This is a genomic window from Lactobacillus kimbladii, assembly GCF_000970755.1.
Classification (GTDB): Bacteria; Bacillota; Bacilli; order Lactobacillales; family Lactobacillaceae; genus Lactobacillus; species Lactobacillus kimbladii.
Genome location: NZ_KQ034007.1, coordinates 1,712,214 through 1,827,556, shown reverse-complemented (window position 1 = coordinate 1,827,556; position 115,343 = coordinate 1,712,214). Strand labels below are relative to the sequence as shown.

The 115,343-nt window shown below is 34.5% G+C and carries 104 protein-coding genes and 6 pseudogenes (1 of these 110 only partly in view); 64 read left to right on the top strand and 46 right to left on the bottom strand.

Annotated elements, in window-relative coordinates:
* Positions 1 to 367, bottom strand: the 5' end (the start) of a protein-coding gene (locus JF75_RS08995) for a helix-turn-helix domain-containing protein (RefSeq protein WP_046332723.1). It extends 497 nt beyond the left edge of the window; only the first 367 of its 864 coding nucleotides appear in the window; its start codon is at positions 365 to 367; its stop codon lies off the left edge, out of view.
* A 106-nt stretch (positions 368 to 473) separates the two neighbouring features.
* Here JF75_RS08995 and JF75_RS08990 point away from each other — a divergent pair, with 106 nt between their 5' ends.
* Positions 474 to 1,718, top strand: coding sequence for an MFS transporter (locus JF75_RS08990; protein ID WP_046332722.1), 1,245 nt, complete (start codon positions 474 to 476; stop codon positions 1,716 to 1,718).
* A 302-nt stretch (positions 1,719 to 2,020) separates the two neighbouring features.
* On the opposite strand, the gene JF75_RS08985 is transcribed toward JF75_RS08990, so the two are convergent.
* The 4 genes from JF75_RS08985 to JF75_RS08970 all read right to left on the bottom strand — a co-directional run bounded on the left by JF75_RS08985 (position 2,021) and on the right by JF75_RS08970 (position 4,272).
* Positions 2,021 to 2,272 (bottom strand): hypothetical protein, encoded by a 252-nt coding sequence (locus JF75_RS08985; RefSeq protein WP_052726909.1) that lies wholly within the window; start codon positions 2,270 to 2,272, stop codon positions 2,021 to 2,023.
* Between the two features lie 27 nt (positions 2,273 to 2,299).
* Entirely contained in the window at positions 2,300 to 2,632 is a 333-nt protein-coding gene (locus JF75_RS08980; protein ID WP_046332721.1) for a type II toxin-antitoxin system PemK/MazF family toxin, read from the bottom strand.
* Positions 2,626 to 2,877: an AbrB/MazE/SpoVT family DNA-binding domain-containing protein gene (locus JF75_RS08975; protein ID WP_052059690.1), complete on the bottom strand. Its 252-nt coding sequence runs from the start codon at positions 2,875 to 2,877 to the stop codon at positions 2,626 to 2,628. Before JF75_RS08975 ends, JF75_RS08980 begins: the two co-directional genes overlap by 7 nt.
* A 156-nt stretch (positions 2,878 to 3,033) precedes the next feature.
* Positions 3,034 to 4,272 carry an MFS transporter gene (locus JF75_RS08970; protein ID WP_046332720.1) on the bottom strand — a complete coding sequence of 413 codons (1,239 nt, stop codon included), beginning with the start codon at positions 4,270 to 4,272 and terminating at the stop codon, positions 3,034 to 3,036.
* A gap of 150 nt (positions 4,273 to 4,422) precedes the next feature.
* Between JF75_RS08970 and JF75_RS08965 the strand changes: the two genes are divergently transcribed.
* The 7 genes from JF75_RS08965 (at position 4,423) to JF75_RS08935 (ending at position 10,970) form a co-directional block, all read left to right on the top strand.
* Complete coding sequence (locus JF75_RS08965) at positions 4,423 to 5,352, top strand: hypothetical protein (RefSeq protein ID WP_046332719.1); 930 nt, start codon at positions 4,423 to 4,425, stop codon at positions 5,350 to 5,352.
* A gap of 232 nt (positions 5,353 to 5,584) precedes the next feature.
* Positions 5,585 to 6,928 carry a family 4 glycosyl hydrolase gene (locus tag JF75_RS08960; protein WP_046332718.1) on the top strand — a complete coding sequence of 448 codons (1,344 nt, stop codon included), beginning with the start codon at positions 5,585 to 5,587 and terminating at the stop codon, positions 6,926 to 6,928.
* 19 nt (positions 6,929 to 6,947) lie between these two features.
* On the top strand, positions 6,948 to 8,588 hold the full coding sequence (locus JF75_RS08955) for an alpha-glucoside-specific PTS transporter subunit IIBC (RefSeq protein WP_046332717.1): 1,641 nt from the start codon (positions 6,948 to 6,950) through the stop codon (positions 8,586 to 8,588).
* A 73-nt stretch (positions 8,589 to 8,661) separates the two neighbouring features.
* A complete protein-coding gene (locus JF75_RS08950) occupies positions 8,662 to 9,453 on the top strand; it encodes a MurR/RpiR family transcriptional regulator (RefSeq protein WP_046332716.1) in 792 nt (263 codons plus the stop codon).
* Entirely contained in the window at positions 9,443 to 9,934 is a 492-nt protein-coding gene (locus JF75_RS08945; RefSeq protein ID WP_052726908.1) for a hypothetical protein, read from the top strand. Before JF75_RS08950 ends, JF75_RS08945 begins: the two co-directional genes overlap by 11 nt.
* A gap of 9 nt (positions 9,935 to 9,943) precedes the next feature.
* Positions 9,944 to 10,426: a PTS sugar transporter subunit IIA gene (locus JF75_RS08940; protein WP_046325615.1), complete on the top strand. Its 483-nt coding sequence runs from the start codon at positions 9,944 to 9,946 to the stop codon at positions 10,424 to 10,426.
* A 220-nt stretch (positions 10,427 to 10,646) separates the two neighbouring features.
* Positions 10,647 to 10,970 (top strand): hypothetical protein, encoded by a 324-nt coding sequence (locus JF75_RS08935; RefSeq protein ID WP_046332715.1) that lies wholly within the window; start codon positions 10,647 to 10,649, stop codon positions 10,968 to 10,970.
* A 109-nt stretch (positions 10,971 to 11,079) separates the two neighbouring features.
* On the opposite strand, the gene JF75_RS10435 is transcribed toward JF75_RS08935, so the two are convergent.
* The 3 genes from JF75_RS10435 to JF75_RS08920 form a co-directional block, all read right to left on the bottom strand.
* A complete protein-coding gene (locus JF75_RS10435; RefSeq protein WP_052726907.1) occupies positions 11,080 to 11,289 on the bottom strand; it encodes a hypothetical protein in 210 nt (69 codons plus the stop codon).
* Between the two features lie 121 nt (positions 11,290 to 11,410).
* A complete protein-coding gene (locus JF75_RS08925) occupies positions 11,411 to 11,590 on the bottom strand; it encodes a hypothetical protein (protein WP_046332714.1) in 180 nt (59 codons plus the stop codon).
* 378 nt (positions 11,591 to 11,968) lie between these two features.
* Entirely contained in the window at positions 11,969 to 14,956 is a 2,988-nt protein-coding gene (locus tag JF75_RS08920; RefSeq protein ID WP_046332713.1) for a TIM-barrel domain-containing protein, read from the bottom strand.
* Between the two features lie 155 nt (positions 14,957 to 15,111).
* Between JF75_RS08920 and nagA the strand changes: the two genes are divergently transcribed.
* From nagA to JF75_RS10705, 6 genes and pseudogenes are all read left to right on the top strand, one after another.
* Positions 15,112 to 16,266, top strand: coding sequence for an N-acetylglucosamine-6-phosphate deacetylase (gene nagA / locus JF75_RS08915; protein WP_046332712.1), 1,155 nt, complete (start codon positions 15,112 to 15,114; stop codon positions 16,264 to 16,266).
* A 215-nt stretch (positions 16,267 to 16,481) separates the two neighbouring features.
* The gene (locus tag JF75_RS08910; RefSeq protein ID WP_046332711.1) at positions 16,482 to 18,125 is read left to right on the top strand and encodes a malolactic enzyme; all 1,644 of its coding nucleotides are present in this window, start codon (positions 16,482 to 16,484) and stop codon (positions 18,123 to 18,125) included.
* Positions 18,126 to 18,131: 6 nt separating this feature from the next.
* Positions 18,132 to 19,097, top strand: coding sequence for an AEC family transporter (locus JF75_RS08905; RefSeq protein WP_046332710.1), 966 nt, complete (start codon positions 18,132 to 18,134; stop codon positions 19,095 to 19,097).
* 328 nt (positions 19,098 to 19,425) lie between these two features.
* Positions 19,426 to 21,699: a P-loop NTPase fold protein gene (locus JF75_RS08900; RefSeq protein ID WP_167334218.1), complete on the top strand. Its 2,274-nt coding sequence runs from the start codon at positions 19,426 to 19,428 to the stop codon at positions 21,697 to 21,699.
* 24 nt (positions 21,700 to 21,723) lie between these two features.
* Entirely contained in the window at positions 21,724 to 22,143 is a 420-nt protein-coding gene (locus JF75_RS08895; protein WP_046332708.1) for a hypothetical protein, read from the top strand.
* Positions 22,144 to 22,183: 40 nt separating this feature from the next.
* Positions 22,184 to 22,294 (top strand): annotated as a pseudogene (locus tag JF75_RS10705) (IS30 family transposase); the annotation flags it as partial.
* A 201-nt stretch (positions 22,295 to 22,495) separates the two neighbouring features.
* On the opposite strand, the gene JF75_RS08890 reads toward JF75_RS10705, so the two are convergent.
* Positions 22,496 to 22,789, bottom strand: coding sequence for a D-alanine--D-alanine ligase (locus tag JF75_RS08890; protein WP_052726906.1), 294 nt, complete (start codon positions 22,787 to 22,789; stop codon positions 22,496 to 22,498).
* A 66-nt stretch (positions 22,790 to 22,855) separates the two neighbouring features.
* Positions 22,856 to 23,293, bottom strand: a complete 438-nt coding sequence (locus JF75_RS08885) for a GNAT family N-acetyltransferase (RefSeq protein WP_046332707.1) — start codon at positions 23,291 to 23,293, stop codon at positions 22,856 to 22,858.
* 363 nt (positions 23,294 to 23,656) lie between these two features.
* Between JF75_RS08885 and JF75_RS08880 the strand changes: the two genes are divergently transcribed.
* The 5 genes from JF75_RS08880 to JF75_RS08860 all read left to right on the top strand — a co-directional run bounded on the left by JF75_RS08880 (position 23,657) and on the right by JF75_RS08860 (position 27,081).
* Positions 23,657 to 24,259 (top strand): rhodopsin, encoded by a 603-nt coding sequence (locus JF75_RS08880; RefSeq protein ID WP_141639330.1) that lies wholly within the window; start codon positions 23,657 to 23,659, stop codon positions 24,257 to 24,259.
* 161 nt (positions 24,260 to 24,420) lie between these two features.
* Positions 24,421 to 25,125, top strand: coding sequence for a hypothetical protein (locus JF75_RS08875; RefSeq protein WP_052726905.1), 705 nt, complete (start codon positions 24,421 to 24,423; stop codon positions 25,123 to 25,125).
* Between the two features lie 10 nt (positions 25,126 to 25,135).
* Positions 25,136 to 25,771, top strand: a complete 636-nt coding sequence (locus JF75_RS08870) for an ATP-binding cassette domain-containing protein (protein WP_046332705.1) — start codon at positions 25,136 to 25,138, stop codon at positions 25,769 to 25,771.
* Complete coding sequence (locus JF75_RS08865) at positions 25,761 to 26,285, top strand: hypothetical protein (protein WP_046332704.1); 525 nt, start codon at positions 25,761 to 25,763, stop codon at positions 26,283 to 26,285. The genes JF75_RS08870 and JF75_RS08865 overlap by 11 nt, the downstream gene beginning before the upstream one ends.
* A gap of 10 nt (positions 26,286 to 26,295) precedes the next feature.
* Positions 26,296 to 27,081, top strand: coding sequence for a hypothetical protein (locus JF75_RS08860; RefSeq protein ID WP_046332703.1), 786 nt, complete (start codon positions 26,296 to 26,298; stop codon positions 27,079 to 27,081).
* A gap of 70 nt (positions 27,082 to 27,151) precedes the next feature.
* On the opposite strand, the pseudogene JF75_RS10430 reads toward JF75_RS08860, so the two are convergent.
* The 4 genes and pseudogenes from JF75_RS10430 to JF75_RS08840 all read right to left on the bottom strand — a co-directional run.
* Positions 27,152 to 27,316: pseudogene (locus tag JF75_RS10430) on the bottom strand (IS3 family transposase); the annotation flags it as partial.
* Positions 27,317 to 27,976: 660 nt separating this feature from the next.
* Positions 27,977 to 29,599: an ATP-binding cassette domain-containing protein gene (locus JF75_RS08855; RefSeq protein WP_046332702.1), complete on the bottom strand. Its 1,623-nt coding sequence runs from the start codon at positions 29,597 to 29,599 to the stop codon at positions 27,977 to 27,979.
* Positions 29,600 to 29,615: 16 nt separating this feature from the next.
* Positions 29,616 to 31,190: an ATP-binding cassette domain-containing protein gene (locus JF75_RS08850; protein ID WP_046332701.1), complete on the bottom strand. Its 1,575-nt coding sequence runs from the start codon at positions 31,188 to 31,190 to the stop codon at positions 29,616 to 29,618.
* A 673-nt stretch (positions 31,191 to 31,863) separates the two neighbouring features.
* Positions 31,864 to 32,275, bottom strand: a pseudogene (locus JF75_RS08840) (transposase); the annotation flags it as partial.
* Between JF75_RS08840 and JF75_RS10700 the strand changes: the two are divergent.
* Together JF75_RS10700 and JF75_RS08835 are read left to right on the top strand one after the other, a co-directional pair.
* Positions 32,265 to 32,381, top strand: a pseudogene (locus tag JF75_RS10700) (DNA/RNA non-specific endonuclease); the annotation flags it as partial. The pseudogenes JF75_RS08840 and JF75_RS10700 sit on opposite strands and share 11 nt — an antisense overlap.
* 414 nt (positions 32,382 to 32,795) lie before the next feature.
* On the top strand, positions 32,796 to 33,098 hold the full coding sequence (locus JF75_RS08835; protein WP_046332698.1) for a hypothetical protein: 303 nt from the start codon (positions 32,796 to 32,798) through the stop codon (positions 33,096 to 33,098).
* A 166-nt stretch (positions 33,099 to 33,264) separates the two neighbouring features.
* Here JF75_RS08835 and JF75_RS10420 read toward each other — a convergent pair whose 3' ends face one another.
* From JF75_RS10420 to JF75_RS08810, 7 genes and pseudogenes are all read right to left on the bottom strand, one after another.
* Positions 33,265 to 33,543, bottom strand: a complete 279-nt coding sequence (locus JF75_RS10420) for an IS3 family transposase (RefSeq protein ID WP_084605776.1) — start codon at positions 33,541 to 33,543, stop codon at positions 33,265 to 33,267.
* The gene (locus tag JF75_RS10185) at positions 33,510 to 33,767 is read right to left on the bottom strand and encodes a hypothetical protein (protein ID WP_052726904.1); all 258 of its coding nucleotides are present in this window, start codon (positions 33,765 to 33,767) and stop codon (positions 33,510 to 33,512) included. The genes JF75_RS10420 and JF75_RS10185 overlap by 34 nt, the downstream gene beginning before the upstream one ends.
* Positions 33,768 to 33,943: 176 nt before the next feature.
* On the bottom strand, positions 33,944 to 34,600 hold the full coding sequence (lepB, locus tag JF75_RS08825; protein WP_046332697.1) for a signal peptidase I: 657 nt from the start codon (positions 34,598 to 34,600) through the stop codon (positions 33,944 to 33,946).
* A gap of 346 nt (positions 34,601 to 34,946) precedes the next feature.
* A pseudogene (locus tag JF75_RS10815) lies at positions 34,947 to 35,153 on the bottom strand (IS3 family transposase); the annotation flags it as partial.
* 703 nt (positions 35,154 to 35,856) lie between these two features.
* The gene (locus JF75_RS08820; RefSeq protein ID WP_046332696.1) at positions 35,857 to 36,789 is read right to left on the bottom strand and encodes an SLAP domain-containing protein; all 933 of its coding nucleotides are present in this window, start codon (positions 36,787 to 36,789) and stop codon (positions 35,857 to 35,859) included.
* A 417-nt stretch (positions 36,790 to 37,206) separates the two neighbouring features.
* On the bottom strand, positions 37,207 to 37,890 hold the full coding sequence (locus tag JF75_RS08815; RefSeq protein ID WP_046332695.1) for a hypothetical protein: 684 nt from the start codon (positions 37,888 to 37,890) through the stop codon (positions 37,207 to 37,209).
* A 756-nt stretch (positions 37,891 to 38,646) separates the two neighbouring features.
* Entirely contained in the window at positions 38,647 to 40,092 is a 1,446-nt protein-coding gene (locus tag JF75_RS08810; RefSeq protein WP_046332694.1) for an SLAP domain-containing protein, read from the bottom strand.
* Between the two features lie 291 nt (positions 40,093 to 40,383).
* Between JF75_RS08810 and JF75_RS10810 the strand changes: the two genes are divergently transcribed.
* The 4 genes and pseudogenes from JF75_RS10810 to JF75_RS10400 form a co-directional block, all read left to right on the top strand.
* On the top strand, positions 40,384 to 40,473 hold the full coding sequence (locus JF75_RS10810) for a putative holin-like toxin (RefSeq protein WP_081945396.1): 90 nt from the start codon (positions 40,384 to 40,386) through the stop codon (positions 40,471 to 40,473).
* 210 nt (positions 40,474 to 40,683) lie between these two features.
* On the top strand, positions 40,684 to 40,773 hold the full coding sequence (locus tag JF75_RS10805; RefSeq protein WP_081945396.1) for a putative holin-like toxin: 90 nt from the start codon (positions 40,684 to 40,686) through the stop codon (positions 40,771 to 40,773).
* 512 nt (positions 40,774 to 41,285) lie between these two features.
* On the top strand, positions 41,286 to 42,869 hold the full coding sequence (locus tag JF75_RS08805; protein WP_046332693.1) for an ATP-binding cassette domain-containing protein: 1,584 nt from the start codon (positions 41,286 to 41,288) through the stop codon (positions 42,867 to 42,869).
* A 156-nt stretch (positions 42,870 to 43,025) separates the two neighbouring features.
* A pseudogene (locus JF75_RS10400) lies at positions 43,026 to 43,167 on the top strand (IS3 family transposase); the annotation flags it as partial.
* Between the two features lie 57 nt (positions 43,168 to 43,224).
* Here JF75_RS10400 and JF75_RS08800 read toward each other — a convergent pair.
* The 3 genes from JF75_RS08800 to JF75_RS08790 all read right to left on the bottom strand — a co-directional run bounded on the left by JF75_RS08800 (position 43,225) and on the right by JF75_RS08790 (position 47,839).
* Positions 43,225 to 44,685 carry an SLAP domain-containing protein gene (locus JF75_RS08800; protein WP_046332692.1) on the bottom strand — a complete coding sequence of 487 codons (1,461 nt, stop codon included), beginning with the start codon at positions 44,683 to 44,685 and terminating at the stop codon, positions 43,225 to 43,227.
* Positions 44,686 to 44,999: 314 nt separating this feature from the next.
* Positions 45,000 to 46,586, bottom strand: coding sequence for an ATP-binding cassette domain-containing protein (locus JF75_RS08795; RefSeq protein WP_046332691.1), 1,587 nt, complete (start codon positions 46,584 to 46,586; stop codon positions 45,000 to 45,002).
* Between the two features lie 266 nt (positions 46,587 to 46,852).
* Positions 46,853 to 47,839, bottom strand: a complete 987-nt coding sequence (locus JF75_RS08790; protein ID WP_046332690.1) for an SLAP domain-containing protein — start codon at positions 47,837 to 47,839, stop codon at positions 46,853 to 46,855.
* Between the two features lie 424 nt (positions 47,840 to 48,263).
* Here JF75_RS08790 and JF75_RS08785 point away from each other — a divergent pair, with 424 nt between their 5' ends.
* The 3 genes from JF75_RS08785 (at position 48,264) to JF75_RS08770 (ending at position 52,854) form a co-directional block, all read left to right on the top strand.
* Complete coding sequence (locus JF75_RS08785; RefSeq protein ID WP_046332689.1) at positions 48,264 to 48,503, top strand: hypothetical protein; 240 nt, start codon at positions 48,264 to 48,266, stop codon at positions 48,501 to 48,503.
* 483 nt (positions 48,504 to 48,986) lie between these two features.
* Entirely contained in the window at positions 48,987 to 50,087 is a 1,101-nt protein-coding gene (locus JF75_RS08780) for an SLAP domain-containing protein (protein WP_046332688.1), read from the top strand.
* Between the two features lie 1,180 nt (positions 50,088 to 51,267).
* Positions 51,268 to 52,854, top strand: coding sequence for an ATP-binding cassette domain-containing protein (locus JF75_RS08770; protein ID WP_046332686.1), 1,587 nt, complete (start codon positions 51,268 to 51,270; stop codon positions 52,852 to 52,854).
* A gap of 559 nt (positions 52,855 to 53,413) precedes the next feature.
* Here JF75_RS08770 and JF75_RS08765 read toward each other — a convergent pair.
* On the bottom strand, positions 53,414 to 54,085 hold the full coding sequence (locus tag JF75_RS08765) for a hypothetical protein (RefSeq protein ID WP_052726903.1): 672 nt from the start codon (positions 54,083 to 54,085) through the stop codon (positions 53,414 to 53,416).
* 1,077 nt (positions 54,086 to 55,162) lie between these two features.
* Positions 55,163 to 56,515 carry an FAD-dependent oxidoreductase gene (locus JF75_RS08755; RefSeq protein WP_046332684.1) on the bottom strand — a complete coding sequence of 451 codons (1,353 nt, stop codon included), beginning with the start codon at positions 56,513 to 56,515 and terminating at the stop codon, positions 55,163 to 55,165.
* Between the two features lie 303 nt (positions 56,516 to 56,818).
* Here JF75_RS08755 and JF75_RS10180 point away from each other — a divergent pair, with 303 nt between their 5' ends.
* The gene (locus JF75_RS10180) at positions 56,819 to 59,122 is read left to right on the top strand and encodes an SLAP domain-containing protein (RefSeq protein WP_052726902.1); all 2,304 of its coding nucleotides are present in this window, start codon (positions 56,819 to 56,821) and stop codon (positions 59,120 to 59,122) included.
* A 214-nt stretch (positions 59,123 to 59,336) separates the two neighbouring features.
* On the opposite strand, the gene JF75_RS08745 is transcribed toward JF75_RS10180, so the two are convergent.
* Positions 59,337 to 59,717, bottom strand: a complete 381-nt coding sequence (locus JF75_RS08745) for a type II toxin-antitoxin system HicB family antitoxin (RefSeq protein ID WP_052726901.1) — start codon at positions 59,715 to 59,717, stop codon at positions 59,337 to 59,339.
* A 38-nt stretch (positions 59,718 to 59,755) separates the two neighbouring features.
* Positions 59,756 to 59,860, bottom strand: coding sequence for a type II toxin-antitoxin system HicA family toxin (locus JF75_RS10765; RefSeq protein WP_342446795.1), 105 nt, complete (start codon positions 59,858 to 59,860; stop codon positions 59,756 to 59,758).
* A gap of 343 nt (positions 59,861 to 60,203) precedes the next feature.
* Between JF75_RS10765 and JF75_RS08740 the strand changes: the two genes are divergently transcribed.
* From JF75_RS08740 to JF75_RS08720, 5 genes are all read left to right on the top strand, one after another.
* Positions 60,204 to 61,313 carry an SLAP domain-containing protein gene (locus JF75_RS08740; RefSeq protein ID WP_046332683.1) on the top strand — a complete coding sequence of 370 codons (1,110 nt, stop codon included), beginning with the start codon at positions 60,204 to 60,206 and terminating at the stop codon, positions 61,311 to 61,313.
* A gap of 32 nt (positions 61,314 to 61,345) precedes the next feature.
* Positions 61,346 to 62,431 (top strand): SLAP domain-containing protein, encoded by a 1,086-nt coding sequence (locus tag JF75_RS08735; protein ID WP_046332682.1) that lies wholly within the window; start codon positions 61,346 to 61,348, stop codon positions 62,429 to 62,431.
* Between the two features lie 159 nt (positions 62,432 to 62,590).
* Complete coding sequence (locus tag JF75_RS08730) at positions 62,591 to 63,700, top strand: SLAP domain-containing protein (protein ID WP_046332681.1); 1,110 nt, start codon at positions 62,591 to 62,593, stop codon at positions 63,698 to 63,700.
* 305 nt (positions 63,701 to 64,005) lie between these two features.
* The gene (locus JF75_RS08725; protein WP_046332680.1) at positions 64,006 to 64,743 is read left to right on the top strand and encodes an ABC transporter ATP-binding protein; all 738 of its coding nucleotides are present in this window, start codon (positions 64,006 to 64,008) and stop codon (positions 64,741 to 64,743) included.
* Positions 64,744 to 64,758: 15 nt separating this feature from the next.
* Positions 64,759 to 66,675: an FtsX-like permease family protein gene (locus JF75_RS08720; RefSeq protein WP_046332679.1), complete on the top strand. Its 1,917-nt coding sequence runs from the start codon at positions 64,759 to 64,761 to the stop codon at positions 66,673 to 66,675.
* A gap of 736 nt (positions 66,676 to 67,411) precedes the next feature.
* Here JF75_RS08720 and JF75_RS08710 read toward each other — a convergent pair.
* From JF75_RS08710 to JF75_RS08690, 5 genes are all read right to left on the bottom strand, one after another.
* Complete coding sequence (locus JF75_RS08710; RefSeq protein ID WP_046332677.1) at positions 67,412 to 67,711, bottom strand: MazG nucleotide pyrophosphohydrolase domain-containing protein; 300 nt, start codon at positions 67,709 to 67,711, stop codon at positions 67,412 to 67,414.
* 119 nt (positions 67,712 to 67,830) lie between these two features.
* On the bottom strand, positions 67,831 to 68,778 hold the full coding sequence (locus tag JF75_RS08705; RefSeq protein ID WP_046332676.1) for a GIN domain-containing protein: 948 nt from the start codon (positions 68,776 to 68,778) through the stop codon (positions 67,831 to 67,833).
* 23 nt (positions 68,779 to 68,801) lie between these two features.
* On the bottom strand, positions 68,802 to 69,689 hold the full coding sequence (locus tag JF75_RS08700) for a DUF4097 family beta strand repeat-containing protein (protein WP_046332675.1): 888 nt from the start codon (positions 69,687 to 69,689) through the stop codon (positions 68,802 to 68,804).
* Between the two features lie 37 nt (positions 69,690 to 69,726).
* Entirely contained in the window at positions 69,727 to 70,578 is an 852-nt protein-coding gene (locus JF75_RS08695; protein WP_046332674.1) for a DUF4097 family beta strand repeat-containing protein, read from the bottom strand.
* A gap of 339 nt (positions 70,579 to 70,917) precedes the next feature.
* Positions 70,918 to 71,742: a helix-turn-helix domain-containing protein gene (locus JF75_RS08690; protein WP_046332673.1), complete on the bottom strand. Its 825-nt coding sequence runs from the start codon at positions 71,740 to 71,742 to the stop codon at positions 70,918 to 70,920.
* 204 nt (positions 71,743 to 71,946) lie between these two features.
* On the opposite strand from JF75_RS08690, the gene JF75_RS08685 reads away from it, so the two are divergent.
* Together JF75_RS08685 and JF75_RS08680 are read left to right on the top strand one after the other, a co-directional pair.
* Complete coding sequence (locus tag JF75_RS08685; protein ID WP_046332672.1) at positions 71,947 to 72,210, top strand: hypothetical protein; 264 nt, start codon at positions 71,947 to 71,949, stop codon at positions 72,208 to 72,210.
* Positions 72,211 to 72,237: 27 nt separating this feature from the next.
* Complete coding sequence (locus tag JF75_RS08680) at positions 72,238 to 72,492, top strand: hypothetical protein (protein WP_046332671.1); 255 nt, start codon at positions 72,238 to 72,240, stop codon at positions 72,490 to 72,492.
* Between the two features lie 254 nt (positions 72,493 to 72,746).
* Here JF75_RS08680 and JF75_RS08675 read toward each other — a convergent pair whose 3' ends face one another.
* The 3 genes from JF75_RS08675 to JF75_RS08665 all read right to left on the bottom strand — a co-directional run bounded on the left by JF75_RS08675 (position 72,747) and on the right by JF75_RS08665 (position 76,002).
* Entirely contained in the window at positions 72,747 to 73,400 is a 654-nt protein-coding gene (locus tag JF75_RS08675; protein WP_046332670.1) for a putative bacteriocin export ABC transporter, read from the bottom strand.
* A 10-nt stretch (positions 73,401 to 73,410) separates the two neighbouring features.
* On the bottom strand, positions 73,411 to 75,444 hold the full coding sequence (locus JF75_RS08670; RefSeq protein WP_046332669.1) for a hypothetical protein: 2,034 nt from the start codon (positions 75,442 to 75,444) through the stop codon (positions 73,411 to 73,413).
* 291 nt (positions 75,445 to 75,735) lie between these two features.
* Entirely contained in the window at positions 75,736 to 76,002 is a 267-nt protein-coding gene (locus tag JF75_RS08665; protein WP_046332668.1) for a hypothetical protein, read from the bottom strand.
* Positions 76,003 to 76,826: 824 nt separating this feature from the next.
* Here JF75_RS08665 and JF75_RS10650 point away from each other — a divergent pair.
* Positions 76,827 to 77,003, top strand: a complete 177-nt coding sequence (locus tag JF75_RS10650) for a hypothetical protein (protein ID WP_209423248.1) — start codon at positions 76,827 to 76,829, stop codon at positions 77,001 to 77,003.
* 93 nt (positions 77,004 to 77,096) lie between these two features.
* Here the strand turns inward: JF75_RS10650 and JF75_RS10800 are convergent, their stop codons facing one another.
* Positions 77,097 to 77,240, bottom strand: a complete 144-nt coding sequence (locus tag JF75_RS10800) for an IS3 family transposase (protein WP_209423246.1) — start codon at positions 77,238 to 77,240, stop codon at positions 77,097 to 77,099.
* Between the two features lie 141 nt (positions 77,241 to 77,381).
* Between JF75_RS10800 and JF75_RS10610 the strand changes: the two genes are divergently transcribed.
* From JF75_RS10610 to JF75_RS08655, 3 genes are all read left to right on the top strand, one after another.
* Positions 77,382 to 77,543, top strand: a complete 162-nt coding sequence (locus JF75_RS10610) for a hypothetical protein (protein ID WP_156962776.1) — start codon at positions 77,382 to 77,384, stop codon at positions 77,541 to 77,543.
* Complete coding sequence (locus JF75_RS08660) at positions 77,540 to 78,433, top strand: EamA family transporter (RefSeq protein WP_046332667.1); 894 nt, start codon at positions 77,540 to 77,542, stop codon at positions 78,431 to 78,433. Before JF75_RS10610 ends, JF75_RS08660 begins: the two co-directional genes overlap by 4 nt.
* Before the next feature lie 262 nt (positions 78,434 to 78,695).
* Positions 78,696 to 79,058, top strand: coding sequence for a hypothetical protein (locus tag JF75_RS08655; RefSeq protein WP_046332666.1), 363 nt, complete (start codon positions 78,696 to 78,698; stop codon positions 79,056 to 79,058).
* A 59-nt stretch (positions 79,059 to 79,117) separates the two neighbouring features.
* Here the strand turns inward: JF75_RS08655 and JF75_RS08650 are convergent, their stop codons facing one another.
* Positions 79,118 to 79,396: a hypothetical protein gene (locus JF75_RS08650; RefSeq protein ID WP_046332665.1), complete on the bottom strand. Its 279-nt coding sequence runs from the start codon at positions 79,394 to 79,396 to the stop codon at positions 79,118 to 79,120.
* A 215-nt stretch (positions 79,397 to 79,611) separates the two neighbouring features.
* Between JF75_RS08650 and JF75_RS08645 the strand changes: the two genes are divergently transcribed.
* A complete protein-coding gene (locus JF75_RS08645; protein WP_046332664.1) occupies positions 79,612 to 80,994 on the top strand; it encodes an MFS transporter in 1,383 nt (460 codons plus the stop codon).
* A 132-nt stretch (positions 80,995 to 81,126) separates the two neighbouring features.
* Here the strand turns inward: JF75_RS08645 and JF75_RS08640 are convergent, their stop codons facing one another.
* The gene (locus tag JF75_RS08640) at positions 81,127 to 81,465 is read right to left on the bottom strand and encodes a hypothetical protein (RefSeq protein ID WP_046332663.1); all 339 of its coding nucleotides are present in this window, start codon (positions 81,463 to 81,465) and stop codon (positions 81,127 to 81,129) included.
* A gap of 174 nt (positions 81,466 to 81,639) precedes the next feature.
* Between JF75_RS08640 and JF75_RS08635 the strand changes: the two genes are divergently transcribed.
* Positions 81,640 to 82,305, top strand: coding sequence for a type 1 glutamine amidotransferase (locus JF75_RS08635; RefSeq protein WP_046332662.1), 666 nt, complete (start codon positions 81,640 to 81,642; stop codon positions 82,303 to 82,305).
* A 409-nt stretch (positions 82,306 to 82,714) separates the two neighbouring features.
* Positions 82,715 to 82,807 (top strand): putative holin-like toxin, encoded by a 93-nt coding sequence (locus JF75_RS10385; protein ID WP_081945322.1) that lies wholly within the window; start codon positions 82,715 to 82,717, stop codon positions 82,805 to 82,807.
* A gap of 738 nt (positions 82,808 to 83,545) precedes the next feature.
* On the opposite strand, the gene JF75_RS08630 is transcribed toward JF75_RS10385, so the two are convergent.
* Together JF75_RS08630 and JF75_RS08625 are read right to left on the bottom strand one after the other, a co-directional pair.
* Entirely contained in the window at positions 83,546 to 84,022 is a 477-nt protein-coding gene (locus tag JF75_RS08630; protein WP_046332661.1) for a nucleoside 2-deoxyribosyltransferase, read from the bottom strand.
* Positions 84,023 to 84,045: 23 nt separating this feature from the next.
* Positions 84,046 to 84,846, bottom strand: a complete 801-nt coding sequence (locus JF75_RS08625) for a tyrosine-protein phosphatase (RefSeq protein WP_045928675.1) — start codon at positions 84,844 to 84,846, stop codon at positions 84,046 to 84,048.
* A 141-nt stretch (positions 84,847 to 84,987) separates the two neighbouring features.
* On the opposite strand from JF75_RS08625, the gene JF75_RS08620 reads away from it, so the two are divergent.
* The 6 genes from JF75_RS08620 (at position 84,988) to phnE (JF75_RS08595) (ending at position 90,588) form a co-directional block, all read left to right on the top strand.
* Positions 84,988 to 85,479, top strand: a complete 492-nt coding sequence (locus JF75_RS08620; RefSeq protein WP_046332660.1) for a universal stress protein — start codon at positions 84,988 to 84,990, stop codon at positions 85,477 to 85,479.
* 519 nt (positions 85,480 to 85,998) lie between these two features.
* Positions 85,999 to 86,931, top strand: a complete 933-nt coding sequence (locus JF75_RS08615; protein ID WP_046332659.1) for a phosphate/phosphite/phosphonate ABC transporter substrate-binding protein — start codon at positions 85,999 to 86,001, stop codon at positions 86,929 to 86,931.
* Between the two features lie 327 nt (positions 86,932 to 87,258).
* On the top strand, positions 87,259 to 88,185 hold the full coding sequence (locus JF75_RS08610) for a phosphate/phosphite/phosphonate ABC transporter substrate-binding protein (RefSeq protein WP_045928673.1): 927 nt from the start codon (positions 87,259 to 87,261) through the stop codon (positions 88,183 to 88,185).
* A gap of 21 nt (positions 88,186 to 88,206) precedes the next feature.
* Positions 88,207 to 88,980 carry a phosphonate ABC transporter ATP-binding protein gene (phnC, locus tag JF75_RS08605; RefSeq protein WP_045928672.1) on the top strand — a complete coding sequence of 258 codons (774 nt, stop codon included), beginning with the start codon at positions 88,207 to 88,209 and terminating at the stop codon, positions 88,978 to 88,980.
* Complete coding sequence (gene phnE, locus JF75_RS08600; RefSeq protein WP_046332658.1) at positions 88,973 to 89,776, top strand: phosphonate ABC transporter, permease protein PhnE; 804 nt, start codon at positions 88,973 to 88,975, stop codon at positions 89,774 to 89,776. The genes phnC and phnE (JF75_RS08600) overlap by 8 nt, the downstream gene beginning before the upstream one ends.
* Positions 89,776 to 90,588, top strand: coding sequence for a phosphonate ABC transporter, permease protein PhnE (gene phnE, locus JF75_RS08595; protein ID WP_046332657.1), 813 nt, complete (start codon positions 89,776 to 89,778; stop codon positions 90,586 to 90,588). Before phnE (JF75_RS08600) ends, phnE (JF75_RS08595) begins: the two co-directional genes overlap by 1 nt.
* Positions 90,589 to 90,647: 59 nt before the next feature.
* On the opposite strand, the gene JF75_RS08590 is transcribed toward phnE (JF75_RS08595), so the two are convergent.
* Positions 90,648 to 91,214: a DNA-3-methyladenine glycosylase I gene (locus JF75_RS08590; RefSeq protein ID WP_046332656.1), complete on the bottom strand. Its 567-nt coding sequence runs from the start codon at positions 91,212 to 91,214 to the stop codon at positions 90,648 to 90,650.
* 201 nt (positions 91,215 to 91,415) lie between these two features.
* Between JF75_RS08590 and JF75_RS08585 the strand changes: the two genes are divergently transcribed.
* The 6 genes from JF75_RS08585 to JF75_RS08560 all read left to right on the top strand — a co-directional run bounded on the left by JF75_RS08585 (position 91,416) and on the right by JF75_RS08560 (position 100,140).
* A complete protein-coding gene (locus JF75_RS08585) occupies positions 91,416 to 91,901 on the top strand; it encodes a hypothetical protein (protein ID WP_046332655.1) in 486 nt (161 codons plus the stop codon).
* A 52-nt stretch (positions 91,902 to 91,953) separates the two neighbouring features.
* Entirely contained in the window at positions 91,954 to 93,351 is a 1,398-nt protein-coding gene (locus JF75_RS08580; RefSeq protein ID WP_046332654.1) for a metallophosphoesterase, read from the top strand.
* A 109-nt stretch (positions 93,352 to 93,460) separates the two neighbouring features.
* A complete protein-coding gene (gene asnB, locus JF75_RS08575) occupies positions 93,461 to 95,410 on the top strand; it encodes an asparagine synthase (glutamine-hydrolyzing) (RefSeq protein ID WP_046332653.1) in 1,950 nt (649 codons plus the stop codon).
* A gap of 19 nt (positions 95,411 to 95,429) precedes the next feature.
* On the top strand, positions 95,430 to 96,686 hold the full coding sequence (locus tag JF75_RS08570) for a carboxylate--amine ligase (RefSeq protein ID WP_046332652.1): 1,257 nt from the start codon (positions 95,430 to 95,432) through the stop codon (positions 96,684 to 96,686).
* A 189-nt stretch (positions 96,687 to 96,875) separates the two neighbouring features.
* Positions 96,876 to 98,096 (top strand): MDR family MFS transporter, encoded by a 1,221-nt coding sequence (locus JF75_RS08565; protein ID WP_046332651.1) that lies wholly within the window; start codon positions 96,876 to 96,878, stop codon positions 98,094 to 98,096.
* Between the two features lie 94 nt (positions 98,097 to 98,190).
* Positions 98,191 to 100,140, top strand: a complete 1,950-nt coding sequence (locus JF75_RS08560; protein ID WP_046332650.1) for a M13 family metallopeptidase — start codon at positions 98,191 to 98,193, stop codon at positions 100,138 to 100,140.
* Positions 100,141 to 100,434: 294 nt separating this feature from the next.
* Here the strand turns inward: JF75_RS08560 and JF75_RS08555 are convergent, their stop codons facing one another.
* The 4 genes from JF75_RS08555 to JF75_RS08540 all read right to left on the bottom strand — a co-directional run bounded on the left by JF75_RS08555 (position 100,435) and on the right by JF75_RS08540 (position 104,514).
* Complete coding sequence (locus tag JF75_RS08555) at positions 100,435 to 100,635, bottom strand: hypothetical protein (RefSeq protein ID WP_046332649.1); 201 nt, start codon at positions 100,633 to 100,635, stop codon at positions 100,435 to 100,437.
* Positions 100,636 to 100,820: 185 nt separating this feature from the next.
* Positions 100,821 to 102,851, bottom strand: a complete 2,031-nt coding sequence (locus JF75_RS08550) for a KUP/HAK/KT family potassium transporter (protein WP_046332648.1) — start codon at positions 102,849 to 102,851, stop codon at positions 100,821 to 100,823.
* A 121-nt stretch (positions 102,852 to 102,972) separates the two neighbouring features.
* A complete protein-coding gene (locus tag JF75_RS08545; protein WP_046332647.1) occupies positions 102,973 to 103,419 on the bottom strand; it encodes a hypothetical protein in 447 nt (148 codons plus the stop codon).
* A gap of 231 nt (positions 103,420 to 103,650) precedes the next feature.
* Positions 103,651 to 104,514, bottom strand: coding sequence for a hypothetical protein (locus JF75_RS08540; RefSeq protein WP_046332646.1), 864 nt, complete (start codon positions 104,512 to 104,514; stop codon positions 103,651 to 103,653).
* Between the two features lie 204 nt (positions 104,515 to 104,718).
* Between JF75_RS08540 and JF75_RS08535 the strand changes: the two genes are divergently transcribed.
* The 9 genes from JF75_RS08535 to JF75_RS08495 all read left to right on the top strand — a co-directional run.
* On the top strand, positions 104,719 to 104,937 hold the full coding sequence (locus JF75_RS08535; protein WP_034978218.1) for a DUF1659 domain-containing protein: 219 nt from the start codon (positions 104,719 to 104,721) through the stop codon (positions 104,935 to 104,937).
* A 43-nt stretch (positions 104,938 to 104,980) separates the two neighbouring features.
* The gene (locus JF75_RS08530; RefSeq protein WP_046332993.1) at positions 104,981 to 105,229 is read left to right on the top strand and encodes a DUF2922 domain-containing protein; all 249 of its coding nucleotides are present in this window, start codon (positions 104,981 to 104,983) and stop codon (positions 105,227 to 105,229) included.
* A gap of 518 nt (positions 105,230 to 105,747) precedes the next feature.
* Complete coding sequence (locus JF75_RS08525) at positions 105,748 to 107,559, top strand: SLAP domain-containing protein (protein WP_046332645.1); 1,812 nt, start codon at positions 105,748 to 105,750, stop codon at positions 107,557 to 107,559.
* Between the two features lie 151 nt (positions 107,560 to 107,710).
* A complete protein-coding gene (locus JF75_RS08520; RefSeq protein ID WP_046332644.1) occupies positions 107,711 to 108,553 on the top strand; it encodes a hypothetical protein in 843 nt (280 codons plus the stop codon).
* A 232-nt stretch (positions 108,554 to 108,785) separates the two neighbouring features.
* Complete coding sequence (locus tag JF75_RS08515; RefSeq protein WP_046332643.1) at positions 108,786 to 109,277, top strand: sigma-70 RNA polymerase sigma factor region 4 domain-containing protein; 492 nt, start codon at positions 108,786 to 108,788, stop codon at positions 109,275 to 109,277.
* Positions 109,278 to 109,399: 122 nt separating this feature from the next.
* Positions 109,400 to 110,617: an SLAP domain-containing protein gene (locus JF75_RS08510; protein WP_046332642.1), complete on the top strand. Its 1,218-nt coding sequence runs from the start codon at positions 109,400 to 109,402 to the stop codon at positions 110,615 to 110,617.
* 45 nt (positions 110,618 to 110,662) lie between these two features.
* On the top strand, positions 110,663 to 111,856 hold the full coding sequence (locus tag JF75_RS08505; RefSeq protein ID WP_046332641.1) for an SLAP domain-containing protein: 1,194 nt from the start codon (positions 110,663 to 110,665) through the stop codon (positions 111,854 to 111,856).
* Between the two features lie 146 nt (positions 111,857 to 112,002).
* Positions 112,003 to 113,832, top strand: coding sequence for a cation:proton antiporter family protein (locus JF75_RS08500; protein WP_046332640.1), 1,830 nt, complete (start codon positions 112,003 to 112,005; stop codon positions 113,830 to 113,832).
* 723 nt (positions 113,833 to 114,555) lie between these two features.
* The coding region (locus JF75_RS08495) for an SLAP domain-containing protein (RefSeq protein WP_046332639.1) at positions 114,556 to 115,343 on the top strand (788 nt) is incomplete at its 3' end.

Genomic DNA, 115,343 nt, shown 5'->3' with positions numbered 1-115,343 from the left:
TAATAGCCAGGATCGAGTTCACACGTAGCATTAATTCATTTTTACTAGCAAGCTGGCTACCTGCGATAGTCTGTTTGATTTCTTTTAGACGCTTAATATCAAAATTATAATAAGCGTCTGTCATTTGGGCAACAATCTTCTTTTTGAGATTATCTTCACTTTCAGTCTGGTAATCAAGTTGCTTAAAAAAAGTAGCAATTTTCACGTGATTTTGCCGTAATAGTTCAATTAGGTCTGCCGCTGAAATACGGGTCAGATCTTTTTCTACTTTAGAATAAAAAGAGGGGCTGATAACGTCGCCAATCCATGCGCGTTGAGTTTTGCCAGCTTGTAAACGGTATTGTCTAAGTAATGCACCGATAGTCATAATTTAACCTCATTAAAATTTTTTGTTTCATATATGACACTTTTTTATTTTCAATTTTAGCTCAAGTACAATTGAAAAAGAAGAAAGTTAAACGGGAGAAAAAATTATGACCATCTTTTTTAAAAATAAAGAATATCGCAAGTTTTCAATTGCCAGCATTTTATCTAGTGCTGGAGACATTTTATTCTATTTAGCGCTGATGACTTATGCCAGTCGGCTTAAAAATTATTCGCTGGCCTTATCATTAATCGCCATTTCAGAGTCAGTTCCCCGGCTGTTTTCCAGTGTTGGTGGCTATCTAGCTGACCGGACACAGAATAAATTTCAAAAAATAGTCTGGATGGCCATGATTAGAGGAGCGCTCTATTTGCTAGTCGGCTTTCTTTTTAGCCAAAATATTGCCGGTTGGAATTTAGTAATAATGGTGATTATCATCAACTTTATTTCTGATACAGCCGGAACTTATTCTGGTGGTTTAACAACGCCTTTAGTTATCAGTCTGGTTAAAAAAGATGAGATTGCTGAAGCCGAAGGCTTTACCAGCGGTGTCTCACAGGTAATTACTTTGGTTAGTCAGTTTGTTGGGTCAGGACTTTTGCTATTTATGTCATATTCTGCACTGGCTGTAATTAACGGTCTGACTTTCATTGTGGCTGGGTTAATTTATTACAAAATTGCTGGAAGTCAGCGTAAAAAAGGTATTGCAACTGTTACACAAGAAGTCGATGATCGCGGTTTTTGGGCTACCTTGGTTTTAGCATTAAAGCAAGTGAAAAAGGCTAGTGGCCTAATTACTACAGTACTGGTAATCGCCGTTTTAAACGGAGTTCTCAGCACGATCGAGCCCCTGATTTCTATTGTAATTGCGGGCAATCGTCAGGTGATGGTCATCGGAACCTATAGTTTTACAATCGCGTTAATTGGCGCTATGGCAGGAATAGGCGCTGCCTTAGGCAGTATTTTTGGTACTAATTTATTTAAAAAAGTTAGCCTTTATTTCATTATTATATTTGCCAATATTGCTGGTGCCAGTGTCATAATTGCTATTTTAAGCAAACAAATCTGGTTCTGTTTAATAACCTACTGTATCTTAGGCTTTTTTGCAGGAACTGCTACTCCAAAATTAACCCAATGGATGGTAGGTGCAGTTGATCATAAAATTTTGGCGTCTTCCATTGGTCTGATCAATACGATTTTATTAATTGCCAGTCCCTTAATGACAACTGCTTTTACTACCTTATCAGCGGTGACAAACGTGCAATATTCTCTTCTAGGATTATTAATCGTCAGTATTTTGCTCTTTGCAATTACCGTATTAGTGATGAGAAAATCCGCACAAAAAGCGCAATAAATAGCCATTTAGCCGGTAAACTTGCAGTTGCTTTTTACCAGCATTTTTCTAAGCCAGATATAAAAAGCCACCAAGATAATGGTGTGAATCCCAAAATTAGCACACTTTATGGTTGTTAACTGAGAACTAATTGCCCTTATTTGATCGGAGTTAGTTCTTTTAGTTTGGTCTTAATTTTATAATTATGCCAAAGCTGATAGATTATAATTTTATCTTGTTTAGCTAATTTAGACATAAAAAAGACCCAAAAGTTGGATAATTTTTGGGGTTCAGTACAGTTTTTGCTTTTTTAAAAAATTGAACTAAAATTGTGCTAATTTTTTCATATTAGCTTCGTCTAATCTTACTTTGATATTACCTTTCATTTTGACAGTTGGATCTATTGCCTTAACATGCTGCAGTAATGCTGCAGCATAGATTTCCTCTTGATCTATCTCCATAAATAAAGGTGATTTAACAAACTTTTCTGCTACTCTATATTTCTTTGGTGAAGATATAGGAACTATTAAAACCGTGTTAAAAAAAGGACCAATCTTAGCTTCACAACATATCATGGAATTATCTACAGAAAGACTGCTTGGCTAATCTTTCTGAAAAACTACTTTTACAATTTTGAGTATCTTTTCCATATAGTCATCAGGTAGTTGCTCTAAATATTGAAATGATTGATTATGATAATCGATTGTAATTAGCTGATCTAGCATGACTACACCTTTTGTTTGAGATGCAGCAGGTAATTCTTGATATAATGGGTAGCGTCTTTTAGTAGTAGATATAGGAGCAAACACAGCAATATGAGCGTATTTTTCAACCCCTTTATAGCTTAAATATAAATAAGGTCGTTTGCCAGATTGTTCATGCCCCTGTTTAGGACTTAAATCCATTAATAGAATAGATCCTTGCTTAATTACCATTTTTCATTTCCTTTTCTCTCATCTGGTAACTTAATTTCGGTATCAAATTCTTCACCTGAATAATCTTTAAAAAGTTCTTCAAAAGTTAAATCAGGTGTATCATCTTGCTTTGACATTATTACTTTGTTGTCCTCAATTTTAAAGTTTAACTGATCTCCTATAGTAGCGTTTAATGCTTGCAAGACTGCTTGGTTTAATCGGATGCCTTTAGAATTACCCCATTTAGATATAGTAGCCCGAATCATAATTTTCCCCCTATAAAAATAAACAATGTATATCCTGAAATGTAATAAAATTATACAATGTTTATCTACGGAGATCAAGCAAAACAAAAAAGCATCCTGAACGAAATATGATGTGACCACCAAAATTAGGATACTTTATTAGTTGTAAGTTAGTTTTTATTTATTAGGACTTTTTCTCAAACTGAAAAAGATAATCAGAATAAAGTTAATCAGTAGAGTGAAGCCTGTAGTCCAGAAAACTGTAGCATAGTTGAACAGACCGGAAATGGTGGAACCCATAAGTGAACCAAACACAGAGCCAACTGCTTGGAAAGACTGATTGTAGCTAAAGATACGACCAAAACTTTCGGCCGGAGTGTTCAGTGTCAAAACAGTCTGTGCTGCCGGTAACATTGCAGCACTGGCAATTCCCAGCAGAAAACGCAATCCTGCCAGTACCCAAGGCGAATGAGTTAAGGCCATAGGTACGAAGAGAATCGCACCTACTATTAAACCTAGGCGTAATATTTTTAGTGGTCCAATTTCATCCATTTTGTGTCCGATTTTGGAAGCAGCCAGCAGCGTTCCGAGACCTGGAGTTGCGGCTACGATCCCCGCCACAAATGCGATGTTTTTGCTATTAGGCATCATTGATTTAACGTATAAAGAAACAATTGGATCAATTGACATATTGGCAGCCTGAACTAAGAGTGTGGTAAAGAACATGACCACAATTAATTTAACATTGGGTAGAGAGTGCATGATCTCTTTCATAGGCTTCATTTCTTCGCGGGAAATTGGGGTAAAGTTTTCATGAACTAAGAATGTCGACCCTAAGAAGACGAGCACCATCAAAAAGCCGGTGATGAAGAATGGAATCCGGTAGCCCCAGACGCCACCAAGCCAATTGCCGAAGAAATTTGACAAAACACCACCTAAAAGTGGTCCAACTAAGTTTCCTGCCGTACCGGCAGTCATCATTTGGCTCATTACCCAGCCACTTTTTCTGTGGGGAGTTTCTCCGGCGATGAGGGCGGTAGCATTGTTAATGTAGCCGGAAAAAGCACCCTGAATAAAACGCATGACAATTATGTAAATAGCATTAGGGGCAAAACCTGTAGCAGTAATAGTTAAAGCCATGACCCCAGATGCCCGCATGCACATTAATTTACGACCCTTGCGATCAGCCAAGTTGCCCCAATAAGGTGAAACAATTGCCTGAGCAATAAATGTCATGGCAAATGCAAGACCGGAATACATACTAATCTGCAACTTGCTGTAGTGCCCCAGATCAGCGATAAATAGTGAGATAAAGGGCATTGTCATGGAATAGCCCATACCTGTGATAAAGCAGCCTAGCCATAAAGTGACAAAAGCTTTATGCCAGCCAGCCGGAAATTTTTCGGAAACTGTCAAAACGTCCTCGCTTTCTTTTTTAATGTTTTTCTAAAAAATATGATATCTTTTTTATTTTAGCACAATAAATTTGCTAAGAATTTGCTAAATAGATGATATTTTCATATTAAACATGTTAGGATATTATTTCTGAAAGGAAGGGGTGCTGGTATGGAAAGAAATTCACACTTGACCAGGCAGGAATATCGTGAAAAATACAGCCAAAAATCCCAGCTTCAAAATAAAGAAATGACTAAAACAGCACTCAGGGGGCATGACATCTCTCAAACTCGTGCCGACTACCGCCATTTAAAGTTAAATTTCTGGGATATTTTTGCAGATCGGCCATACATCGCGGTGGCAATAGTTGTTTTGGCAATTTTCTTAGTTATGGCCAAACTCTGGTGGCTTCTTGCTGCACTGGCAATTGTGGTCGCAATTGGCATCTTTGTGATTGGTCGCAGTCATCATCCTAACCGTGTACTTAGCCTTGAATTTAAAATGAAGTCATCCCGGAAATTAAGCATGTTACGAGCTTTGCAATTTGGTGGCTCGATTATCATGTTTCTGGCCACTTATATGAAAAAAGTGGTAACAGTTAATTTTTCCACAGCTGGTTCGACTGATGGCTTGCAAGTCGTCCAGGGCATCTTGTCTAATCGTGGTGGCGTCTATGGTCAACAGGGATCATACTTCTTGAGTTTATTAAATACCCTAACTGGCGGACAGCTGTGGGGTAAATATCGTTATGCGGCTAACAGTGCGCAAATGATGAACAGTGGTGCAGGCCGTTTAATTATTATGTGGGTTCTGCTTTTAATGATTGCACCAGCATTTTGCGTTTTAGCACAATTTTTTCGGGAACCATATTCGCGCAATACGGCCTTGGTAGCTTCAATCATAGCTACTGTCAGCTTCGTATTAACTCCTCGCTTATTGAGTAAGTGGATTGTAGAATACGCTGTCGAAAATCGTATGGCCAGCAGTCAAGCTCAGGCTGCCATTAGTGTCGGACCTATGGCCTATGTGGCAATGCTTTGCGCAATTTTAGTTTTAGTTATTTCAGTTTACCGGGTAATTAAAAAGGACAGATTCGTTTAAAATAGTCTTCTCATAACGTTTAACTTAATTAGCATTAATGCTGGCACCTTAGTGGTGCCAGTTTTTTGTGAAATTAATTTCGAAAAGTGAAACAAATATTTCAAGTTGTGAAATACGTATTCACTTTCCTGGAAAGCGGATACAAAAAATAAGAAAGATGTTATAAATATAAAAGTAAGCTAGCTTAGAAAATAACAGCTCAAGTTGGGCAGAGTGAATAAAGGAGAAGAATATGTCCGAAAAAGATAAACGTTATTCCGTAGTCATAGCAGGTGGCGGTAGTACTTATACCCCAGGATTTGTTTTAAGCTTAATTGCAAACCAGGACAGATTTCCACTAAGAAAGCTGAAATTTTATGATAACGATGCCGAAAGGCAAAAGAAAATTGGTGATGCGTGTGCAATTATTATGAAAGAACGCGCACCGCAAATTGAATTTTCGTATACGACTGATCCTAAAGAAGCATTCACAGATGTTGACTTCGTTATGGGATCAATTCGGGTTGGCAAGTACCACATGCGTGAACTCGATGAAAAGATTCCGTTAAGATATGGCGTTAATGGTCAGGAAACAACCGGACCCGGAGGAATGGCATATGGGATGCGTTCTATTCCAGCTATTATTGAGATAATCGACTGGATGGAAAAGTACTCGCCAAATGCTTGGATGATTAACTATACCAACACGATAGCAATTGTTGCAGAAGCTTGCCGTAGATTAAGACCAAATGCTAAAGTAATTAATATTTGTGACATGCCGGTAGAAATTATGACTAGAATGGCTAAAATTTGCGGCTTAAACGACTACCACGATCTTGATGTTAACTACTATGGCTTGAATCACTTTGGCTGGTGGAAAGAAGTTCGTGATAAAAAGACTGGCAAAGATTTAATGCCTCTTCTTAAGAAGCACATATCTGAAAATGGCTACTGGATCGGTGGTGAATTTGATAAGGAAACAGAGACCAGTTGGGCCGAAACCTTTAAAAAAGCTAAGGACTGCTATGCTCTTGATCCAGAAACTTTACCTAATACTTATATGCAATATTATTATTTCCCACAATATGAGGTGAAAAATGCAGACCCTAACCATACTAGAACTGATGAGATTCGTGAATACAGGCAAAAAATAGTATTTGGTGAATGTGCCAGAATTGTTAAAGCCGGCACTGCTAAAGGCAATATCTGGGAGGCTAATGCCGAACACTCTAATTATATTGTTGATATTTGTCATGCGATTGCTTATAACACGCATGAAAAATTCTTTGCTAACATTCCTAATAACGGCGCTATTGCCAATATTGATTCTGATTCTATTGTTGAAGTACCTTGCTGGTTTGGCGCGGACGGAGTTCAACCTATGGCAACTGGAATGGCCGGTAGATTCCAAAAGGGATTGATAGAAGAACAACAAGCATGTGAAAAGCTGGTAGTTGATGCTTATGAACAACATTCATACACTAAGATGTGGCAAGCCTTTGCTCTTAATAAGACAGTTCCTGATGCTTCTGTAGCGAAAAAGATTCTTGATGACATGATCCCAGAAAACAAGCCATACTGGCCAGAACTTAATTAGTGATTGGGGATGATGTCTTATGATGCAGAAGTTTCAAAAGTTTGGTGCAGCAATGTTTGTGCCAGTGCTTTTGTTCTCGTTTGCGGGTATTGTAGTTGCCTTAGGCAGCTTATTTAACAACCAAGCAGTTTTCGGCTCTCTGGCAAATCCAGGGACAACTTGGTATTCAATTTGGGATACAATTAGCGCAGGTGGTTGGACAGTTTTTAAGCAGGAAGCTTTGCTTTTCGTTGTAGGTCTACCAATTGGTCTAGCAAATAAATCCAGAGGTAGGGCTGCCATGGAAGCTGTAATTACCTACATGACTTACAACTATTTTGTTGGTGCTATGTTATCTCACTGGGGCGCCAGTTTTGGTATTCCTAACTTTGATAAAATCCAGATTGTGGAAAATTCCACTAACCACGGACTAACAGAAATAGCTGGGATCAAAACGCTAGACACTAGTATTATTGGTGCTCTAGTGGTTGCTGGTATAGTAATTTGGTTACATAATCATTATTTTGATAAGAAATTGCCGGACTGGCTGGGAACCTTTCAAGGGTCCACATATGTTTATATTTTAGGCTTTTTCCTTATGATTCCTCTGGCACTTATTACCTGCTGGGGCTGGCCAAAAGTTCAGCTAGGTATAACTGGTATGCAACACTTTATTACTAACAGTGGCGTTATTGGAGTGTGGATTTATAATTTTCTCAATCGTATTTTAATTCCAACTGGACTTCATCATTTGGTATATATTCCGTTTCAGTATGGTCCAGCTGTAGTTGCAGGTGGATTACAACCTTATTGGCTAAAACATTTAACTAAATTTGCGTTAAGTACACGTCCGTTAAAGCAACTGGCTCCTGAAATGGGCTTCCAACTGTGGGGTAATGAAAAAGTATTCCTTGCTCCGGTAATTTGTTTAGCGTTTTATGCGACAGCTAAAAAAAATAAAAAGAAGCAAACTTCAGCTTTGTTAATTCCAGCAGCTTTGACTTCATTCTTTGCTGGCATTACTGAACCAATTGACTTTACCTACTTGTTTGCGGCTCCAATTTTATGGGTAATTTATTCATTACTTTCAGCTACTATGAACACTATTATGTTCAGTTTTGGTGTTGTTGGTAACTTTATATTTGGCAGCATTGATATGGCGGCAGAAAACTGGATACCACTCTGGGCCAATCACTGGCAAACATTTCTAGTACAATTTACAATTGGTATTATTTTTGCAATTCTTACCTTCTTTATTTTTAAATTTATGATTATTAAGTTTGATTATGCTACTCCAGGAAGGGAAAAAGATGACGAAGATGTACATCTACTAAATAAGAAGGAATATCAAGCTAAAAAAGAATCAGCTTCCAGTGCCACAACTACTGCACGGCCATCTAAAAATGAGAAAGAAACTGATCCATACGTTGAAAGAGCAACAGCCTTCTTAGATTTATTAGGTGGAAGTTCCAACATCAAAGAGTTAAGTTCTTGTGCGACGAGATTGCGTGTCACTGTGGCTGATCCTAATAAGATGGGCTCTGATGCTCAGTTTAAGTCAGCCAAGGCCGTTAATGTTGTCCATCACGGCAAAGCAATTCAGGTTATTGTTGGCTTAGACGTTGCCCAAGTTCTTGAAGCAATGCAGGAATTAAGAAAGCAGGATAATAAGCAAGATTAATTATGGCTAGAACGCTTGTATAGGTAAAAGCAATTTGTCATATGTAAAATTACTTTATATGGAGCGTTGGTCTATGTCAAAATTAGAATATTTAGTCTATCAAAATAGTGGTAAATTGAATGATTCTGAAATAAGGGTCATTCAATTTATTATAAATAATGCAAAAGCGTGTAAAGGATTAAGTCTTACTGAGCTTGCGCGCAAATTATACGTTTCACGTTCGGCGATTTTCCGATTATGTAAACACCTAGGCTTGAGCGGATATAATGAATTGAAATTTCACTTAAATGAAGTCGTCCAAGAAAAAGAACAAAATAATATAAGTAAATTTATACCTGACAATTTTGATGCAAGCATAATAAAAGAAATCGAAAACTTACATAAAAATTTTAAGGTTCTTAAGTTAGATGAATTTTACAATGAGCTAAGTAATGCTAAGCATATTTATATTTACTCTACCGGCTGGATCCAACAGATGCTGTCTGATTATCTTTCTCACGAGCTTTTACTTTTTGGTATTTCATCAATAGTTTTGCCAGCTGCTGTTAGTGAACTGGAAATGGTAGGAAAAATAGCAGAAAAAGGCGACATGCTTTTTATTATTTCTTATACGGGCAATAATAAAGAAATTAACGATGAACTGGGTAAGTTTGAGATGGTTAACAACAAATTGCGTTATGTCTCCTTTACAGACCTAAAGCAAAATAAGCTTGCTTCACTTTCCGACTATAATTTCTACTATCCGACTGTAAAATTTTCGTCTAGCAATGATGTGTCATTTATACTAGCTTACACCTTGGTGGATTTCATCATAAATAAGTTTGGTATTTGGCAAAAAGAAAAAAGTGATAAAAATGGTAAGTAAGATAAACAACTTTGTGATTAGTTTCTTGAATAGGGCCCATTTAGACACCAAAAAAATTTTGACAACCTATATCTATGCTTTGATTTTAATTCCCTTGTTCTTCGGCAGCTTTATAATTTTGACATCATCTATTGCTAAACAAAACATCAATGTAGTTTTGAACAATACACCTTTGATTGCAATAGATATGATAGTAGCTCTTACGGATTTTATTATGGGTTATTATATTTGGCTCAAGAAAGATTTGATTCTTAAGCATGAGGGTAATTATCGTTTTTTGATGTTCACTCAGGCGATTAGCCAGTTAATGGTTGGTAATATATTTTGCTTGATTTTGGCGCTTTTTGGCATCATACGTATTAATGAACAAACTGGCAAATTAAAATGTCAAAGCAGTTTTATCAAAGTGCCTGCTGTTATCTTTTTGGCTATCTTTGGTTTTTGTTTAGTTTTAACAATTAGTATATTTATTAGAAAATAGGTAGAATTAATGTTTAATATATTTAAAAAACGTGGCTTTACAGTGGCTGCAGCTTGTGATGGGAAACTAATGCCAATTACAGATGTAAAAGATGAAGTTTTTTCTCAGAAAATGCTAGGTGATGGGTATGCCATTAAGCCTACAGATGGCAAAATTTATTCTCCTGTTGCAGGAACTGTCACCACAGTCTTTCCCACTAAGCATGCAATCGGCATTACTACTGATAATAATTTAGAAATATTGGTCCATTTAGGAATTGATACTGTTGAATTAAAAGGTGAGCCCTTTGAAGTGGCTGTCAAACAGGGCGATACTGTTAAGCAGGATGATTATTTGGCAAGTATGAATACAGAACTGATTACGGCTGAAAATTACGATGATACGGTAATAGTTGTTTATACTAATATGGACGTCATAAAATCTGTTTCTGATGTGTCGGCAGGTGATACGACCCACGGTGACACAGTTCAGACTCTGCAGTTTAACGCTTAATTATTTTTAAATAAGATGCTTCGACCGGTTAAATAAATTAAAGCCTTGAGCTTTAATTGCAATTTTAACTACCTCGGAGCGTTTTTTATTTGATATTGTAAAAGTATAGGTTTGGATTTATTATGAGGTTAACTAAAGATTAATCGTAAATTGTTTTGTAAATAGAGTAAAAGACTTGTTGTTTAAATTAATTTCAATGAAATTAGGAGGGGACTTATTTATGCTTAATAATATTGTTCTGATCTTGCTAATAGTTGATGCTATTTACTTAATATATCTAGTTTGCATTAGATTAATACACAAAACACCACAGAATTCTAAACTTGTCCAGTTTTATCAGCATGAACATTTAAGGTGGACTAAAGTTAAGTACTTCTTCCTTGTAGTTCCTATTGTTTTATTTCTTCTACCATATGATAATAGCTGGAATAATTATGTAACATCCTTGTTTGTGCGCATTATTGGAATTGTTTTGTGGACGCTGATATTTGTGATTGGTGACTTTCTCGATGGGGAAATGTATCACTGGTTTTTCAAAAAATAATACGGATAAGTAAAAAAACATAAGCACCTCAGTTTAGCCTGGGGTGCTTTTAAAAGGAAACTATTTTTATTTTTTGAGTGACTTGAATTAAGCAATATTTTGATAAAAATTAACGCTTATCTAAAATTTGATATGCTTTAGATAGCAGGTTATCCAAGTCTTTATCACTAACATGTCCAACAATTTTACCATTTCGACCGGAAAAATCATAATTAGGCATTTGAAAAGTAACTACACTACCAGATATTCCACTGCTGATATCAGCAAGACGATAGTATAGACCACGATTATCTTTTTTAAGATCATGGGCAAGGAGCATGCAGATAACGAGTCCTGTTTTTTATTATATGCATTATTTGATATAACTATCGCTGGTCTTTGAATATTGCCAGATTGGGGATTATGACCGCCTTCTTCTCGTCCTGCATGTGGTTCAGCATCTATCCGAATAATGTCTCTTGATTAGATGCTACATTTTCCTTACCAACCTGCATAGTATCAGGATTACCTACTTTTGCAATTTCTTTTTTAAAATCAATATCATCATATTCTCCATTAAACCACGGATTAGAGTCAATAGCCTTCTTATAGATTAAAGTATCGTTATCTTTTTGAGTCAATTCAAATCGTTCACCAAGTTTAACTTCCCGCCTTACTTGGAACAGTGAGAACTATAGAATTACCAACTTTTCTAGCAATAAACATACCCAGTTTCTTTTTCATTAATATTAGCTCCCTAATTTATGTTAGTACAAGTATACACCGCACCCAAGGTGATCTTGATTTTAAGCAGCAATATAGTCTTAACAGCTATTTAGCATAATTAATAGAAGTCATAATCATATTTTCAATGCGATAATGCCTTAAGATTAAAATATATAGATAAATCATGAGCCAAAAGCTTAATTAAATGTCTAATATAATTTTTAAATAAAAGAGCCCCAAGTTTAGGACAACTTTTGGAGGCTCAGTATATATTAGCTTTGTGTTTATATTTATTATCTTTTTGCCCTGAAAAAGATAATTTCTCTTGCAGCAATGATCGGACCGGATGATTGATAGATAGTCAAATGCACTTTCTTTGCACGGACATCTCGCAGACCAACTACCTTGTTTTTCGTGTCAGCTTTCCACTGCAAGTGGTCTGCATAGGTAGTATATTGCTCGCCATCCGTTGAAACAGCAATTGAAACGACAAGAGGATCACCATTATGATCAATATTTCGTGGCACATAGACCATTCTGCTTAATTTCTCAACTTTTTCAAAAGTAAAGGTTAGTTCCAGTGGTTGTTCAGGTGAAACAGTTTGCCTAGTTTGCCATTCGCTTGCCAGTTTAAGATCAGTTAAATAAGACAGGGGATGATTTTCTTTACTATTACAGTTGCTGGTTACCTCAATATTTTCAATAGCATAATCTTTAGCAGCGTGCTTGGTAATAACACCGAAAAGATCAGACCATTCAGAAACTTTATTTCCTATTACGTACCTCATTCTAATGATATAGCGAGTATTAGGGGTTAATTCGTGAAAAGTGAAATTTTTGCCGGTAATGCCCACATAAAGGAGATTGTTAACTTCTATCTGAACTGCACTTTCATGAGGCCAGGCAAGCTCGAACGAATGAGCTGAAATTTTGCTTGAATCAACTGCCGGCAATTTAGGTGAAGGCAATACGCCACTGGTAATTTCATGTACTAAAACTTTCTTGCCATAATTAAAATTGTGCACTGTAATTTCGATTTTAGTTGTGGTAATGTCTCGACTTGCTAATTTTATTTGCAGGGCAGTTTGCGTGTTCTTGTGATATTGTTTAAATTCATCCAAGCCATAATTAGTATTGTAAAAAATACCTTCGCGAGCATGGTTGAAAGCATCGAGCGATCCGTATTCTTCCACTGGGACAACTTGATCGTTAATTTTAATAGTGATGCGATCAGGGTAAGAATCACACATAATAGTCAGTTTAGTAGGCTGTTCAACATCTTGGTTTTCCCAGTTGCCTTCAATAGGTGGAATAGTTACCAGCAACGTTTCATTTTCAGTTTTACTGAAAATTTTTGTAGTGGAATTATTGGATTCAGCGGCTTGAGAGTTATCGTTGTAAATAACTGTCTCACTTTGATCTTGTGGGTAAAGCAGAAAATCACGCTTGCCCCAGTCAAAAATACTGCCACCGCGAACAAAGACTGGTAGGTGCCATAATGGAAAAGATAAATTATTGTAGACCTTGCCACCGGCATATTTTTTACCTGTAAAAAGATCAATCCACATTGTCTTCTTCCCGGGTAAGTACAGATTATCTTTGCGTGAATCTCCGTTTTCATCTTCGCGGCCATTAGTAATTGGTGCAATTAACAAATCGGAGCCTAACATGAATTCATTGCCAAACTGTGCTGTGTAATTAGCCAGCTCGTCTGGAAAGTCACTGAAAAGGGGACGCATGATTAACGCGCCATTTTTTGCCTGTTCATTTAGTGTATATAGGTAGTTAGTCAAATGCTGGCGTAATTTGAGGTAAGCCAAATTAATGTCGCTTATTTTCCTATTATAAGCAAATGGGTTTTTACTGAAGTTGCCCTGATCATCGAAGTTAAAGAGCAGTGGGGTAAAACATTTCCATTCAAAATCACGGACATTGATTTGTGCATTGCCACCGCCTTCTAGTCCATCAACTGCTGCACCAACTAAAGGCTGACCTGAAAGATTTGCTCCGAGCATACCAGCTACTTGTGTAGCAACATTGCCCCAGTTGCCGCCAACATCTCCAAAGATCAAAGCAGCGTTTTTTTGCATGCCGGTACTGCCGCTATCAGCAAGCACTAGTGAACGCTTTGTTTGTGATTCGTTTTGAAGCTGTGCTTTATCTTTAGTCGCTATTTCATTAGTAGTAAAAGTAAAAGCAGTTTTTTCCGGTAATTCGACTTCGCTTTGGTGCCAAAATCCGGGATAAACGTCTTGGTTTAACGCATATTCATTAAAGAAACTAAGAGCTTGTTGATTGTTGGCTTGAACACCATAATTGGGCACAAACCAGCTCAAAGGAAAATGCATAGCGTGATAGCGATCAATTAGTGCCCGCGCGGAAAACTGGTAGTTTTCTTCACCGTTAAGCGAAGCTTTGCCCGATGCGGCTTTTTCATCTTTTGTACGAGTATAATAATTATTGCCAATTTTACTGGCATTACGCTCTTTAGCCTGACTTGGCTGCCATAAGGTTGTACAGAAATTGCCGATATGACCCAGACCTAAGGCATATTTTGGCAATAACATCGGTTTGCCCGTCAAAGTATAGTAGCGCTGCAAAATTTCCTGAGGATTGGTGCCAAGAAGGTAAAATGCATCAAAAACTGCATCTTGGTGGGTGAGAACAGTAACTCCTCTCTTGGTTTTGCCAAAATCATAAGTTCCTGCTGCAGTAGTGTTTCTTAATTCGCCATAACCAGCATTCGACCAGAAAAAAGGAACAGGCATAATGACCCCGCCTTTACCGGTTATTTGGTCATGCTTAATTGCGATTTTGTGTCCTCTGTGACTAAAGTAGCCATTTTGCAAGCCACCACCATAAAAAAATTCATTTTTATTTTCTGTTAAAAACTCACGGGTTTTGGTTGAACTAAGTTCAAGTGGCTGAGATTGGTGCATCCTGTTGTGGTGCAATGATTCATCAAAAATACTTATAACAGCTGGATTTTGCCCAAAAATAATTTGGTAATTGCCAGTATGAATAATTAAGGAATCATTGGTGGCTCTAACCTGCGACTTTGCAAAGGCAGAATTATCAAACTGGGTTAATTGAATAGTTTCCGTTCGATTTTCAGTAAAATTTTGCTCGGGATCAATTAAAAGACGAAAAATGCCGTCAGCTAAGACGTAAAAGTGCGCAATTTCGCCCGTAGCAAAATGTAATTCGTAATAGTGGTCACACTTGCTGGCACCAGTAAGTGCTCCTAGTTGATGTTGATTTGTTTGCGTATTTTGAATCATATTTCTTGTTTCCTAATTAGTTACCTATACCACTATTATAACTAAAAAATAAAAAGTTTCTGTACTATTTGAAATTGAACTGGTAAATACCAGTTGATTAAGCTAAAATTAAGCTATAAATACGAGGTTATTTTAAAAAGAAAGGCAAAAATATTATGACTTATTATATTCATGCAGATAAATTCTTTCTTGAAAATGTGACAGAACAAGGTGGTTACTTAAAAGTTCAAGATGACGGCAAGTTTGGCTTTTACTATACTGAAGATCAAAAACCTGAAGGCAAAATAGTAGATTATAAAGGCAAATGGATTGCACCAGGACTGGTCGATACTCATGTACACGGTTCACTAAAAGAAGACGTGATGAAAAGTGATTGGGCAGGAATTAATCGCCTGTCAGAAGGCTTTTTACGGTCTGGCGTTACCAGCTGGCTGCCAACGACTTATACTGCCGGTGCAGATACATTAAGCAAAATTTGCCAGATGTTTGGTGCTCATAAGGGTGAAGAAACTGGTGCGAAAATTCAAGGGTTGCATTTTGAAGGACCATACTTTACCGCTGAACATGCTGGTGCAGAAAACCCTAAATATTTGCTTGATCCTGATATTAATCAATTTAATGAGTGGCGCGAAGAATCTAAAGGACTGCTGAATAAAATATCTCTTGCGCCTGAGAGAAAAGGTGCCCGGGAATTTATCCGTGCTGCTGTTAAAGAGGGTGTAGTTGTTTCTTTGGGGCACTCGAGTGCTGACTTTGAAGAAGCTAAAGCCGGTGTTGAAGCTGGTGCAACAATGTTTACTCATACTTTTAACGGAATGCCTGATCCGTCACACCATGATACATCAATTTCTAACGCTGCGATGGCTCTGCATAATGTTACAGATGAATTGATCTGTGACGGTCACCATGTTCAAAAAGAAATGGTGCGTGCATTGGTTCAGCTTAAAGGTGCCGAACACATTTGTTTAATCACAGATTGTATGGAAGCTGGCATGATGCCTGACGGTGACTATATGTTAGGTGAATTGCCTGTTTATGTTAAGGAGGGCATGGCTCGTTTGAAAGGTGGCAATAATTTAGCCGGCAGTATTTTGCAATTAAAGACTGCAGTCAAGAATGTTGTTGACTGGAACGTTGCTACTCCTGAAGAAGCTGTTATGATGGCTTCTTATGTTCCGGCTAAGAGTGCGCACGTACTCGATAAATGCGGTTCAATTGCTCCTGATAAGGACGCTGATTTCTTAGTATTAAACCCAGATATGACTTTAAGTGAAACTTATTTAAATGGTGAGTCACGCTACCAGGCATAAAGCAGCTTATTAATTATTATATAGAATAAAAAGCCAATTCATTAACTTGAACTGGTTTTTTATTTGCACAATTTTTAATAAAAACTATATTTAATCACATATTATATACTATATGCTGTTAATATAAGCTTAATTTATTGCACTTTTTACATGCTGGTTATAGTCTAATCATATAGTACGTGCTAATAATAATTAAATAGACGGAGAGTGAAAAAATGGCTAAAACAGGACAAGATAGGTTGAATGACCCATTTTTAAACAAAGGTACTGCTTTTACAGAAGAGCAGCGAAAAAAGTATCAACTGGCAGGGATGTTACCTCCTAAGGTGCAGTCATTAGAAGAGCAGGCGCGGGAAGTTTACCTGCAGTATCAGGAAAAATCAACTAATTTGGAAAAGCGAATTTTTTTGATGACCGTTTTTAATACTAATCGGGTGCTGTTTTTTAAGGTCTTCAGTGAGCATGTCACAGAATTTATGCCGATTGTGTATGACCCGACGATAGCTGAGACTATCGAAAATTACAGTCATTTGTTTGTAAATCCGCAATATGCCGCATTTTTGTCAATTAATGAACCTGATCAAATTGAAGATAGTTTGAAAAATGCGGCTGATGGCCGTGATATAAAACTAATAGTGGTTACTGACGGTGAAGAAATTTTAGGAATTGGTGACTGGGGTACACAGGGAGTTGACATTTCTGTTGGCAAGTTGATGGTTTATACTGCTGCAGCTGGTGTTGACCCGGCGTGTGTATTGCCAGTAGTGCTGGATGTTGGCACTAATAATGATAAATTACTTAATGATTCGCTCTACCTAGGCAACCATCAGCGTCGCGTAAATGGTGAACCATATTATCAATTTGTTGATCGCTTTGTGCAAACAGTAGAAAAATTATTTCCGGGACTATATTTACATTTTGAAGATTTTGGCCGAGATAATGCTGATAATATTTTAAAACAGTATCGTGATCATATTTTAACCTTTAATGATGATATTCAGGGTACTGGCGTCATTGTTTTGGCAGGTATCTTGGGAGCATTAAAGATTAGTGGTCAGAAATTAACAGACCAAAAGTATGTCTGTTTTGGAGCCGGAACAGCTGGTACAGGAATCGTTGAGCAAGTCTATGCCGAGATGCTGCAAGCAGGCTTACAACCTGAAGAAGCGCGCAAGCATTTCTACTTAGTAGATAAACAAGGTCTGCTTTTTGAAGATACGCCTGAACTAACACCTGCTCAGAAACCATTTGTCAGGAAACGTTCTGAATTCAGCAATGCTGACCAGCTCAAAGATCTAAAGAGTGTTGTACAAGCAGTTCATCCTGATATTTTAGTGGGAACTTCAACTCATTCAGGTGCTTTCACTCAGGATATTGTGACGGAAATGGCAACCCATACCGAGCGGCCAATTATTTTCCCATTGTCAAACCCAACTCAATTAGCGGAGGCAAAAGCAGAAGATTTAATTCATTGGACTAAGGGCAAAGCCTTGGTAGCAACTGGTATTCCTGCTGATCCAGTTGATTATGAGGGCATTAAGTATGAAATCGGACAAGCCAACAATGCTTTGGTCTACCCAGGACTTGGTCTTGGTGCTCTAGCAGTTAATGCTAAGATTTTAAGTGATGAAACGATTAGTGTAGCGGCCCACTCACTTGGCGGCATTGTTGATTCAAGTAAACCAGGTGCAGCAGTTTTGCCACCAGTTGAAAAACTAAATGTCTTTTCTCAAACTGTAGCAAAAGCAGTGGCTAACAAGGCAATTGCCGATCACCTCAATCAAAATGATTTTCAAGATGGTGAAAAAGCTGTGGCAGCACTTCGCTGGGCACCAGAGTACGCAGATGAGCAGGAGTGAGAATAAATGCAAGCCTTTATTACTTCATTAACTAGCGTAGTTGAGCTGTTACTTGTAATTGCTTTAGGGTATTGGCTACGCACCAGTGGCAAACTGGGTGATCAGTTTAAAGGCAATATTTCCTATTTAATTATGAATATTGCTTTACCAGCTTCAATTTTTGTTTCCGTCTTAAAATATTTAAACAGGCAAAAATTATTTGGCTTAACAGGTGGCCTGATCTATGCCATTATCTGTTTTGCTTTAAGTTATTTGTTCGCATGGATATTATGTAAGCTTCTGCGGATCCGCAAAGGCCGCCGAGGTACTTTTATTAACGCCATTACGAATGCCAATACCATTTTTATTGGTTTACCATTAAATATTGCCTTATTTGGACAAAAAAGTATGCCGTACTTTTTAATTTATTATGTGTTAAATACGGTTTCTACCTGGGCAATTGGTGTCTTCTTCATTTCTAGCGATGACCCAACTGAGCAAAAGGGAAAGCAACAAAAATTCAACTGGAAAAAATTGTTGCCAGCACCATTAGTTGGTTTTCTAATTGCCTTAATTTGCTTATTAGTTGAAGTACCAATTCCTAGTTGGATTACGGCTGTGTTAAGCATGGTTGGGGGCATCGTCACGCCGATGTCACTGATTTATATTGGTATTATATTGGCAGATGCCGGTTTGAAGTCAATCCACCTTGACCGCGATACCATTTGGGCATTGCTTGGCCGCTTTATCTTAGTACCGGCTTTAATGATGCTTTTAATTGTTGTTGGTGCAAATTGGCTGCCATCCTTGACAGGTCTAGCTAAACAAACCTTAGTTGTGCAATCAGCTACTCCTGCTTTGGCAGTTTTGCCAATCTTAGTGGGTGAATCGCACGGGGATGTGCAATACGCTACCAACGTTGTGACTACTTCAACAGTTTTATTCGTAATAGTTGTACCAGTGGTTTTGGAAATCACTCAAATTCTAATATAATTAATGAGAATTTTAAACCTTTCTTTTAAAATTAAAATAAGCTAACGTGATAATTTAAGACTAACTTCTAATATACATTAGAAATTGGTCTTTTTGTATTCATTGCTTTTATGACGTTAAAACTCTTATTGTTATGATCATATGAGTTATTCATTAATTTAAGTAAATTACTTTATTGATTTCTTTACACCCACTTTTTATTTTTTGCCTAAGACAATACAAGAATTAATTGTATATTTTTCTCATAATTTTACTTTTCTATATCAATCTTTAGCTTTATAATTTAAAACATGGTATATAGTTATTGATGGTTATTGAATATATAAAAATGAGAAAGAACAAATGGTGCATCCCAACTATTTCTACTGATGACTATGCAAAGGAATTTGCAAAATTACTTAAAAATGGAAGTAATAAGACTTTTTTCTTACAAGGCAAGTGGGGTAGTGGAAAGACAGAATATTTAAAAAACGTAGAAGAACAAGCAAACGGTAAACTAAAATTTATCTATTTAGAATTATGGAAACCAGATTTTGACGAAAGTCTTAGTAGACAAATTTTTGCTGCTACTCATCCTATATTGGATCCTTTAGCTACAACAATAGGATATATTTTTATCGCTCTAACAATAATTTGTAGTTCTATCTTAGCTGTTAAAGGTGTAATTCAAAGAAATTTGCCCAACTATGTGTTTACAATTGTAACTATAATACTTGCAATAATAACGAACTTATTCAGTTTAACAAAGAATAAATTAATAAATGTAGATAAAATTCGTATGTTCTGGAGTATACTTACCTTAAGAAAAAATAGTGAAAACCGTTCTAACGTCTTGATTATAGATGATTTTGATCGTTTAAGTAAAAAAATACAGGAGGAACTTTATAGGTTTTTCAATGCTATTCAAAAGAAGGGAAGCAAAGCTAGAATTGTTTTTGTTGGTGACTTGCAAAAAATTGAGGCTAGTAAAAATGATTTTTTGACTAAGATAATTGATCAAGTCATTGCTCTGCCTTTTGTGTTAAGTCCTCAGAGTTTTAGTCCTGGAATCGAAAATATAATATCAGAAAATTTGGGTGAAAATTCAGACATAGCAGAAATAAGCAACCTTTTTGTCACTGAAAATAGGACATTACGCGATGCTAATCACTTTTTATCTTATGTGGAAGATGAATTTTGTAGACAGGATAAAAAGGACAGAGTACAGACAGTACAGCAACTCCTTATTATTTATCTATATCTGTTTTATAAAGATAAGTATAATGAACTATATCAAAATTGTAAGAATAATGATTATATAAAAAAATATAGGAAAGATCGTAGTAATAAAAAAAGTAATAGTTTTATTGATAAAGAAATAGATAGGATTCTTACTTTTGACAAAAAGTATCCTTACGGATTTTGGGATAATCCAACTATGTATTTTATAGATGAGAGTGCAGTTACAATTCCTATTACAAAACTATTAGATTTTGTGGAAGACACTGAATCTTTAAGAAAATTAGCATTTTCAGAAAACCCTAGCTCTAGGTATGAATCAATTTACGAAATGCTTATTGCTTTTTTAAATTCTCCGACATCTGATGTGCAATTTAATTCGCCATTTTTTAATGAAATAACAGAAGCAAGTACTTTCGCAATGATTGCAGAACCATATCATAAACCAAATGAACTTATTAAAAACTCATTTCATTTACTAGAAGATTATCTTTTTGAGTATGTTCTTAAAATTTATGATCTTAGTAAATTTGAAGAAGAAAGTTTAGAATATTTATACGATTTTTTAGATTATAAAATATCTGTTATTAAGGAAAAATATACGCTCACGGAGCAGCTATATGTGCTTAGAGTTGGTTGTTTACAGTCATTAATTACTTATCATCCAAAAGATGCAATAAGTTTTCCATCAATTAATAAGTATTCTGTTACTAAGCGCTTTTTACCCGAATGCAGAGAAATAGAAAATAAATCAAATTTTGGTAAAAATATATATGATGCTGAAGCCTTATTAGTTGAATTCTGTTTTAAAAAACCAGAAGAAGATATAACTGACCTAAAGTATAAAGCTTTAAATCCGCCAACCATAGAATCAAAAGTAGAAAAAATTGAACAGCTTGCTGACTATGAATATGTTTCTTTTTGGAAAGCCTATCTTGATGACATTGAAATTGCGAAAGAGACTGATGTCTTAAACTTTGAATATAGGAATGAAAATTATGGAAACTTTGTTTATAATCGCTATGAAGATATAATTCATACATGTTGCGATTGTTTTACCTCAGATTTGTTTTTTGATGAAGAACTTTCAGTTTTAGAAAAGCTTCAAGACCTTTTTTTCTCTAGTGATTGGGTAGACTTTACTTTAAAACTAGCAGCTATTAAACGTCAATTTAATATGAGAGGCCGTAACTCTAAAAAAGCAAAAAAAGCTATAGTATCAAGCATAAATACCCTGTTAAATTCATATAAATTTTCTGAACAGCAGGCAAATCCACTTCGATCTAATAGAGATAAGTATGATGATGAGAATTTATATCGAATTTTGAATAATTTGCTTAATAAAGTGAATGCAGATCCCTATTGGACTCGCAAGTTAAAATAAAATATATCAAACGAGGCTTAACGAATGAAAAAAGAACAAGATATTATTTCTGATTTATTTTGTTATACTAACAATGTAGATAATTTAGTTAATATTCTTTATTCAAATCAAGAACAAAATGATGACTTTACTGAAAAACTAGACGAATTATTTAAAAATTCTAGAAAGATTACTCATTTTAACCATGGTCCTATTGATAGGACACTAGAGGTTTTAAAGGATGCTGCAGTTGGTGCGATGATGACTGAGCCATATCATAGACCGAATGATTTAGTAAAAAAGATTCTTTATAATTGTGAAAAGAAAAAATATTTACAAATTAAAAATGATCCTACCATAAAAAATCATTTTAATTATATATTTGAATTTCTATTAGGTATTTATAGTCTGCAAAATTCTGGTTTGTATAAAGTGGTTTCTGGTATGAGCGGCACAACCGGCTAATCCGGCGCTTAAGTGCATCAAGGATTATGACTTAAGGCAAATCTATGGCATTGAGGAATGGTGCAATAACCTGCCCCGCAAGATCTTAGCCTACCACACACCCGATGAATTATACGAAAGAAGATTAGATTGCATCTATCAGATCAAGTAGAGTGTTCAGCTTAAAATTGCAATTTTCGTATTCTTTTTTTATTGCACTTATCATTATATTTTATATGCTTGATTGAAACTCATTTTGCTACTGGAATACCAATTCTTTGTCCATTATAACTGCTGCAGCCAAAACATCGTCGCCCACAAATGGTTTGTTTAAAAATCTAAAAAGACCATGCAGGCAGCAATCTTCGTATAATTACCCATGAATAATGGTAAAGAAAATATCTATTTCCGGTAAATTTGCAAGCTGTGCCATGTTTGATATATTTGTAATTTTATTAGAATTTTTAATTATATATTTAGGATTTGCTAGAACTTTATAAAAGTCTTTTTCATCAGCTAGGTGTCCTTCTTTTGTGACCCATATTGGATGAACCTCAAATTTACTTTTATCAATAGCATCATTAATATTAGTCCGACATGATCGAAACTTTGTATTCGGTTGAGTCTCCATCAAAAAGTAATCCAACTTGATTTTTTTATTTATCAATTTAGCCTCTATTAATTTTGATAAGATATCAAAACGATAAAGTCATATTTTACAGTTTAAATAAAATTATTTTATGGTTTTACCAAATCTTTTCTGCATTTTATTACTGGTATAGCCCAGTTTTTCGTAAAATTTATGAGCACCTAAACGTGATTCTCCTGAATTTAACCTAATTTCTTTCATGCCTAAATTTTTAGCCTGTTTTTCCAAAGTATGCATAAGTTGACTGCCAATGCCTTTCTTTTGCACAGAAGAATCTACTGCTAAAGCTAAAACGTTGAACATGGGGTCAAAATAGGTTTCTTCAAAAACTTCTGCATGCAAATAACCTTCAACTTTTTTGGTACTATCATCTTCAAAGACCCAGAGATAATGATGCTCAGGATCATTTAGCAGCCTTTTAATGTTGGCAGCCGTTTTTTCTACAGGATAATCATAACCTAGTTCAATTTGATTGATTTTTTGAATAGCTGGACTGTCAGCAACTTCACATTTTCTAATCATGAAAATTCCTTTCTTATACTTATTGTATTACGAATTAAAGTTATTTTAGCGCTCTCAATAATAATTAGGAAGCTCTTTTGTATGTCTAGATATAATAAAAACATTATTAAAGTTGTACTGCCAAATTTAATAGTTTTTTTTAAATTTTGAACAAGTGGTATCATTAGTGTAAGCTTTTTCATTTTTGACTAGTGCGAGTGTAAACAAATAAGGAGAGAACAATTGCATTCTAAAGCGGTAGGCTCAAAAGCATCTCTTGTAAATTTATTTTGGGACCAATTTTTATTTTTGTGGCAACTAATAAAATCGCGCTTTCTTTTTTGGTTAGGCTTAATAAGCTTTGTAATACTGATGTTGAAATTAATGCCTAATTCTGCTATAGTTCCTATTTTTTTCATGGGTGTTGATTTTAACGCTGTTAAATCACGCCAAGTTATTTTGCCTGTTTTTTGGTTTGTTTATTTTGTAGTACCGCTACTAATAGTCTTAAGCGGTTTTAAACAATTGTGGCAAGTAAGGGGAATGCAATTGCGAGGTTTGAGATACTCTCCTTTAAGTTTCGCTGTAGTTAACGTTGGATTAATGGGATTAATCACCATTATCTATGTGGCACTAACAGAAGGAATTATGGCTTTAGTGACTGATTATTCCTGGCTAAAAAATTTTAAAGTATTACAATTTAACGGATTATCAGCTTTATTAGTACTGGTCATTATTAATTTTTTAGGAATATTTCTGTTGTTGATAATTCAGGCCACTATCGGTCGCTTCAATGCTCCACTGGGCATAATTATTCCATTTAGTTGGCTTATAATGACTGTTTATACCACTTGGAAATATAATCCGCTCAATAGTTTAATGTTGTTGCGGATCAATAAGAACAATATTCTGTTGTTATTAGTTACAACGCTATTAATGCTAATTGTCTATTTAATTACTGACCGTTATAGTGAACCAGATTATTAAAAGTCTAATTCTACTATTTTTAATAATTCTAAAATGGTACTATGAATGTATAGAATTAAACGATAATGAAAAAATAAGAAACAAAAACTGGCTATTTATAATAGTCAAATTAATTTATCTTTATTGTTGCGGCTACCCCCACTCTTAAAAAGAAGGTCTTTATGAAACGTTTGTTTTGGAATCAATTACTATATTTATGGCAAATAATTCGCTTCCGTTTTATTTGCTGGCTAAGTTTGATCTGCTTTTCAATTATTTTTCTCAGTACGCAGCTAATTAATAGTTCACATACTTCTATATTTAATCTTTTCTTTGCCGATACCAGTCAAGGTACATCTTTTAATTTTATTTTGTGGCTGGTCTATTTCTTAATACCACTGCTTATTGTATTAAATAGCTTTAAACTGCTTTGGCAAACTACCATTATGCACCTAAGAGGATTACAAATTCCACCGAAAAATTTTACTGTCGTCACTATGTTATTAATGGGAGTAATAGCTTTTGCCTATGTGTTTGTTACACTTTTAGTTATGTTGCTTGTTACGGCTTTATTTAAATTGCCCTCTTTGTCTTTTTTTAATTTAGCTGACTGGCAGGCGATCCCACTACTTTTCATCAACAATTTTTTAGGAATATACTTCACGCTTATTTTGCAAGGTACAATTGGAAAGTTTAATTCGGCATTGGGTCTGATTATTCCAGCTTCACTTTTGATAATGACATCTCTTTTAAAGTGGCCATTAAATCCTTTGAATAACTTGATAATTATGAGATTTAATTTCCCTGGTTTTTTATTATTAGTGCTGGCAACTTTGATTATGGTGATTGTTTATGGGATTATTGACCATTTCTTTAGTGTAGAGTAAGGAGCAAAAAATGAGTTTTATTGAATTAAATGAAGTAGGAAAAGTAGTGAAAAGACGGCCACTATTGCATGATGTTAGTGCAGAGATTCCGGAAGGCAGTATTACTGTTTTAGAAGGAATAAACGGTTCCGGTAAAACGTTAATCTTAAAAACGATTTTAGGTCTAATAAATACCAGTGGGGAAGTCATAGTTAATGGTAAGAAGATGAAGGTCCAAGAGCCTTATCCAATTAAAGCGGGAATTTTAATTGAAAATCCCAGTTTAATAGAAGAATTTACTGCTTATAAAAACTTAGATTTGCTAGCAAAATTAGATCCGGATATTCAAGAAAAGCAGATTAATGATTTATTGGCATACTTTGATTTAACCAGGTTTCCTAAACAAAAAGTTAAGAAATTTTCACTGGGGATGAAGCAGAAATTAGGAATTGCACAGGCTTTTCTTGGAGCCTATCCGTTAATTGTTCTGGATGAGCCTACCAATGCGCTGGATCATGAAAGTATTGGTAAATTAATCAGATTGATTGATGGGTATAACCATAAAGGTTCAACCTTTGTTATTGCTTCGCATGATCATGAGTTTGTAAACAAAGTCGCCACGCAAAAGCTATATGTACAAGAAGGAACAATAAATTATGAAAAATAAAAAATTATTATGGAGCTTCTTAATTGTGATAATAATTGTAGTTGGCTGCGTGGGCTTTTATCGCTACCGCCAGGTAAACGCCCATCCTCAGCAGTATGGTGTGACTAAAGAACAGCTTTTTCGCAAAAATGAATTGGTAAAAGCCTATCACGTTAACTTTATTGTTCATGAAGCTGCAGTTAAGAAAAGTAAGGACGCTGTACAAGCCAAAGTTAAATTTCATATACGTCAAACTGGTCAGCCATTCTATGGCGAGAGAAAAAACAATCCTAATTTTATAGAAAATATGTATCTAAATAATCCTTATGGTACAAGCAATCCCTCAATAAAATTGTATGACAAAAGCCACCACAGTATTAATCCTTATAAAGCATTAGCGAACGGCAAGCAGCCTTTTACAATGGACTTTACTATTCCGCGCTATTCATATGACATGCGTAATCAAAAATTACGTTTCAGTTTCTTGGTACCAGCTAAGAAGCACTATGTCAAATATTCGCTTCTGCTAGAATAGGAGAAATAAAATGAAATTTTTGTGGTCACGTTTGAATAAATTATGGTTGTTTTTGGCATTGGTTATAGGAATAAGTATTAGCGTTGTACAATGTGCTGTTTCTGCGTCTAAAAATATTCCTGCGACAAACTCACCTTATACTATGTGGATATCAACAGATGGATTTACTTTTGTTCCTACTATATTTTTTATCTTGTTACCTTTAATAGCGAGTTTACCTGCCAGTACTTTATTAAAAGAAGATTTTACCAACGGCTATTTTTATAAATTAAAGATGGAGAAGTCCATTAAGCAAATCTTGTTAGGATACCTAGAAATCACATTTATGACAGGTTTTATTGTGATCGCTGTTCCTTTACTGTTTAACTTTTTCTCTTGGTTTATGATATTACCTAATGTTAAGCCCGATAATTTACTTAATATCAATATTGGTGCTAGGAATTTTACTATGCTGTTTGTCTCCCTTTATTATTCCCATCCATTTGTCCACGCTATATTATCAATTATATTTTCTTCTCTTTGGGGAGGATTGTTCGCTGTATTCTCAATGGTTACTTCTTTGTGGATTAAAAATAAGTTTGCTGCCATGTGTACAGGTTTAGTTTTGCAGATAATTTTATTATTAATGAATGCAACTACCCATTTGCCATATTTTATAAGTTATTCACCGGCTGATTTCTTACGTGAACTTCCTGGAACTACTAACATCTATGTGGTGGTGTTTATGACTGCAATATTATTACTTTATTGCATGATTATGTTTCATGTAGATGAAAAACGATTAGCAGAGTTATAAAAGGTGAAAGTAAAAAGGATTAAGTCCTAATTGATGTGAACCCTAAAATTTGGACACTTTATATTAGCTGCTATCTAAGGACTAATTGCCGATATTCAAGCGGAGTTAGTCCTTTTAGTTTGATCTTGATTCTTTTCTGATTGTAATACTCAATGTAGTCTCTGATTGCGTCTTCCAGTTCAGTGAGATTCTTAAACTGCTTTTCAAATCCATAAAACATTTCTCGTTTGAGTATGAATTTTATACTGATGGGCTATTTATAAAACTCAAATATAAAAAGGATCCCACTAATAAATAGGGATATTATTAATAATTTTAACTCCTAATAAAAAGCAATTAAACAATAAAAACAATATACTCCATTCTTTTTAAATAGTTGGTGTAACCAAACAGCATATTTCTGCTCCATTAATTAACTTTCTATTACTTATAATGTAAAATATGCTAAATTGAATGATACAGTATTATCTACTTTAACTAGGTAATAAGATTTTGATAGTTTGTCGGCCATGATAAAGTTAACTAGATTGTTGTAAGCTTTTCTTAACACTAAAAGATAAAATATTGAGCAAAGTAGATATGAATCATATCTATTTTGCTCATATTTTAGTTAGTTATAATAAAAACACAGGAAGTATGAATTTTAATGATATCTGTTTTCTGTAAGTAAACTTTAATTTATCGTAGTACAAGCTAGTAAAATGAATGAAAACCAAAAAGTCCGTCCCAATAAAAACTTTAGCGAATTGTGGGGCGGTCTTCTTGATTTTCTAACTTCTATTATGGTATCGATGAATAACTTTAAGATAAAATTTTACAGCTGATACTGTAGGCTGATCAGACTTAATTTTATTCTACGTTAGCTGTTAAACTTTCAATATAGCTTTTTTTAAACTTATGCTGATAATATCAGCTTTTTTATTTTGTTATTGCTTTTAACTAAACGTAGTTCGTAATCAAAAAGTTTCTTCATTTCTTGATTTAAATTATGGGCAATGAAAACTACACTAGCATTAGTTTTCATGATCTTTTGTAAAACTTTTATGGTTGCCTGTGCGTCAATCGCACTAGTTCCCTCATCAATTAGAATAATTTTGCTTTGATGAATTAGTGCACGTGCTAAAACTATTTTTTGTCTTTGACCACCAGATATGTTCAACTTGTTTAAATCAATTATTGTTTGCAAACTTAGCTTTTGCTTATCGACATCTTGCTGTAGCTGCATGTCTTTGACTAATGTCGGTACCAGTGGCGCTATGCGATCGTCAAACATTGTTATGTTGTCATTTATGCTAACAGGAAACAAGATTGCATCTTGAGGCAAGTATCCGATTTTACTTAAATCAGGATGAGTTAAAGTGCCTTTTTTTCCTCGGTAAATCACACGACCAGAACTAGGCCTTAATTCACCAGCCAGAATTTTAAGTAAAGTTGATTTACCCACGCCAGACTCGCCAGTTAATAATATTTTTTGACCAGGTTTAACTTTAATATTAGGTAATTGTATGCTTTCGCCATTCGGGAAAGCTATCTGCAAATTGTCTGTAACAATTTCATCTACTTCTTCTAAATCTGAATTTGATTCTTCAGGCTTAACAATTGGTGAAGCCAAATTTTCAATTTGCCTATTGAGGCTAGAGGCTCCTGCCATGGCTCCTCGAGCCTCTGTGATCCATTCAATACCACTACTTAAATAATATTTGAGATCACTGACTACTGAGATTACGCCAAAAGCAATTTGCTTGGATACAATTAGATATCCAGTCACAGCATATAGCACTAATAACATAAACTGAGCTGCAATTTCGTTAACGACTTTAAGGCACTGCTTGATTCCAGCTTCTTTAACATTGGCACGCTCTAATTTTCGTGAAGATTTGCTTAATACTGCAAAAAGGTGACTACCTGAAAAATATCGTTGTAACTCTTCTATGCCAGTCAGCCATTTACTTATTGTATCAAGATACTTTTTGTTATTATCAGAAATAGCCATTATTGCTTTTTGTAATGGCTTCTCTGTTAATTTTGGTAAAAGTAAGGAGATGATTACCATCAAGGAAATGACAACTAGCATGGTCCAATGGATGGAAAATAACAGAATCAAAGCAGAAACAACATAACCTAAGCCGCCAATTAAACTCATAAAAGCATCAAGATAATTTTCTTCACTTTGGATTAAGTCATTTGTTAAAAAGTTCTGTATTTGAGCAATTGAATATTCTTGTTTGGTGTAACAGAGGCGCTTAATTATTTTACCTCTTAAAATTAATTTATATCGCTCTTTTTGTTTGGCTAAAAGATAGTCAAACAAATATTCTACTATGTAACTAACTGCTAGCAAAACAAAATTAAGTGCCGTTAATTTTAAAAATTTGGGCAAATTAACTTGTTGGATAGCATCGACCTGATATATTCCAACTTGTACGGTTAACAAGGATAAAGCAGGTACTAATAATTGAACAATTATAGTGCTAATAAAAATTAGTGGGTTAACATGCCAAAAATCTTTTATCTTCATAATTCCCCCTTCATGCTTAACTCTTCAAGTTAATCTGATAGTCAAATAATTTTTGTACTTCTGGTCGCAAGTTATGACCAATCATGACCACTGTCTGCTTGCTTGCTAGCAATGACTTGATAATCGTGGCACTAGTTTTGCTGTCAATCGCGCTAGTTGGTTCGTCTAATAGTAATAAATCTTGGCTTTTTAGCTCAGCTCTTGCCAAAATAATTTTTTGTTGCTGACCGCCAGATAGGTTGGGGGTATCCATATTAATTGTCGTATTTATACCTTGCGGAAATTTTGCTAAATCATCAGTTAATTTAACCAAATTTATTACACGATTTATTTCCACTTCAGAATAATGCTGAAACATTGTCACATTATTTGCAATTGTATCAGGGAAAAGCACGCCGTCTTGAGCGACATAACCAATCTGTCTGTAGTCAGGCGTAATCAGTTCATTTTTTCTATTATAATATTCAATTGAGCCAGCTGCAGGCTGCAATTTGCCTAAGATAGCCTTAAGCAGTGTTGATTTGCCGGTACCTGAATCTCCACTAAGCAGGACTTTGTCGTGCGCCTTAATTGTAAAATCTGGATATTTTATCTGATGCCTGCCGTAATTTATCACCAAATTTTTTACACTAAAGGCAACAGGAGCAGCACCTTCTTCGCTGTCTGTTTCAGTATTATCTTGAGTTAGTGTGTAAAGCTCGTCACGCAGGTCCTGTGTAGCCTTTATCTGAGTAATAGAATCAATTATGTCCCATAATTCATCAAAAATTGAAGCGGCAAAATTACTTGCAACAAGCCAACCACCGAAGTCTAGCTGGTGGTGAAAGAAAAGTAGTCCACCCCAAAGAATAATACCAATTTGGCCAAATGAATTGCCTAATCCATTCAGTCCGTCTGCAATACTCATGGTCTTTTGCTTATTTTTGTTAGCAGTGGCAAGAGTAGCACTATCCTGTTTAAGTGCAAGCTGCAAACGATTAACTGCATGATAGCGACGCAATACATTTAATCCACTGAACCACTCTGCAACTGTTTTTAAAAAGGCGGCATTTTTTTGAGAGGCTGTCTTAGTTGCTCGCGCAGTAGCTTTTTTGGTAAATTGTGGCAGATCAAGCACTATGATACAAGTGATTACTGTCGCTATGACAAGTGACCAATGCATAGAAAATAGCACACCTATTGACATCAGGAGCATTAAGGTGCTGCTTAAGATAAGAATCCAGGGTTTGGCATATTCATCTGTCAATATCTTCATATTATTATTTAAAATATTCTGCATTTTGGCAACTTTACCATCGCCATTTTGATAATAATGATGAATAACCTTGTCTCTAAGCATATGGATATATTGCTGAATCTGTTTGTTAAACAGATATGTACTAGTAGCTAAGAATATGCTGCTTACGATTGCAACTAATATTTCAACACTGCACCAATACAAAAAAGTTGTTAGATCTTTACGGGTTAAGGCGTTTAATGCGTACCTAAAGAGGTATGTTGTTATAGTGCCTGTATAAGAGTAAAGCAGGTATATAAGTAGCAACAAACTGCCTCGTAAAATGTTGACTTTAAAAAGGCTTTTAAGTGACATTGCAAATCTCTTTCGAACTTAAAAAACTATTGCTATATGTTAACATATAGCAATAGAATAATAAAAATCATATGATTTTTTAATTATTACGTACGATGATATGCAACAATATCTTGAAATAGTTCTTCAAACTCAACTTCTCTACATTGACATCTTGTGAAATTTGTTCTGACATATTATGCGCATCCTTTATACAAACGCTTATAAAATTATAATTTATTTTTAATTATTATATATTTTAAGATTTTTAAAGTCAATACCTATATTTTTTCAGAAAAGGCATCTATTTTAGTTATTATCTTAAAAGTTTTTAATACCATGAGACTAGCTATAATAGTATTAGTGAAACTTAAGCTAGCAACAGTTTGAGAAGGATGTTCAAGTACTTTAAGTTCCGAATTACTGGTAATAGTTTTGTTTTTTTCAGTTAGTAGCTTAATATTTCCTAGATCAAATCCAACACCACCAGAAATTATAGTAATCTTTAATATACATAAATTTGTAAAAGACATACGTGCACAAATTATGCAAAAGGAGTTTTCGTTTCTATAGATAGAATAAAGTCAGGTAAGGGAAAGACTACTTTTGTAAGTTTCCTTTAGAAGATACCTGTCATTAGAAGTGATGGCTACCGTTTTTTGAAAAACGTTCCTATTTGATGTGAACCCTAAAATTAGGACACTTTATTAGCTTTACTAAGGACTAACTTCCGATATTCAAGCGGAGTTAGTCCTTTTAGTTTGATCTTGATTCTTTTCTGATTGTAATACTCAATGTAGTCTCTGATTGCGTCTTCCAGTTCAGTGAGATTCTTAAACTGCTTTTCAAATCCATAAAACATTTCTCGCTTGAGTATCCCGAAGAAGCCTTCCATTAACCCATCATCAAGCGAATTGCCCTTGCGTGACATTGATTGGCTAATGCCATAATTTTTGAGCCACGCTTGAAACTGGCCGTTTTGGTATTGCCAGCCTTGATCAGTGTGGAAGATCAAGCCATTCAGTGCCGGATATTTGTGCCAGGCCTTTTTTAACATAGCCATGTTTGCTTAGATTAGGATTACGAGAAATAGTAAATGTTACTAATGATAATCTACGTGTTAGACAAGTAGTAAATCTTACTGCATGGCACTATAACCATCGTAATAGCACACAAATTTACAATCGCGGGCATCTGATTGCCTATTCAATATTCAGCCTGAATTTTCTTTTGATTGCAATACCGATCATAATAAAGGAGATCATATTATTAAGGTGAGATGTTTTTTATTAAGTTAATTTATCATGTAGTATATTATGAATTTTGTGATATAATAAATTCATTTAGTAACCTCACTCGTTCAACAGTAACGGGTGACGCAGGCATATCCAAAGTAACGCGTGAATCGGGTAGAACTTTTTACATTTACATAAAAATGACTGATCCTAATATGCGTCTTTCAGACTAGAATTAGATTTGCATGCTCATTACAATAATGGAAAAGTAAGAAATATCCCAATCGTTAGAGGCGGATTCGGGTACCTTAATTCTGCATGAACAAAGAGCTTCTTCTAATATTCTTTCTGTCTCTGCAGTAGTCATGAAACCCACAGAAAGCTTTTAATAATGAACGAAAAGAAACAAAAAGATTTAATACTTGCTATAAAAACAAGTATTAAAAATGATTTTGAATATAGAATTGAAAAATCATATAAAAATAGCGTTTTTATTGTTGTGTATTCTACTGAAAGCCTCTCTAGCATTTTACATTTATGTGGAACGCTTGGTGCTTTCTTTAATTATGGTAAGGCAAAAGAAGTCGATGAAATTCATGCTTTTGAATATGAAATTTCTATAACTGATTATGGACTTGATCTTTCAGAGGTTGCAAGATTGACACGTGAACATATAGATCCTAATGATATTTGATAAAACCATCTATTACTAGAGTTAAAGAAGGCACTTTAAAGTGCCTTCTTTAATTTGCTTAGAGTAGTTGAAAAAGTAACTAATAAAGCTCGTGCTTCATCGGTTTCAAATAAAACAATAGAAAAAATTTTACCACCGTCAAAACCAACCTTAAATTTTTTAAGTTTCAGTTCAATAGAGTACACCCATCAATGATCGGTGATAAATAGGTCTTTTGCTCATTGAGCTTAAACTCAGTTATATCTGAATACCATTTGTGATTGTGATAAACTACACTAAAGCTACGTTTAATATGGTCAGGCTTAATCGGATCCTGAGTGTTGCGATAGTTGCTGTATTTGTGCCAGCATTTACTGACTATGTCAAATAATTTCATTTTATTCATTAGGCGCTGCACTTTTTTATGATTGACTAATAAACCGTGACGCCTAAGCTCTGCAGTAATGCGGCGATAGCCATGGTGTGTTCTTCATAAATAGCTTTGATTTCAGTCATTATTTCTCGATTGTCCCGATCTTTGTCCTTCTTCTTTAAATCAATAGAAATTTGATTGGCAGGCTCATGGTCAACTATGATTTGCTTGAGAGCCTGCTCCTTAAAATCACTTGTATAAGTAGTAAAAGGCTGATCTAAAATAGCTAGACCATGACGATTAATCAAAGCTGACAAATATTTAATATTAGTCCTTCCAATCTGATAGTGCTGACAGAGTTAAGTCGCACCGATTCCATAACTTTGCCAAAGCTGATTAGATTTGAATTTTATCTTGCTTAGATAATTTAGTCATAAAAATAGCTCCCAAATTTGTCCTAAATTGTGGGTCATATCAAATTACTTATTCCTTTTTAATATACTTTGATTCTGTTAAGTGGCCAATAACGATACTTAACAACACCTTCAATTTTACTTCTAGGAATTGCTCCTATATAACGACTGTCTTTTGAAACGCTCCTATGATCTCCCATTACAAAATACGAGCCTTTGGGAACTTTGTTAGTATTTTTCATTTCTTTTAATTGAGAAGGGGAATAAATACTTTTATATTCTTTTGTTCTTGCTAAAGAACGAATTGAAAAGTCAGCAGTGTAAGAATATTTTGTACCATAAAAGCCGTCTTCATTATCCGTCAGCTTAAATCCTGGTTTTAAATAGTCTTGATTTATTTTTTTGCCATTAACATAAATCTTATTATTTTTTCCAGTAACAGTTTCACCTGGTAATCCTATAATTCTTTTTATATAAAAGGAATTACGTTCATCCGGAGCCTTTAAAATGACAATTTCATTTCGTTTCAATTTGCTATTGCGATTAGCTATAACTCTTTCTTGGTTTTCAAAAGTTGGTTGCATCGAGATGCCAGACACGGAACACTTAACTATCAAATATTTTGTCAATAAAAAATTAATTAAAATAAAAATCGCAAATAAGACTATTGTATATTTTAAAAAATCGTAAAATTGTTTTGTTTTCTCATTTTTTTCGTTATTCTGATTATTTGCCATAAGTAAGTCCTTACAAATAAAATTACATATTAATATAACTAGCCTGTGGTTAATAGATAAATTATAGGCAGATAAATAATTAAAAGTCAAAATAATCTAAAAACCAACCTAAAATTAAACAAATAACCTATTTAGATGATACAAACTTCTCCTAATTTTGGAGATCATAATCTATATCAGATCATAAGGCTATTTCTGTTTTTATTGTAAATAGCAAGTGGATAGTTATAAAAAGTCTCAGTTGAAAGGAACTAGATCAAAACAAAAAGGTGATTTGAACCCTAAAATTAGGACATTTTATTAACTGCTAAGTGAGAACCAACTTTCGATATTCAATCGAAGTTAGTCATTTTAGTTTGATTTTGATTCTTTTCTAGTTGTAATACTCAATGTAGTCTCTGATTGCATATTCCAGTTCAGTGAGATTTTTAAACTGCTTTTCAAAACCATAAAACATTTCTCGTTTGAGTATTCCGAAGAAGCTTTCCATTAACCCATCATCAAGCGCATTGCCTTTACGTGACGTTGACTGGCTAATGCCATAGTTTTTCAGCAGGCTTGAAACTGGGCTTTTTGGCTTTGCTAGCCTTGATCGGTGTGGAAGATTAAACCATTCTAGACCGGATATTTGTACCAAGTCCAGTTTAACATGTCCATTGTTTGCTTAAGATTAGGATTAAAAGAAATAGTATAGGAAATAATCTCTTGGGTACACACATCAATGATAGGTGATAAGTAGGTCTTTTAACTTCATTACTTGAATTTTTAGTATCTTTGTTATACTTGATTTATTTGATAAAGCTAATCTATGACCCTGCAAAAGTTAGAGATTAGCTTTCTTTCATACCCTGATTATCCTCATTGGCAATCAAGGTATTTTATTTGCATTGATAACGCAATAAGCAAGTCTTGATAACTAATACCAAATTCTCGACTAGCACGATTAAGCTAAGATAATCTTGGTATTTCAGTATTATAATAATGACTTACTCTGCTAGAAGAAGGAAATTGAACTCTAGCAATTTGTGATTACCAACTGTCTTTAGGTTTAGTACTTACCAGCCATGATCTTGATCTATTTGTATATTCCTAAGTTTGAGTATGTCCACCAGCATTATAAGCACCTGAACCATATAAGTTCATTGGTGGAGATTTACTTAAATTCCTGTTGATCATAGATCCACAATTAAGCAAGCAAAAAGGCAAGAAATTTCATGAAAATTTCTTGCCTTTTATTAAAAGTTAAAACTTTAAAACTATTTATTCGGCTCCGATAATTTAGGCCCAGCTAGATACTTGATATCTGACGCTTTAAAGAAACATCTAGGATTATCTGCCTGCTGATAATATAGCTCCTCTTTTTTGCTATCTGGATTAATTATTTTAATAGCCGTACTTACTGATACGCTTGTTCCCTTTCGAAGAAGTGTACCTGTAAATGCTTTGCCATCTTTATCATAATATTTTGCATCGTTTACAGCATATACTTGTGTAAAAACACTATAAAAAGGTAATAGCTGTCTTGGAGTGGTCTTAATATAGACATTACCAATAAATTCATCTGTACCCTTAATCCGATATAATTTTTGTATAGCAGGTGGAGTATTAATACGTTTTGGACCAAACTCTTCTGAATTAGTTTCTTTATCTAGAACTATCTTTTGTCCACCACTTAAATATTTATCAAGCTGTTTACCTTGATTATCGTAAAGAGGTATTTTAGTTTGTGTTGACCAGAGCTTAGTAGTCACAGAAGCTTCATTAGTATATAAATCATTGCCATTTATTTTTGCAACATTGACAACTTTGATATAACCACCATGACCGATATTATAATACTCTTTACCTTTAATTGTTACATAAGGTAAATAAAACCAATTCCAGTTACTATCATGAAATGAATAACGTTCAGCCATTGCATCAGTTGTCGTTTGAACCTTGCCAGCATACTGAATTGAGCTGCCTTTTTGTAATAAACCGTTAGTTCGAAGGTAAGAATATACTTTTTGCCCTTTTTTATTATAGACACGTGTTTTATGATTTAAGACTAAAGTGCCTTGCTCGTTATTTTCATCTTGGTTAGTAGTTTGTGCTGCATGAGCTTGGTATCCATCTATTGTTACAGTAGATATAGAAGTAGCTGCCAATATTCCAGCTGCTATGCTAATAAATAATTTCTTTTTTCTCATTTTAATTATCTCTCTGTTAAAAGTTTAATAGTTATTTTCTTTAATGTCTGCTAATTCCCATTTATTTCAACATACATATTCTTTTCAATCTATAATTAAAAAGTTAAAAGCCCAATTAGACCAATCACTAGTTTTCATAATACTCATTAAGCGAAATTGCTACGAAACCTAGTGCTACAAGGCTTAAAACTGCGCAAATAAATACTTGTGGATTTTAAGCCATATAGCAAAAGGGAAGGCTGTTAAATCAGTCTTCCCTTTTTTTCGTTACCTGGTAATTTCACAATTAGACCAATTGCTTCATTTCAGCTTATTTGCTACTTTTAATCCTTCAACTTTAAGCTGCTCCATGTGCTTCATAAATTAATAAGAAATCACTTTGATAGCAGCAGTAAATAAAAAACTTGTTCACTTATCTTACAGGTTACCAATTAGAAGAACAGGAATATTAGCATAAACTTCGTTATCAATCCATTGCTTCAATTGAGTAATTGATTCTTGAGCCAATTTTTTATCTGAACCCTTTAATTTATTAGCCAATTTTTCAGCAGTGACTAGCTTCTTTGCTATTTTCTCTTTAGAAGTATTATTGATTATTTCTGCTTCGGTTTTTGTTAATGGCTTAAGCGATTTTCTCAGACCATTTACATTGTATGTCCCAGTTAAAAAGTTAGTCCAAAACTTATATTTGCCATTTTGCGACACAATATGAACTAAGGAACCATTTTTTTCCGATTCAACACGATCTATTTTGAATAACATGTTTTTAGCAAAAATTTTTTTAGCATGCTTCAAACTATATTTTTTAAGTAAGCCATTTTTTCTTTGATACAATCCGCCATCAGCAGTAGCTACATTTTTAGCTAACTTGAAAACATAACCAGCTTTAGTCAATTTGTTAGACCATGCTTTATCAGACACACCCTTATCATTGACTACAGTCTTTGTATCGCTTGCGTTAGCTGCTTTAACAGATACACAGTTATTGCTTACACTATCACTTGTTGCCTCAGCTTTGACACTTGTTACTGCTAATGGAGTTGCAACTGTCGCAAAGGTTGCAGCAGCAACACTTAATCCAACAATATACTTAAATTTCATAATTAATTCTCCTATAATGTATATTAAAATGTTATAATAATATAACATTTTAATAAATTAATATTTTAATATAGAGATTATATATCTTTAATTAATTTTGCTCAATTATTTACACCTATAAAAGTAGCCTAAGATAAAATCTTAGGTCTCACTTTTATACTACTTAAGTAGTTCGTTAAGAATATCTTTGATCATATTAAACACATCTCGAATTGTGGTAATTACATGATACAAGAGAATTAGATAACGTCAGACATGTTTAACTAAACGTGTAAGCAAGTTAAGTCACTTGTAAGACGTCTAAGACGGTCCACGAGGATCGCTTTTTATATATTTATTTTTTATTCTCTTTTAGCCTACTAACATCAGCTTGCCTGATTTGATCCTTGTAAACCTTTTTATTGCCCTCGGGTATATTTTATTTACACCTGATTCCCTATCAAATGGGCAACTTCTTGGCGATAAGCTGTATGATCTAGCTGCCAAACTCATTTCTTTTTTCGCTCAAAAATGAATGTCGCAAATTTTTTAAAAAGCTTAAAAAATAACCCCCAAATTTGTCCTAAATTTGGAGGTCACTTCAAGGACTAACTTCGTTAAATATCGGAAATTAATCCTCAATTGGAATCTAATAAACAGTCCCAAATTACAGCACACTATCAAAAAATTATTCCTTTTAATAAAATGTGAACTTGTTTTATGGCTCATCTAACTAAATTTTTGATAATTTTGCTTATCAAACTGGGTAAAAAGTATTTACAATGGTCTCGTTAAAGCCAGCATACTATTAACTTTTAATTCATCAGCTGGAAGAAACCAACTATTCTGTTGATTCTTTAAGGTGAGTGTAATTTGTTTAACCTCTTGCAGGCTGGCTGTATTTGAACTATTAATTTGCTTTGCATATGCTAAAGCTGCATCATATGTTTCATGTCTGTATTGCTGATAATTCTCACTTGCTTTAACTTTTTCATCTTGATTGATTGCTTTTTGCAAGTCTTGTTTATCAGTTTCAGTAGCTGCCTTGGCATCTGTTTTGGCTTCATTTACTGTATTAACAGGCTTTAACAATGGTCCAGAAACAAATTTGCTGTCAGCTGCTTTAACAAAAGTCATACTGTCTTTGTTAATTGTCTGGAGAGAAATGTCACTCACAGTTGTATTTGGAGCAAGGTGGTAATATAACTCAGCCTTGTTTTCCTTGTTATTCCAAATGTATAGTACCTCATCAACGGGTATGAAAGTGCCTTTAGCAAAAGAAGTAGTTGCACCGTTTATTGCCGTTAGGTTTGAACGAGCCTGTCCGTTGGCATCATAAGCATCAGTATTCTTGCTGGCAGAAACATAAGTATAATATGTATAGTTTAGAAGCTGCTGTCTTGGCTTTTTGTTTACTATTGATGTGGCGAAAAAGCCTGTCTTTGTTCCGCTTATGCGATAACTAGCTCTGTATGATGGTCCAGACAATACTTGAGAGACGCGATCAACTTTGACCTTTTCTCCAGGCTTAATACTTGTACGCTCTTTACCGGTGCCAACCCGTATAGCACTAGTTGTATTAACTTTCACACTTACATCAGTTGTGTAAAGTGGTTTATTATCTATCTGCCCAACATTGGCCGCATTAACATAGCCACCGGCTCCAATATTGTAGTAATATTTACCACCGATTTTTTTATAAGGGAGCCATGACTGATTATAGTTGTCATCATTGACTAGGAAATACTGTTTGCTATTCCGGTCAATTTTTTCTACAGAGCCAGAGTATTTCAAAGGGGTTCCTTTGCGCAAATGCGTATTCTTTTTACTGCCACGGAATTTGTATAGCCGTTTACCATTCTTATCGTAAACATAAGAATTGTAATTGAGCTCCAAGTTGCCATCTTGTACCTGTTTGTTAACAACATCAACATTAGCCGCCTTAACGTAGACACCACTGGTTAAAGGATAGTAGCTTTTACCATTAATCGAAGTTGTTTTGGCATTACCGTTTACGGTGGTGCCCATACGTAATGTTCCCTTACCGTTATAATAGGTGCGCTTGCCCTGAGCCGTATAAACATAAGAATTATGATTCAACGTGAGAGTATCAGTCTTAGCAGCTAATACTTCTGTATTGCTTGGCATTACTGCGGGTAGCATAGGACTAATAGCAAGAATGCTTGCTATGGAAGCATAAACGAACTTTTTATTTAATTTCATGTAATCACCTCAAAAATTGATTAAATACCTTACATACAGTATAGAATAATAGCCTGTCTTTGAATAGGTTTTCAAACAGTTTAATACTAAGTTAATAAGGTGAAGGTGAGTGAAAGTTATTTACACCAAGCCGTTTAGTTAATTATCTGGCTCTTCTTTTATTCAATATGCAAACAGTATTTGTTATAATTAATTTAGAATTCAAGCAAATTGTTTTGAGGGCGGTTGGCTGTTGATCTGGAAAGGAGATGGTGCCTATGGCACGAAATCTTTTAGAAAGAGAAGCAGTTAATGAGCGTTTACCAGGCATTACAAATAATGTTGGCATTCGCCACGTTTATTATTGTGTTGTTGGATTATATCAATAATCACAAGAAATAAAAAAGACCGTCCCAATAATACTTTAGCAAGTCGGGGATAGTCTTTATCTCTCACTCAGCTAACCGCCTTTAGAGCGGCTGCTTGTTTTCAAAGAGGTCTTGTTAGCGCAAGGCCTCTTTTTTTACAATTACATTATATCATGACTGAACTAATTTTGCACAACGGGCTGAGTAATGATTGGGCTAACATAGCTAGCAAGAGAAGCAGTCAATGAGCGTTTACCAGGCATTACAAATAATGTTGGCATTCGCCACGTTTATTATTGTGTTGTTGGATTATATCAACAATCACAAGAAATAAAAAAGACCGTCCCAATAATACTTTAGCCAGTTAGGGATAGTCTTCTATTACCTAGACAGCTAACCGCCTTTAGAGCGGCTGCTTGTTTTCAAAGAGGTCTCGTCGCGGGGCCTCTTTTCTTTATGATTACATTATATCATGACTGAATTAATTTTGCACAAGTTGACTGAGTCAGGGATTGCATGTTGCCATTTATAATCGTTTTTTTTTACAGTTACAAAATAGGAATAAGGAAAAAATTAGTGCTAACGGGAAATTGTTCAGTATAAATATTAAAAGAAAATAAAATTATCTTATTGACTTTTAAAGATTAAAACCTTATTATTTTGGTTATCTAATATTTATTTTTTATTAATTTAAAAGCCTGAGTTTTAATAATTAAGCTAAAAATTTCTTCACATGGCTTATGGACAAGCTTAAGAGCAATATTGAATTTAAAAATGAGTATACATACTATAAGTGAAGAACTAGACTAACAAAATGCTATTTAAAAAATATTGGACGGGAAAACTATGATTATAAAATACTCACACCCCTGGAAAATAGCCTTATACGTTTTTTTTGCTTTTTTGAAATCGCTTCAGGTTGTTTTTGTTGCCTTCATTTTTCAAAAATTTATTGATTTCGCCCAAAAGCCTCAAGGCAGCTTAATCAAGCTGACTGTCTTTGCTGTTTGTGGTCTGCTAATATTTGGAATAGTCGGCATTATATATCAGTATTTCTATTATAAAATTATCGAAGAAATTAATCTTGCCTTGAAAAGTGCGTCTGCTAATTATTTAGTGAATAACTATGCTGGCCATAACGAAATTGACAGTTCATTTATGACCAATGACCTCAAGCAAATTGAAACCAATAGTATTGAGGCAGAGCTTTCAATCATTTCTGATTTAATTCAATTTTTGGCAGCTGTAATCTCTGCATTTGTTAGTTCCTGGATTATTGCGCTGGTATTTTTAATAGCTTCATTTACTCCTGCCGTTATTCAGTCTGTTTTTGGCCCTAAGATCGAAAAAAATTCTGAAAAGTGGGAAAAATCCAATAGCAACTATACAAATACTGTTATTGAAACTCATTCTGGAGCGGAAATGGCTAACATCTATGATGTTCAATTTTCAATGGTTAACAGGTTGATTAAAGCAGCGAAGCTAATGGAAACGGCTCTTTTCAAAACCAATTGGACTAAAGGCATGTCTAATGAGATGACTATGATAGTAGCATATATTTTCAGTATGTTCCTTCCTTTTGCCATTGGTATCAGTTTCATTGTTAGCGGTCGGCTGACTTTAGGCACGTTTATGATGATTGCACAACTGGCTAATAATTTTATTAATCCTGTAGTTGGTATTTTTGGGTCAGTTAACGATATTAAAACGGCAAAACCGATTTTGCAAAAAATCAAAAAAATCGACTTGCTGATAAAGCCGCAGGGTAGCAATACTGCAACTGCTTCAGATACGTTCCAATCATTACAATTGACTGATGCTGGAGTTAGTCAGGGTAAACAGAAAATTTTTGCCAATGTTAATCTAAAAATTGATTCCGGGGAAAAAGTTCTCCTGCAAGCTCCATCAGGTTGGGGGAAATCAACTTTACTGAATGTCTTAATTGGTATTCAACAACTTGATTCTGGATCCTATGAAGTTAATCATTCTGAAGTAAATGGTGATTGGGCAAAACTACACGAGTACTTTTCCTTTATTCAGCAAAAGCCTTTTATTTTAGATGATACTTTAAAATACAACATTACTTTAGGTCGCCATGTGTCTGAAGAAGACTTAAATTATGCTGTTGAACAAGCCGGCTTAACTGATCTCGTAAACGAAAAGGGCTTAGACTACCAACTTGGGAAGGGTGGTAGTAATTTATCTGGTGGTCAAAATCAACGAGTTGAAATTGCACGAGCATTAGTATCAAAAAGACCAATATTATTGGCTGATGAAGCAACTTCATCTCTTGATCAGAACTTGTCTTTGCAAATACATCAAACTATTCTAAGTGAGTTTAAAGGAACTGTTATCGAAGTTGCTCACCACATTTCATCAAACGAAAAGGAAATGTTTGATCAAATAATTGATTTATCAAAGCAATCTTGATCTTGAGCTATCAATAAAGCATAGTAAAGTAAGAGAAAAATAAGTAAAAAAGGATATGACTCTCGAAATTGAAGTGTTCCATAATAGTTAGACAATAATCCGACTATAAGGAGCACTTTTTTTCATGAATAAATGTTCCATTGCTTTGAAAAGCTGTATAAGAATCTCACCGAGCTGGGAGATGCAGTAAGAAACTATTGAGTATTACAATCAGAAAAGAATTAAAATCAAGCTAAAAGGACTAACTCCGATCGAATATCGGCAGTTAGTCCTCAGTAAAGCTAATAAAGTGTCCTAATTTTAGGGTTCACATCATTTAATAATTTCTTGCTTTTTTTATTAACTTTGTAAGTTTCTAATATTCTTCTGGCATTGTTTTTCTTGAAATACCATACACAGAATATTCATAATTAGTTAGGTATGCTAGTTTTCCTTGCATTTGTAAACGTCTCGTGGCTTCTTTGACCTCGGAAATTGTTGCCTTATCTGAGCTATTAATTTCTTTGGCCTTTTTTAGTGCATCATCATAAAGTTTGAAACCAGAAGCTTTATATCCATCAGTATTGTGAACTGCATTTTCCTGATCAATTTCCTTTTGGAGGTCTTTTTTATCTGCTGCAGTTGCTATTTTCGCATCTGCTTTAGCTTCATCAACCGTATTAAGAGGTTTCAAAAATGGACCAGAAATATATTTACTGTCAGCAGCTTTGATGAATGACATATGTTCTTCATTGTTTTCTTCAAAGTTGGTGTGCGTAAAGCCATTTACGTCACCTAAATGATAGTAGAGCTCAGCTTTGTTGTCCTTATTCGACCAAATGTATAACAATTCATCAACCGGAATTTTTTCGCCCTCAATAAAGGTCGTTAGACCGGCTTTATCAACCTGATTTGGTCGTAAGTCTCCATTAGCATCAAAAATATCAGTTCCAGAAGTAATTAGAACATAGGTGTCAGCGGTAAAAGTCAGCAGCCTTTGTCTTGGCTCTTTTTGTACGTATGATTTAGGAAACCAGCCAGTTTTTGTCCCACTAATAATGTAACTTGGTGAACTGGTTGGATCATACCTAAATAGGGTTTCACGGTTAACTTTTATTTTTTGTAAAGGCTTAACCGTGATTTGTTCTTTGCCCAAGCCAATCTGAACTCCTTTGGAGTCAATATCCTTTGGACTAATTGTCACGGTTGCTTCTGCGACATAAAGGGGCTTGTTATCAATGTTGCCAATATTGGCCGCATTAACATAGCCACCGGCTCCAATATTGTAGTAATATTTACCACCGATTTTTTTATAAGGGAGCCATGACTGATTATAGTTGTCATCATTGACTAGGAAATACTGTTTGCTATTCCGGTCAATTTTTTCTACAGAGCCAGAGTATTTCAAAGGGGTTCCTTTGCGCAAATGCGTATTCTTTTTACTGCCACGGAATTTCCCCAAACGCTTGCCATTCTTATCATAGACGTAAGAATTGTAATTGAGCTCTAAATTGCCGCTTTGAACCTCATTGTTAATGGATCCAACATTAGCCGCCTTAACGTAGGCACCACCGGTTAAAGGATAGTAGCTTTTACCATTAATTGAAGTTGTTTTGGCACTACCGTTTACAGTGGTGCCCATACGCAATGTCCCTTTACCGTTATAATAGGTGCGCTTGCCCTGAGACGTGTAAACATAAGAATTATGATTCAACGTGAAAGTATCAGTCTTGGCGGCTGTTACTTCTGTATTACTTGACAATACTACCGATAATACAGGACTAATAGCAAGAACGCTTGCTATGGAAGCATAAACAAACTTTTTATTTAATTTCATGTAATCACCTCAAAAATTGATTAAATACCTTACATACAGTATAGAATAATATGCTGTCTTTGAATAGGCTTTCAAAAATATAAACCAAGTAAAGATGTTTTGAAAGTATTTAAACCAAAATTATGCATAAAGCCAGGAAACTAAATTAGTTATTTCTATTTTTAATGTTTTTCAGCTAAACAGTGGGTTAAACTTTGGATATTATTATGAATTAATTGTAAAAAGAAGCTCTACTATCAATAGAACTCCTCTTGAACAAAACTTTATAATATTCAGATAACCGTCATTTGACAATAACTAATGCCGCAAAAGTTTTAAAACTTAATAACTTCATCTGCTTTAGCTATCAAGTCGTTATTATAAGTATGGGTTACGTATAATAATGTAATAGGTAAACTTAAAAGCTTGCTTTCAATTTTTTGTAAAGTAGCCTTATCTATTCCAGAAGAAAATTCATCCAAAATTAACACACTTTTTTCCCTAAGTAGTAATCTTGCTAATTCAATTCTTTTAGCCTCTCCACCAGATACTTTTGTATCTGAATTTCCTAGTTTCATACTCAACGATTCAGCATTGGCCCACTTATCCAATTCTACAAACTTTAATGCTTTAATTATAATTTCATCCGGATAACTTTTATATAAAGTCAGATTATTACGCAATGTGGTTGCAAAAACATGGCCATCTTGTGGTAAGTAACTGAAATTTTGATAAATTTGATTATCTGTGAGTTTTGAAATATTTATTCCATTTAACAGAATCTCTCCTCCATAATTATCTAATTGTTTGGTAATAAGCTTGATGAAAGTAGATTTACCACTGCCACTTTTACCAACAATTAAATATTTTTTCCCAGCTTTAATTTTAAGATTCAGTGAATCAATAACATTTTTTTCTTCAAAAGAAACACTTACATCCTTTAATTCTATACTAGAAAAAGCATCAATGTTTTTTTCATTGTCCGAGGTAATTGTTTCTTTATTTGTTTCATTTTCAATTGAATCAAATACTTTTTTCCCACCAATCCATTGAGAAAAAAGATCAGAAAAACTGTAAATAGGAAAAGAAATATTCGTAACTAGTTGGGTAAACGCCACAATTTGACCAATTGATAAGTTGCTCTTTATGATAAAAAAAGTTCCAATTAGCCACGTACCAAAATATAAAAAGTCAGAAAAAGTTTTATTGAAAACCGTCACTGTATTTTCAGTCTTTAGCTCTTCTTTTTCACAATGTAACAGCTTTTTGTTAATCATTTTTTCTTCTGAAACCACTGCAGCTTCAGAACGATTCACTTTCCAATCTGTCAAACCAGAAAATAAGTCATTTGTTTCATTGATATAATTATTAGTTGCCTCTATTGTTTTACTTTTTTTAATTTGTAATTTTGTTTTAAAAATTAACGGGATAAAGATATTAGGAATACTTAAAATAATAGCAAAAATCGCCATAACAGGATTTATTATCCAAGATAGCAAACTAGCAGCAAGAAATTGTAGTAGTAAATATAAACCCCAAAAAAATGTATAAAAGTAGTTTTGTCCTAAATTGTCCATTTGGCTAGTTAATAATGAAATGTATTGACCAGATTCATTTGAATTAAGTGTTAGCAGTCTTTGCTTTGACAAACGTTCAAAAACCACATTACGATAGACCGAAACAGCTTCTTTTGCTAAAAATTGTGAATTTAGCTGCTGCAAATAATATGCCAGAGACTGAACCAAAATAAATAACAATACATTTATAACCAAAGACACATATTTATTCAAACCTTTGCTTGAAGCTACATCCATAATGTACTTTAATACAAGCGAGTTCGAAACCATTAATAGTGCCAAAATAATTGTTAAAATGAAGTAAACTATTACTCTTTTTGAGTCTTTTTTTAAAATATATTTCACTCACATACCCCCATAGATACTTTTTAATAGCCGAAATATTAGAATAAAATAAGTTTAAAATCTTTTGTATTCCTTTATTATATATTATCAACTTAAGTTATTAAACTATATTCTGATCTATAGAATAGGGGGGCAATCTTATAAGACGGAATAAAGCAGATCATGTGTCTGTGGCTAAAACAATAATTCTGATATGGAAACAAATGATTAAAATCAATTTCAAAATTTATTGTCCATTAATAATTTATAGCAGCTGCTTAATGTACTTAATAAAAATTTGCGATAAGATTGAAACCCACAGCCGCATCAGCATAATCTGTGTTTTTATCCCATGCTATGCCTACACCCATTTTTGTATAATTGGGATTAAGCAATAAATCACGGTGTTGCCAGTTAGAAGCAGCATCATAATAAATAAAACAATCTAAAATTTCTTTTGCAGTTATTTCAGGTGAACCATAAGCACTCGCTGTGCCACCAGCTAAAACTTCACCAAACTTTGTTTTTTCACCGTTAGGTCGAACATGGCTATAGTTTCGAAGAGTTTCCTTAGCACGCAATTTGGCGTATGTGTGTAAAGCCTCATTGTAAATAAAAGGCTTCATTCCCTTATTATTTCGTAAAGCATTTAATTGGCTGAGAAAGCTGTCTTCAATAGCCTTTGTGTAACTATCATTTTTAATTTCAGCGATAGTTTTTTTAGGGCTACTAGACAATATAGATCTATTTTCTTGGTCTGCATCATCCTTATCTTTTTTACTTGAGTTTTCAACATCAGTTTTTAATAGCCAATTATCTTTATTTACTGCTAGCCATTCATTACCGTTTGAGTCCCTTTGTTTTTCATATATTTTCTGGTTACCAATAAAATCATTTCCAAACGCACTGTCTTTTTGCGGTATAACGTGCGCACTAACATAATTTTCGAGGTTAATAGTAAACAGATACTTTTTTATTTTTCTAACATTGGACTTTTTTATGTACTTATTTTTACCGATTCTAACAAAGCTTTTTCCTTTTATTTTTTTCCTATTATAGACTTTTATTAATTTGCCCTTTTTTAAAGTAAAGCCAATTTTTCTTCTTCCTTTGCTATCGTAAATAAAGGCATTATGAGTAATCTTTGCTTTCTGATAGCTAGAAGCTTGGACAACATTATGAAAACTGTTTGTTTCCACATCAACGCAACTAAATAATGCCAGGGATAAAGCAATGCTACTATTTAATTTAATCACTTTCCTTTTGAAATTCATTTTTCCTCCTTATGATAGTTAAGAATATTGTTTACATGACTATCATAAAAGTATAAATGAATTTCTATGGATTTTAAAAGTAGAGCAGAAATTAATTTCCTTCTGTATATTCGCATGGATGCTTCTTTTTATATGGAATAAAAATCCTTTAAAGAACGGTCTAATCTAAAGATAGTAATATTACTTATCTTTTGTAGAAGTAGCAGAGCAAAAAAATTTCTGGAAGATTTATCGATCTTAGACTCTTTTGTAATTATTTTAATTCAAAGGTTATTTGTTATATCGATAAAAAATGATATGCTAAAGCTTAAGACAGTGTATAGTGTATGAAATAAAAAGTTTACAGTATTTAACCTGCTAAAATAATCAAAATTTCGCAAGCCTTTAAATATTTGCAAAATATAATAGACTAGGAGAGCTTTTTATGGATACTACGAATTACGATTTGATTTACGAGATTATTATTTTAATATTCGTTATTATTGCATTTATAACATTGCTATCTATGATTTATCTCAAGTCAAAAGCTTGGCATAAGCTTAATTTGGAATCACGAAAAGAAGTCGCAGCTTCTACAGTAGAGTTTGTAGCAAAGCCTGGAATTGAGAGAGAAGTGGTAATGATAATGCCAGCCGGTTTATTGCGACTATTGTTCTGTTATTAACTTTGGCTTTTTTTACATCAGAAGTTGTTATTCTATTAATAGGAAATTTGATTTTCATTGTTACCGTGTTAGCAGAAATGTATATGAATGCAGATTTAACTAAAAAAGCAAGAAAGCATTATACAAGTATTCCCTATATTTATAATGCAAAACGGGCAAAATTAGTAAGGAGATTATATATTATTTGTCGTATTTCTTATATGATTGTCGCTGTTGCGTGTACTTTTTTGATTTATTCGGTATTTGGCTGGTAGTAGGCTAGAATTATGTTGTTGACATCTCAGGATTAGCAAGAGAAAGAGCTAAAAGTATCTATAGGTAACCATGCATACTTAATGAATTGAAGTACTCGATGGCTATGCGAAAACAAATGATGTCAAGTTTGTTCATAGTATCAAATCAAAGCCAAGCAACACAAAAGCTGAAGAGAAAGCAAAAAGAAGATATAATAATATTAAAAGTAAGTTAGAAAGGAGTTTATAAATGAAAGTAAAGACGAAAATAGCTGCTCTGCTGGTCGCTGGCTTGTTTAGTACAGCAATAATCTTTACAATAACTAGTCAAGCAGCACCAACTGTCCAAGCAGCTAATCACACTCTTACCAAAACTATTATGCATAAATCGGTAGCTTATACTGAAGCTGGCAAGCGTACTAAAAATAAATACCGTGCCTTTACAACTGTCAAAGTTGAAGATGAGCCGGTAATAATTAAAAAACAGCCTTACTACAAGCTTAAAGGTAAAAATCGCTACCTCAAAGCGTCCAATATAGATGGGGTTAAGCGCAAAGTTAAACATAATTCCTATGTTTATGCCACTAGTACTCGTAAAGCCAGTTTAAATTTAATCAGAAAGGGCCGAACAATAATTACCTACGGGAGTGCGTTACGTTTTAAAAACGGTAAACGCTACTACCGAATAGGGGGCCCGATAAAGCAATACCTAAAGGCTGGTAATGTTGGAGCAGTAATTGGCTCACCAACTGAAGAAACTACTGTGACGGCAATTGCACAGTTAGGTACAGCGATTTATGGTACTAAAAAAGTAAAAATTGCGAAAGCTGGTACTAAATTTAAAGTAGATCGTTTAGAAACTGGATCACCCGCTGCATATATTATGAATCAAAGAGGGCAGTTCGTGCCTGAGCCTAAAATTTACCGTATTAAGGGAACAGATCATTGGTTATGGTTTTCAAATGTTAAAGCTAAAAAGAAATTGCCAGTCCATGACTATAATGCAGAAAATTTCAGTTATGTTAGTCTCTATAAAGATATTGATGTTTATAATGCAGATGGCAGCACGCAAGACCATGATGGGCAAAAGATTTCTAAAAAAGTCAATTACTTAAGAGTTGAAAAATTACTATATCTTTGGGTGCCAGCTGATCAAAAGGCAGAATTGTTTTACAATCTGACCATTCATCAGATTTATTCCAATAAGAGCGAAAAAATGGAGCTGGGAGATGCCTATGTTAGAGCTAGTGATGTTAAATATGGTTATGGTATCAAATTAAAGCCAAGTAACACAAAAGCAGAAGTCGAAGCCCAAGCTCAAGCCCAAGCAAAATCTGCTGCTAATAATTAAAGCAGGTGAAAAAATTAATCAAAATTTGAATAATTACTTGTTTTCAAAGAAGGCTTGCTTTGCAAGGCTTTTTTTTAGCTACAAAATAAAATGAAAGATTTCTGTAAAACTTTTTATAATTTATATTAAAATATATTTTAAATTTTTATAATATCAGGATATGTAGTTACTTTTATGATATTCTATAATTGTATAATTTAAATAAAATCTATTAAAAATTTAACAAAGAGACAAATGCGAGAATATTATTAATTTTATTAGATGTGGCCTTCTCTTTTTAGGGTTATTTATAATATATGTAAGGTATTGATTTATTAGTGACTAAAAATATTCTTAAATTAACCGATTTTTGTTTTAGCTTTTTGATTGAATTATTAAATAACATTGTAATTGCAGTATATGTTTTAAATAATCTTGTTCCAAAGGATATTCATGGTATTTTGCAGCTGATGTTTGATAGCGATAACCTTGTTATATTCATCCCAATTTTTGTTAATGCCATTACTCTTCTTTATATATATCATTTAAATGAAAGTATGAAAGAAGAGAAATTTATACGAATAATAGTTGGATCGACAATATGGCAAATGAAATTAAAAGCAGAATGCATAAGTTGAACGAATATTTGAACATAGAATCTCTTTTAAAAAGAAACCAAATACACTATCAGGTGAGCAAAAGCAATTTTGACAGTCACGCATGACAAAAAAATTGCGGCATTACATGATAATATTTATAAACTAAGTAGCAGAAAGTAGCAGAAAAATTACCAAGTTAAACTAAAAAAGAATTATGGGTTTTGATAATACACTCAAATTTCGAATAAATTTGAGTGTATTATTTTGCCTAAATTATCTTGGTAATTAGAATCAAGATTTTTAATATAATATTTAAATTTTAAAGGTAGAAACGTTAGTATTTTTGAACTAAACAACTCCTAATTGCTTCTGATGGTTAAATTTATTTTTTAAATAGGAAGCTTTTTAGTTTTTAGTAATAACCACTTAGTCTAAAAAAATACCTCTTAGAAAATAAATATATACTTTAAAACAAAATTATGATTAAATTAAAAGAACAAACAGTAACGGGAAAGATTTAAACAAGATAAATCATATTGCTTCTATGGAACAAGACCATTTTAGCAAAATATGTTAAATATAAATGAAAGGTAAAAACAATTATGAAAAAATATTTTGATAACAAAAGCATAATACTATGTTTTTTGTTGACCCTGATCGTAGGTCTTGCTACTCCTTTTAACACGTGGTCTTATTCGCAAATCTTTGCCATGGTCGAAGCTGGTGATAAAAGACGAGTAGTTCTAGAAGTCTGTTTGATTGTTCTGATTATTTTCTTATTAACTGTTGCCCGCTACTTTTACGAGAGGACGCTAAATCGGAACATCTACCTCTTCAATAAGAACGTGCGCAGTGATCTGCTATCTTCTGATTTTGTTAAACAACAAGAACCAGTTTCTGATAAGTTATCATTTGTCACCAATGATTTAGAGTTGGTAGAAAATAATTACGTCAAAGAAGTATTTAATTTAATCACTTCTATTGTTAACCTGCTGCTATGTTTGGCTATGGCTATCAATGCGAACTTTATCCTGACTCTTGTTTTTATGCTTTTTTCAGTTATTTCAGCAATTGCTCCAAAAATTATGGCTAAACGGGTTATGGAAAGCTCTAAAGCTTGGAGTGCTAGTGTTGGTAAGTACACGGGATTTATGTCGGATTACCTCAAGCACATTGACCTAATCTTGCATTATAATGCGATGCCTTTCTTTTTACTGAAAGGCAAGAAGGCAATTACTGAAACAGCTGAAGCGAAGCAGAAACGGGAAAATACGATTGCCATGAGCAATTTACTGGCTGGTATTCTGGCTTATACCTTATCATTTTTGCCCATTGGGATTGGTATTTTATTTGTTTTAGACAAGCGCTTGCCTCTTTCTTCCTTTATTATGGTTCAGTATTCCAGTTCTTGGATCGTAAATTCTATCTTGGCCATCAACCGGTCAATGACAACGATTAACTCGGCTAAACCCTTGTTAACAAAAGTGACTAATATCAAGGAATTACCGCAGTCTACTCTCAGTGACGAGATGACGACAATAGATTTCAAAGACTTGCAACTCAATGGTGTGACTTTTGGCTATCAGGATAAGACTATTATTCAAAATGCCAGCTTGACGGTTAATCGTGGTGATAAAATTCTGCTGACTGGTCGCAGCGGCCAGGGTAAGAGCACATTGCTCAGATTAATGGCAAATATTATCCAACCAAACAAGGGAACAGTGGAATTAGTTGAACCAAATGGTAAGGCTGTTTCTCCTCAGCCTGATTACTTTGGAGAAGTCAATCAGGATTCGAATATTTTTCATGATACCTTGCGCTTTAACCTGACTTTGGGGCGTGACTTTTCTAACCAAGAGATTGAGCATGCCATTCAAGAAGCGGGTTTAACGCCATTAATGCAAAAGATTGGCCTTGACGCCGTAATTCAAGAAGACGGAACTAACTTGTCAGGTGGAGAAAAGAAACGTATAGAAATTGCTCGTGCCTTTTTATATAATCGTAACTTTTTACTGATTGATGAGGGTACCGCATCCCTTGACCCACAAACCGCCCATGAGATTCATGAAATGATTTTATCTTCCGACTTGACAGTGGTTGAGATTGATCATCATATTCCAGAAGACTTGCAAAGTAAGTTCACCCATGCCTACAAATTAGAAGATAAGCAGCTAATCCCAATTAGTTAAAAGTACAGGAATGAAATGATACCGGATTTTGATTGCTAATGCTGAAGAATTAAAAATTAGTCTTAAAAAACTTTCAAGCATGACCTGAATTCAAATATTTAAGATGAGCTTTTTTAATAGTTAAATTCAACTTTCTTTAACTATTATGAAACATTTTTCTGAAATTGGTTAAATGATCGTTGAATCCCAAGAAACTATATACTTTAAAACAAAATTATTACTAAATTATGATAATAATGATTTGTGAGCATGATATCTAAATTTTTAGCTTTGAAATTGATTTTAAAAGTCAAAAACATGCTATTTCTTCAAAATATAAAGAAAATATAAAGAAAAATTATGCGTGCTTTTTTATACCAGACGGAGAAATTTTACATATAACTAAAATTTTTGTGACTAGTCTATAAAGCATATTTAAAATTTAGGTAAATTGTAAAATGAAGTTGAACACTTGCCCTGATTAGAAAATGAAAAAAGTCCATTGGACTTCTCTGATAGAATGTAATTACCCAAAATTCTAGAAAGAAGTTACCAATGAACTCCCTTAATTCTACCATATCTACTCACCAAAAGGGCCAACATCTTGCTTTGCAAGCTTTAACATTGCTGATTTTATTTTCTGATCTTTTTCAAATTCTGAAACATCTCTGCAGTAGTCATATCTATCGCCACTTCCGAGTTTATAGAACAATAGTGGGGGATTTGTCTTGGATTTGAAGAGAAGTGTCGCTCTTAGCTTGTATGCTTGTTCTTTAATGGCTCTTAACATGTGATGAGGTTTCAGTTTATATTTTCTACATCCATCAATAAAGTAGTAGAAAACTAGGGCAAGATTCCTTTCTTCATTGTCTTTTAAGGAAAAGATCTGATCATCGTCATTATAGAAAAGCATGTAATGGCCGTACTCAACATAATTTGTAACTTCATCTAAACCTTTAGCTAATCTATTTGCTTCTTTGTTTATTCTTTTGCCCAAAAGCAAATTGGGGAGTTTTACGGTTGAAATTGGCGCAAGGTTTATAGAATCAAAGTCAAACTTTTCTGTAGGGAAATTAGATACGTTGTCAATCTGCTTGCTAATCATATCGAAGATTACATCAGGACTAATAAAAGTGTCATCCTTTAAATGCTTATACGATTCTTGAATGATTAAGTTAAATATAAGCTTAGCAAAACTTTTAGAATCATTGTCTAATGATTCTATTCTGTATTGGCGATAATCATCGGCCATTATCCCTAAAACATAAGCTTTAGCATCAACGGCTTTTGCTTTTTTAAAAAAACATCGAAAACCATAATTAGAACCTTTCTTCTAATCCATTTCTTTATCTTTTTGATCCTATTCTTAATCAATATTTCTAAATACCTTTTGTCGAAAACCAAACTTATATTTAAGCCTAATTTTGGTTCACAGCTTTTATTGTAAATCAGCAAATGCTTAGTTTAAAAAGTGAGTAACTCGATTACGACATTATTAATTTTCTTTTTCTGATTCTTATGTTTGTGAATCTTAAATCGAGTATAATGCACAAGCTATAAAGCTTTATTTTATCAGCGTTTGGACGTATTTTATATGTTATAATTGTATTAACCGGAAAAGTTAATATGAGCGGTGGCACTTCAAAGGAAGGTGATGCCTATGGAAGTTTTAAATTCCTACGCAGATCTTACAATACTGAGGTGCAATTTACGTTGTGGCGTGGCTGACTGCTATCATGCTTGCTCTGCTTTCGCTTCTGTGGTTTGGTTACGAAAGCATTGTTGTGATGACAAAAATCACCAAGCAGGCTCAGAAGCTTATAAAGTCTTACCGCAAGCTGCGCAAAATGCTACACAAACATAAGTAAATAAAAACCGCTTTAACTTTTGGCGAGGTTAGCGGGTTTTGTAATCTATTAATATTAGCCACCGCTCTTAAAAGCGGCTCTGGGCAGGCGCTGTTTGCAGACAGCGCCTTTTTGTTTATACAAATTATATCACATCTTTGAGATTTTTGAGCAAATTCCACTTGTTCAGAGTAGTTTTTGATTCCGTTCAATAGGCTAAAGCCTGATTCCAACAAGTCTGGGGTGGCTTATTTTTTGTGTAAATTTATGTTTTAAAAACCGATTTATATTCGATAATATGTCACAAAGCTTGATAAATCAACAAATATTTTTGTTTTATTTTTGCAAAATATAGTTGACTTTTGTTTTGCCGAAAATTGCAATTTTAAGTTGAACACCCTACTTGATCTGATAGATGCAATCTAATCTTCTTTCATATAATTCATCGGGTGTGTGGTAGGCTTAGTAATATCCAAAATTAATTAAAACTTGTGTAAACCTAGCGCATGTTGTGCGGCTAAGTTTAAAATATTCCATTGCCGATCAAAGCTTGGTGAGAAGAAGAAGTCTTGCTCAGCTAAATCTTCTAATGTTAATTTATGACCAATTGCTAAACTTAAGACATTGCCTTGAGCGGTGATATCATGTTTGGACATAACTGCACCTCCAAGAATTTGATGAGTATCCTTATTATAAGTTAAGGAAATATATCCTAATGGATTATCATTTGCAGGAATAAAGTCTGGACGCAAATGATCGATGTAGATGCTAGTTGCAGCATTAATGCCGGCAAATTCAGCAGATTTTTGTGGAAGACCACTAACTACTGCATGTACATCACCGAACTCTAATAATTGGCCACCAACTAAACCTGGGAATGGTCGGCTTGGCTTTTTCTCAAACAAATGTTGTACTAAGTAATTTGCTTCGTGACGAGCAGCGACTGCTGATGGAATTGGCATCCTTTTATTTGCCGGAATTGACAGTGGCCAAATAGCATCACCCAGGGCATAAACATCTTTTTGATTAGTCCTTAAGTACTCGTCGGTTTCAATATAACCACGTTGGTTTAAATTAATAGTATCTTTAAGCCAGTCTGTATTAGCAACAATGCCTGCAGCAACGATGACTAAATCGGCTTTAATATCACCATGATCAGTTTGGACTAGGTGGTCATTGGTAAAGCCAGTAACTTTTGTATCAAGCTTTAAATCGACTCCCTTGTCTCGCATTTCTTGTTCAAAAACATCGGTAAAGTCTTTTGAAAAATAATTAGCCAAGATATGGTTGCTGGCATCAACCAAGGTCATGTTTTTACCAGCTAAAACACCAGCTTCAACGGCAGCAATTCCGTTACCAGCACCCACAACAACGATATTTTTAATTTCATCATTATGAAGAGCTTCATTGATCTTTTTAGCCCAACTGTAGCCCCGCATTAAATAAACATAGTCTAAATCTGCCCCTGGAACAGGTAATTGGAGTGGATCAACTCCTGGTGACAAGATTAATTTGTCATAATTAACTTCTTCAGTCTGACCAGTTTGGGTATTTTTAATTGTAACTTGCTTGTTTGTCGGATTTAAGGCAACTGCTTGCGAATTATTGACAACCTTACCACCTAATTTTTCCAAATCAGCAGGTGAAAAATTGCGTACATTGTCTTGTCCGGTAGTTTTTTCTTCTAAAAAGAGCTTCATTCCGCAAGACATAAATGAAACAAAGTCACTTGCTTCATAAATAGTGACATCGAGATCTTGATATCTGTCTAATAACTCGATAGCTGCTTCATGACCTGGATGAGAAGCACCAATGATAACTACTTTTTGATTCATAGAAAAAATCCCCTTTTTATCAGTATCTGAAAGCGTTTGTAGCACTTTCATTGTATCCTATGGTAACACAAGAAATGTGTCAGTTATACAAAGATGCATCAGTATAGCTAACGCATTTATATATTAATTTTTTAAAACAGATTAAATGTTCCAGTATAAGTTAGTCCTTGAAATTTAACTTAGTACATAAATCTACTAAAAACAATAAATTACATATATATTTCTAAAAATATATTTTATATTAAAGGTTATTTATGCTACACTTTGGTTAAGTAGAAGTATATTGCTTAAAGGAGACAAATAATGAATAAACACCATTTTAGGATTAAACTTACAACGTACTTAGCTACTATTGCTATGACTGTGGTAGGTTTAAGTATTATTAAACCGCAAACAATATTTGCATCGGCTTCACCTCCTGCAAATTTAGCAAAAGAAACGAAAATTGCAACAAGAGAAACTAAGACAGTTCCATGGGTCAGTACTGATATTGATGATAATAGTGAACTGTCACTTAGCTATGATTCGACCAGTAAAACATTAACTATTCCTGGTAACTCCACAGCTTTTAATAACCCGAAACCGCTGGCAAATGCTTTATATAATGTAGGGCTTGATCCTGAAAATGTTAACCATATTGTTATTCAGGGTCCCTTGGCACTTAGCGGGTCAGTCAGGTATCTATTTAAAGGCTTTACTTTTCTAACTAATATAGACGGCTTGGACAAGCTTGATACTAGTAAAATTACTGATATGACAAGCATGTTTTCATCATGTTATCGTTTAAGCGATGTTAATCTAAAAAACTTTAATACTGCCAATGTTACCACAATGTCAAGCATGTTTTATTCTTGCGTAAGTCTTAAAAATATTGATGTCAGTTCCTTTAATACCGAAAATGTTTCGGAATTAAGTGGCATGTTTGAAGAATGCAGAAGTTTAAATGCAATTGATTTAAGCAACTTTAAAACTAGTAAGGTGACTAATACCAGTACTATGTTCCAGAATTGCTGGTCACTAAAAAGTATTAAGTTTGGTAAAGATTTCAAAACTGATAATGTCACTGATATGAACGGGATGTTTAACAATTGCTTTGTCTTAACTGACCTAGATGTTAGCGTCTTTTCAACTGCTAACGTTAAGACTATGTCATATATGTTTGGGGCCTGCCAAAGCTTAACAAAAATTGATGTTAGCAACTTTAATACTGATAAAGTAACTGTAATGAATAACATGTTTATGGACTGCGAGAATATTACAGAGCTTGATCTCAGTAAATTTAATACCGCGAATGTTTTTAATATGAAAGAGATGTTTCAGTATGATTTTCGGTTGCAAAGGCTTGACATTAGCGGTTTTGATATGAGCAAAATTATATACATTTCCGATATGCTAAATAATTTGCAAAGCCTAAACTTGTTAAAACTAGGAAAAGATAATATTGTCAAGGGTACTGGCTTTGATGCTGATGGCACTTGGCGCAATGTTGCTAATGGTACACTTAATGACCCTCAGGGCAAGAATAGGTGGAGCTCAAAAGAGTTAATGACAAATTATGATCCAACTAAAGATGCCGATACTTATGTTCGCGAGGGTACACACTTTGATGAGCCTAAGCCACCAGTCAATCCGCCAACACCACCAACACCGCCGACTCCAACACCACCAAGTCATTCATCTGGTACTATAGAGCCGATTGCAGGAGCTGAGGTCAGAGTTCAGTATAAAGATAAAAATGGCCTTAAATTGGCACCTGATAAAATCTTGAATGGTAATGTTGGAGATGGGTACATTACCCAAGAACTGAAATTTGCTGGTTATTTATTAAAGGCAAGGCCTTATAATGCGACAGGTTTCTTCAGCTACCAGCCTCAGACTGTAACTTTTACTTACCTTAAAGGGACTGAAAGAATGGTAATGCATAATTCGTATCTCTATGATATTGATGGTAAGCGGTTACCAGGCGAATTTATGTCAGGCCAGATAATTACTACCTATGATACCGAAAACATAAACGGTAAGAAGTATTATTTTTTAGGTAATAATACGTTTGTGAAGGCCAATAATATTACAGGCCAAAAGCGTAAGTTAAAGCACAGGGCTCTGATCTATAATCAAAAAGTAAAGAAAATAAGACATGCCATTCTGAAACGTGGACGCAAAGTTACAACATATGGCGGTGCAGTAAAGCGAAAAGGCCGCTATTACTATATCATCGGATTGAACCGCTACGTGAAGAAAGCTAACTTTAACGGGACTGAAAGAACGGTAATGCATAATTCTTATCTTTATGATATTAATGGTAAGCGGAAACCAGGCGAATTTATGTCAGGCCAGATAATTATTACTTATGGTACCGAAAACATAAAAGGTAAGAAGTATTATCTTTTAGGTAATAATACGTTTGTGAAGGCTACTAATATTACAGGCCAAAAGCGTAAGTTAAAGCACAAGGCTCTGATCTATAATCAAAAAGTAAAGAAAATAAGACATGCCATTCTGAAGCGTGGACGCAAAGTTAGAACATTTGGTGGTGCAGTAAAACGGAAAGGTCGTTATTATTACATCACCGGATTGAAGCGATATGTAAAGAAAGCTAACTTTTAGAATTTTTGGTTAATTATCCCAGTAGTACAGCATAAATATGTTTATAACTACTGAGTAAGAACGATCAAGAGAAAAAATTCATAATTTAAATGCACCTAATAGTAAAAATCAGCTATTAGGTGCATTTATTTTGTATTATGCTATTTAACAATTAGTCCAAAAATTGTAAAAAGGTCCCGAAAGTTAATTAACTTCCAGGACTTATTTTTTCTAGTTATAAATTTAATTCTGTTTTTAAGGCTTTAGTTAGTACAGCAGAAAAATTTAAATTTTTCTCTTTGCCCATTTTTACCAGATATTCTGGTACAGTTACTGTTTTGCGGATTGTCTTGGAATTATTGCGTCTATAATCATCCATATCAATGGCAACAATAGTTTTAATATCATTGTCAGCAACATGGATACTTTCTAACTTAGATGGTTTAGGATAATTAGTCGTGTCTTCCAACATTAATCCAATCATATCAGAAGCCATTTCCAAAGCATTAGTTAAATCTTCGCCCTGAGTAAAACCACCTGTAATATCTGGAACTTCGACAGTATAGCCAGTGTCTTCAGGGTGAAGTATAACAGGGTATACTAAAATCTTAGACATATTAATTCCTCCTAACATGTAAAAATTAGCTGAAAAATTTATTTTAATCCAGCTTCTTTTAGAATTCTCTGTTCTAGTCCTTTTTTCATTTCTTTCGGATGAATGGGAACAGGAATAGTAACATTTGTAATGGGGTTATACATTTTTAGATGGAATCCGTTTTGAGACTTTTTACAAAGCCTTGCTTTTTAAAAAACTTGATAATTTCTCTTGGCGTCTTCGTCATAAAGTAAAACTTCCATGTTTCTTATTATACGTATAAATACATATAAATTCAACGAAGAAAGTTTAAAATTAAGTATCTCCATATATATTAAGATATTTGCCTAATTAAGCCCACCATTTTTTACCTTCATTAATTACTGAGAAAGGTTCAGAATGAATTATAGCCAGTATGTTTGCGCTATCATTTGTTTTGCATTTTTATGAAATAAGAGCGATGCAGTAACAACAGTGCCTGTCTTAAGAGAAAGGAGTAAAAATTATATGACTAAAAAGCTTTTTCGTTACTTAGCAGTTGCTATATTGGGCATTTCTGCAAGTCTGGTGCTAAACCAACAAACTAATACTGTAGAAGCTAAAAGTATTATTAAAACCGTGATGCACGATGCTCAAGCTTGTGATTTATATGGTGATAAAGTCAAAGGAAAATATGCAGCTTATACTCAAGTTAAGGTGGACGATGACCCAATTTCATTCAGATTTAAACCGTTTGCACCAGGGTACAAAATTAGCGGTAAAAATAAATATATCAAGGCCAGCAACATAGATGGTGTTAAACGTAAAGTCAAACATAATTCCTTTGTTTACGCTACGAGCTCGCGGAGGGCTGATTCTCGCTTGCTTAAAAAGGGCAAGACAATAACAACTTATGGCAATTCCTTCAAATTTAAGAACGGTTTACGGTACTACCGCATTGGTGGACCAAAAAAGCAATATGTGAAAGCTGCTAATTTGGGTAAAATTATTGGTTCAAATACAGAAGAAACAACTGTAACTGTAAAAACCAAGGGAGCTGATATTACTGATTATGCTTATATTGATAGTGACGATGAAGACATTGTAAAGAGAGTCAAGAAAGGAACCAAATTCAAAGTTGATTATGCGCAATATTCTTCCATGGATATAGACGATCCTGATGGATATGAATATCATATTAAAGGTACAGACTTTTGGATATGGCACCGCGATGTCAAAGCGGATAAGAAAATACCAATACATGATTATAAATTTGAACATTTTACTTATATTATGTTTTATAAAGATACTGATGTTTATAATGCTGACGGTACAAAGCAAGATCATCATGGGCAAAAAATTATCAAACAAGGAGGTTTTATAAAGGTAAACAAATTGCTTTATATCTGGATAAAATCCAAAAATAAGGCTGAATTGTTTTATCATTTAGCAGGCCATCAATTTTATGCTACAGATTTACCAGATGGAAGCAGTGGCTCGGATGTAATAAATGTCGGTCAAGGCTATGTTAAGAAAAAAGATGTTAAATTTATTGATGGCCTTAAATTAAGTCCAAGTAATACACCAGAAGAAGCGCGTCAAGCTGCAAAACAGGATACAAATAAGAAAGCTGAATAATTTTTGAAATATGTCTAGAAGGGAGAAAATATATGAATAAGCAGTTTCTACACTATGTTGCAGCTACTATTTTAAGCGTTTGTGCAATTTTTGTTATGAACCAAAAAGTCAATACTGTAGAAGCTAAAAGTATTATTAAAACCGTAATGCACGATGCTCAGGCTTATGATTTGTACGGTGATAAAGTAAAAGGAAAATATGCAGCTTACACTCAGGTTAAGTTAGATGATCAACCAATTCCATTTTCTTTTAAGCCGTTTGCACCCGCATATCAAATTAAAGGTAAAAAGCAATATATCAAGGCAAGTAACATTGACGGTGTTAAACGCAAGGTCAAACGAAACTCTTATGTTTACGCTACAAGCTCTAGGAGGGCTGACTCCCGTTTGCTTAAAAAGGGCAAGACAATAACAACTTATGGCAATTCCTTCAAATTTAAGAACGGGCAACGTTACTACCGCATTGGTGGACCAAAAAAGCAATATGTGAAAGCCAGCAACTTAAGTAAGATTATTAGTTCTAATACAGAAGAAGCAATTGTAAAAGTAACTGCAAAAGAAGGAGCTGGACTTTATGATTTTATCAAAGACGATACTTATTCCAAGAAAGCCAAAAAGGGTACAAAATTTACGGTAGACTATGCTGAAAATAATGGAGGAGATGAAGATGATCCCCAAATATTTATTTATCATATTAAGGGTACAAAATATTGGTTACTGAGCAGTGAAGTTAAAGCCAAAAAGAAAATGCCTGTACATTACTATGATTCTGAACATTATTCTTACATTAAGTTTTATAAAAATACAGATGTTTACAATGCAGACGGTACTATGCAAGATCATCACGGACAAAAGATCAGAAAACAAGGTGGGTTTTTAAAGGTAAATAAATTGCTTTATATTTGGGTACCAGCTGAAAAGAAAGCTGAATTATTTTACCACTTGAAGGGTCATGAATTTTACGCCTCTGCCTCACGAGAAGGAGGAACCTCTGTAATAGATGTTGGTGATGGCTATGTTAAGCAAAAAGATGTTAAATTTATTGCTGGCCTAAAATTACGTCCGAGTAACACTGCAGAAGAAGCCCAACAAAACGCTAAGCAAAAGGCAGACAAATAAATTATTTTAAGATATTTGGCTAATTAAGTCCATCATTTTTTAACTTCATTAATCGTTAAGAAAAGCACAGAATGAAATTATATAATTTCTTGTTTTATTGCAGAAATTAGAGAATCAAAAATAGAGATAGCATTTTTTGAAGAAGAGAGGTTAAAACACATGAATAAAAAAATTACTCATTATTTAGCAGCTGGTTTTTTAGGCTTAACAGCCATTTGGACATTTAATCATCAAGCCCATACTGTTCAAGCAAAAATTCCCAGCACCATAAGAACTGTTATGTATACGTCACAAGCATACGATAAGGATGGACAAAAGGTAGACGCTAAATATCCAGCTTTTCGCCGGATTGAAGTTGATAAAAAGCCATTAATCCTAGATTTCAAGCCCTATGCCCCATACTATAAAATTAGCGGGAAAAAGCAATATATCAAAGCTAATAACATTGACGGTGTTAAACGTGAAGTTAAGCATAATTCCTATGTTTATGCTACCAGCTCACGCAGGGCTGACTATCGTTTAATAAGAAAAGGAACTTCCATTACAACCTATGGCGGTACCGTTAAGTTTAAGAATGGTTTACGTTATTACCGCATTGGTGGTCCCGCAAAACAATATGTGAGAGCCAGCAACTTGGGCAAAATCACAGCTTCAAACACTGAAGAAACTATCGCAACAGTGACAAGCGACGGTGGGACTCCAATTTATGAGATCAATAATGGTCTCAAAACTACTAAAAAGGCTAAAAAAGGTACTACATTTATAGTCGACCGAGCTCAAGAAGAAGGATATGCCGACGATATAACCAATATGGCTATACCAAATGCAGTTATTTATCGTATTAAAGGGACGAATAATTGGCTCAATTGCCTAGACGTTAAAGTTAAGAAAGATTTGCCTTCTCATTACTATGATTATGAGCACTATTCTTATATTAGATTTTATCAAGATACAGATGTCTATAATGCCGATGGCACCAAGCAAGATCACAAAGGACAAAGAATTAGGAAACAAGGCGGAAATTTAAAGGTAGATAAATTGCTTTACATTTGGGTGCCAGCTGAAAATAAAGCAGAACTGTTTTACCATTTAAAGGGTCATGAGTTTTATGCCTCTGACCTACCAGGTGGTGGAGGACCAGATTCAATTGATGTTGGTGACGGCTATGTCAAAGCGAGTGATGTTAGATTTATTGACGGTGTAAAACTAAGCCCGATCAACACAGCTGAAGAAGCAAGTCAAGCTGCCAAGCAAAAAACTGCCAAATAAATCATTTTAAGAAAATTAAATAAATAATTTAATGCACCTAAGAGTAAAAATAAGCTTTTAGGTGCATTTTTATTTGTATTGCTGTGAATTCTTGTTGATAAATTTAGTATTAATATATACAAAAGTTCACTCAATTTAGATACATTCATCAAATTAATTTTGAACCTTTTTTTAAATTTTTAATGATTCAAAGTAAAGCTTTTTAAAATTTAGTCATTTTTTTAATTGTACTTATTGACAACGCTTTTTATTAGATCTAGTGTACTAGATGAATAGTACAAAGAAACAGAAAGTGAGGATTAGCTATGGCTGAAATTTTGCAGGTAAGTAATGTTACTAAAATTTATGAAAAACAATATCAGGCAATATCAGGTATTAGCTTTGGAATTAACTTTGGCGAATTTGTGGCAATCATGGGTGCGTCTGGTTCAGGCAAAACTACTCTGCTTAATATGATTTCGACTTTAGACACAGCTTCTGGTGGCAAAATTTATGTTGATGGCCATGAAATTTCAAAATTATCTGATGATGAAGCTGCCAACTTTCGCAAGACAAAATTAGGCTTTGTTTTTCAAAACTATCGTTTATTAAAAAGCTTAACGGTAAGACAAAACATTGCCGTTCCTATGTCATTACTGGGTAAGGATGACCAAGAAATAGATCAAAAGATTGATAAATTAGCTGAATATTTTAGATTAAGTAATCAACTTGAAAAATACCCCGTTACTTTATCGGGTGGTCAAAAACAGCGTGTAGCAATTATTAGAGCCATCATTAAAAATCCCGCACTATTATTAGCTGATGAACCAACAGGAGCATTGGATTCAAAAGCAGCAAAATTAATCATGGAGTATTTAGCAAAAGTAAATCAAAAATTTCATACTTCTATCTTAATGGTTACCCATGATAGCTTAGCAGCTAGTTACGCTAATAAAGTTATTTTTCTAAAAGATGGGAAAATTGTTGACCAAATCGTTAAAAAAGATAGCAATAATACTTTTCAACAGGAGCTAGCAAGGAAATTAGCCGAAGTAGAAGCATAGGGGGTGCAATTAATTATGAATTACAAAGTAATAGCTAAAAATAATATCAAAAATAGTTTTGGCCTATACCGAAATTATTTTATATCGCTTTCTTTAATTCTAGGATTATTCAACACTCTGCAAATTTTTGCTAAAGACCATGTAATTGCAGATTCTTTATCGAGTTCAGCCAAAGTGGAGTTCATGTCTTATGTTACTTCGGTATTGTTTACCTTATTTACAATATTCTTTATTATTTACTTTAACCGCTTTTTCTTAAAGCAACGTGCTGAAGAGCTGGGAATTTATTCAATGCTGGGTATGTCAAAGAAGAACATTACTTCGATTTTAATGACAGAAAACACCATTATTATTGGAATTGCCTGCTTTGTTGGAATGCTTATTAGTATCTTGTTTTATAGTTTAATAAAAGTACTTTTGATTGTAGCTTTAAAGCTTGATATACCCTATTTAACACATTTCACCTTGTCACCATTCATAATTACAGTAGTACTTTCAATTTTTATGTTGTTAGTTATCTTTTTTGATAATTACCATTTGATTAAGCGCTTATCTATCTTAAATATTTCTAATTTAAATCAAGTTAGCGAAAAAGTAGTCAAAACCAAGTCCTGGACAGCTTATTTAGGAATGATTGCGTTATTAATAGCCTATGTCTTAGTTTTAGATCTCGTTAAGCAGCAACAATCTTTATGGGTTAAAATTGGTTTTACGCCAATGGCAATGATTTCATTAGTATTGGTAATAATTGGCACATTCTTAATTATCAAAAGCACTTTGGCTTATTTTATTAATCGGAAAATTAATAATCACCGTCAGTTGTACCGACCGACAAACAATATCTTTTTACCAGAATCACTGTTTAAACTAAAAACTAAATCAAATTTATTGGTTGTACTGTCCTTAGTTATTTCAGCTGTTATTGGTCTTGCCAGCACGACTTTCATGCTTTTAACTTATCCAAAAGCTTCGTTTATGAAAACTATACCTTCGGCTATTGAAATTAATCAGAAACTTGAACCTAATCAAGTAACCAAGGTAAAGCAAATAGCTAGAAAATATGATGGTAAATTTAAAGCAACAAAGGTAATTAAACTGATTTCTGATAAACCAATAATGGTAAACAAAAAGCAGTCAACTAAAAAATGCAAAGTTATTAATAAACAGGATTATCAAGAGCTGTTTAAATTACAAGGTAATAAGCAAGTCCCAAACCTTGCATTTACTAAGGGAACTGGATATATTTATGCCTTTTATAAGCCAAACAAATCTTGGCGGAAGGTAAATATTAATAGTATCAAGCTTAATTTAAAAGAAATGCACATGTGGCCTATGAATGCTGGATATGGCTATGCATATATAGTGCTGAACAATCAAGACTTTAAAAAAATAAGTAAACATCATTCAGCTAAAATGGTTTATACGGTTAATGGGCCTAATCTACGAGATAACAAGCAGCTTTATCAAGATATTAAGCATATGAACATTAAGTTTTTAAGCGCTTATAAAAAGAATAAAGATGCGGTTGACAATAATAGTGCAACATTTTTAATGGAAGCTTTCATTTCTGTGTTATTTTTTGTCTTTATCGGTTGTATTCTTTACTTTACTACTTTAATGGAAACTACAGAAGTAACTGACGAGTTTAGATTTTTAGATAATATTGGTTATAGTAGAAAACAATTGAAAAAAATAGCTAGTGCTAGCAATTTATTGCTTTTCGTTCCTCCTGCAGTGATGGGACTATTAAATGGATTAATAGCTTTTATTGGCTTTAGATACAGTTTCTTGGAAAATGATGTTGTGGAACTCATAGGAAGCTTTCAAATTGTGGGGAAGCCAATTATTGAAACATGTTTATTATTTTTAATAGTTTATGGATTAATCTACATTTTTTCATACCATAAAACTAAAGCGCTATTGGAAATATAAATAGAACGAAATAATTTTAAAAATTAGATTATTAATCATATAAAGAAGAGCAGACCCACAAATTTTATACATACTTCGTACTTTGTGATCCATTTAAGATGCAAAAAACCAGTGTCAAGACTGAGAAGAAATGTATATGAAAAAAGCATTGAGCATTAAACTCAATGTCTTTTGTTGGTCTATAAGAAATAATTCTTCAAGACTATTCAGTCAAGTCAAGATTGTATTTTTCCAAAATAGCTATTTCTAAGCATTTTACTCGGGTAGCAATAAGAAGATCAGGCCAGTATCTAAATAAAGAAAATTGGAACCGCTTTTTGGACTGGTTATCATATCCACTAAGCCTAAGAAAAGAAATACCAAACCTGAAATAGCAGAAAATTTTTTCGAATTTTTATATGCTTTTTCAGAAATTTTTTTAATTCTAGTAGTGGGATTCTTTCCAAAAAAAGCTGATATGAAGCACATGAGGGCTAAAATTAAAAAGCAGAATAGGAAACCAATACTTTTTCCTAAACCAAAAGTTAAAAAGATGCCTAGCAGAACCTGAATAAAGCCACATATTAAAACTCTAGCTTTATAAGACAATTTTTTTAAAATCATAACAGTATAACGCTTTCCCTATTATCAAATAATCTTGTATATAACTTGATATCAAAGATGATATTTATATTATATTTGGATATATTAAACCCTGATAATTAAAAAAGCAACAAAATTTTTAATTGCTTCCTAATTAATGATGACTGCGTTTAACACCGTTTTTGTATTTTCTTTTTTCGTTTATTTTCATTTTATTAACAATGTCTTCGCCCAAATCACTGTCAAGCATTTCCGCAATGCCTAATAAGAATATTCCCACATCCGCTAATTCTTCATTAATGTTTTGTTTATCATTTTTGCGACAGGCTTCAAATAACTCATTAGCTTCTCCATGTAATCGTAATAATTCGAACTCAATATCCGTGGTATTGAAACCGTGTTTTTTCTTATTTTCCATGACTGCTTTTTGCAGTTTCTTAGTATCTATGATCAATTTGGTCTCCTAAATTCTGATTTTATTCTATTTTATATTTAGTTTGTAAATAGGTGCAATGAATATCAAATTGAGTTGATTAATTTTACTGTGTGAGTTTTGACGCTAGACTATATAGCTTAATCCTTAGATATTGAAATTTTGCCAGTTTTACTGGTAACTTTAAGCAATGGGTTTGCTTGGGAAGAAGTAGAAAAATGATGAGAATAGTATTTTTTACCGACTTTGATTTTTTGTGTAGAATCAGTTGTAAGGTCACAATTGATTTTTGGCAAATCAAACATATCGAACATACTAAAATTACCGGTATTTAGATCGATTGTGCTGTGGCCAATAGCTTTACTGCTGCCAAAATTAAAATTGCCATGATTGATAAAAGTATTAGTTTTTAGCTTACTACTATAAATATAAATGTTTCCTTTATTTACATTGAAATTACTGTTTTTTAATTTAGAATCAAAGACATCTATGCATTCATTATCCTTGTCATGATTTTGTTTGGCGTCATAGTTTTTAACTGTAAAGGTCACATTATTTGCTTTAACATCTGAAATAAAAAGGGATCCTGCAGTTGAGCTTAAATTAATACTGGGAATATTCAATTTATCTATTATGACACCATATTCATAATTGAAACCAGTTATTTCTTTTACGCTATTTTTGTGGGGAACGGTAATATTTATTTGATAGTCACCATCGTTGCATTTATATTCGGGTTCATCATAAACAGTAAGCTGATTGTTGTCCACTTTTGTATTAATTTTATTAACATCGGCTCCTTTTTCTCCTATAACAGTGATTTTAAATTTTTTGCCCAAATCAACGACTACATCTGGTCTGTAACAGGCAAGCTTAATTCTGTTAAATTGAGGAACAGCATAAGTTTTTTTGATTTTGCCTTTCTTAGTTGTTGTGACAACTGCTTTGTAACTATTTGTTCTTGTAGTTTTACTGGCTTTTGCATCAACAACTTTTGCCTGTGAAAAATTATTGCTAACCTTACCGACTGCCAAAAGGAGCACTGCTAAAGCAGCGATATAGCCACAAATTTGATAAAATTTTTTCATTTCTAATTTACCTTCATTATTAATTAGTCTATTTTAATATTTCCTTTGCTGTTAACTTTAAGAAGCGGTTGATTAGGCACAGTTTTTGAAAATTGATGAGTGTAACGTTTGCCCTGAAACTTAATTGTGCCTTTTGGTTTGGTTGTTAAAGCATAACTAATTTTTGGAGCTCCTGTCATAACAAAGTCACCGATACTCATATCGAATGTACTGTTTCCCAAAAGCTGGGAATTTTGAATTTTAACGCTACTGTACTTGAAATCAGGCGCCAAAGCTAACCTTGCCTTTGTTTTAAACATACTATTTCTAATTGTTAAGTCTCCGACACTTAATCTAATTGTACTATTTCTAATTGTTGAGTTTAAGACCTTCAAGTCACCATTTGTTTGCTTAACCCTGATATTGTCTGAGTTAACATGATTAAGGATAACATCGCCATAGCCTGTTTTGACAGCAACACTTGGAATATTCAAACCGTTGAAGTAGATATCACTGATATCACAATTCCCAGTAACCTTTTTTATAGAGTTTTTATGTGGAACAGTCACGGTTACTGTGTAACCGCCGTAATTATGATTACCAACAGGTTTGTCATTGATAGTTAGTATTTTGTTTTTAACGCTAACCCTGGTAAATGCAATATGAGCTCTGTGAGTTCCACTGGCTTTGACACTAAATGTATTGCCTACTATGAATTTGATATCAGGCCGCTTGGTATTAAGTTTGACTTGGTCAAATTCTGTAACATTGAAAGTTTTGTTGACTTTATTTTGAGATCTTGACTTTTTGGCAAAAACGACTTTGTCATCTTGATACTGAGGATTTTGTAGGAAATTATTTGCCTTAGCGCCAATGAGTACCAATAATCCAGCGATTCCTAAAAAGCTGCCTAATTTATATAATCTTTTCATAGTTAATTTCTTCATTTCTAATTAAAACATACTGAATCTATCTATAAAATTCTATATTTGAGTTTTTACTAATTACTTTAACAGTTGGTTTGTTCGGTACGATAATAGATAGGCGTTTATGATAATCTTTATTGTCAGTTTCAATTTTATGCTTAGGATCAACGCGCAGGTCATAACTTATTTTAGGAGCATCTGTCATCAAAAATAATCCTTTATTAAGAGTGAAGGAACTATCACCCATGAAAGTGCTGCCAACAACTGTCATGCCACCCTTGCTAATATGCACTTTAGCTTTGATTTTACTGTCATCTATAGTCATATTACCTTTACCGATGTTAATAGAGCAATTCTTTAAATTCGAATCCATTATGTCTGAAACTTCATGTTTTATTTTTAACTTAACATTTTGAGAAGAGACATGATCAAAGGCAAAATAAGCAATGTTTGATTTGAGATTAATATCGTGAATATTTAACTTTTCTAAGTACACGGAGCCTCCTCGTAAATAGCCTGATACCTTTTTCAAAGCGTTTTTACTTGGTACAGTAACAGTGACTTCATAATAGCCATCATTAAAATGCTTTTCTGGTTCATCATAAATAGTCAGTTGCTTATTTTTAACTTTGGTTTTGATTTTTTGTGCATTTCCACCTCGTTTAGCCTTAATTTTGACTTGGTATTTGTTACCTAAAGTAACGTCAGTATTAGGCCTGTAAGAAGAAAATTTGATTTTATCAAATTTTTTAACTGTGTAAACTTTTTTGGTAGTTTGATTGGTTTGAGCTTCTGTAATTTGATTCTTTGGCAAAGCACTACTTACTTTTATACCTGCTAATACAAGAAAACCGATAATCCCACAAAAAATGCCTATTTTAAAAATCTTTTTCATTATAATTACCCCCTCATTTTAATTTAAACGAGTTGACGCTCAATATTTAGTTAAATTAATTACGACAGTATGAAAGCAGATTCTGTTTTTTAATAATAAAAATTTTGCTTGTTTATTATTAACAGTATTATACTATCTTCAGCTATATTATACAATATATGATATTAGATTTTTTAGGTGATAGGCAATAGTAAATAAAAAAAGGTATGTATCATTTTGATGACGATTAGCTACTGTGCCATTAATTTTTTAAGATAAAAAATAAACCTTTGAAATTTCAAAGGTTTATTTTTAGATGGCTTTTGTTAGTAACATTAGAAGTGGGCATTAATGTTTTATTTAAAAAAACTCTGCGATTTCCTGTTTTAAATGCCTTGCTAAATTATCAGCACCAATTTTTTCTAATAAACTAATCTGTTCTAGTGCTTCTAATTTGTGTTTTTGACAAATTGCAATTCGAGCATTAACAACAAGTAATTTATCATACTGTCTTAGGCTCTTTAATAAAGGCTTTAAACTATTTAAAGTAGTGACAGCTAACTTAAATTTGTGATGCGTCATTTGTATTATTGCCTGATTAATTAGCGTATTGGTTTTCAGAGTTTTCATAAACGGATAATGATTGTCTATATTAGCAATAATCTTGGCAATAATTTCGTTTGCTGTTTGATAGTCAAAGGCAAATAAAATTGAACTAAGGATCGTAATATCTGTAACAGTAAAAATCTCGATATTACGAAGAGAGTTGAACCAAATAGGTTGAACTAGTTCTTGTGCATGAGTAAATCCTTTTGGTTTATCGACTAATAGTAGAGCTTTAAGAATAATAGTAATTCGTTTAATATCATTGTCGTTTTTGACTAAGAGACAATCTTGTAACAAACTATTTATTTTATCCTTATCAATACTACCATCAAGGTTTAAAAACCGATGCAGAAGTTGACTTTTAGTACTAATATGATAGCCATTACTAATATATTCAAACTCGTTGGGAGTTAAACCCAGTCGCTTTATTAATTTAAGTTCATTTTCGTAAGTAGTTGATAATTCAGTATTTTCAATTTTAGAAATTGTGCTACGGTCAAATAAATCTTGTGCTAAATCTTGCTGGGTCATTTTACGTGTAGTTCTAAGACTATGAATTGTTTTGCCAAAATTGCTCATGGTATTACTCTTTTTATGTTTATTTATTCTTAGAATGATGTGCTGATTTTGCACATTATTAATAATGGTTTAATGTTATTCTTAGTTTAGAAATAAATCAATAATTATATCTGATTTATTTCGTCAATTAAGAAGTCGTCATCTTACCTATAAAGACGTAACAGCATGACTTTTGTACATTTATTTGGAAAGGAGGATAAATACATGACCGAAACAATAGCAGGGGTATCTTTAATCATTACATGCTGGTGTTTGGGTAAAATCTATAAAGATAATCCAGCAATCAAATTTCTTAGGACTAATCGGGGAATGATATTGATATTAACCTCCGTTTCCTTAGTAGCCTTTGAATTAGTAATACATAATTTTCAGTTTGGCCAAATTTTACCGGCTTTCCATTCTGGAATTGTTTTGTTTATTCTGTTAGGTTTATTTTATATTTTTAGGGATTATCGTTCAGCAAAATAAACGATAGAGTTATTATGAGGTAAAAAAATGTTGTGGATTATGGTTTTACTTCTTGTATTATTTGCTGGAATGGAATATACAGGAAGAGAGCAACTGCAAGCTCTTAACAAGATTTTTGCTGGGGTAGCAATTGCAATTATTGTTATACCACCAGTTGTATCGTATTTGCTATTTAAGAATTTCACTGCTTTAAACAGTGTCAGCATTCCTCTTGGAGTAGTTCAGGTATGTGTACTAGCTGCAGTATATTTTATATTCAGAAAAGTTGCTTTGAACGATTAGTTATTAAAAGCAAGCACAGTGATATATGATAAAATTTTGATTATAAAAATAGCTTGGGGATTTTTTAAAAAATCCTTTTGCTAATATTTTGACTCCAAGCTATAGATAGCTTGGAGCTTTTTAAGTTAAAAACAATTGGCGCGAAAAGTTATTGTCATAGTTTGAATTAGAATTTGCAATAAAATTAAAAGAACTAACATGCGAATAAATCGTGTGTTAGTTCTTTGTGTTTAATCTTAATTTTAGGGATGATATCAGTTGAGGATTATTTTAATCTTTTTATCTTCAATTTTAATTAGGTAATCACATTCTTGCCAAACACTCGGATCATGAGTTGCTATCACAATTGTGGCAGCGGGATCAAAATTATTTAACAAGGTTTTTAGCACTACTTGGCTATTTTCTGAATCTAGTGAACCGGTTGGTTCATCCGCGAATATCACTTTGGGGGTTTTTAAAAGTATGCGAGCTAGCGCTATCCGTTGCTGTTCACCTCCGCTGAGAGTATATACTTTTTGATTAAACGGCATTTTTTCCAGCCCCACTTGCTTTAAAGCCGCATGCATTCGTTCGCTTTTTTTTCTTCTAGTTAATTTCTGATTAGCTAAGCCTAATTCTAAGTTTTGCTTGACGGTCTCTGTGTCAATTAACCCAAAATTTTGAAAAATAAAGCCAAAAGTTGTGCGATATAGTTTTTTGCGATTTTTACCATTAACAGTTAAGTCAGAAATTACTACTTTTCCGGATGAAGGTTGCTCAAGTCCGCTTAAAACATTAAGAAAAGTTGTTTTACCCGCACCACTTTTGCCCACAATAGCATAAGTTTTACCTGTTTCTAAAGTGCAATTAATATCTTCGAAGATAACTTTTTCTTTAAACTTTTTAGTAAGATGTTCTACTTTAATCAATTTTTCGCTCCTAATTTCCGTGATTAAGGGTAATTAATAAATTGTGCTGTGCGTGAATATAAGTCAATAAAATAATACCTGCTTCTATTAAAAGGTAACCTAAAGTAAGCGGCATTAAGTTTAAATATCCTCTTTTAGCTAAAACCAAGCTAATCATTAAGAAATCAAACCCCAAATTAACAATTAAAAACGTGCAAATTAGTTTAGCGTTAGATTTTCCGAATACCTGATAAACCGCCATTTTATGCCTCTGGCTTTGCAAGAAGGTTGAGCTGACAAACAAGATAATAAAAATTAATTGCAGCAGTGATATGATCGTCGTCATGGTTAACAGGAGCAGCTCTTTATTTGCTTTTGCGACATAATCTGAAAGCAATGCCTGCTGGCTTGTTATTCCAATAGTATAAGAGGTTAAACCTAAACGCTTCACTAATCGTTGCATGGCTTTAAGATTAGGAAAGCGAATCATTCCTTGGCTGTTAGTTGACAAATAGAAATCATCCGATAACAGCTTATCATTCACCACGATAATTAGCGGATTAAATGAAATAGACGATAGTATCTCGTCACGAACGGTATAATTAAGGACTTTTTGGTCACTTGCAATCGGAATGACCTGAATCGTTGGCATCTTTTTTTGCTTGCGGTAGCGGTTAGGTAACTTATTTTGAAACTTAAGGAAGTTCTTCAGCTCCTTTTTAGCTTCTCCCAGTTGATCTAAGCGATTCTTTGGTATTAAGAGCAAGACATTATTTTCAGAAACTTTAATATGTTTAGAAGTGAGGCCACTCTTTGCCAGGAAGTTTTTATTGGCAGTGATCACATTGCCATTCTCAGGCTGAACATCCCGTATTGCTGGTCTGAATACCTGTGAATTTTTTGAAACGATTGCTTGCGGAGACTCGACCACTAATTTATGAACCTTTCGCGCTACTTTTATATCTTCAGCCTTATCCGAAATATGCCAACTAAGATTCAGTGAATAGCCATTTTCTTTAGCAGAAAGCTTTTTGATGATACTCGTGTCTCTTGTATAAATCTGGTAATTTTTATATAAAGCTATCGCGTTAAGCATTATTAAGGCCAGCAGCACTATTTTTAAAAGATAGCCAATTAATAAAAACGCTCCTGAATGTTCTTCGCCCTTGATTGCGGCATATGGCTTTAATAACACCAGTACCAGATAGGATAAGGCGTTTAAGAAGAAGAAACTTAAAAATAAAATCAATAATGCGAGTAGCATGTAGGGTAAAAAAGTTGTCCAACCTTTAGCAGTAAATGAATAAGATCCCCAAGCGACTATGAATATTACAATTAAGCCGAGAGCAGCAACTAATAAAGGTGCTTCTCTTTTTAAGTCGTTCATAAAAAGCTGCCAGTTATTTAAGCCGTTAATTTTCATTATGCCATAAGCTTTGAAACGGTATAATTTTTCGAGCACCATTACAATGAACAAAATGCTGATAACACCCAAAAATATGACTACATTGGTACTACTTAATTCCGTTAGAAGTAAATGCAAAATATAATTAAATGATAGGGAGTTATCTTCAGTTCGTACTTTTAATTGGTGTGAATGGAGTAATGAAAGCAAATCGCCCAAAGCTTCATTTTTGGCATTAGTACAATATACTCCGTAAAGATCTTCTAATTGTAGCTTTTTATTTGATAATTTTTTAACAGATTTATCTTTATAAAGCGAGTAATCTTTATTATCATTGTCAAAACTATAAACTATTTTACTTTGATGGCCATTAAAATTATTAATTCTTAGCTTAACTAAAGAAATATTCTTAGAATGAGCAAATTTTTGTAATATGATAAAAAAACTTTTTTTATTATATTTTTTGTTCCATTCTTTACTATCCGTTTTTTGCCATTTCCTAATTTGCGAATTATTAAGTTTTTTTGAACCATAAATTTCCACAATGGTGGGATTATCAGGTAAAGAACTGTCATCATAGGAATGAAAAATGTTAGTGAACAGGGCGATAGTAGCAATTGTAACTAGCAAGTAAAGTAGGACTTTTATTTTTCGTAGCACCTTTAAACCTCTTATCCGAAAATAGCTCTGTCAAAATCGAATTGGTATTCTGTATCTTTTATCATATATATATGTAATTTTAACTAAACCGCTACTATGAGTCTAAACAAGATATCATGTTCTTTCAACTGTGCTTTGCTTTTGACGTTGGAAAATTGTTGAAAATAATTTTGTAGGTATGTATTTAAGTCGCTTTTCACTTCTTACTAGTGAAGACAAAAAATAATTGATTTTAGATAACACAAAAAGACACCTGTGATGGGTGTCTTAAATATTTTTAAAAGTTCGCCTTTAATTTTTGTTTTTATAATAGAAATAATTGACTACTTTGTTAGACAAAATGAGAGCTATAACACAAATAGCAACACTAACTATAAAAGTTAAGAAATTAGAACCGCTGATCCAAAAAGGCCAAAAGCTTGGCAAAAGGTAATACTCAACAGCACAAGAAGCTATTAATACAATGAAGAAGGTAATGGACTCGTAATTTTTCAGCCTTTGTGGTTTTCTTTGGTAGTTTTTTCTATTTTCTGCCATTCTATTTTTTATTGCATCCATATAAATCATCTTCCTTTTTTAGATTATAAAATATTAATAGTATTGATTGATTAATCGATATGCTAACTTGTTTAATTTAATTCTAACCAAATTAACAGTTATTAGGAAGTATTATACACTGATTGAATAGCAAATCAATTTTTTGCTTAATTTATTATCAATAATAATATTATTGTATATTAATCAATAATAGTAATAATAATTCTTGCAACTAAAAATACACCTAGTAGAGAATAATTTATACTGGAAGTATTTTAAAATTGATAAATTAAGGAGTTTTAAATTTTACAGACCGCCACCATAATTTTTGCGTAGTTTTGGGTCATAGTATGTTGCCAAAAGCAGAATTTTCATTATTGTGGTTACAAATGGTGGAAACATTATCTTCAACCTCCTTACTTTTATAATCTAGTATTATGTAATTATGAAAGCTTATTACTAATTAATTTCTGCGATGCGTGTCTTTTAGCAATATCGAATTTGATTTTAAATTGGCATTAAAAAAGACTAATATACATCTAAATATTTTCTATAGTGTTTGAGGATTCATTTAAAAATTAACCTCTAATGAGTTCTTAGTTTCATAATATCATTTAAGCGAAGTTTTTAAAGGGGTGTCTACATGAACAAGTTTGGTCGGACAACTAGAAATTAAGAATATTACGAAGGCTAACACAACAAAAGTTAGTGAACGATCCCTTTGATCGTATGATTACGAATCTGCAAATAAAATTGTTGACAAAATTATTGAAGCAATCGATGAATATTACCCCTTAAATAAGTCTTCAAAAGTAAATACATTAGTTAATCAGGTAATGACTGAAATGTTGGCACAAAAATTTGACTTGGCAGTAGTTAATTTAATTAAACTAAAACCCCTAATTGAAGAGTTGGGTCAATATGATAAATTGCTTGTGAATAAAGTCAGGATTGCTGTTTGTCAGAAATATAAAACCGAAGCTTTAAAACAAATAAGTTTGCTTCAAAAGAATCGAAGCTGATCATTTAGCTGATAGGTTAAGATCAAAAATTGATGAATTTTTATAGTTTAGCATGGTAAAAAAGGTGCTACCAAATATTAAGCTTTACTGAGTTCAAAAATTTGGGCAAAAAGTTAATATCATTTCTTTAAGGCTTGAGCCCGATATTCTTTCTTCATTATAGTAGCGAATGTATTCCACAATTGCTTTAGTTAGTTCTTGCAGGTTATGGTAGTTATATTCTTGACCATAAAACATTTCGGTTTAAGAAAGAATTAGTATTTATGAAAGCCCTTTAAGTCTCCTAGCCACTTTTTTGAATTTTAAACTTGGTGTATAATAAAATACTATTCAAACCAAATAATGTGTTTTTTATGATTAGTCGTTAGTGGATATCATTTGAATACATTTAAACTTTGTATGTCCAATGGCTGGATTTTAGTAACTGAACAACTCATAGTAACTGATAATAAATATTTCTCTGACTTTTTAATTGTGGCTGCAAAGACCAAAATATTAGTAATAGTTTTAGACTATGTTTGTTATATGGAGGAACCATGATTATCAGTAATATTTGGTTGATTATTTTTGCCACTATTTCTTCATTTTCTAGAGGAATAATATCAGTTATTGACCGTTACCAAATGGGCTATCGCAAGCAAAGCTCAATTGATGTGAACTTTTTAAATAATATTTGTAGCTCGGTTTTAGTAACTTTCTTTTTAATTTACGTCCTGCACAGTTTTCCCAGTCCCAGAATAACCAACAACTATCTTATTAAAGTCCTTTTATATGCTTTTTTGGCGCAGATAGTTGCCTATGGTTACAGCTATGTGTTCAAAAAAGTTTCAATTATGCAGTCTGTGCTTTTGAGCAAGGTGACCGATCTTTTTATTCCTTGGGCCATCTTGCTGACTATGGGCTACTTTAGCAAATCTTCATATTTAGTTTCTATTATTTCCACTGTAATAGTAGTTATTTATATTGTTTTCGAGCAGCGCCATAATAATTTAAATTTGAAAAACCTGTTGACGACTTTTGCCGTAATTGCGCCCTTGTTGATTATCCAAGCGGCACTTTCGCCGTTATTAACTAAAGGCCTAATCAAACCGATTGATCTGGTCTTTTTTACTATCATGACAATTTATGTGCGTTGTTTAATTACCTTAATTACTTTTATTTATAAAAATAGAACTCTCAAGATCAGCGCCGAAAATCTTAAAGGCAAGGTTTACCTGATTTATGGTTCTCGGGCGGTTTTAACGCTTTTAGCACAAGTAACTTATACTTTGGCAACGTCTTCACCCAATTCAAGCATTGCCTGGATCTTTTTAAATATGACCTCTTTATACAGCGTCATCTTTGGCGATATTTTCCTTAAAGAAAAGATGAAGTTCGCAGATATCTTGGTAATTGTGGCCATTTTTATCTTGGCTTTATTTTCAAAGTAACTGGAACAGTTTTTGGGGTGCTATTAAAGAATTAGGTTAATATAATAAATCACTTGTAGCTAAAGCCAGAGTTGCTGTTTGTCAGAAAAATAAAGCTGCAGTATTAGAGCAAGTATGTTTACTTCAAAAAATCGAAGCTGATCATTTAGTTAATAACTTAAGATCAGAAATTGATGAATTTTATAGTTTAATAAAACAAGTCAATTGCTTTTTTAATAAAATGAACTACTATTTGGTCAATATTGTAAATGAGGTGGCAATAATGACTAGAAAAGTAAAATTGGTTATATTCGCGTGCATTGTTGCCGTTTGTCTTTTTTTATTTTACTATTGGGCATCAAATGACTATGTACCTGACGTAGCACAATACCAGGTTAATCACATAATAAGAAAACACGATACCCGAGAAATTAACCAAGTAGCAACTAATAGGAAAACAGCGAAATTTTTACATTCTCTTAAAACTAGTGATTGCTGCCAGAAAATTAGCAAGTTTCAAGGTGGAACTGAAGAATATGGCTATTATGTTGCAAGTATCAAAAATAAACCTGTTGGGATTTATATGCAAAAAAAATCCAATTCTTTTTGGAATTGGAAAATAAAAAGTATTGCATGTTTTGATTAAGCCAACCCTATAAAAACGTAGGCTACTTCATATATCTATAAATAACAGGTTGCGAATTATTAAGATTTAGGCAACATTTTTACCAGATCACTTAAATCCAATCCGTAGTTTCTAATACAAAATTGAAACTCTAATTCAGGCTCAGGTAAATACGAGGTACTAAAAAAAGCACCTATTGCTCCAAGTAGTCCTAAAGCCCTGCGGAAATCCTCTTTCGTAAAAACTGATAAGTAAATGTTATCATCATAATCATCTACTCTAGCAGTGTATTCTGTTTCTAAATTTTTTAGAGTGCTTTTGAAAAGCTTCATTAAATTTTCTTGTTTTGTTTTTTCCATGATAATTTGTAACTCCAATTTATGGTTATTGATCTGGCTAAAGTATAATTTAAAAATTATTCCTTGCTTTTTATGCTAGTTGACAAAATTTTGTATTATAAAACAATACTCTACTCAATCGCTTTTTCTTAACTGGTACTACATATTACTGTAATATACTTATTTAACTAGATATTGTATCTAAAAAATAATGACAAAAGGAATTGAAAATTTTAATGGTAAAAAATAGTAAGCTAATTGGTTCAATACTCTCAGTGGGAATACTTAGTTTTTTGGGAATTGTGATAGAAACAGCACTCAATATTGCTTTTCCCCAATTAATGACTGAATTTAATATTTCTGCCAGAACGGTTCAGTGGTTAACAACAGGCTATATGTTAGTATCTACGATTATTATTCCTTTTGGTTCGTATTTACAAAAGAGATTCAAAGTTGTTTCTTTATTTAGAATAGCTGTTTTATGCTTTTTACTAGGTACTTTTTTAGCAGGAATTTCATCAAGCTTCGCCTTATTACTATCTGGGCGTCTTTTACAAGGAGTTGCTGCCGGCATTGGTTTGCCACTAATGTTTTCAATAATCTTAAGAGAATCACCTCAGAAGCAAGTAGGCATGTTTATGGGACTTGGCACTCTTGTTATTGCTTTTGCTCCTGCAGTTGGTCCAGTATACGGTGGAATAGTTCTAAAACTATTTCAGTGGCAGAATTTATTTTTGTTTATTATCCCAGTAATTATATTGATCTGGGTATTAGGCGAGTTTAGTATCACTCAAACTACTAAAACTGAAAAAATTCCATTCGATTTTCAGGGCGGTTTACTTTTAATTGCGTTTCTCCTGTCCGCTTTATTTGTACTTTTGGGTTTTACCAGTGGCAATAATATTTACCTGCAATTAATATTGGCATTAATCACTATTATTACTGGATTCTTCTTTATTTTGGTTGAAAAGCATAGCAATCATGCAGTTTTAAAAGTTAGTTTATTTAAAAATTGGCAGTTTACTTTCTTTTTGCTGGCATTTTTTCTGTTGCAATTAATGTCACTGAGCATGTCGTTTTTGATACCCAACGTGTTACAGACAGCTTTTGCACAAACAACGGCCACAGCTGGGTTGCTGGTTTTACCTGCTGCTATCACAGATGCAGTTGTTTCAGCGTTTGCTGGAATAATTTACGATAAGATTAATCAAAAATTACCAATAATATTTGGAGTAGTAATAATTCTTCTCACTTTTATAATTGCTATTTTTTTGAACCCAAATATTACCAACATGGTCTTTATTTATATCAGCTTTATGTTTGGCTTGGGATTTAGCTACGGTAATATCATGACTTTTTGTTTATCCCATATTCCGACTGATGTCAAAAATGATGGAAATGTCATTTTTATGACCGCCCAATCATATTCTGGGGCGATAGGCACAGCACTAGCAGCTTCGTTAGTAACCTTGGCGCAAACAGGTTTTAAAAACAAAAAGTTAGCGGCATTGGCAGGTCTAAAACTAAATTACAATATGTTAGTATTCCTATCTTTGATAGTACTGGTTTGCATTTTAGTATGCTTTATTTTTACTAGATTAAAAAATAAAGCATACTAAAATTTGTTTTAATTTTTAGAAACTTTTTTAATTCAGCACAATAATTAAAATTATCGTTCAGTATATGCCTTCCAATATTAAAAATGAACATTGAACTACTTTTTATTTACTACTTTTCCTGGAACCAATAGGTTAAAATAGGATAAAAAATAAGAATGCATCAATTTGCGGAATATATGAAGTTCGATTAGTCCTATCAAAAAGTATTGCTAGTAGAGAAAATGCTAAAAGTGCTAAATTTAAGTATTTGCAAAACTTTTCTACGCCATCCAGATTAGCCTTTTGAATAATTTTTACAGGGTGGGTGGTTTTAATGAAAATAGCGCCTAGCAGTAATATCACACCAAAGAAAAAGTAAGTATATATAGCTATTTTATTTTTATGATAATAAATAAAAAGAATACCAATTAAAAATTGTAAAATGCCCATTAAAAATAAGGCAATTTTCGGATTAAGTTCATATTTCAGCATGATTTGAAACCTTTCAAAATTAAATTTAATAAGTCTATGCAATAAAAAAAGTAATATTTTTACTGTATAGACTTAAACTATACCTTATCACTAAATTATAATAATATTAAATTATTATTTGAATATTTTATTAAAAACATTATGGTGCTAAATTATTTTAAAAGGAGCAAAGTGATGAGAGTTAATGTTTTACAACACACGCCAAACGAAGGCCCCGGTTCAATTCAGGAATGGGCCGACCTGCATCAGCATGATTTTTATGTATATCATCCCTATCAGTTTGGCATTTTGCCCGTTGCTGCCACAACAGATTTACTAGTTGTCTTAGGCGGTCCAATGAGTCCAAATGACGATCTGCCATGGATTAAGCAAGAGCGCCAGTTAATTAAGCAGCTATTTCAGGAGGGAAAGCCTGTTTTAGGAGTATGCTTTGGCGCCCAACAAATTGTTAAAACTTTAGGCTATCAGGTTAAAAAGGCACCGGTTAAAGAAGTGGGCTGGGGTCCGGTCAAGTTGCAGTCCAAATTAATAAGCGGTTTGCCTGAAAGTTTAGAAGTATTGCATTGGCATGAAGAAATGTTTGACATTCCAAAAGAGGCTGACGTTTTATTTTCTAATGCTAATTTACAAAATCAAGGTTTTGTTTTAGGCAAGCAAGCTGTTGGTTTGCAGTTTCACTTAGAACCAGAAAAAGATAATATCAAAGAGATTGTGGTTAACGACGCGCAATATCTATCCGGTTCGGTGTTTAAACAAACAACTAAGCAAATTATTGAGCATCCTGTTCCCAAGGAAAATAAAAGGGCAATGTTTCGCATTTTAGATTATTTGACAGAATAAATAATTTAGATATAGAAAATTTGTTTTAAAGAGTGTCGCTTTATTTGTTCCCATAACTTTAATTGCTATACTACGAGAAACGAACTATCTGCTGGGGCAGACCTTACTTCAAAATTATAAACGGCAGATACCATGGCAGAGGCATGATTAGCATTTGGGGCGTACATTAATTAAGTATTGTAACTACTGAAATAACCTTCAAAATAAAAACCAAGCCATTTTAATGGCTTGGTGTATATGATTATAGGTAATTTTCCTAAAATCCGGTTAATATTTGGGATTGGTTTGTTATAATTTAATTAGCGTAGAAAATTTAAAGGACGGTAGCTGTCGCTTTCATGAAGGAAGTGAGGCCTATGAACTATCTTGATTCATACTCCAATCTCCCAAAAGAAAGGAGCAGCACTTGATGAGCACTGCCGAAGCGTTAAGTTTAATGCTTAACTTTGGTATGTTTATCTTGACCTTGTTAATGTTTATTGACAAGCATCATGATAAATGAGCAAATCAAAAACCGTCCTAGATACTAGCTGGGCGGTTTATAAATTTAAAAAATTATAACTATAAGCGCAGTTACCGTCCTTTGTGGCGGCTCTACGTGAGGAAGACTTATTGGCGTAAGTCTTCCTTTTTCTTACACCTGTATTTTAGCATGAATGCTTTTATGGTGCAATTAAGTATTATAGAGCAGAATTCATAGCGCTAAAGTATATAAGGCATTTTTAAATTTCAAAACTAGCATTAATTTAACAACATGCAGTTAATTTTACGCACTAAGCTTAAACTGCCTTGAACAATCATATCTTGCTCACACAAAAACTGTTTCAACAGAAACGGTTTTTATTGACAAGCATCATGATAAATGAGCAAATCAAAAACCGTCCTAGAGACTAGTTGGGCGGTTTTTAATATTAAACAAAAAATATTATAAGCGCAGCTACCGTCCTTTGTGGCGGCTCTACGTGGGGAAGACTTATTGAAGTAAGTCTTCCTTTTTCTTACACCTGTATTTTAGCATGAATGCTTTTATGGTGCAATTAAGTATTATAGAGCAGAATTCATAGCGTAAAAGAATACAAGGCATTTTAATTTGCAAAGCTAGCGCTAATTTAGCAATATGCAGTTAATTTTACGCACTAGGCTAAACCGCCCTGAAGAATCATAACTTGCTCACACAAAAACCGTCTCAATGGAAACGGTTTTTTGTCATATTTAGTTTTGCTTCGACAAAATGTTATTTTTAATAAACAGCACCATCGTAAAAGCCAAAGCGAGGCTTATTAAAATCAAAATCTTTTAATTCACTCACTTTAAGGGCAATGTCGCAAACGCCCCAACTCATTAGATTAATTGGTTTGCCATAGTCTTCATCAGGGATGACCAACACGATGTATTTTCCTTGTGACAAAGCATAGCCCAGTTCCATGCCGAGACCAACATCTTCTTCATCAGGCAGATATACCCCGATCATAACATCACTGGCTTTAATACCGGTTAAATCGCCACGGTAAGTTGCAGTTTCCCATTCACGATCACGAAGATATTCGGGATGCTCCTCAACACTGATGTTTTTATATTGATGATCCAAAGGAACATAACTGTTTTCCAGGTCAATGGTTGGGTTTTCTTCTAAAGCTTTCATTGCCTTTTTGTAAGCATCGTTTTGCTTATCATTAAACCAACCTGCACCAAAATAAACAGTTTTTGTTTTAGTCATAAAATTTCTCCTTACCATTAAACCTAATTTAAATAAATTTCACGCAACTTACTGATTTCATCATCAGTTAATCTCATAATATCACGTAAGTAGTTTTCAACGCTACCATAATTTTTATTTATAGTTGTAAGTACAAAGTCAATGTATTCAGAATGTACAGTTTGCAAGTCTTTTAAGATGTTTAGGGTTGCGTCATTTGCTCCTTCATCTTTAGCTTTTTGTAAAAAATTATGAACAAAGTCTTTGGTGGCAACGTTTGTTAAAAGATAATCTTTTTTGATTGTTTCAAATGGTACGCCAAGAGCCGATAAAATTAATAATGCCGCAAAACCAGTCCGGTCTTTGCCGGCAGTACAATGAAAAATTATACTTTGATTTTCCTGGTCATTAGCCAGCAACACGTCAAAAAAGTGGCGGTAAGCTCTTTGGGCAGACTCACTTTTAATCATGTCATCATAGGCTAAAAACATGTGGTCAAATCCAGCTTTAGGATCTTGATGCTTTTCGCTAAGAATTTCGTCAATTCCCTTTGAGGATTCGGTCAAATCTTCGCTAAATACCGGATCAAAGCTATAAATAGCACCCTCAGGTACACGATCAGGTTCTCGGTCAACTTCGTCCTTGCTTCTAAAGTCAACAACGTATTTTACGCCGTAGTCTTGTAAAAATTTCAGGTCAGTCTTATCAAGCGTTGCCAAATTAGCGGTTCTAAGCAATTTGTGCATTTTGACGGTTTTGCCATCTCTAGTTTGATAGCCACCAAGCTCGCGAAAATTACGGCCACTTTTTACGCCAATTAATTGATTTTTTAGTTTTTGGGTCATGATACCTCCACCTTTACGTTTGACAATTACACCTAATTTTAGCAATAAACAAGTATATAAACAATTATAAAAAAAGCCAAGAGTATATCGAAATTATGGTAAAATAAACAAAAGAACAATATATTTCAAAAGGGTGAGAACATGGAAACGAAAAAAGCTAGTATTTTAGTTCCAGTCGATGGTTCAGAGTCGGCAGAAAGATCCTTTGATAAAGCAGTTAAAATTGCAATGACGGAAAATGCCCACATTGATGTTTTAAGCGTAATTGATACCAGACAGTTTTTAGGTGAGATGCAAGATACTCTGATTACAGGCGACACCGTTTATCAGATGACGCAAGATTCAGAAAAATACCTCAAGAGTTTAAAGGAATGGGCTCATGACAATTTGGGTTTTGATGATATTGATTACCACATTCGTTATGGCAGCCCGAAAGCAATTATTTCCTATGACTTTATTAAAGACCATCATAATAATTTGATTATTATGGGTGCAACTGGTTTAAATGCAGTTGAAAGAATGTTGATGGGTTCTGTTACTGAATATGTTAATCAACATGCTTTGGCTGATGTCCTTATTGTCAGAACGGATATTGACAATAATCCAATTAAGCCAGAACGTAAAAATAAATAGAGTTCTAAAATGAAAAGACATACGATAGATAATTCGTGTGTCTTTTTTTGTGCAAAATAAGGAACCTTAAAAAATATTATATTATTGATGTTCGTAAAATTAACTTTCATAATACAATAACAAAATAAAATCCGATATTTACTTGCGTAATTGCGAATATTTATGGTATTATCTGTATGAAATGAACGTAATTATACTGTTTGGAAGGTTGAGGGCAATGAAAGTAACAGGAAAAACCTATAATTTATTTTCCTATTTAAATACTTTACAATTATCTTCGTTAACCGTTCTTTTTTCTTTCAGAATAACTACTTGGGCATGATATGCAGTAGGCATATTTTGCCTTTTTTATTTGCTTAATTTCGGGAGGATGTTAATGGAAAATAGAAGCAGAAGTTAATTCAGATCGATTTTATTTGGATATTTACATGAATGTATTGCCATGAAAGTGACAACAATGTTTATGCTTAAGCAAAATGAAGTTATGGTAAATGTATTTATTAGGAGTGTAAAAAACAAATGACCAAAATCAAAAAGTTTCTGATAGCATGTTTCGTACTGTTATTAACAGTTGGTGCTACAGCATGTTCCAATTCAAGTAAGAAGTCTAGTTCAAGTAGTAATACGCCAAAATCACTCAACGTTCAGTTCGTACCGAGTGTAGCTGCCAATAAGCTGGAAGCAAGGGCTAAGCCGATGGAGAAACTATTGTCCAAACGCCTTGGCATCCCAGTACATGTTTCAATGTCAACTGACTACAATGGCTTAGTTGAAGCTATGAAGTCAAAGAAAGTTGATGTCGGCTTTTTGCCTTCAGACGCTTACATTATGGCTCACAAGCAAAAAGCAGCTGACCTGCTTTTACAATCAGTTCGTTATGGCATTAAGCAACCAAATGGTGTTCAAACCAAAGAATTAGTTAATTCATATCGTGGCGAAATCCTGGTTAAGAAGGGTTCAAAAATTAAGAGCTGGAAGGACTTAAAAGGCAAGTCGATTTCAGTTCAAGATATTACTTCCGACTCTGGTTATGTTTTCCCTGTTGCTGAATTAAAGCAAAAGGGTTTAGATGTAACCAAGAGTTGCAAGACTGTATCTGTTAAGGGTGCCGATCAAGGCGTCTTAAACGTTTTAAACGGTGATACTGATGCAGCTTTCGTATTTGAAGATGCACGTAATAATGTTAAGAATGATGATCCGAAGATTATGAGCAAGGTAGTGCCAATTTACTTCACCAAGCGTATTCCTAACGATACTATTTCGGTTATCCCTAGTTTGCCAAAATCCTTCCAGAAGAAGCTGGCTAAAGCATTTATTGCTATAGGCAAGTCTAAAGAAGGTAAGAAGATTATTGAAAATGTTTATAACCAAGAAGGTTATACTTACGCAAAAGACAGCGACTACGACATTATTCGTCAATATAATAAAGTAATTGCTTCTACTAAGAAATAGTTTCCCCCAATATTTTAAAAATCTAAAAAGGCTACATAATAGGAATTAAATAAACTTTCTTAAACAAAATAAGATTTCTAGTCAATTCTCTTTTCTAAATAAAACATTTCTGCTATTATTTGATAGAATAAATACAGTATGTCGAAAGGAGGGTGAAGGTAATGCAAAAACGGCGCTTGGCGTTCATTGAAGTTTTTGCAAAAAAGCCTTTTCGTTCCTTTCAAAATGGTATTGTTCGCTTTTTAGTAAAAGTGTTATTGAAAGACTTAGTTTAATTCACATTCGTGTTTTTAGCTAAAGTCTTTTTTTTATGTCTGGGAGGGCATGATGAAAAAATTTAGAAAAATACTAGCTGGTGCCGCTATTTTTTTAGTAGCATTCATGATGGCTGCCTGCTCAAACAAGGAAAAGAGCAAAGATACTGGCACGCCCAAATCATTGAACGTGCAATTTGTTCCTAGTCAGGCGGCCACAAAGTTGGAGTCACGTGCAAAACCACTGGAAAAAATGCTGTCAGACCGTTTAGGTATTCCAGTTCACGTTTCAATGTCTACTGATTACAACACGGTGGTCGAAGCCATGAAGTCTAAGAAAGTTGATGTAGGTTTCTTGCCGCCAAATGGCTATATTTTAGCTCATAAGCAAGGAGCAGCAGATGTATTGCTCCAAGCACAAAGATATGGAGTTAAACAACCAAATGGCCGACCAACCAAGGAACTGGTTAACTTCTATCGTGCTGAGATTGTAGCTAAGAAAAATTCTAAAATTAAGAGTTGGAAAGATTTAAAAGGCAAGTCAATTTCTATTCAAAGTCCCACATCTTCAGCCGGCTACGTTTTCCCAATTGCCGAATTGAAGGAAAAGGGTCTTGATGTACGCAAGAGTTGCAAGTTAGTCACTGTGACTGGTCAAGATCAAGCTGTACTAAATGTGCTCAATGGTGACACAGACGCCGCATTTGTGTTTGAAGATGCGCGGACAATTGTTAAAGACGACAATCCTAAAATCATGAGTCAAGTAGTACCAATTTACTTTACCAAGCCTATTCCCAACGATACGATTTCCGTTGTTCCCAGCATGTCTGACTCATTCAGAAAGAAGCTGGCCAAGGCATTTATCGATATTGGCAAGTCTAAGAAAGGTAAAAAAGTCATCGAGAGTATTTACACCCATGAAGGATACGTTCACACTAAAGACAGTGACTTTAACGTTGTGCGTAAATATGAAAAAATTATCGAATCGACCAAAAAATAAGGAATACAAAGGAAGTTTATAATGGCAGATTCTGCAGTTAAGCCAATAATCGAATTAAAAAACGTTAAAAAAGTTTATGGCAAAGATGTTGTTGGTTTAAAAGACGTCAATTTAACTATCAATAAAGGTGAATTTGTCGTTATTGTTGGTCTATCTGGCGCCGGCAAATCAACGCTTTTGCGGTCGATTAACCGTTTAATTGATATTACTGAGGGTGATATTTTAATTAACGGTGAATCTATTACCAAGGCTAAGGGTAAAAAATTAAGAACTTTGCGTCGTCATATTGGGATGATTTTCCAAAGCTTTAACTTAGTTAAGCGCTCAAGCGTGATGCGTAACGTTTTAACTGGCAGAGTTGGATACTATCCAACTTGGAAATCTACTCTAAACCTTTTTACTAAAGAAGATAAACAACGGGCCTATGACGCTTTGCAACAAGTTGATCTTGAAGACAAAGTTTACTCTCGTGCTGATGAATTGTCCGGTGGACAGCAGCAGCGGGTAGCGATTGCGCGTGTTTTAACCCAAAACCCGGATATTATTCTGGCAGACGAGCCAACAGCTTCGCTTGACCCACAGACTTCACGCCGGGTGATGAAAGACTTGCAGATGCTTAACGAAAAGCATGGCATGACTGTTGTCATTAACCTGCACAGCGTGCAACTGGCACAGGAATTTGGCAAGCGAGTCATTGGAGTTCGTGCTGGTGAAATTATCTATGACGGTAAGATGTCTGATACTCCGGCAACCACGTTTGATCAGATCTATTCCGGTGGTGATGAAGATGAGTAGCACAGAGCAAGAAAAACTGAGGGCTTTGCCTAAGAAAAAGTTTAAAATCTTAAACTTGCTTTGGGTACTGCTTTTTATTGCTGGATTATTCATTTCTACTAATGAAACCAAAACTGACTTAGGTGCCTTGTTTGCCAACTTCGGTCAATTTGCTGACATTTTCTTGCAAATGCTGCATCCTGACTGGTCATACCTTGGCACTGTAGTGCCACTTTTGCTGGAAACTATTAAGATGGCGATCTTGGGTACGGCAATCGGTTCTGTAATTGCTTTTATTTATTCTTTGCTTATTGCCCGCAATATTGTAAAAAATAAAGCACTTACGGGGATATTGCGGATCATTATGAATATCATCAGAACAGTTCCTGACCTGCTTTTGGGTGCTATCTTCGTAGCTATTGTTGGTATCGGACCAGTAGCCGGGGTTTTAGCCTTGGCTATCTGTACGTTCGGAATTGTGGTCAAACTGTTTTATGAAGCAATTGAAACTATTGATCCGGGTCCAATTGAAGCCTTAACCGCGGTTGGTGCTAATAAGCTGCAAATCATCGTCTTTGCGGTTTTGCCTCAGGTTATGACCTATTTTATTTCCTATTGTTTGTATGCATTTGAAATTAACGTGCGTGCTTCAACTGTTTTAGGTTATATCGGTGCCGGTGGTATTGGTTTGTATCTGCAACAGACGCTGCAAATCTTTGATTATCCTAAGACAGGTACAATTATTATCGTGATCATCATAGTAGTGGTACTAATTGATTATGTTTCATCTAAATCACGGGAGGCGTTGATGCAATAATGGATACGAGTATGAAAAAATTGCCTCCTAGGCCTATAGATGTCAAAAAGCGTGTTTTGCACTGGCTGATAGCAATTGTTACTGCAGCTTTAGTTGTTTGGTCATGCACAGGAATCGATTTTGGTGGGATCAAAGAAACGGCCGGACAGATTGCCGGTGCGATCTTTTCTGGTATTTTTCATCCTGATTGGTCTTATGTCTATAACGGTTCAGGCGAAGACTTACTGTCGCAATTATGGGAAACTGTTTGCATTGCCTTCTTAGGAACATTCATTTCTGCCATTATCTCACTGCCTTTTGCCTTCTGGGCCGCGAATACTAAGCACAAGCACTGGTATGTCTCACGGTCGGGCAAGATTGTGCTGGCAATAATCAGATCATTTCCAGAAATTGTTTTAGCCTTAATGTTTATTAAAGCTGTCGGACCTGGTTCTGCTGCCGGTGTTTTAGCACTTGGCTTTCACTCAGTGGGGATGCTCGCCAAGCTCTTTTCTGAAGCAATTGAGAACTTGGAGGATGGTCCCAACGAAGCAGTTACTGCTGTTGGAGGCTCAAAAACAAATATTATCATGTTTTCTACTTTGCCTAATTTAATGCCGGCGTTAATTTCAAACACTTTATACCGGTTTGATGTTTCGATTCGGTCAGCTTCTATCTTAGGCTTGGTTGGAGCCGGAGGTATCGGCTACCCGTTAATCATCGCACTGCAATACCGTCAATGGAATCGTGTTGGTATCATTTTACTGGGTATCATCATTATGGTTGTGATCATTGACTGGATTTCGGGCTGGATCCGTAAAAAATTAGTCTAAAAACGAAAATATCTCAAAATAGTGAATCAAGCATGTGGATATCAGCTTGATTCATTTTTTTAGCCGTGATATTTAAAGGGGCAATTTTCTAAATGATCATTGATTAAACCAACGCCCTGCAGAAAAGAGTATAGAATTACTGGCCCCACAAAAGTAAAACCGTCTTTTTTCATCTGCTTTGCTAATTTTTGCGCAATTTTGTTTGTCGTTGGCACCTCATCACTTGTTTGAGGATGATGAATAATGGGAGTAGGAATGAATTTTTGTAAATAATGGGCAAAATTGCCGTATCTGGCATCAATAATTAATAGTGCGCGTGCGTTGGTAATTGCAGCGGCAATTTTTCTTTGATTACGGATAATTCCTTTATCTTGCAATAAGCGCGCCTGATCCTGTTCGGTCATTTGCGCAACTTCTGCGGGAACAAAATTGCAAAAAGCATGGCGAAAATTTTGCCGTTTATGCAAAACTGTAGACCAACTGAGTCCAGACTGAAACAGTTCCAGCACCAGCATTTCAAATAAGTAACGTTCATCTAAGTTTAATTTGCCCCATTCGTGGTCGTGATAATCCCTAATTAAGGAATCATCATGGTCACTCCAAGGACAACGAGTAATATCATTCATTTTTATTCTCCTTAAATATATATTAACGTTCATAAATAAATACGCCAAAATATTTTTATTCTTTTAAAAACAATTTTTCCCAGTTATTGTGCTGAAATTTTTTAATTATTTTCTTTTTGCTTAAATATCAGAAACTTTTCCTTCAAAAAGTGCAATAGTTGTTTTTTTGGTATAATATATAATGAACTTTAGGAGGAAACCATGGAGAAGTTAGAAATAATAACTTTGGCCGATGACTTGGCCGCAAATCAAGAAAGTATTTTAAATAAAGAAACAGATTTTGATGCCGAGGCAGTTTATCGTGTAATTGATAATTTGCACGTTTTGCATAAGCCAATAAAAGAATACTTCGGCATGACTCAAGAACAGTATTACGACACTGAAAGTGATCATAAACTGACTTTAATTAAGTTGTCAGAGCAATTAACCGATTTGCAGGATCGGATTTTAACTAATCACGTTGATGGTTTTGTTGATAAAAACGAAATTAATTTAACTTATAATCATGAAAATCCCTATGAAGATGGGTTTTATAATGACTTGGTAGATTTTCATGTCGTTAGTTACAGTTTAAAAGTAATTGGAGCCGTTGAAGAAGTAGCGCCAAAAACATTACAAGGAGTTTTGTCTAAAGATGCACTTCTATCAATTGGTTTAGCGGCACACGCTTTAGAAAAAAGTTTATAATTTTAGAGCTGAATGTGTGTTCAGCTCTTTTTCTTTCTGCTTGAGGCAAAATATGGGTGTTTTAAAGTATACTAAAGGACTTGCTGATAAGATAAATGGTGCTAAATTACGTTCTTTATTTAAGAAAAATGATGCACAGCTTGATCCTATGCAAAATTATTTAACGGTAGGAGAATATCACGTTGATGGTGAACAGGGTACACCTAACGATCAGCCGTATACTCTGACAGTTTACCAAGATGAAGAAAAAATTTTGCATCAAGCTCTCAGCTTGGAAAGTACAGATAAATTAGAGCCTGAATATGTCCGCCGATTTAGTCCTGAACTGCAACGCTACCGCGCTTTCGTCAACCGCAAAACTGGCAGACGATACGTTGTAGAAGAATACTTGGATCGCTTTGTTGAAAGAGTCAAAGGCCACATTCGCACTGGGAAAAATTCTGTTAATGTCAGTGTTATTACTGATACCCATTATAAAGACCGTAATAGTATGGACTTTTATGGCTGGAACGGCTTAACTCACGTTAACGAATTTTCTTACCTTGATGACTCAGGACTTTTAAGTTTAAAAGTTCATTTGGGTGACTGGATTGATGGTTCCGATACCGGCTTTTTGGGCGAAAGTGAATTAACCAAGTTGCGTGATTCATTTGTTTCCGACAAAGTGCCTTATATGCTTATTAAGGGAAATCATGATGAAAATGATAAATTTGATGAACACCATGATTTAAGTGCTTCTTTTCCTGAAAATGAGTTTGAAGGGATTATGTGGCCTGCTTTGTATAAGCAAAAAGGTGTCCATTATATTTCCCGGCAACATGGAGTTTGTTACTATGATGTGGATGACTTGCGCTTTATTTCCGTTAATACTTCTGATTTGCCTTACTATTTGGATGCCCAAGGCAGAAAAAAGTATGATGTGAAACTTACTTTGGCTGTGAGGGAAGACCAAATTGAAGAAATCATTGAAATACTGGAGCAGTCATCAAATAAGCAAATTATCTTTATGAGCCATGCCAATCCGATTAATCGCAAGGGTTCAAATGCTTTAAAGTATAATGGTCGTTCTCTGCACGAGTTACTGGTTGCCTTCAATCAGGGTGAAAAAGGACAGATGCATTCCAGCTACGGAATTCCACCAGAGTTTCGTTTAGCTAATGACTTTGATTTTACTAATGTGAAAAATGCGCGTATTATTGCCTACTTTTGCGGTCACAGACATAACGAAGACCAATACCGCATTAACGGAATTCAGTATATCTTGTTTAACTGTTCGGCACTGATGGGTCCTAACCATGCTTTAACCACTAAATATAACAAGAATTGGAAGCGGCAAATTGATCATCAAACAGAATTTGCGGGTTATATTGTCAATATTGACATACAGAGGCATTATATTCAGGCCTTTGGCTATGGCGCTGCCAGCAAACGCAGAATTTTTTATATTTAGTAAAATCGCGACGGGCAATTTGGAAATTGCCCGGCTTTTAGCATATAATAGAAAAGTTAAATTAAAGACAAAAATATACAAAGTAACATAAATTAAGGGAAGATAAGCAATGTGCGGAATTGTTGCATTTTATAATCCAGAAATAAATGATAAACAAGCCGCTATCGGTAAAATGATGGCAGCAATTATGCATCGTGGTCCTGATTCAGATGGTTATTATACCAACGATAAAGTTGCTTTAGGGTTTAGAAGATTATCAATCATTGATTTACGTGGCGGCAGTCAACCAATTTACAACGAAGACAAAACAAAGGCGATTATCTTTAATGGTGAAATTTACAATTTCCAGCCATTAAGAAAAGAACTGCTTGCGGCAGGTCATACCTTTACCACTAAGTCTGATACAGAAGTGCTGTTGCATGGCTTTGAAGAGTGGGGCATGGATGGTCTGCTTAAGAGAGTTCGCGGCATGTTTGCTTTTGCGATTTGGGATGACAATACCCAGACCTTGTACGGTGCGCGTGATTTCTTTGGCATTAAGCCGCTCTATTACAGTGATGAGAATGGACATTTAACTATCGGCTCAGAAATCAAAAGCTTTTTGGCAATGCCTGGTTTTAAAAAACGTTTGAATATTGAAGCAGTCAAACCATATTTGATGAATCAGTATAATGATTTGCATGAAACTTTTTTCAAAGGAATTTATAGATTTCCTGCCGGCCACTGGTTCGAATATAAAGATGGTAAAATGAAAACCCATCAGTATTGGGACGCAGAATACAAAGCTAATACTTTAAGTTTTGAAGAAACTGTCAATAAAATTGACGAAGATTTACATGAGTCAGTTAAATTGCACCATATTGCAGATGTTCCGGTTGGCGCCTTTTTATCAGAAGGCGTGGATTCAAGTTATATTACCAGCATTTTAAATCCAGATGATGTCTTTTCAATTTCTTTTGACGATGCCACTTATGATGAAGCTTCTAAAGCCAAAGCCTTAGCTGATATCAAGGGCTGGCATTTCTTTTCTGATAAGGTAAAAGCTGACGAGGCCATGCACGACTTCCCAGAAATGCAGTATCATATGGATGAGCCGGATGCCAACCCATCAATAATTCCATTGTGGTATTTATGCAAGATGGCCCGTAAACATGTGACGGTTGCTTTGTCTGGCGAAGGTGCGGATGAATTATTTGCCGGTTACGTTAATTACGGGATGCACACGCACAACAGCATTATTAAAGTGTTTACTTCCCAATGCAAAAAGTTGCCGAAGAAGACCAGGGTTAAACTGGCACACAGAATCAAAAAAATGCCGAACTTCCCCGGTAAGGTTCATTTATACACCAATTTGGCTGAACCGAGTGAATTTTACGTTGGTCAATCAGTTATCTACGACATGGATTATCCGACTATCTTTACCTCTGAGGATGCTAACAGTGTTTTAAAGCCAACTTATCGTAATAAATTAACTGTCAACGGTATTTACCAAAGTGATTTCAAAAAAGTAAAGGACCTTGATAATGTCCGCCAGATGCAGTACATTGATCTGCACCACTTTATGCTAAATGATATAGAGCAAAAGGCGGATAAAATTTCTATGGCCCATTCCCTGGAATTACGGGTGCCATACCTCGATAAAAAGGTTGCAGAAAGAGCCAATTCAATTCCAACTGATTATTTAGTGAACAAGCATGATACTAAATATGCTTTGCGCAAGGCTTCAGAAAAGGTTTTACCGGATGAATGGGCTAAACGGCCAAAATTAGGCTTTCCCACTCCAATTAAAGAATGGTTGCAAGAACCCCGTTTTTATAAGCAAGTGCGGGAATTATTCAGTGAAGACTTTGTACAAGACGTTTTCGAGCAGGATAAAATTTTAGCCCTGCTTGATGAAAACTACAAGGGTGACGGTTCCCATCGTCGACAAATTTGGACTATTTATACATTCTTAGTATGGTATAAATTATTCTTTGTTGACTATGAGGGCACAGTTGCCAAATACCAGCATGTTCAACCAGAAGTTGCCAGCTTGATTAAGCAAGGCAAGCTGGTTTAATGAGGAGCACAATTTATTAATGAAACAAAACTTTACGCCAATTTTACTTGGCAGTGACATTAATGTTTACGGCATGGCCCGATCGTTTAACGAGGCATACGGTATTAGCGTAAAGGCGCTGGCTGACAGTCAGCTGGCGGCAACGCGTTATTCTAAGATTGTCAGTGTGGAATTACATCATGGCTTCAGCGAAGATCCAACTTTTATTGAGGTTATGCGTGAACAAATGAAAATTTACCAGGACCATGAAGAACCGGTAATTCTAATTTCATGCGGAGACGGCTATTCTGAACTACTTGCCAAACATAAGGAAGAACTGCAACGAGTTTTTGTCGTTCCCTATGTTGACTACGATTTATTACAAAAACTAATTTCAAAAGAAAACTTTTACCAGATAGCTGAAGAATGTGGTCTGCCATACCCTAAAACCAAGATTGTGACGATGGCTGATTATAAGGCAGAAAATTATTTGGAACTGCCTTTTGGCTATCCACTGGAGCTCAAGCCGGAAGATCCTGTTTCCTGGCTTGATGTGCAGTTTGAGGGGCGTAAAAAGGCTTTTACCATTCATAATGAAACTGAATTGCGTGATATTGTCACTAAAATTTATGAAAATGGCTATCAAGAAGACTTGATTTTGCAAGATTTCATTCCTGGCGATGATTCCTACATGCGAGTATTAAACGCCTATGTTGATAAGGAACATCATATCAAGATGATGTGTATGGGTCACCCATTGCTGGAGGATCCTACTCCGCAATCAATTGGCAATTATATGGCAATTTTACCTGATTATGACGAAAAACTTTATGAGCAAGTTGAATCATTCTTGGAAAAAATTAATTATACTGGGATGGCCAACTTTGACATCAAATATGACACGCGAGATGGCAAATATAAATTCTTTGAAATTAACTTGCGCCAAGGCCGTTCAAGTTTTTATGTGACTCTTAATGGTTATAATTTAGCCAAATGGTACGTAGACGATTATGTTTATGACAGCTTAAACGATAAGGAACCGGTTTACGGTAATAAATTAAAGTCAAAACATAAATTGTGGTTAGGCATCCCTGTCAATGTGTTTAAGCAATATGCCGTTGATAATGAAGCTAAAAGAATGGCTGAAGAGCTAATCCATGAAGGACGTTATGGTACAACAGTCTTTTATGATCAGGATCGCAATTTTAAGAGGTGGCTGCTTTTAAAATATATGTTTCATAACTATAAAGGACGCTATCAAAAGTATTATCAAGAAAATAAGGGTCAATTCTTTTAGACTCTGCATTAATTAAATAGCAATAAAGATGATTGCAGCAAATTACTGGTGATCATCTTTTTTCTCTAAGAATAAAATTATTATTTTGTATGTAAAATACCGGTTCAGCTATTTTAAATAGGGGTGTTCTTTTTTAATACTTCTTGCTAAACTGGTAAATGGAAACTAAAAAAAGAAAGGACTGAATAAATGAAACTTAAACATGGATCTCATGAAGAAACAGAAATTAAGTTGCGCTGGCTTTTACTGGGGGAGCTGGCCACGTGGATCGGGTCGAGTTTTGTTTGGCCCTTGACTTCGGTTTATTTAAACAAGCAATTGCACATCAGCCTTTCTGTAATAGGGGTTGTTTTATTTTGCAATTGTGCCAGCAACGTATTGGGCTCGCTTTTAGCTGGACGCTTATATGACCGTCTGAACCCATACCCCTTAATTGTTACGGGACTAGGACTGGATGCACTAGTTCTGTTCCTGATGGCATTCTTTCACGGCTGGCCAGAATATTGGTTTTGGCTGATTATGACGGGATGTATCAGTGGCTGGAATGGTACCTTAATTAACTCAATTGCGACAAGTTTGCGTAAATACTCAGGACGTTATGTTTTTAATCTGATTTATTTTGCTCAAAATGTCGGTACTGTCACAGGCACGCTGTTAGTAGGTTATCTTTACGACTTTTCAATTGAATTCTTATTTATTTTGGCGGCTTCGCTATTTGCGATCGCCTGTGTTAATGCAGCGATTCATTACCGCCCAATTAATACTTTTCACCAAAATCGTAAAAAGAACGGTACTAAAAAAGGCAAGAAACAAAAAGTTGATCCTATGCCCAAATATAATGTGATGTTAATGGTAGGCTTCTTGGTTTCTTTAGCTGTGACCTGGCTAATGTACATGAATTGGGAGTCTAACCTGTCCGTGTACATGGTTTCATTAGGAATACCTTTCCATTTGTATAGCTTGTTATGGACACTAAATGGTGCTGTAATAGTCATTATTCAAGTGATTTTGGCCCGCTATCCTAATTTGTTTAAGAGCTTGTTCCAGCAAATTATTTTTGGCACGCTCATGTTTGCAATCTCTTTTGCCACATTGATTTTTGCCAAAGATTTTGCCCACTTTGCGCTATCAATGTTTATTCTGACCATGGGTGAAGCAACTGCTTTTCCAGCGGTTCCGGCATACATTAACGATTTGTCTCCGATAAACAGCAAGGGCAAATATCAAGGCGAAATTAACGTTGCCCGTGGCATCGGCCAGGCTTTTGGCCCCTTATTTGGCGGTATGATAATTGATCGTGCGGGTTACATTCCATTCTTCATTATTGCTGCTTGTGGCATTTTTCTAGTAGTACTGCTGCTATTGCCATTGCACGCAAAATTGCATAAGCATATCACGCTCTATAAGTAATTTTGTAAAGGTTTTTTAATGTTAAGGGTATAATTAGAATGATAATATTAATTTAGTCTATTTTTAATTTAGATAAAAAGGGAGGACTCTCTGAATGAATAAAAACTTCGCAGTTCGAGGCGGTAGTGGCGACATTATCGAGCCTAAGCGTGATGCACGCCCGCAGGACAACCTATACTTGGCTGTTAACTCAGAATGGATTGAAAAAACTAAGATTCCGGAAGATCGGTCACGAATGGCCTCGTTTGATGGTATCGATGTTGACGTTGAAAAGCACTTGATGCAGGATTTTGCTGATTTTGCTGCTGGAAAAAAAGAATTACCAAATGTACCTAATTTTGATGAAGCAGTTAAGTTGTACAAATTAGCTAGAGATTTCGATAAAAGAAACGCTGATGGAGCTGCACCAATTAAGTCAGACTTGGAACTTCTTGATGGCATTAAGGACTTTTCTGACTATAACTTAAATGCGCCTGACTTAGCAACTTTTGCCATACTTCCATTTAGCTTTGGCGTTTCGCCTGACATGAAGAATACCAAAGTTAATGCTTTGTATTTTTCTGGTCCTGGAACTTTCTTGCCTGACACTACAACTTATCAAACTCCTGATGCACCAAAACTATTAGACATTTTGCAAAAGCAATCGGTTAAGCTTTTAACCATGGCTGGTATTGATCAAGCTAAAGCAGAAAAATATGCAGAAGATGCTATTAAATTTGATGCTAAGCTATCTAAGATCGTTAAGTCTACAGAAGAGTGGGCAGATTATCCTGCTACTTACAATCCAATGAAGATTGCTGACTTTGAAGCTAAGTTTGATCAATTTAAGATTGCTTACTACTTGAAAGAAGCAATTGGTGAAGAACCAGAACGAATTATTGTTGAAGAACCACGCTACTTGGATCACATTAACGAAATTATCAATGAAGAAAACTTTGATGAAATCAAAGGCTGGATGTTGGTTAACTTTATTAACGCGGCTGCTGACTCCTTGTCACAAGAATTTCGTGAAGCAGCGTTTCCATTTAGTCAGGCTCTTAGTGGTCAACCTCAATTGACAAGTGGTGAGAAACAGGCTTACTACATAGCAAATGATTCATTTAGCGAAGTAGTTGGCGTTTATTATGGTCAAACCTACTTTGGCAAAGAAGCTAAAGAAGACGTTGAAGACATGATTCACCGTATGCTTGATGTTTACAAAGAACGCTTGCAGAATAACGACTGGCTTTCTGAGCAAACTAAAAAACGCGCAATCATTAAACTTGATGCTTTGGTCTTAAAGATTGGTTATCCAGATAAAATCGAAGAAATTTATAATCGTTTAAAGGTTATTCCAGCTAGTCAAGGAGGCAGTCTTTATTCTAATGAACGTGCTTTTGCAATTGCTGAGCAAAAATATAATTTTGAACAATTGCATAAGGAAGTAGACAGAACCGTCTGGGCAATGCCAGGTAACTTAGTCAATGCCTGCTATGATCCCCAGAGAAATGATCTGACTTTCCCTGCAGCAATTTTGCAAAAGCCATTCTATGACTTAAAGCAAGACAGAGCAGCCAACTTTGGTGGTATTGGTTCCGTAATTGCTCATGAGGTTTCCCATGCCTTTGATAACAATGGTGCTCAGTTTGATGAATTGGGCAACATGACTAATTGGTGGACTGATGAGGACTACGCTGAATTCAAGAAACGGACACAAGCTGAAATTGACTTGTTTGACGGTATAGAATACGGACCAGTTAAACTTAATGGTAAGCAAATAGTTTCTGAGAATATTGCTGATCAGGGTGGTTTGACTGCTGCTGTTGAAGCTGCCAAGAACGAAAATGATGATTTGAAGAAGCTGTTTGAAAACTTTGCACGCATTTGGGCTAATAAGCAACTGACTGAATCAATTAAGAGCCAAACCGCTGTTGACGTTCACGCACCTGGTCCATTACGTGCCAACGTTCAAAGCCAATGTCAAGATGACTTTTACAAAGTCTTCGATGTTAAACCGGAAGACGGCATGTGGCTCGACCCAGAAAAACGAGTACATATTTGGTAATTAATATTAAAAGTATCAGACAATTTGACAAATTTATTATTTAGTATTGTGGTAAATGAATCTGTGGGTTAGTGGATATAACTTGCACCCGCCTGTGGGCTTCAAATAGAAGTGAAAGAATGACAGGACTACAAACCCTTGAGGTAAGATAGGGCATATCTAGCGTGAGGTGAAACTCAATACGTGAAAAGAAGGATTTTTAATCCTTCTTTTTGATATTTATTGTATTAAAAAAGACACATTACTCTGAATGGAGCCAATGTGCCTTTTCATTGTTTTATTAATTTTTGAAAATTAAAGAGCCACAAAATCTACTAGTTTTTCTTTAATTAATATTTGATAAGCATAATATTCAGGTCCAATGTGTTGTACAATGGGGTCACTCACTTCAAGCTTATCGATATATTTATTCATAATTCGCTGGGCTTGGCCTTCACTTATGCCTTTACTCACAGCAAATGCGATCATTTGCTTAAGAAAAATATTTCTATCCATTGTACTTACACCTCACTATCCTAACTCGATCAACTGTTATCTGTTTACATAAGTTTTCGCTAATTATAGCTAGTTAGTCATATTTCTTATTATAAAAATAAAACTATTCTAACTCAAATCAAGTTATGAATCAGCTTTAACTAAAAATAGCACCTGTAAAATTAATTCACAGGTGCTATTTTATATTATTCAAATTCTTTATTCTTTAGATTGGAATAGTCACGAGGTGCAACCCGCTTGATGTGCAAGTTGTGTCTTGGTTTACCTAAAATGAGTGGCACTTCCTCGACCACAGTGTCAGTGTATTCCAACCCAAACCATGAAGCTGGATTAGAAGACAGGTTTTGTAACCAAACTCGTGCTTTTAACATAACTTTTTCAAAGCCTTTAAGTCTTGTTAAAGGACTGACAACTTCATTAACAATTACAAATGAGAAGTCACCCACTTTACGACCGGGAGTTGTAGTGTACTCCTGAGGCTGTGCTTCGATAGTACCATCTTTAATTAAATCATGGACTATTTGGCGCAGATAAATGTTAACGCTGGTTTGTTTCTTGAACCCAAGATAGAGCTGAACGTTAATGACATTCTTAGTACCAAAAGTATTAACAGCATATCTGGCTGTGAAAGGTTCATTCGTGATGTTAACTGTCACAAACCAATAGGCCTGAGCACGTTTAGGTCTTTTATCCAAGATGGAGTACATAATTTCACGTTTGATAAATTTATTGTATTTAACTTTAGCCATGTAGACCAAGTTAGTCGCATAAGTAGGGTAATCATCATCATGACTTAGGTCCGTTAACATATCGGTGTATTCATCTAAACGTACATAGGAATGAGCACCTTCGTGCTTGTCGCGGACTTTATTGCCGAAGTACCAAATGAACATGATAACACCAATGAAACCGGCAATTAGGACGGTGACATAACCGCCATGCATGAATTTGGTTAGACTGGAAATTAAGAACATGCCTTCGATAAAGCCAAAAGCAAGTAAAAAGCATAGGCGCAATATCAACGGATGGTGTTTTGAACCCAAGTACTCAAACAGAAGCAGGGTAGTCATTAACATTGTGACCGTGATTGACAGACCGTAGGCTGCTTCCATGTGTTCTGAAGTCCGAAAGAAAATGACGATAGCAATAGTTGCCACGCAAATCATTTTGTTTACGGAAGGAATGTAAATTTGTCCATGCTTAGTAGTAGGATAATTAATATTCATCCGTGGTAAAAATTTCAGACCACTTGCTTCAGATACTAATGTAAATGAACCAGTAATCAGTGCCTGGGATGCAATAATTGCGGCAACCGTAGCCAAAATGATGGCAAAAAGTCGTAAATTTCCTGGTACAGCTTCAAAGAATGGATTCAGTTCACCACCATTTGTTTGGTAATGTTGATTTTGCAGAATCCAAACTCCTTGGCCCAGATAATTTAAGGACAAGCAGAGAAAAACATAAGGCCATGATCCGCGAATATTTCCTTTACCAACATGACCAACATCAGAATATAGCGCTTCTGCACCTGTAGTGGCCAGAAAGATTGAACCTAAAATGAAGATGCCGGCCTTGTTAGATGGACTAAAAAGAATTTTAACAGCCCAAATGGGATTCAGTGCTTCTATAATTGACCAGTCATTAGCCATATTATAGAGACCGATAACGCCTAAAAAGGTAAACCAGACAAACATAATAGGACCAAATGCTTTACCAATGCTGCTGGTACCCAGCATTTGAATTGAAAACAGTACCAGCAATATCGCAATTGTAATTATAATTACAGCATTTTGGTTGGGAACGGGAACGTGAGAACCAAAGTGCATGTTTTTCAGTCCCTCAATTGAAGTGGTGACCGTCACAGCTGGAGTCAATGTCCCATCAGCTAAGAGGGCAGCCCCACCAATCAGTGCCGGCATGACCAGCCATTTGGCTCGTTTACGTACCAAAGCGTATAATGCAAAAATACCACCTTCACCACGGTTGGTAGCTCTGAGCGCAATCATGACGTATTTAACGGTGGTAAGTAGTGTAACTGTCCAGAAAATGAGCGAAATTGATCCTAAAATCAGTTCACGATCAACATTGGCAATGCCACCGTTACCCGTAACGATTGACTTCATTACATAGAGCGGACTAGTTCCGATATCACCATAAACGATACCGATGGTAATTAACAAACCGGCAGCCGAAATCCGCTTCTTCTTTTTATCCATAGTAATTATGTGCTCCCATAGACAATATTGAAATATTCATTTTTAAGTAAAAGAGAATGTCAATCTGGCATTCTCATTCAAGTATCTATTTTGTTCTTTTTTTTGCTTTAGTACAAGTAAATTATGATAAAGAAGTTGAAATTTTATTACGACGCTCTTCGTACCAGTTATTCCAGTCTCTATATGATGTCATTTTTTCTGCATCAACACCATCTTTATTAGCGATTTCGTCAATTATGCTTTGGAAATTTTGAGCATGATATTGCAAAACATGTTTAACCAATTCTTTGCGAGTGAATTTAATGTTATTAAGCAGATAATGGTTGATGTCAACCATGTTGGAATTGGTATCATATAAGTTCATGATTTCTAAATCGCGCTGGTTAAACTGAGCAATGTAAAAGTCAGCGAAAACTTTAAGATAATCCGGCTGCTCTGTAAACTCTTCTTCTGGCATAGTAGTCCATTCAGCATCGGGCATGACAACCTTGAGTTCTTCTTCTTTATCCTTTTTTTCTTGTTCTTTTTCGTTATCTTTTTCTTTGCTATTATTTTCTTTTTCAGTCAAAGCGGACACTCCTTTAATAAAAATAGGAAACGTGAAAGTCAATAGTCATTTTACAGAGTTTAGGCTATAAAAGCAACTATTGAAGCAGTTTAACTTCTATATATGGTGGTTTTTAATAAAATTATAGCATTATCTACAGCTGCATTAAAATAGACCAACTGGTTAAATAAAAACCGTCCTTAATAGTAATCAGGACGGTTCAGTATGTTAATTTTTGGCTAATACTGTTTGTTATGGCTTAAGATAGTTTTGAATATCTTGTTTGGTAATTTTGCTTGGTTTAGTTCGACCAGACTTTCTGTATAGATCGATCAAATCTTGCGGACTCCAAGACATTGAATCATAGCCAAACTTGCCTACACGTTTACGCAGCTGTGCTATTTGCTTATTAGTAACTGTTTTACCATGTACCTTATGGTTGCCCATGGAACCTTCACCGGTTTTACCAGCATTGCCAGTATCTGGTCCTTTGCCTGAAATTGAATTGTAGCTTTGACTTGAAGAACCATTATTATTTTCTTTAGCAGCTTTTTGGTTATCTTTGAGACCTTTTTCTGCTTTTGTCTTGTACTGACTGTAATATTGTTCGTCAATATAAGGCAGATCCAGCACTTTTTGGTATTGGTCAGCTGCTTTAAGATATTGCTTAGCTAATTCCGCTTGGGATGCAGCGAGGAAGATTGGTTGAATTTCATGGTCATAATTATCTTGAACATCTTCGATAGTAGTCTTTAATTTTTTACCTTGTTTTACTAAAACTGCATAGCCGTTTTTTCTTTGAATTACATTGGCAGTTTCGTTTAACGCATCATTATATTTGCCTTTTTTAGTTGCGTTAATTGCGGAAATCATATTATCCGACTGGTTTTTATAAGCTTTAGCCTGGTCAGTCTTTTTGATACTGAAAGCTTTGGCAAATGCAGAGCTTGCTTCTGAATAGTCCTTATCAGCAACCGCATTTTTACCAGTAGTCATTGCACTATTATAGGAAGCTTCAACTTTATCATTATTGGATTTTTGTGTTGCGTAAAAAACGCCACCACCAATAGCGATAATTACTACTGCTATAATCGTACCAATTGTCGTTTTTTTCATAATAGGAATTTATCCTCCTTACTAATACTTAGTTTAATTATAGATGGTTTAAGCAGATTTGACTACTCAATGGTGTTTTTTCACCTTTACGTGACCATTTTTTAAGAAAAAATGTTACATTTTGCCGCCTATTTTCGTTAGTAATAGTGTAAGACATCTGGCGCGCGGGTTGATTACACTATTTAGAAAAGGAAGAAAGATAATATGAATTTTGCATTATTAGAACAATCAGTCCAATACACATTTTTAAATTCCAAATACAGCAAAGACGGTACTAAATCACGAATTTTAAAGAACGTTAGAGAAGGAGCAACAGCTGGCAGTTTGGCTAAAGTAGGTGCAGCTTTAGCACAGCTTCAGGGTGATGATCTGGGCGCAGCGACTTTAATTCAAAGACAAGGTATCCCTATTGGTGATGAATAATAAAATTTCGCAACTAAAAATGATTAAGACAGGAGCAAATAATATGGTAACTAAGACCAAAACTTTACAATTAGTATTTCTAAACGGTGCAAACAAAAAGGTTAATTTGTCTTTACCGGATGCTGCCGCTAATTTGGCAGGCACAGAGGTAAAAAATGCAATGGAAACAATAGCAAATGCAAAAGCATTTGCGCAAGAAGGAGTGGATTTGTATAAAACTCCACAATCTGCTTCATATGTTGAACGAACTGTTACTAGTTTGTTCGATAATACTCAGGGTCAGTCAATGTAACTTGCAGTTTTTGGAGACCATTAAAGAAACGATAATTAAAATCAAACAATTTTTTAGACCAAAATAATAACCCTAGATAGGAAATCACGTTAAGATCAGCTTGACGTGATTTTACTTTGTTTCAAATTATTTTGTTATTATTCTGTAAAATTTAATTGGAAATAAAATAACTTTATTGGCGCAGAAAAACATTGAATGTATTGCTGTTAAGGGGTTTACTAATTCATGAAAAATAAAAAATGAACAAAAACGCTGTAAGCGTTTATTACAAAAGTATGTTAAATAACTACATGTCTTGCAATTTAAGCAAAAGGTAGGTACAATAAGAAATGTGGTAAGTAATAGCTATGCTTCAGGTTCGAAGCCTGTACGCATGCGCGTTCTTCAGCTCGAAAGCTACCTCATAAGAGTTATAAACTTATGAATTCGGCTTGAAGGGTGTTGTAACAATGTAGGCTCATTACGACTGAACCTATAGCCTATTACTATTTTGTATATACACAAGGAGGAAAGACCACATGAAGAAAAATTTAAGAATTGTTAGTGCTGCTGCAGCTGCTTTATTAGCTGTTGCTCCAGTCGCTGCAGCCGGTGTATCAACAGTATTTGCTGATACTAATGTTACTGTTGTTGGTGGAACCACTAATAATAGTTCTACTACTGCAGCTTTTAAGCTTAGTGTTACTAATCCATTGAGTTTGACAGATGGTGATCCAGCATCTAAGTTAACTGTTTCATTAGCAAATCCAACATTACCAGCTGGCGCTGCTGTATCTACTTCATCAGCTAAGGTATTTACAAGTACCCAATTGACTGGTGTTAAATCAGATGGTACACCAGCATTTGCAGATGGTGTTGATGATAGCAAGAATGCTAATAATCTTTCAGTTAAAGAAACTTATCGCGCTCTTGTATACGTAACTATTACTGGCTTAAAGGCTGATACTACATATACACTTAAGTCTGGCACTACTGAATATACAAGAAAGTCAGATAAATCAGGCGTTATTTCTAATGCTCCTGTAGTAAGTGATACATTTAACCTTGCTAATACAGCCCTTACTGGTGCTCCTTACGTTAAGGATGTAACTACTGGTAGAGCTGTAGATGCTGGATCTGTTGATGTTTCATCAAACAGCTACAGCGTTTTAGGTGTTACTCAAGCTATTGAAAACAAGTACACTCTTGGTGTTACTACTTCTAACGGTACTACACCAGCAACAGCTCACTTTACTGACGTGAAGAAGGATGTTCGTGACGCACTTAAAGCTGTTGGTGTAACTACTAAGAATGATGCTGCCGAGAGCTTTGACAAGCCTGCAGCTTCATTCCCAGTTACTTTGCACTTCTATGCTACAAATGGTAAGACTGGTACTTTCATGGTAACAGTAAATCCTAATCCAACTGCGGGTGATGCTTCATTCCCAGCAATGACACTTAATGGTTATAATGGTAACAAATCATTTAACGGTACTGAGAGCATTGATGTACTTCCAGACAGTGTTAAGTTCAACTATGTTCCAGTTAATGGTACTGTAGATACTGATGCGATTGCTAAAGCATTTGCAACAACTGTAAGTTCTACTGACGTAACACCAATGACACCTACTGTTGATGTAAGTAAAGTTAACACTAAGGTTGCTGGTAAGTACCCAGTTACCGTAAGTGCAACTAACGCTGAAGGTAAGACTACTAAGGCTGTATTCTACTTAACTGTTGGTGTAAAGGGTGCAGAATACAAGACTGTTCAATCTGATGGTGACGTTCCAGTTTACAAGATTGAAGGTAACACTGTAACTGATTCTAAGACTACTGTTAAGAACGGTGATCAAATTGCTACATTTGGTGACCCAATTAAGGTTGGCGACAAGTCATACACTCGTGTTAACAGCGCAACATCAAACCTTTACGTAGAAAGCAAGTATGTTGACGGTTCATTCAAACCTGCAGATAAGGTTAAGAAGACTGTTATGCACAACGCATACATCTACGACAAGGATCACAAGCGTGTTGGTACTAACATGTTACGTGCTTACTCCACTGTTGAAGTAATCGGTGCAGCTACTAAGCTTGCTGACGGCAGCTTGGTTTACAGCATTGGTGACAACCAATACGTAATGGCTGACAACATTGATGGTACTTCACGTACATTGAGCCACAACGCTTATGTATACAAGACCAGCAAGAAGCGTGCAAACAGAAAAGTATTGAAGGCTGGTTCACAAGTTACTACTTTTGGTTCACCTTACACATTCAAGAATGGTAAGGCTTACTACAGAGTTGGTGGACCTGCTAAGCAATACGTTAAGGTTGCAAACTTTGCTAAATAACTAGTCTTATAGCTAATTAAGAAACAGGAGCGATTATATCGCTTCTGTTTTTTTGTGCTTTTGAATTTGTTTACTTGTGATTGATCTATGCAAGCGATAACATTTACAGTATAATAGTATTCGTCTACATTAATTAAAGGAGAGGAATGAATTGTTAAAAAAAGAAAGTGATATCTGGAACCTGCCTAGTGGACATAAGTATCGTTTTTGGTCGCAAAAACTTTTACGTCAAAGAATTGGCATAGATCAAGAAATAGATAAATACTTAATTGAGGATAAACTTTATTGTGTAAATCCTGCAACTATTGCTTTATACCAGTTTCAGAAACAACCACTTTTAGGCAAATACAAAAGTGTGATTTTTGACTGTAATCAGGGTATTGTTTTAAGTTGTCGCAGCACTCAGGCGCATTTAACATCTTTTGCACAGAATTGTTTATTTGCAGGGCTGGAATTTCAAAGAGAATTTGCGCGTAAGATTAATTTAGTTGGGCACAACGTCATTGCTACAGGCCGCCTAGCTTATTTTTCCTTGCGTAGTTATAATACTGGTAATATTGACTGGATTGCTTTGCATAATATGGCAAGTTTCGAGTCACTCCGAAATAATGTAACTGCTTTTGAATCTTTGACCACTAATAGCTTCAGTTATATTTTTACGTATGATAATTGCAGCCGTCACATTCCCCGCAAAGTAAGCGATAGTTTATTTTTTAATCACGCGCTTTATCTCTTAGGTACACTACATTTAAAAAGTAATTTGGGCTGGCGGGTTAAAAGGTCTGTCGGAGATTCTCTTATCGATCAATCTTCTTACTTTCATCCACACCAATCTCTTGAAGCATTATCATTAAAAACAGTAATGAATGAATTACTGGATAAAAAGCATGCGCGATATGGCAATTATTTGGCTGATTATTATGAACTGCCATTAATTTCTGATGCTCACAAGTCTGCTTATTCAAACAGTAAGCGTCCCGATACTCTATTTTAAGAAAACGCACGATCTTTACGAAGTTCGTGTATTTTTTTACTCTTTTTTAACCCGTGAATTTATTGTAATTATGGTATATGAGACAAGCCTAAAGAAACTGAAAGCTAAAGTTAAATGTTTGTTAATTTAACAGGTGAGAACTTAATATTATGTTTTTTAAATTTTAAGCAAGATTGCTAATCTATAAGAGCACAAGCGCTTGTGACATATTTTAAACAGGGGAATGTCACAAATGAAAATTAATAGAAAAGCATTTATAACTGCCTGGCATAATCAAAAATTAGTCAGAGGCGCATTGAAGTCTGCCCATGTCAGAATGGACTATACTAATTACGAAGACTTTTTGCAGGAAGGCATAATAATTTACGCAGAAATGTTAACGAGGTTAGCAAATAGAGCAAGAACTGAAGTTGATCGGCTTAGTTTTCGCAAAATTATCTGGCATACTTTAGACTTATTGCGTAAGCAAAAGCGGATAACTGAGCAAGAAATTGTTTTTGACTCTACAGAGCAGGTTGGCTTGCTGGACAACTGGAATAATCATTTAGCACTTGAACAAGAACTACCACAATTGACGCAGGTAGAACGTATGTTGTTTTTTGATCATTTACTCGGTGGTCAAACAATCAGTGCTTTAGCTCAGAAGACAGAGATCAACCGAGTGCAGCTGCAAAGATTAAAACGAGATCTTTTGTATCATTTACGAGAAGTCTTAGACAATTAAATTACTATTTGTAATATTAAAATCGGCAATATTACTTTTTGACTACAAATAAGCGGATTCTATTGTTAATACTTTAATTGCCCGATACAATAAAGATGTCGGTTAAGGAGGAAATTTTATTTATGAAAAAAAGACTAATCACTGGTTTTTCAGCGGCTATGCTTAGTACAGCACTCTTGATGCCAGTTACCAACAACTTAATTGCCAATTCTCCAGCAAAAGCTGAGACAGTATCTGCAGCTAGCGCAGATGAAACAACATTTTTAAACACTGCTGTTAAGCAAGCACAAAAAGTTTCTAAAAAATACGGCTTATACCCTTCAGTTATGATTGCACAGGCAATTGTGGAATCTAACTGGGGCAAATCTGGTCTGGCTGTTAATGCCAATAATTTATTTGGGATGAAAGCTGATGCCAGTTGGCAAGGAGCCACATATTCTTCTAAAACACGTGAAGAAGACAAAAACGGCAAGAGCTATTACGTGACAGCGAAGTTTAGAAAATACAATGCCTATCAGGACTCATTTGATGATAATGGTAAAAAACTTCGTTTAGGTGTTACTTGGCAGCCAGAGCGCTACAAAGGAGCATGGCTCGAAAATGCTGCTTCTTATACAGATGCCACTAAGGCTTTAACTGGTACATACGCTACCGCGAATAATTACAACACTATTTTAAATACCAGAATAACCACTTCAAACTTAACGCAATACGATCCTAAGATTTCAAATTCTAGTAAATCTTATGTGGTTAAAAAAGCAGGTGCCACCTATGCTTGGCCAACTGATCACTCAGTATCTGCCAAAACCAATTCAGTTGTTAAAGGCGATGCAGTTACTGTAACTAAGACCATTACTTTTTATAACGGCAAAAAGCGTTTATACATTGCCGGTAAAGGCTGGGTTAACGATACTATTTTAAATATGGGCAGTGCTCTTCCACCAGCTTCTCAGGCTCCAAAGGGTGAGAAAAAAGTTAACAAGACTTTGATGCATAATGCTTATGTTTATAATTCCAAAGGCAAGCGTGTAAAAAAGGCTAAGGCAATTAAAGTAGGTAATACCGGCAAGGTGATTGCTACCTATGGCACTAAAACTATTAAGGGCAAAAAGTATTATCGGGTTGGTGAAAATCAGTACATTGCCAGTGGTAATATTGACGGCACTATGAGACTTCTCAAGAAAAATGCTTTTGTTTACAACGATTATGGCAATCGTGACAATAAAAAGGTGTTTAAGAAGGATCAATCTGTCGCAACCTACGGTGGAGCAATTTCAATATACGGACTTAAGTATTATCGGGTAGGTATTCACCAGTATATTAAGAAAGGCAATTTCTAGACAAAGTTAATTTCTCACAAACAAAATAAGGAATGAAAAAATTAGATGAAGATAAAGAAACTAATAACTACTGTTGCTCTCGGAGTAGGTTTAGTTGCACCTATTTTTAACGTCAATCAATCTCAGGTAGTAGAAGCTGCCTCTATCAACTCAATTGCTAAGCAAAACAGCTATGTTGGCGTTACTTTCTTACATAAAATGCTCCAAACGCAGAACATTAAGTATAACAAGTTTTACGCTCATGGTAATAAAATTAAGTACAGAAAAGGGAAGCCGGAAGGTATTGTAATTCATGAAACTGCAACTCCTGGGGCTTCCGCATACAATGAGGCTATTTACTTTAATCGTGAATGGAAACATATGTACTCTTATGTTCACGCTTTTGTTGATCACAAGGAGGTTATCCAAATGATGACTCCTAACTATGGCGTTTGGGGCGCTGGAGCAGTGGCCAACAACCGCTTTATTCAAATTGAACTTTGTCAAGAAACTACTAGAAAGAAATTTGCTAAAAGTGTGAATAACGATGCCATTTATGCGGCTAAGTTGTTGCACCGATATAACATCAAGCCTTCTAATGCATCTCATACTGGTAAAGGAACAATCTGGTCCCATCATGCCGTATCGCGCTTTTTAGGAGGTACTAACCATACCGACCCTGACGGCTACTTCAAAAAATGGGGTTATTCCATGAATGACTTTTACTCACTTTTGAAGCACTATTACGATTTACAGGCAGCAGAAACCATTACTTCTACCGTTCCTGATGACAGCACGGTTACTGATGATTCATCAAATACAGCAGATTCAACTGATCCAAATGATTCAACTGATTCAGCGAATACACCTACAACTGATTCCGACCCTGTTTCTCAAGCGCCGACTGGTAAGAAAACTTTGATGCATGATGCTTATACATATGATGCTCAAGGTAAACGCACTGATGCGGCATTAAAAACCGCTGGGACAGTTGTAACTGTGGCACAAGAAAAAATAATAAACGGTAAAAAATATCTCCAAATAGGGGAAAATGAATACGTTGTAGCTAGCAATATTGTTGGTTCAAAGCGTGTGTTAACTCATAATGCTTATATTTACGATACTACCGGAATTCGTATTGGCACTACCAAGCTTTTAAGGGGCAAATCCGTTCGGACATATGGTGGTCGCCTCAATATTAATGGCAATAAGTACTATCCAATTGATACTAATCGCTTTGTTAAAGCAGCCAATTTTTAATTAAATAAACAGGTCATGATAATTATCGTGACCTGTTTTTATGTGTGACAGATTTTAATTTATTGAATACTCGCTACCCCTTTTTATTTTCTCTGCTCGTCAATATTTTGTATAATCGACTAAGAATAAATGAGGAGGTAATCCTGGTGGCACAGTTGTCTTTATTCTTAGTGGTTTTGTTTGCCCTAATTGTTCCTATCTTAATGGCCCGATTAAAGGTAAATGCTGTTCCTACGGCCGTTGCAGAAATTATCATTGGTATCATTCTTGGTGCCAGTGGTTTTAACATTGTACAGCCAACACATGATCTCGCGTTTTTATCAAATTTGGGCGTCATTTTGCTATTGTTTTTGTCAGGGATGGAAATCAACTTTGATTTGCTGAAACCAAAGCATAAACAAGAAAAAAAGCCGGGGCAGATATCTCCCTTTAAAATTGCTTTAGAAGCATTTTTTGGTGTAGCCCTTTTATCTGTCTGCCTCGCATTAGTTTTAAAATGGCTTGGCTTATTTGGCGATACGATGCTTGCAACCATTATTTTCATGACTATTGCACTGGGAGTAGTCATTGCGACCTTAAAAGAAAAAGACATTTTAAATAGACCGATAGGTCAGACGATTTTATTGACTGCAGTTTTAGGAGAAGTAATTCCCTTAATGCTGCTGACGGTTTATGCTGCGATTAATGGTGGCAATACTAGACAATTGTGGCTCATTATTTTGCTTTTTGGCGTGGCTATTTTACTGTTGTGGCACTTTAAGCAACCTTATTTGTGGTTTGTTAAAGTGACCAAGTCAACTACGCAGTTAGATGTTCGGTTAGCCTTTTTCTTAATTTTTGCTTTAGTAACAGTTGCTGAAAGAGTCGGAGTAGAAAATATTTTGGGAGCATTTTTAGCCGGTATTGTCATGAAGCTGCTGGAGCCTAGTCAGGAAACTGCTGATAAGTTAACTTCAATTGGCTATGGTTTTTTTATTCCTATTTTCTTCATTATGACGGGAGTTAAACTCAATTTAAGGTCACTTTTGGCACATCCCAACTCTTTAATTCTGTTACCAATATTAGTTCTGTTTTTATTTCTGGCAAAATTGCCTGTTGCGTTAGTTTATGCCAGAAAGTTTGGTTTCAGAAATGGTTTTGCGGGTGGCTTTTTGACTGCAACCACGATCACCATTGTTTTGCCAACTTTAGCAGTGGCAAGGAAACTAAATGTAATTACGCGCTTGCAATCTGATGTTTTTATACTGGCTGCTGTGATAGTTTGCATTTTTTGCCCGATACTTTTTAATGCAATATTTAAATTAAATGCAGAGGATCGTATCAAGGAAAAAGTGGTAATTATAGGCACTAATGCTCTAACAGTTCCGGTCATGCTTGATTTGCATGATAATTGGTATTCGGTTCAAATGTATACTACCAGTAGTGAACACTATAATATTTATAAAAGCCGGGTTCCAAATTTAAAATTACTACCTAAACTAGATGCAGCAAAGCTGAGTCAATCTGATGCTTTTTCTGGAAATATATTTGTTGCGGCTATGAGGTCTGACGAAACTAATTTACGACTGGGGCAATTGGCAAAAGCTAAGGGTAATTTTAAACGCATTATTATTTGTCAAAAACGTGCAGATATTGCTAAGGTTGAACAATTGCGCAGCAACGGCATGGAAGTTTTTGATTTGAGCAATGTTACTTCATCCTTTTTGCGAGCCCTAATAGAATCGCCCGCTGTTTATAATGTGATGAGCGATACCAAAAATGCGGTCTATTCTGTTGTTGTCCGCAATAGGCAGTATTCAGACCGTCAATTAATGGATTGGGATCTAGCAAGTGACATCACTATCAGCCGTATTCGCCGAGGACAAGAGTGGCTGGTCCCACATGGGCATACGGTTATTGAAATGGGAGACGAATTGATATTTACTGCTAAGTATCAGGTTGCTGACCGTATTCGTAGAGTAATCGGCAATAAGTAATTTTATTATTTGCTATCGAGCTGCCAAATTTGAAATCTAACTAAGGACTAACTTCCTATACGATAAGAGTTAGTCCTTTTTTGATATTGCATTCTTTATCCGAATATTGTTACAAAAAATAAAAGGTGAGTGATTTTTTTCTTTAAAACTGCACCAACTACAATTAATGTAGCTAAAAGAGAATGCAAGAACATTAGAACGAAGGGAACTGTAACAAGCTTATGGGTATAGTGTATTAGTATTCTGAACGGTTTAAATGAAATAAAGAAAAAACATATTATGAACAAATTTTTATAAAAGTTTTTAGTTACATTTAAATAACAATAATTAACATTATTTATGAAAAAACATATTATATTCGGCTAATTTAAATATTAGATAAAAAGAGTTGAGTGAATGATTTTTATTAATAAGCATAGTTTATTACATTTCCTGATACAAAGGTATATATAATATTTGAACATTAACTGTAATTTTATTTGATTAAAAAATAGCAATAAAAGTTTGTGCATTTAGCATATACAATAGCAAAACTAATAAAATAACAATAATATATCTTGATTTTTGATTTAAACTTAGAAAGTTCTTTATTTATTAAAATTAAAACCTTTTTTTTGAGTGTTTATGGTGATAGAATGAATCCTAGGTAGCTTAATAAAGTTATATTGTTCTTATTTTTAAATTGAGAACGTTGAAATTTAGTACTAAAAGGAAGTTTCAAAAATGGGTAAAAATAGTTTTTACAAGAAAATGATAGTATCAGTAGCTGGTGCTGCATTATTAGCTGTTGGTGCTAATCAAACACCAAACAACTCTTTAAGTAATGCGCCAACTGAAGTTAGCGCAGCTAAGAAAACTGCAAAGACTAAGAAAGTTCATGCAAATTCTGCTGTTTACAAGAAAAAAGGCAAGAAATTAGTTAAAACTAAGAAACTTGTTAAAGCCGGTAAAAAGGTAAAAGTTCTTGGTAAAAAGACTATTAAAGGAAAAGTTTACTATAAGATTGGCAAGAACGAATACATTAAAGCAGTCAATGTTACTGGTAAAGGTGCTAAAGTAGCTAAGAACACAACTTTAGTTACAAGAAGTGGTAAAGCTATAAAGAACGGTAAAGTTCTTAAAGGCAAAAAGATCAAGATCTATGGTAAAGCTGTCAAAATCAAGGGCAAGAAGTACTACTTAACCTCAGCTGGTTACATTAAAGCTAGTGCTTTAGCTAAGAAGAAGGCTACACCAAAGCCAAATTCAAACCCTTCAACTAGTTCAAATGGTTCTAATGGTTCAACCGGTTCAAATGGTAGCAACTCTTCAACAAGCTCAAACGGTTCAAACGCTTCAAATAGCTCAAACAGTTCAACTCCTACAACAGGTTCAAATAACACTGGTTCAAGTAATACAGGTTCAACCCCATCAGGTTCAACTGGCTCAACCAGTTCAAATGGCTCCGACAGCTCAAACCCATCAAACAGTTCAAATGGCTCCGACAGCTCAAACCCATCAAACAGTTCAAA

Excerpts from the sequence above, each read along its gene's own strand:
- JF75_RS08980 (WP_046332721.1), bottom strand. The coding sequence starts at position 2,632 with ATGGTAATTAAGCAAGGATCTATTCTATTAATGGATTTAAGTCCTAAA.
- JF75_RS08800 (WP_046332692.1), bottom strand. The coding sequence starts at position 44,685 with ATGAAATTAAATAAAAAGTTTGTTTATGCTTCCATAGCAAGCGTTCTT.
- JF75_RS08640 (WP_046332663.1), bottom strand. The coding sequence starts at position 81,465 with ATGCTGAAATATGAACTTAATCCGAAAATTGCCTTATTTTTAATGGGC.
- JF75_RS08695 (WP_046332674.1), bottom strand. The coding sequence starts at position 70,578 with ATGAAAAAGATTTTTAAAATAGGCATTTTTTGTGGGATTATCGGTTTT.
- JF75_RS08885 (WP_046332707.1), bottom strand. The coding sequence starts at position 23,293 with ATGATTAGAAAATGTGAAGTTGCTGACAGTCCAGCTATTCAAAAAATC.
- JF75_RS08955 (WP_046332717.1), top strand. The coding sequence starts at position 6,948 with ATGATGCAGAAGTTTCAAAAGTTTGGTGCAGCAATGTTTGTGCCAGTG.
- JF75_RS08655 (WP_046332666.1), top strand. The coding sequence starts at position 78,696 with ATGACTAGAAAAGTAAAATTGGTTATATTCGCGTGCATTGTTGCCGTT.
- JF75_RS10650 (WP_209423248.1), top strand. The coding sequence starts at position 76,827 with ATGTTGGCACAAAAATTTGACTTGGCAGTAGTTAATTTAATTAAACTA.
- JF75_RS08560 (WP_046332650.1), top strand. The coding sequence starts at position 98,191 with ATGAATAAAAACTTCGCAGTTCGAGGCGGTAGTGGCGACATTATCGAG.
- JF75_RS08935 (WP_046332715.1), top strand. The coding sequence starts at position 10,647 with ATGCTTAATAATATTGTTCTGATCTTGCTAATAGTTGATGCTATTTAC.
- JF75_RS08975 (WP_052059690.1), bottom strand. The coding sequence starts at position 2,877 with ATGATTCGGGCTACTATATCTAAATGGGGTAATTCTAAAGGCATCCGA.
- JF75_RS08905 (WP_046332710.1), top strand. The coding sequence starts at position 18,132 with ATGCAAGCCTTTATTACTTCATTAACTAGCGTAGTTGAGCTGTTACTT.
- JF75_RS08755 (WP_046332684.1), bottom strand. The coding sequence starts at position 56,515 with ATGAATCAAAAAGTAGTTATCATTGGTGCTTCTCATCCAGGTCATGAA.
- JF75_RS08680 (WP_046332671.1), top strand. The coding sequence starts at position 72,238 with ATGTTGTGGATTATGGTTTTACTTCTTGTATTATTTGCTGGAATGGAA.
- JF75_RS08555 (WP_046332649.1), bottom strand. The coding sequence starts at position 100,635 with ATGGATAGAAATATTTTTCTTAAGCAAATGATCGCATTTGCTGTGAGT.
- JF75_RS08705 (WP_046332676.1), bottom strand. The coding sequence starts at position 68,778 with ATGAAAAAATTTTATCAAATTTGTGGCTATATCGCTGCTTTAGCAGTG.
- lepB (WP_046332697.1), bottom strand. The coding sequence starts at position 34,600 with ATGGCAAATAATCAGAATAACGAAAAAAATGAGAAAACAAAACAATTT.
- JF75_RS08765 (WP_052726903.1), bottom strand. The coding sequence starts at position 54,085 with ATGGCCGATGATTATCGCCAATACAGAATAGAATCATTAGACAATGAT.
- JF75_RS08720 (WP_046332679.1), top strand. The coding sequence starts at position 64,759 with ATGAATTACAAAGTAATAGCTAAAAATAATATCAAAAATAGTTTTGGC.
- JF75_RS08625 (WP_045928675.1), bottom strand. The coding sequence starts at position 84,846 with ATGACCCAAAAACTAAAAAATCAATTAATTGGCGTAAAAAGTGGCCGT.
- JF75_RS08940 (WP_046325615.1), top strand. The coding sequence starts at position 9,944 with ATGTTTAATATATTTAAAAAACGTGGCTTTACAGTGGCTGCAGCTTGT.
- JF75_RS08780 (WP_046332688.1), top strand. The coding sequence starts at position 48,987 with ATGAAAGTAAAGACGAAAATAGCTGCTCTGCTGGTCGCTGGCTTGTTT.
- JF75_RS08580 (WP_046332654.1), top strand. The coding sequence starts at position 91,954 with ATGGGTGTTTTAAAGTATACTAAAGGACTTGCTGATAAGATAAATGGT.
- JF75_RS08860 (WP_046332703.1), top strand. The coding sequence starts at position 26,296 with ATGAAATTTTTGTGGTCACGTTTGAATAAATTATGGTTGTTTTTGGCA.
- JF75_RS08790 (WP_046332690.1), bottom strand. The coding sequence starts at position 47,839 with ATGAATTTCAAAAGGAAAGTGATTAAATTAAATAGTAGCATTGCTTTA.
- JF75_RS08815 (WP_046332695.1), bottom strand. The coding sequence starts at position 37,890 with ATGAAATTTAAGTATATTGTTGGATTAAGTGTTGCTGCTGCAACCTTT.
- JF75_RS08685 (WP_046332672.1), top strand. The coding sequence starts at position 71,947 with ATGACCGAAACAATAGCAGGGGTATCTTTAATCATTACATGCTGGTGT.
- JF75_RS08690 (WP_046332673.1), bottom strand. The coding sequence starts at position 71,742 with ATGAGCAATTTTGGCAAAACAATTCATAGTCTTAGAACTACACGTAAA.
- nagA (WP_046332712.1), top strand. The coding sequence starts at position 15,112 with ATGACTTATTATATTCATGCAGATAAATTCTTTCTTGAAAATGTGACA.
- JF75_RS10810 (WP_081945396.1), top strand. The coding sequence starts at position 40,384 with ATGAGCGTTTACCAGGCATTACAAATAATGTTGGCATTCGCCACGTTT.
- JF75_RS08950 (WP_046332716.1), top strand. The coding sequence starts at position 8,662 with ATGTCAAAATTAGAATATTTAGTCTATCAAAATAGTGGTAAATTGAAT.
- JF75_RS08910 (WP_046332711.1), top strand. The coding sequence starts at position 16,482 with ATGGCTAAAACAGGACAAGATAGGTTGAATGACCCATTTTTAAACAAA.
- JF75_RS10435 (WP_052726907.1), bottom strand. The coding sequence starts at position 11,289 with ATGCTCCTTGCCCATGATCTTAAAAAAGATAATCGTGGTCTATACTAT.
- JF75_RS08550 (WP_046332648.1), bottom strand. The coding sequence starts at position 102,851 with ATGGATAAAAAGAAGAAGCGGATTTCGGCTGCCGGTTTGTTAATTACC.
- JF75_RS08740 (WP_046332683.1), top strand. The coding sequence starts at position 60,204 with ATGACTAAAAAGCTTTTTCGTTACTTAGCAGTTGCTATATTGGGCATT.
- JF75_RS08770 (WP_046332686.1), top strand. The coding sequence starts at position 51,268 with ATGAAAAAATATTTTGATAACAAAAGCATAATACTATGTTTTTTGTTG.
- JF75_RS08900 (WP_167334218.1), top strand. The coding sequence starts at position 19,426 with ATGAGAAAGAACAAATGGTGCATCCCAACTATTTCTACTGATGACTAT.
- JF75_RS08700 (WP_046332675.1), bottom strand. The coding sequence starts at position 69,689 with ATGAAAAGATTATATAAATTAGGCAGCTTTTTAGGAATCGCTGGATTA.
- JF75_RS08515 (WP_046332643.1), top strand. The coding sequence starts at position 108,786 with ATGAAAATTAATAGAAAAGCATTTATAACTGCCTGGCATAATCAAAAA.
- asnB (WP_046332653.1), top strand. The coding sequence starts at position 93,461 with ATGTGCGGAATTGTTGCATTTTATAATCCAGAAATAAATGATAAACAA.
- JF75_RS08505 (WP_046332641.1), top strand. The coding sequence starts at position 110,663 with ATGAAGATAAAGAAACTAATAACTACTGTTGCTCTCGGAGTAGGTTTA.
- JF75_RS10805 (WP_081945396.1), top strand. The coding sequence starts at position 40,684 with ATGAGCGTTTACCAGGCATTACAAATAATGTTGGCATTCGCCACGTTT.
- JF75_RS08725 (WP_046332680.1), top strand. The coding sequence starts at position 64,006 with ATGGCTGAAATTTTGCAGGTAAGTAATGTTACTAAAATTTATGAAAAA.
- JF75_RS08635 (WP_046332662.1), top strand. The coding sequence starts at position 81,640 with ATGAGAGTTAATGTTTTACAACACACGCCAAACGAAGGCCCCGGTTCA.
- JF75_RS08870 (WP_046332705.1), top strand. The coding sequence starts at position 25,136 with ATGAGTTTTATTGAATTAAATGAAGTAGGAAAAGTAGTGAAAAGACGG.
- JF75_RS08875 (WP_052726905.1), top strand. The coding sequence starts at position 24,421 with ATGAAACGTTTGTTTTGGAATCAATTACTATATTTATGGCAAATAATT.
- JF75_RS08530 (WP_046332993.1), top strand. The coding sequence starts at position 104,981 with ATGGTAACTAAGACCAAAACTTTACAATTAGTATTTCTAAACGGTGCA.
- JF75_RS08855 (WP_046332702.1), bottom strand. The coding sequence starts at position 29,599 with ATGAAGATAAAAGATTTTTGGCATGTTAACCCACTAATTTTTATTAGC.
- JF75_RS10800 (WP_209423246.1), bottom strand. The coding sequence starts at position 77,240 with ATGTTTTATGGTCAAGAATATAACTACCATAACCTGCAAGAACTAACT.
- JF75_RS08735 (WP_046332682.1), top strand. The coding sequence starts at position 61,346 with ATGAATAAGCAGTTTCTACACTATGTTGCAGCTACTATTTTAAGCGTT.
- phnC (WP_045928672.1), top strand. The coding sequence starts at position 88,207 with ATGGCAGATTCTGCAGTTAAGCCAATAATCGAATTAAAAAACGTTAAA.
- JF75_RS08730 (WP_046332681.1), top strand. The coding sequence starts at position 62,591 with ATGAATAAAAAAATTACTCATTATTTAGCAGCTGGTTTTTTAGGCTTA.
- JF75_RS08805 (WP_046332693.1), top strand. The coding sequence starts at position 41,286 with ATGATTATAAAATACTCACACCCCTGGAAAATAGCCTTATACGTTTTT.
- JF75_RS08835 (WP_046332698.1), top strand. The coding sequence starts at position 32,796 with ATGAACGAAAAGAAACAAAAAGATTTAATACTTGCTATAAAAACAAGT.
- JF75_RS08865 (WP_046332704.1), top strand. The coding sequence starts at position 25,761 with ATGAAAAATAAAAAATTATTATGGAGCTTCTTAATTGTGATAATAATT.
- JF75_RS08665 (WP_046332668.1), bottom strand. The coding sequence starts at position 76,002 with ATGGATGCAATAAAAAATAGAATGGCAGAAAATAGAAAAAACTACCAA.
- phnE (WP_046332657.1), top strand. The coding sequence starts at position 89,776 with ATGGATACGAGTATGAAAAAATTGCCTCCTAGGCCTATAGATGTCAAA.
- JF75_RS08525 (WP_046332645.1), top strand. The coding sequence starts at position 105,748 with ATGAAGAAAAATTTAAGAATTGTTAGTGCTGCTGCAGCTGCTTTATTA.
- JF75_RS10180 (WP_052726902.1), top strand. The coding sequence starts at position 56,819 with ATGAATAAACACCATTTTAGGATTAAACTTACAACGTACTTAGCTACT.
- JF75_RS08810 (WP_046332694.1), bottom strand. The coding sequence starts at position 40,092 with ATGAAATTAAATAAAAAGTTCGTTTATGCTTCCATAGCAAGCATTCTT.
- JF75_RS08990 (WP_046332722.1), top strand. The coding sequence starts at position 474 with ATGACCATCTTTTTTAAAAATAAAGAATATCGCAAGTTTTCAATTGCC.
- JF75_RS08960 (WP_046332718.1), top strand. The coding sequence starts at position 5,585 with ATGTCCGAAAAAGATAAACGTTATTCCGTAGTCATAGCAGGTGGCGGT.
- JF75_RS08590 (WP_046332656.1), bottom strand. The coding sequence starts at position 91,214 with ATGAATGATATTACTCGTTGTCCTTGGAGTGACCATGATGATTCCTTA.
- JF75_RS08945 (WP_052726908.1), top strand. The coding sequence starts at position 9,443 with ATGGTAAGTAAGATAAACAACTTTGTGATTAGTTTCTTGAATAGGGCC.
- JF75_RS08610 (WP_045928673.1), top strand. The coding sequence starts at position 87,259 with ATGAAAAAATTTAGAAAAATACTAGCTGGTGCCGCTATTTTTTTAGTA.
- phnE (WP_046332658.1), top strand. The coding sequence starts at position 88,973 with ATGAGTAGCACAGAGCAAGAAAAACTGAGGGCTTTGCCTAAGAAAAAG.
- JF75_RS08510 (WP_046332642.1), top strand. The coding sequence starts at position 109,400 with ATGAAAAAAAGACTAATCACTGGTTTTTCAGCGGCTATGCTTAGTACA.
- JF75_RS08920 (WP_046332713.1), bottom strand. The coding sequence starts at position 14,956 with ATGATTCAAAATACGCAAACAAATCAACATCAACTAGGAGCACTTACT.
- JF75_RS08985 (WP_052726909.1), bottom strand. The coding sequence starts at position 2,272 with ATGATATGTTGTGAAGCTAAGATTGGTCCTTTTTTTAACACGGTTTTA.
- JF75_RS08880 (WP_141639330.1), top strand. The coding sequence starts at position 23,657 with ATGCCTAATTCTGCTATAGTTCCTATTTTTTTCATGGGTGTTGATTTT.
- JF75_RS08540 (WP_046332646.1), bottom strand. The coding sequence starts at position 104,514 with ATGAAAAAAACGACAATTGGTACGATTATAGCAGTAGTAATTATCGCT.
- JF75_RS08895 (WP_046332708.1), top strand. The coding sequence starts at position 21,724 with ATGAAAAAAGAACAAGATATTATTTCTGATTTATTTTGTTATACTAAC.
- JF75_RS08850 (WP_046332701.1), bottom strand. The coding sequence starts at position 31,190 with ATGTCACTTAAAAGCCTTTTTAAAGTCAACATTTTACGAGGCAGTTTG.
- JF75_RS08820 (WP_046332696.1), bottom strand. The coding sequence starts at position 36,789 with ATGAGAAAAAAGAAATTATTTATTAGCATAGCAGCTGGAATATTGGCA.
- JF75_RS08645 (WP_046332664.1), top strand. The coding sequence starts at position 79,612 with ATGGTAAAAAATAGTAAGCTAATTGGTTCAATACTCTCAGTGGGAATA.
- JF75_RS10765 (WP_342446795.1), bottom strand. The coding sequence starts at position 59,860 with ATGTATAACCCCATTACAAATGTTACTATTCCTGTTCCCATTCATCCG.
- JF75_RS08660 (WP_046332667.1), top strand. The coding sequence starts at position 77,540 with ATGATTATCAGTAATATTTGGTTGATTATTTTTGCCACTATTTCTTCA.
- JF75_RS08570 (WP_046332652.1), top strand. The coding sequence starts at position 95,430 with ATGAAACAAAACTTTACGCCAATTTTACTTGGCAGTGACATTAATGTT.
- JF75_RS08785 (WP_046332689.1), top strand. The coding sequence starts at position 48,264 with ATGGATACTACGAATTACGATTTGATTTACGAGATTATTATTTTAATA.
- JF75_RS10385 (WP_081945322.1), top strand. The coding sequence starts at position 82,715 with ATGAGCACTGCCGAAGCGTTAAGTTTAATGCTTAACTTTGGTATGTTT.
- JF75_RS08650 (WP_046332665.1), bottom strand. The coding sequence starts at position 79,396 with ATGGAAAAAACAAAACAAGAAAATTTAATGAAGCTTTTCAAAAGCACT.
- JF75_RS08620 (WP_046332660.1), top strand. The coding sequence starts at position 84,988 with ATGGAAACGAAAAAAGCTAGTATTTTAGTTCCAGTCGATGGTTCAGAG.
- JF75_RS08745 (WP_052726901.1), bottom strand. The coding sequence starts at position 59,717 with ATGTCTAAGATTTTAGTATACCCTGTTATACTTCACCCTGAAGACACT.
- JF75_RS08965 (WP_046332719.1), top strand. The coding sequence starts at position 4,423 with ATGGAAAGAAATTCACACTTGACCAGGCAGGAATATCGTGAAAAATAC.
- JF75_RS08585 (WP_046332655.1), top strand. The coding sequence starts at position 91,416 with ATGGAGAAGTTAGAAATAATAACTTTGGCCGATGACTTGGCCGCAAAT.
- JF75_RS08535 (WP_034978218.1), top strand. The coding sequence starts at position 104,719 with ATGAATTTTGCATTATTAGAACAATCAGTCCAATACACATTTTTAAAT.
- JF75_RS08565 (WP_046332651.1), top strand. The coding sequence starts at position 96,876 with ATGAAACTTAAACATGGATCTCATGAAGAAACAGAAATTAAGTTGCGC.
- JF75_RS08630 (WP_046332661.1), bottom strand. The coding sequence starts at position 84,022 with ATGACTAAAACAAAAACTGTTTATTTTGGTGCAGGTTGGTTTAATGAT.
- JF75_RS08615 (WP_046332659.1), top strand. The coding sequence starts at position 85,999 with ATGACCAAAATCAAAAAGTTTCTGATAGCATGTTTCGTACTGTTATTA.